At 63.2% G+C, this 113,992-nt stretch carries 107 protein-coding genes and 3 pseudogenes (1 of these 110 running past the window's edge); 55 read left to right on the top strand and 55 right to left on the bottom strand.

Translation table 11 applies throughout. The features are described 5' to 3' along the window. Positions 1-1,254 precede the first annotated feature (1,254 nt). Positions 1,255-2,235, bottom strand: a complete 981-nt coding sequence (locus IVB42_RS30670) for a LysR family transcriptional regulator (protein WP_018460432.1) — start codon at positions 2,233-2,235, stop codon at positions 1,255-1,257. 102 nt (positions 2,236-2,337) lie between these two features. Here IVB42_RS30670 and IVB42_RS30665 point away from each other — a divergent pair, with 102 nt between their 5' ends. The 12 genes and pseudogenes from IVB42_RS30665 to IVB42_RS30610 all read left to right on the top strand — a co-directional run bounded on the left by IVB42_RS30665 (position 2,338) and on the right by IVB42_RS30610 (position 11,658). Then, entirely contained in the window at positions 2,338-3,282 is a 945-nt protein-coding gene (locus tag IVB42_RS30665) for a ketopantoate reductase family protein (RefSeq protein ID WP_247370641.1), read from the top strand. 4 nt (positions 3,283-3,286) lie between these two features. Beyond that, entirely contained in the window at positions 3,287-3,673 is a 387-nt protein-coding gene (locus tag IVB42_RS30660; RefSeq protein ID WP_026234029.1) for a VOC family protein, read from the top strand. A 13-nt stretch (positions 3,674-3,686) separates the two neighbouring features. Continuing rightward, positions 3,687-4,157, top strand: coding sequence for a MaoC/PaaZ C-terminal domain-containing protein (locus IVB42_RS30655; RefSeq protein WP_018460428.1), 471 nt, complete (start codon positions 3,687-3,689; stop codon positions 4,155-4,157). Continuing rightward, positions 4,154-5,380, top strand: coding sequence for a CoA transferase (locus tag IVB42_RS30650; RefSeq protein WP_018460427.1), 1,227 nt, complete (start codon positions 4,154-4,156; stop codon positions 5,378-5,380). Before IVB42_RS30655 ends, IVB42_RS30650 begins: the two co-directional genes overlap by 4 nt. 3 nt (positions 5,381-5,383) lie before the next feature. Beyond that, the gene (aroE, locus tag IVB42_RS30645) at positions 5,384-6,211 is read left to right on the top strand and encodes a shikimate dehydrogenase (RefSeq protein WP_018460426.1); all 828 of its coding nucleotides are present in this window, start codon (positions 5,384-5,386) and stop codon (positions 6,209-6,211) included. A 15-nt stretch (positions 6,212-6,226) separates the two neighbouring features. Beyond that, complete coding sequence (locus IVB42_RS30640; protein WP_247299819.1) at positions 6,227-7,081, top strand: shikimate dehydrogenase; 855 nt, start codon at positions 6,227-6,229, stop codon at positions 7,079-7,081. A gap of 51 nt (positions 7,082-7,132) precedes the next feature. Continuing rightward, positions 7,133-7,801, top strand: a complete 669-nt coding sequence (locus tag IVB42_RS30635; protein WP_007601261.1) for an amino acid ABC transporter permease — start codon at positions 7,133-7,135, stop codon at positions 7,799-7,801. A gap of 12 nt (positions 7,802-7,813) precedes the next feature. Continuing rightward, entirely contained in the window at positions 7,814-8,470 is a 657-nt protein-coding gene (locus IVB42_RS30630; protein WP_018460423.1) for an amino acid ABC transporter permease, read from the top strand. Positions 8,471-8,521: 51 nt separating this feature from the next. Beyond that, positions 8,522-9,349, top strand: coding sequence for a transporter substrate-binding domain-containing protein (locus IVB42_RS30625; protein ID WP_018460422.1), 828 nt, complete (start codon positions 8,522-8,524; stop codon positions 9,347-9,349). Positions 9,350-9,411: 62 nt separating this feature from the next. After that, positions 9,412-10,158 carry an amino acid ABC transporter ATP-binding protein gene (locus tag IVB42_RS30620; RefSeq protein ID WP_018460421.1) on the top strand — a complete coding sequence of 249 codons (747 nt, stop codon included), beginning with the start codon at positions 9,412-9,414 and terminating at the stop codon, positions 10,156-10,158. A gap of 13 nt (positions 10,159-10,171) precedes the next feature. Next, positions 10,172-10,618: a type II 3-dehydroquinate dehydratase gene (aroQ, locus tag IVB42_RS30615; protein WP_018460420.1), complete on the top strand. Its 447-nt coding sequence runs from the start codon at positions 10,172-10,174 to the stop codon at positions 10,616-10,618. Positions 10,619-10,624: 6 nt separating this feature from the next. Continuing rightward, a pseudogene (locus IVB42_RS30610) lies at positions 10,625-11,658 on the top strand (Gfo/Idh/MocA family oxidoreductase). Between the two features lie 1,319 nt (positions 11,659-12,977). Here the strand turns inward: IVB42_RS30610 and IVB42_RS30605 are convergent. Further along, positions 12,978-14,171 (bottom strand): annotated as a pseudogene (locus tag IVB42_RS30605) (IS256 family transposase). A 265-nt stretch (positions 14,172-14,436) separates the two neighbouring features. Between IVB42_RS30605 and IVB42_RS30600 the strand changes: the two are divergent. The 5 genes from IVB42_RS30600 to IVB42_RS30580 are packed head-to-tail and all read left to right on the top strand — an operon-like array spanning position 14,437 to position 19,060. Continuing rightward, positions 14,437-15,738 carry an ABC transporter substrate-binding protein gene (locus IVB42_RS30600; RefSeq protein ID WP_018460419.1) on the top strand — a complete coding sequence of 434 codons (1,302 nt, stop codon included), beginning with the start codon at positions 14,437-14,439 and terminating at the stop codon, positions 15,736-15,738. A gap of 55 nt (positions 15,739-15,793) precedes the next feature. Continuing rightward, positions 15,794-16,693 carry a branched-chain amino acid ABC transporter permease gene (locus IVB42_RS30595; protein ID WP_018460418.1) on the top strand — a complete coding sequence of 300 codons (900 nt, stop codon included), beginning with the start codon at positions 15,794-15,796 and terminating at the stop codon, positions 16,691-16,693. Then, positions 16,693-17,649 (top strand): branched-chain amino acid ABC transporter permease, encoded by a 957-nt coding sequence (locus IVB42_RS30590; protein WP_085359164.1) that lies wholly within the window; start codon positions 16,693-16,695, stop codon positions 17,647-17,649. Before IVB42_RS30595 ends, IVB42_RS30590 begins: the two co-directional genes overlap by 1 nt. Then, on the top strand, positions 17,649-18,392 hold the full coding sequence (locus IVB42_RS30585) for an ATP-binding cassette domain-containing protein (RefSeq protein ID WP_018460416.1): 744 nt from the start codon (positions 17,649-17,651) through the stop codon (positions 18,390-18,392). The genes IVB42_RS30590 and IVB42_RS30585 overlap by 1 nt, the downstream gene beginning before the upstream one ends. 5 nt (positions 18,393-18,397) lie before the next feature. Further along, the gene (locus IVB42_RS30580; RefSeq protein ID WP_039801403.1) at positions 18,398-19,060 is read left to right on the top strand and encodes an ATP-binding cassette domain-containing protein; all 663 of its coding nucleotides are present in this window, start codon (positions 18,398-18,400) and stop codon (positions 19,058-19,060) included. A 51-nt stretch (positions 19,061-19,111) separates the two neighbouring features. Here the strand turns inward: IVB42_RS30580 and IVB42_RS30575 are convergent, their stop codons facing one another. Together IVB42_RS30575 and IVB42_RS30570 are read right to left on the bottom strand one after the other, a co-directional pair. Then, positions 19,112-19,588: a hypothetical protein gene (locus tag IVB42_RS30575; RefSeq protein ID WP_247299825.1), complete on the bottom strand. Its 477-nt coding sequence runs from the start codon at positions 19,586-19,588 to the stop codon at positions 19,112-19,114. Positions 19,589-20,773: 1,185 nt separating this feature from the next. Continuing rightward, on the bottom strand, positions 20,774-22,180 hold the full coding sequence (locus IVB42_RS30570; RefSeq protein ID WP_018460412.1) for a DHA2 family efflux MFS transporter permease subunit: 1,407 nt from the start codon (positions 22,178-22,180) through the stop codon (positions 20,774-20,776). Positions 22,181-22,377: 197 nt separating this feature from the next. Here IVB42_RS30570 and IVB42_RS30565 point away from each other — a divergent pair, with 197 nt between their 5' ends. From IVB42_RS30565 to IVB42_RS30545, 5 genes are all read left to right on the top strand, one after another. Beyond that, on the top strand, positions 22,378-22,686 hold the full coding sequence (locus IVB42_RS30565) for a hypothetical protein (RefSeq protein WP_026234026.1): 309 nt from the start codon (positions 22,378-22,380) through the stop codon (positions 22,684-22,686). Positions 22,687-22,706: 20 nt separating this feature from the next. Continuing rightward, positions 22,707-23,594, top strand: coding sequence for an RNA polymerase sigma factor (locus IVB42_RS30560; RefSeq protein WP_247393594.1), 888 nt, complete (start codon positions 22,707-22,709; stop codon positions 23,592-23,594). A gap of 1,011 nt (positions 23,595-24,605) precedes the next feature. After that, positions 24,606-24,800, top strand: a complete 195-nt coding sequence (locus tag IVB42_RS30555; protein WP_018460409.1) for a hypothetical protein — start codon at positions 24,606-24,608, stop codon at positions 24,798-24,800. Continuing rightward, positions 24,772-25,224 carry a hypothetical protein gene (locus IVB42_RS30550; RefSeq protein WP_051113078.1) on the top strand — a complete coding sequence of 151 codons (453 nt, stop codon included), beginning with the start codon at positions 24,772-24,774 and terminating at the stop codon, positions 25,222-25,224. Before IVB42_RS30555 ends, IVB42_RS30550 begins: the two co-directional genes overlap by 29 nt. Positions 25,225-25,281: 57 nt before the next feature. Then, positions 25,282-27,108: an SDR family oxidoreductase gene (locus IVB42_RS30545; RefSeq protein ID WP_026234024.1), complete on the top strand. Its 1,827-nt coding sequence runs from the start codon at positions 25,282-25,284 to the stop codon at positions 27,106-27,108. Here IVB42_RS30545 and IVB42_RS30540 read toward each other — a convergent pair. The 12 genes from IVB42_RS30540 to IVB42_RS30485 form a co-directional block, all read right to left on the bottom strand. Continuing rightward, positions 27,068-29,446 (bottom strand): glucose/quinate/shikimate family membrane-bound PQQ-dependent dehydrogenase, encoded by a 2,379-nt coding sequence (locus tag IVB42_RS30540; RefSeq protein WP_018460406.1) that lies wholly within the window; start codon positions 29,444-29,446, stop codon positions 27,068-27,070. The genes IVB42_RS30545 and IVB42_RS30540 overlap by 41 nt on opposite strands. A gap of 26 nt (positions 29,447-29,472) precedes the next feature. Next, a complete protein-coding gene (locus IVB42_RS30535) occupies positions 29,473-29,841 on the bottom strand; it encodes a c-type cytochrome (RefSeq protein ID WP_018460405.1) in 369 nt (122 codons plus the stop codon). Between the two features lie 16 nt (positions 29,842-29,857). After that, positions 29,858-30,493 (bottom strand): cytochrome c, encoded by a 636-nt coding sequence (locus IVB42_RS30530; protein ID WP_026234023.1) that lies wholly within the window; start codon positions 30,491-30,493, stop codon positions 29,858-29,860. Then, on the bottom strand, positions 30,493-31,332 hold the full coding sequence (locus IVB42_RS30525) for a substrate-binding domain-containing protein (protein WP_018460403.1): 840 nt from the start codon (positions 31,330-31,332) through the stop codon (positions 30,493-30,495). The genes IVB42_RS30530 and IVB42_RS30525 overlap by 1 nt, the downstream gene beginning before the upstream one ends. Beyond that, positions 31,316-33,172: a PQQ-dependent dehydrogenase, methanol/ethanol family gene (locus tag IVB42_RS30520; protein WP_026234022.1), complete on the bottom strand. Its 1,857-nt coding sequence runs from the start codon at positions 33,170-33,172 to the stop codon at positions 31,316-31,318. The genes IVB42_RS30525 and IVB42_RS30520 overlap by 17 nt, the downstream gene beginning before the upstream one ends. A 111-nt stretch (positions 33,173-33,283) precedes the next feature. Next, positions 33,284-34,072, bottom strand: coding sequence for a heme-binding protein (locus tag IVB42_RS30515; RefSeq protein ID WP_026234021.1), 789 nt, complete (start codon positions 34,070-34,072; stop codon positions 33,284-33,286). Positions 34,073-34,130: 58 nt separating this feature from the next. Continuing rightward, entirely contained in the window at positions 34,131-35,069 is a 939-nt protein-coding gene (locus tag IVB42_RS30510) for a cytochrome c oxidase assembly protein (protein ID WP_018460400.1), read from the bottom strand. Next, complete coding sequence (locus tag IVB42_RS30505; protein WP_018460399.1) at positions 35,057-35,410, bottom strand: hypothetical protein; 354 nt, start codon at positions 35,408-35,410, stop codon at positions 35,057-35,059. Before IVB42_RS30505 ends, IVB42_RS30510 begins: the two co-directional genes overlap by 13 nt. Continuing rightward, on the bottom strand, positions 35,407-36,006 hold the full coding sequence (locus IVB42_RS30500; RefSeq protein ID WP_018460398.1) for a cytochrome c oxidase subunit 3: 600 nt from the start codon (positions 36,004-36,006) through the stop codon (positions 35,407-35,409). Before IVB42_RS30500 ends, IVB42_RS30505 begins: the two co-directional genes overlap by 4 nt. After that, positions 36,003-37,916, bottom strand: coding sequence for a cytochrome c oxidase subunit I (ctaD, locus tag IVB42_RS30495; protein ID WP_018460397.1), 1,914 nt, complete (start codon positions 37,914-37,916; stop codon positions 36,003-36,005). The genes IVB42_RS30500 and ctaD overlap by 4 nt, the downstream gene beginning before the upstream one ends. Beyond that, positions 37,913-38,896 carry a cytochrome c oxidase subunit II gene (gene coxB / locus IVB42_RS30490; protein ID WP_245288577.1) on the bottom strand — a complete coding sequence of 328 codons (984 nt, stop codon included), beginning with the start codon at positions 38,894-38,896 and terminating at the stop codon, positions 37,913-37,915. Before coxB ends, ctaD begins: the two co-directional genes overlap by 4 nt. Before the next feature lie 139 nt (positions 38,897-39,035). Next, on the bottom strand, positions 39,036-39,503 hold the full coding sequence (locus IVB42_RS30485) for a hypothetical protein (RefSeq protein ID WP_198293419.1): 468 nt from the start codon (positions 39,501-39,503) through the stop codon (positions 39,036-39,038). A 17-nt stretch (positions 39,504-39,520) separates the two neighbouring features. Here IVB42_RS30485 and IVB42_RS30480 point away from each other — a divergent pair, with 17 nt between their 5' ends. After that, positions 39,521-39,988 (top strand): metallophosphoesterase family protein, encoded by a 468-nt coding sequence (locus tag IVB42_RS30480; RefSeq protein ID WP_247295139.1) that lies wholly within the window; start codon positions 39,521-39,523, stop codon positions 39,986-39,988. A gap of 20 nt (positions 39,989-40,008) precedes the next feature. Here the strand turns inward: IVB42_RS30480 and IVB42_RS30475 are convergent, their stop codons facing one another. Further along, positions 40,009-40,197, bottom strand: coding sequence for a hypothetical protein (locus tag IVB42_RS30475; protein WP_083926604.1), 189 nt, complete (start codon positions 40,195-40,197; stop codon positions 40,009-40,011). Positions 40,198-40,467: 270 nt separating this feature from the next. Between IVB42_RS30475 and IVB42_RS30470 the strand changes: the two genes are divergently transcribed. Continuing rightward, entirely contained in the window at positions 40,468-40,641 is a 174-nt protein-coding gene (locus tag IVB42_RS30470; RefSeq protein ID WP_247393599.1) for a hypothetical protein, read from the top strand. Continuing rightward, complete coding sequence (locus IVB42_RS30465) at positions 40,642-40,842, top strand: hypothetical protein (protein ID WP_083926603.1); 201 nt, start codon at positions 40,642-40,644, stop codon at positions 40,840-40,842. A gap of 503 nt (positions 40,843-41,345) precedes the next feature. Here IVB42_RS30465 and IVB42_RS30460 read toward each other — a convergent pair. Beyond that, positions 41,346-41,561 (bottom strand): hypothetical protein, encoded by a 216-nt coding sequence (locus IVB42_RS30460; RefSeq protein ID WP_018460391.1) that lies wholly within the window; start codon positions 41,559-41,561, stop codon positions 41,346-41,348. Between the two features lie 423 nt (positions 41,562-41,984). Here IVB42_RS30460 and IVB42_RS30455 point away from each other — a divergent pair, with 423 nt between their 5' ends. From IVB42_RS30455 to IVB42_RS30435, 5 genes are all read left to right on the top strand, one after another. Next, the gene (locus tag IVB42_RS30455; protein ID WP_204511969.1) at positions 41,985-42,494 is read left to right on the top strand and encodes a DUF2243 domain-containing protein; all 510 of its coding nucleotides are present in this window, start codon (positions 41,985-41,987) and stop codon (positions 42,492-42,494) included. Continuing rightward, positions 42,466-42,630 (top strand): hypothetical protein, encoded by a 165-nt coding sequence (locus IVB42_RS30450; RefSeq protein ID WP_157643156.1) that lies wholly within the window; start codon positions 42,466-42,468, stop codon positions 42,628-42,630. The genes IVB42_RS30455 and IVB42_RS30450 overlap by 29 nt, the downstream gene beginning before the upstream one ends. Before the next feature lie 38 nt (positions 42,631-42,668). Continuing rightward, complete coding sequence (locus tag IVB42_RS30445) at positions 42,669-43,454, top strand: succinate dehydrogenase iron-sulfur subunit (protein WP_018460386.1); 786 nt, start codon at positions 42,669-42,671, stop codon at positions 43,452-43,454. Between the two features lie 73 nt (positions 43,455-43,527). Next, the gene (locus IVB42_RS30440; protein ID WP_018460385.1) at positions 43,528-44,007 is read left to right on the top strand and encodes an NUDIX hydrolase; all 480 of its coding nucleotides are present in this window, start codon (positions 43,528-43,530) and stop codon (positions 44,005-44,007) included. After that, entirely contained in the window at positions 44,008-44,868 is an 861-nt protein-coding gene (locus tag IVB42_RS30435) for an SIR2 family protein (RefSeq protein WP_018460384.1), read from the top strand. It begins immediately after the preceding gene. A 109-nt stretch (positions 44,869-44,977) separates the two neighbouring features. Here the strand turns inward: IVB42_RS30435 and IVB42_RS30430 are convergent, their stop codons facing one another. From IVB42_RS30430 to IVB42_RS30415, 4 genes are all read right to left on the bottom strand, one after another. Further along, entirely contained in the window at positions 44,978-45,214 is a 237-nt protein-coding gene (locus IVB42_RS30430) for a DUF3551 domain-containing protein (RefSeq protein WP_083926601.1), read from the bottom strand. 182 nt (positions 45,215-45,396) lie between these two features. Then, positions 45,397-45,732, bottom strand: coding sequence for a hypothetical protein (locus tag IVB42_RS30425; RefSeq protein WP_143273835.1), 336 nt, complete (start codon positions 45,730-45,732; stop codon positions 45,397-45,399). 73 nt (positions 45,733-45,805) lie between these two features. After that, entirely contained in the window at positions 45,806-46,675 is an 870-nt protein-coding gene (locus IVB42_RS30420) for an MBL fold metallo-hydrolase (RefSeq protein ID WP_026234018.1), read from the bottom strand. A 29-nt stretch (positions 46,676-46,704) separates the two neighbouring features. Beyond that, positions 46,705-47,295, bottom strand: a complete 591-nt coding sequence (locus IVB42_RS30415) for an NADH-quinone oxidoreductase subunit B (protein ID WP_276576656.1) — start codon at positions 47,293-47,295, stop codon at positions 46,705-46,707. A gap of 224 nt (positions 47,296-47,519) precedes the next feature. Between IVB42_RS30415 and IVB42_RS30410 the strand changes: the two genes are divergently transcribed. Both IVB42_RS30410 and IVB42_RS30405 read left to right on the top strand, forming a co-directional pair. Next, positions 47,520-48,017, top strand: coding sequence for a ferritin-like domain-containing protein (locus IVB42_RS30410; protein WP_026234016.1), 498 nt, complete (start codon positions 47,520-47,522; stop codon positions 48,015-48,017). Positions 48,018-48,124: 107 nt separating this feature from the next. Continuing rightward, entirely contained in the window at positions 48,125-48,385 is a 261-nt protein-coding gene (locus tag IVB42_RS30405; RefSeq protein ID WP_018460379.1) for a hypothetical protein, read from the top strand. Positions 48,386-48,428: 43 nt separating this feature from the next. Here IVB42_RS30405 and IVB42_RS30400 read toward each other — a convergent pair whose 3' ends face one another. From IVB42_RS30400 to IVB42_RS30330, 15 genes are all read right to left on the bottom strand, one after another. Then, complete coding sequence (locus IVB42_RS30400) at positions 48,429-49,496, bottom strand: UDP-glucuronic acid decarboxylase family protein (protein WP_018460378.1); 1,068 nt, start codon at positions 49,494-49,496, stop codon at positions 48,429-48,431. Positions 49,497-49,506: 10 nt separating this feature from the next. Then, positions 49,507-50,631 (bottom strand): glycosyltransferase, encoded by a 1,125-nt coding sequence (locus tag IVB42_RS30395; protein ID WP_018460377.1) that lies wholly within the window; start codon positions 50,629-50,631, stop codon positions 49,507-49,509. Further along, positions 50,628-51,716, bottom strand: coding sequence for a glycosyltransferase (locus IVB42_RS30390; protein WP_204511967.1), 1,089 nt, complete (start codon positions 51,714-51,716; stop codon positions 50,628-50,630). Before IVB42_RS30390 ends, IVB42_RS30395 begins: the two co-directional genes overlap by 4 nt. Next, complete coding sequence (locus tag IVB42_RS30385) at positions 51,713-52,843, bottom strand: glycosyltransferase (protein ID WP_018460375.1); 1,131 nt, start codon at positions 52,841-52,843, stop codon at positions 51,713-51,715. The genes IVB42_RS30390 and IVB42_RS30385 overlap by 4 nt, the downstream gene beginning before the upstream one ends. Then, a complete protein-coding gene (locus IVB42_RS30380; protein WP_018460374.1) occupies positions 52,840-53,943 on the bottom strand; it encodes a glycosyltransferase family 4 protein in 1,104 nt (367 codons plus the stop codon). The genes IVB42_RS30385 and IVB42_RS30380 overlap by 4 nt, the downstream gene beginning before the upstream one ends. After that, positions 53,940-55,226: a TIGR04295 family B12-binding domain-containing radical SAM protein gene (locus tag IVB42_RS30375; protein ID WP_018460373.1), complete on the bottom strand. Its 1,287-nt coding sequence runs from the start codon at positions 55,224-55,226 to the stop codon at positions 53,940-53,942. The genes IVB42_RS30380 and IVB42_RS30375 overlap by 4 nt, the downstream gene beginning before the upstream one ends. Next, the gene (locus tag IVB42_RS30370) at positions 55,223-56,287 is read right to left on the bottom strand and encodes a GDP-mannose 4,6-dehydratase (RefSeq protein ID WP_018460372.1); all 1,065 of its coding nucleotides are present in this window, start codon (positions 56,285-56,287) and stop codon (positions 55,223-55,225) included. The genes IVB42_RS30375 and IVB42_RS30370 overlap by 4 nt, the downstream gene beginning before the upstream one ends. Beyond that, positions 56,287-57,399, bottom strand: a complete 1,113-nt coding sequence (locus tag IVB42_RS30365) for an NAD-dependent epimerase/dehydratase family protein (RefSeq protein ID WP_026234015.1) — start codon at positions 57,397-57,399, stop codon at positions 56,287-56,289. Before IVB42_RS30365 ends, IVB42_RS30370 begins: the two co-directional genes overlap by 1 nt. A 209-nt stretch (positions 57,400-57,608) precedes the next feature. Next, positions 57,609-58,814, bottom strand: coding sequence for a phosphopentomutase (locus IVB42_RS30360; protein ID WP_204511965.1), 1,206 nt, complete (start codon positions 58,812-58,814; stop codon positions 57,609-57,611). Beyond that, complete coding sequence (locus IVB42_RS30355) at positions 58,802-59,755, bottom strand: beta-xylosidase (protein ID WP_018460369.1); 954 nt, start codon at positions 59,753-59,755, stop codon at positions 58,802-58,804. The genes IVB42_RS30360 and IVB42_RS30355 overlap by 13 nt, the downstream gene beginning before the upstream one ends. Continuing rightward, positions 59,752-60,519 (bottom strand): TIGR04290 family methyltransferase, encoded by a 768-nt coding sequence (locus tag IVB42_RS30350; RefSeq protein ID WP_018460368.1) that lies wholly within the window; start codon positions 60,517-60,519, stop codon positions 59,752-59,754. Before IVB42_RS30350 ends, IVB42_RS30355 begins: the two co-directional genes overlap by 4 nt. Continuing rightward, complete coding sequence (locus IVB42_RS30345) at positions 60,516-61,325, bottom strand: nucleotidyltransferase family protein (protein WP_018460367.1); 810 nt, start codon at positions 61,323-61,325, stop codon at positions 60,516-60,518. Before IVB42_RS30345 ends, IVB42_RS30350 begins: the two co-directional genes overlap by 4 nt. A gap of 2 nt (positions 61,326-61,327) precedes the next feature. Further along, positions 61,328-62,431, bottom strand: coding sequence for a glycosyltransferase (locus tag IVB42_RS30340; RefSeq protein ID WP_018460366.1), 1,104 nt, complete (start codon positions 62,429-62,431; stop codon positions 61,328-61,330). Then, positions 62,428-63,027 (bottom strand): histidine phosphatase family protein, encoded by a 600-nt coding sequence (locus IVB42_RS30335; protein WP_018460365.1) that lies wholly within the window; start codon positions 63,025-63,027, stop codon positions 62,428-62,430. The genes IVB42_RS30340 and IVB42_RS30335 overlap by 4 nt, the downstream gene beginning before the upstream one ends. Continuing rightward, the gene (locus IVB42_RS30330; RefSeq protein WP_026234013.1) at positions 63,027-64,127 is read right to left on the bottom strand and encodes an inositol-3-phosphate synthase; all 1,101 of its coding nucleotides are present in this window, start codon (positions 64,125-64,127) and stop codon (positions 63,027-63,029) included. Before IVB42_RS30330 ends, IVB42_RS30335 begins: the two co-directional genes overlap by 1 nt. Positions 64,128-64,481: 354 nt before the next feature. Between IVB42_RS30330 and IVB42_RS30325 the strand changes: the two genes are divergently transcribed. Both IVB42_RS30325 and IVB42_RS30320 read left to right on the top strand, forming a co-directional pair. Further along, entirely contained in the window at positions 64,482-64,769 is a 288-nt protein-coding gene (locus IVB42_RS30325) for a hypothetical protein (RefSeq protein ID WP_018460363.1), read from the top strand. A 12-nt stretch (positions 64,770-64,781) separates the two neighbouring features. Further along, positions 64,782-65,744, top strand: coding sequence for a hypothetical protein (locus IVB42_RS30320; RefSeq protein WP_245288576.1), 963 nt, complete (start codon positions 64,782-64,784; stop codon positions 65,742-65,744). On the opposite strand, the gene IVB42_RS30315 is transcribed toward IVB42_RS30320, so the two are convergent. Both IVB42_RS30315 and IVB42_RS30310 read right to left on the bottom strand, forming a co-directional pair. After that, complete coding sequence (locus IVB42_RS30315; RefSeq protein ID WP_085348983.1) at positions 65,719-66,501, bottom strand: Crp/Fnr family transcriptional regulator; 783 nt, start codon at positions 66,499-66,501, stop codon at positions 65,719-65,721. The genes IVB42_RS30320 and IVB42_RS30315 overlap by 26 nt on opposite strands. Positions 66,502-67,075: 574 nt before the next feature. Further along, on the bottom strand, positions 67,076-68,083 hold the full coding sequence (locus tag IVB42_RS30310; protein WP_198293418.1) for a cupin domain-containing protein: 1,008 nt from the start codon (positions 68,081-68,083) through the stop codon (positions 67,076-67,078). A 209-nt stretch (positions 68,084-68,292) separates the two neighbouring features. Here IVB42_RS30310 and IVB42_RS30305 point away from each other — a divergent pair, with 209 nt between their 5' ends. The 5 genes from IVB42_RS30305 (at position 68,293) to IVB42_RS30285 (ending at position 72,960) form a co-directional block, all read left to right on the top strand. Further along, positions 68,293-68,850 carry a methyltransferase domain-containing protein gene (locus IVB42_RS30305; protein ID WP_247295128.1) on the top strand — a complete coding sequence of 186 codons (558 nt, stop codon included), beginning with the start codon at positions 68,293-68,295 and terminating at the stop codon, positions 68,848-68,850. A 131-nt stretch (positions 68,851-68,981) separates the two neighbouring features. After that, entirely contained in the window at positions 68,982-69,323 is a 342-nt protein-coding gene (locus IVB42_RS30300) for a hypothetical protein (RefSeq protein ID WP_247393603.1), read from the top strand. A gap of 154 nt (positions 69,324-69,477) precedes the next feature. Beyond that, entirely contained in the window at positions 69,478-70,080 is a 603-nt protein-coding gene (gene mddA, locus IVB42_RS30295) for a methanethiol S-methyltransferase (RefSeq protein ID WP_345946484.1), read from the top strand. Positions 70,081-70,396: 316 nt separating this feature from the next. After that, a complete protein-coding gene (locus tag IVB42_RS30290; RefSeq protein WP_247471636.1) occupies positions 70,397-71,572 on the top strand; it encodes a LuxR family transcriptional regulator in 1,176 nt (391 codons plus the stop codon). Positions 71,573-71,751: 179 nt separating this feature from the next. After that, complete coding sequence (locus IVB42_RS30285) at positions 71,752-72,960, top strand: multidrug effflux MFS transporter (protein WP_026234011.1); 1,209 nt, start codon at positions 71,752-71,754, stop codon at positions 72,958-72,960. Between the two features lie 69 nt (positions 72,961-73,029). On the opposite strand, the gene IVB42_RS30280 is transcribed toward IVB42_RS30285, so the two are convergent. Then, the gene (locus IVB42_RS30280; protein WP_026234010.1) at positions 73,030-73,380 is read right to left on the bottom strand and encodes a RidA family protein; all 351 of its coding nucleotides are present in this window, start codon (positions 73,378-73,380) and stop codon (positions 73,030-73,032) included. 328 nt (positions 73,381-73,708) lie between these two features. On the opposite strand from IVB42_RS30280, the gene IVB42_RS30275 reads away from it, so the two are divergent. Further along, positions 73,709-76,030, top strand: a complete 2,322-nt coding sequence (locus tag IVB42_RS30275) for a molybdopterin guanine dinucleotide-containing S/N-oxide reductase (RefSeq protein WP_247393604.1) — start codon at positions 73,709-73,711, stop codon at positions 76,028-76,030. A gap of 83 nt (positions 76,031-76,113) precedes the next feature. Here the strand turns inward: IVB42_RS30275 and IVB42_RS30270 are convergent, their stop codons facing one another. Continuing rightward, complete coding sequence (locus IVB42_RS30270) at positions 76,114-77,097, bottom strand: AraC family transcriptional regulator (RefSeq protein ID WP_018460351.1); 984 nt, start codon at positions 77,095-77,097, stop codon at positions 76,114-76,116. 354 nt (positions 77,098-77,451) lie between these two features. On the opposite strand from IVB42_RS30270, the gene IVB42_RS30265 reads away from it, so the two are divergent. Further along, complete coding sequence (locus tag IVB42_RS30265; RefSeq protein WP_018460349.1) at positions 77,452-80,334, top strand: winged helix-turn-helix domain-containing protein; 2,883 nt, start codon at positions 77,452-77,454, stop codon at positions 80,332-80,334. A gap of 49 nt (positions 80,335-80,383) precedes the next feature. Here the strand turns inward: IVB42_RS30265 and IVB42_RS30260 are convergent, their stop codons facing one another. The 4 genes from IVB42_RS30260 to IVB42_RS30245 all read right to left on the bottom strand — a co-directional run bounded on the left by IVB42_RS30260 (position 80,384) and on the right by IVB42_RS30245 (position 86,018). Next, positions 80,384-81,340: an alpha/beta fold hydrolase gene (locus IVB42_RS30260; protein ID WP_026234009.1), complete on the bottom strand. Its 957-nt coding sequence runs from the start codon at positions 81,338-81,340 to the stop codon at positions 80,384-80,386. Positions 81,341-81,462: 122 nt separating this feature from the next. Then, the gene (locus IVB42_RS30255) at positions 81,463-82,164 is read right to left on the bottom strand and encodes a type 1 glutamine amidotransferase domain-containing protein (protein ID WP_085384006.1); all 702 of its coding nucleotides are present in this window, start codon (positions 82,162-82,164) and stop codon (positions 81,463-81,465) included. A gap of 184 nt (positions 82,165-82,348) precedes the next feature. After that, positions 82,349-83,056 (bottom strand): hypothetical protein, encoded by a 708-nt coding sequence (locus tag IVB42_RS30250; RefSeq protein ID WP_085348991.1) that lies wholly within the window; start codon positions 83,054-83,056, stop codon positions 82,349-82,351. 118 nt (positions 83,057-83,174) lie between these two features. After that, positions 83,175-86,018: a winged helix-turn-helix domain-containing protein gene (locus IVB42_RS30245; protein ID WP_018460345.1), complete on the bottom strand. Its 2,844-nt coding sequence runs from the start codon at positions 86,016-86,018 to the stop codon at positions 83,175-83,177. A gap of 331 nt (positions 86,019-86,349) precedes the next feature. Between IVB42_RS30245 and IVB42_RS30240 the strand changes: the two are divergent. The 6 genes and pseudogenes from IVB42_RS30240 to msrA all read left to right on the top strand — a co-directional run bounded on the left by IVB42_RS30240 (position 86,350) and on the right by msrA (position 91,585). Next, a pseudogene (locus IVB42_RS30240) lies at positions 86,350-87,020 on the top strand (sensor histidine kinase). 33 nt (positions 87,021-87,053) lie between these two features. Continuing rightward, the gene (locus IVB42_RS30235; RefSeq protein ID WP_018460343.1) at positions 87,054-87,779 is read left to right on the top strand and encodes a VOC family protein; all 726 of its coding nucleotides are present in this window, start codon (positions 87,054-87,056) and stop codon (positions 87,777-87,779) included. Positions 87,780-88,043: 264 nt separating this feature from the next. Next, entirely contained in the window at positions 88,044-89,357 is a 1,314-nt protein-coding gene (locus IVB42_RS30230; RefSeq protein WP_018460342.1) for an epoxide hydrolase family protein, read from the top strand. A 62-nt stretch (positions 89,358-89,419) separates the two neighbouring features. Continuing rightward, entirely contained in the window at positions 89,420-90,268 is an 849-nt protein-coding gene (locus IVB42_RS30225) for an enoyl-CoA hydratase/isomerase family protein (RefSeq protein ID WP_018460341.1), read from the top strand. A gap of 206 nt (positions 90,269-90,474) precedes the next feature. Continuing rightward, positions 90,475-90,897 (top strand): OsmC family protein, encoded by a 423-nt coding sequence (locus IVB42_RS30220; RefSeq protein ID WP_018460340.1) that lies wholly within the window; start codon positions 90,475-90,477, stop codon positions 90,895-90,897. Positions 90,898-91,069: 172 nt separating this feature from the next. Then, entirely contained in the window at positions 91,070-91,585 is a 516-nt protein-coding gene (gene msrA, locus IVB42_RS30215; protein ID WP_026234007.1) for a peptide-methionine (S)-S-oxide reductase MsrA, read from the top strand. A 49-nt stretch (positions 91,586-91,634) separates the two neighbouring features. Here the strand turns inward: msrA and IVB42_RS30210 are convergent, their stop codons facing one another. Next, positions 91,635-92,363, bottom strand: a complete 729-nt coding sequence (locus IVB42_RS30210; RefSeq protein WP_245288575.1) for a TetR/AcrR family transcriptional regulator — start codon at positions 92,361-92,363, stop codon at positions 91,635-91,637. 47 nt (positions 92,364-92,410) lie between these two features. Here IVB42_RS30210 and IVB42_RS30205 point away from each other — a divergent pair, with 47 nt between their 5' ends. The 3 genes from IVB42_RS30205 (at position 92,411) to IVB42_RS30195 (ending at position 96,081) form a co-directional block, all read left to right on the top strand. Beyond that, on the top strand, positions 92,411-93,556 hold the full coding sequence (locus tag IVB42_RS30205) for an HlyD family secretion protein (RefSeq protein ID WP_018460337.1): 1,146 nt from the start codon (positions 92,411-92,413) through the stop codon (positions 93,554-93,556). Further along, positions 93,553-95,049, top strand: coding sequence for an MDR family MFS transporter (locus IVB42_RS30200; protein ID WP_085361028.1), 1,497 nt, complete (start codon positions 93,553-93,555; stop codon positions 95,047-95,049). Before IVB42_RS30205 ends, IVB42_RS30200 begins: the two co-directional genes overlap by 4 nt. A gap of 93 nt (positions 95,050-95,142) precedes the next feature. After that, positions 95,143-96,081, top strand: a complete 939-nt coding sequence (locus IVB42_RS30195; RefSeq protein WP_026234005.1) for an aldo/keto reductase — start codon at positions 95,143-95,145, stop codon at positions 96,079-96,081. Between the two features lie 23 nt (positions 96,082-96,104). Here the strand turns inward: IVB42_RS30195 and IVB42_RS30190 are convergent, their stop codons facing one another. Continuing rightward, positions 96,105-98,945 carry a winged helix-turn-helix domain-containing protein gene (locus IVB42_RS30190; protein ID WP_247295119.1) on the bottom strand — a complete coding sequence of 947 codons (2,841 nt, stop codon included), beginning with the start codon at positions 98,943-98,945 and terminating at the stop codon, positions 96,105-96,107. Positions 98,946-99,232: 287 nt separating this feature from the next. Between IVB42_RS30190 and IVB42_RS30185 the strand changes: the two genes are divergently transcribed. Continuing rightward, the gene (locus tag IVB42_RS30185; RefSeq protein ID WP_018460333.1) at positions 99,233-100,222 is read left to right on the top strand and encodes a tripartite tricarboxylate transporter substrate binding protein; all 990 of its coding nucleotides are present in this window, start codon (positions 99,233-99,235) and stop codon (positions 100,220-100,222) included. A gap of 6 nt (positions 100,223-100,228) precedes the next feature. Here the strand turns inward: IVB42_RS30185 and IVB42_RS30180 are convergent, their stop codons facing one another. From IVB42_RS30180 to IVB42_RS30150, 7 genes are all read right to left on the bottom strand, one after another. Continuing rightward, positions 100,229-101,368 (bottom strand): MFS transporter, encoded by a 1,140-nt coding sequence (locus IVB42_RS30180; RefSeq protein ID WP_026234004.1) that lies wholly within the window; start codon positions 101,366-101,368, stop codon positions 100,229-100,231. Between the two features lie 860 nt (positions 101,369-102,228). Continuing rightward, positions 102,229-103,461 carry a Zn-dependent hydrolase gene (locus tag IVB42_RS30175; protein ID WP_018460331.1) on the bottom strand — a complete coding sequence of 411 codons (1,233 nt, stop codon included), beginning with the start codon at positions 103,459-103,461 and terminating at the stop codon, positions 102,229-102,231. Continuing rightward, positions 103,454-104,239, bottom strand: a complete 786-nt coding sequence (locus IVB42_RS30170) for an ABC transporter ATP-binding protein (protein WP_018460330.1) — start codon at positions 104,237-104,239, stop codon at positions 103,454-103,456. The genes IVB42_RS30175 and IVB42_RS30170 overlap by 8 nt, the downstream gene beginning before the upstream one ends. Then, the gene (locus tag IVB42_RS30165; protein ID WP_007601313.1) at positions 104,236-105,009 is read right to left on the bottom strand and encodes an ABC transporter permease; all 774 of its coding nucleotides are present in this window, start codon (positions 105,007-105,009) and stop codon (positions 104,236-104,238) included. The genes IVB42_RS30170 and IVB42_RS30165 overlap by 4 nt, the downstream gene beginning before the upstream one ends. Positions 105,010-105,082: 73 nt before the next feature. Continuing rightward, positions 105,083-106,027, bottom strand: a complete 945-nt coding sequence (locus IVB42_RS30160; RefSeq protein WP_026234003.1) for an ABC transporter substrate-binding protein — start codon at positions 106,025-106,027, stop codon at positions 105,083-105,085. 106 nt (positions 106,028-106,133) lie between these two features. After that, entirely contained in the window at positions 106,134-106,862 is a 729-nt protein-coding gene (hutC, locus tag IVB42_RS30155) for a histidine utilization repressor (RefSeq protein WP_018460328.1), read from the bottom strand. Continuing rightward, on the bottom strand, positions 106,859-108,217 hold the full coding sequence (locus IVB42_RS30150) for a formimidoylglutamate deiminase (RefSeq protein WP_018460327.1): 1,359 nt from the start codon (positions 108,215-108,217) through the stop codon (positions 106,859-106,861). The genes hutC and IVB42_RS30150 overlap by 4 nt, the downstream gene beginning before the upstream one ends. Positions 108,218-108,301: 84 nt before the next feature. Here IVB42_RS30150 and hutI point away from each other — a divergent pair, with 84 nt between their 5' ends. From hutI to hutU, 3 genes are read left to right on the top strand one after another with little or no spacing between them, the layout of a single operon-like run. Then, positions 108,302-109,516 (top strand): imidazolonepropionase, encoded by a 1,215-nt coding sequence (hutI, locus tag IVB42_RS30145; protein WP_018460326.1) that lies wholly within the window; start codon positions 108,302-108,304, stop codon positions 109,514-109,516. Continuing rightward, positions 109,516-111,072 (top strand): histidine ammonia-lyase, encoded by a 1,557-nt coding sequence (hutH, locus tag IVB42_RS30140; protein ID WP_018460325.1) that lies wholly within the window; start codon positions 109,516-109,518, stop codon positions 111,070-111,072. The genes hutI and hutH overlap by 1 nt, the downstream gene beginning before the upstream one ends. A gap of 13 nt (positions 111,073-111,085) precedes the next feature. Then, complete coding sequence (hutU, locus tag IVB42_RS30135; protein WP_026234001.1) at positions 111,086-112,753, top strand: urocanate hydratase; 1,668 nt, start codon at positions 111,086-111,088, stop codon at positions 112,751-112,753. A gap of 7 nt (positions 112,754-112,760) precedes the next feature. Here hutU and IVB42_RS30130 read toward each other — a convergent pair whose 3' ends face one another. Beyond that, positions 112,761-112,979 carry a hypothetical protein gene (locus IVB42_RS30130; RefSeq protein ID WP_143273219.1) on the bottom strand — a complete coding sequence of 73 codons (219 nt, stop codon included), beginning with the start codon at positions 112,977-112,979 and terminating at the stop codon, positions 112,761-112,763. A gap of 49 nt (positions 112,980-113,028) precedes the next feature. On the opposite strand from IVB42_RS30130, the gene IVB42_RS30125 reads away from it, so the two are divergent. Continuing rightward, positions 113,029-113,992: the 5' portion of an alpha/beta hydrolase-fold protein gene (locus IVB42_RS30125; protein WP_247295114.1), read on the top strand. Its footprint extends 353 nt past the window's final position; the window shows 964 of its 1,317 coding nt (coding positions 1-964); it begins with the start codon at positions 113,029-113,031; its stop codon lies beyond the right edge, outside the window.

Genomic DNA, 113,992 nt, shown 5'->3' with positions numbered 1-113,992 from the left:
GGGTCAAATGGTATCAGTCCCAATACACCTCCAATGGCGTTGCGCCGCTGGGTGTCTGAGCCAAACGCCGGCGAAGGGCGACAAGCAACTAGTGAGCAGCCAAGGAATTTCAAGAAGGACACCAAGCCTCATTACTCCACAAGATTTCCGAAGCCTGAGGAGTTTGCCTGCAGAAACTTCTCGGGAGCGGGTTGGCTATGCCGTCAGCCGCCGTGCCTTTTGGATGAGCAACTGCCGCAGGCGTTGAGGGTCAGGCATCCCCACAGGTCCGTCGTCCCCAACATGATTGGGCTGCCATCCAGGACCTCTGAGGGCGCGTCCGCAGCGAGCGGCCCCTTCAGCCGCCGTGCGGCGGAGCCGTCTGCGAGTTGGCCCCGAATCCACCTAGGATCACGCGGGGGCGGGCGCCCCCTGCGCACCGGCAAATGATGGGTCCGCGATCCAGCCAAAGGTCACTCCTCATACTCTTGAATCGGTGTCGCCGTAGGCGGGTGCTCGCCGACGCCCCCGTTACTACCCCAACTTGTATCGTTGTGTTGGGCAAGAGCGAAACGCCCGGGCGGCCGGCAGGCACGGCGAGGATCGCAGGATACGTGAGGTGTAACTTAGCGTGCGATAAATTCGCATCTAGAATTTGCGCGGGTTGTCGTTCTAGGTCCTCGTTTGTCTCAGCCACAACACACAGTTCGTACGCGCGGTGCCGATTACTGTTCTCGGCCACGAATTCGGATCGGAGTCCGAGTCCCTCCCGCCATGCCAGATTGAACAGCCGACGGCATTAGGGACGACAAGGTGGGTGCAACGGACCAAGACAATCGATTGGCGGCGCGTCTTGCGCATTGTCTCACGGACGTGTATTACAGCCTCAGCAAGGCAGCGTGAAAAGCACGATTTTTCATAGGGTTACGTAGGAGTCTTCGGAGGTTCGATCCCTCCCGCCCCAGCCAGATGTCAAGCTGTTGAGTTCATTCGGTAAGCAGTTTCACTTTGGGCGCGTTTGGAAACACAGATTTTAAGGCTCGGTCCAGAATCGAACTAAACGGCGTGGCCATGCTGGCTTATCTCCGAGGCTTCCATCCGAACATATACCGTGGAAGCTGGGCGGGCAGGTGTTTTGCCCTCATCGTAGAATAGGGTGCTACGGCGAACGAAGCGGACAACCGGTCCAGATGCGCATGTGCGGAATTGCAGCCGTGCCGCAGTCGGCCCGGCCGGTGGCCTCGGGCGCGGTCGTTGCCCCGCTACCGGGGACCATTACGACTGCAAATCGCGTGGCCTTCGTTTCCTTGGCCGACCGGAACGATATAGACCCCGCACTTCCTGCTGTTGAAAGAGCTCCGCGCAGACGCCACGCAGCCATTGGCTTGCCGGGTCATGATGGAAGCGGGCGTGCCAGTATTGCTTCACCGTAAATCCGGCGATTGCCAGCGGGCAGTCGAGCACGCGCAGTCCGTAATAGTGAGCCAGCGTTTCACCAATGTGCCTTGGAAGGGTGGCGATCAGGTCAGTCGTCCCGACGATTGCAGGCAACCCCAAAAAGCCGGGTAGCTCCAGCCCAACGTCTAGGACTAATTTCTGCTCCTGCAGCGCAGCGGCGAGCAACTGATGCCCGGTGCCGGAGCGAATGAGGACGTGTGCCTCACGCCTGAAATCCTTTGCCGTGATGCGGTCGCGGATCCGGGCATGTTTCGCGCTCGCCAGGCAGACCCAATCCTGCGGAAACAGTGCCTGTTGGAAGTGTCCCGCGTCGAGATCCGAGATGTAGCCGAGCGCCAGATCGGCCTTTCCGGACTGCAGCATTCTTGGGGTGTCGGGGCCGATCTGTGTCGCCTCGATACGAACGCCAGGCGCAACGCGACGGACCTGAGCGAGAATGGAGGGAAGCAGCGTGACGTGACTTCCATCCGTCATGCAAATGGCGAAACGGCGTTTCGCGGTTGTCGGATCGAAGTCGCTGCGAAGCTCGGCCAGGCGACGCAGCATCTCCAGCGCCTGCCTCGCCGTGCCGATCAGAGCCTCCGCGCGCGGCGTCGGCAGCATGCCGTCTGCTGACCGGACGAAGAGCGGATCGTCTAATTCCTTTCGCAGACGGGCCAGCCAGATCGAAATGGTCGGCTGACTTTGACCGAGCTTCTCGGCTGCCTTGGTGACGCTACCCGTTGCGAACAATGCGTCGAACAGCCTGAGCAGGCGCGGGTCCAGCAGGTTGGTCTCGATGGGATCCTGGTGCTTCATTGCGATTCACAATAATTGCTATAAAGATCATAATATATCTAAATATCGAGCGGCCGGCTACCGTGCTTCCAACGCCGAGAATGGCGCGGGAGAAGCGTTCGGATGAGGATCTGCTTTATCGGAGCGGGAGCCTTGGGCTCGACCATCGGCGGTACGCTGGCGCGCGGCGGGGCCGAGGTCTGGCTGATCGATCCGTTCCAGGCTCATGTCGACGCTATCAATGCCGGCGGCCTACGGGTGCTCGAAGTTGGCGCCGAGACCGTTGTGAAGGTCACTGCGTGCACTTCCGCGACCCAGGTTGGCGTAGAGGCAGACCTCGTCATTGTCCTCGTCAAATCCTACCACACGCGGGATGCCATCCGTGCCGCGGCGCCGATCATCGGGCCGCGGACGGTCGTGATGTCGCTTCAGAACGGTCTTGGTCACGAGGACATCCTGTCGGAGGAGGTTGGTCGTGACCGGGTCATAGCGGGCAAGACCTACGTCGGCGGTGTGCTGCTCGGCCCTGGTCATGTTCGTTCCGGGGTCCTCGGCAAGGAGACCATCATCGGCGAGCTTGACGGTCGCTTGACGGAACGTGCGCAGCTAATCTCCGGGACTTTTAATCGCGCCGGAATTCTCACGCGGCTCAGCGACAACATCTTGGGCACGATGTGGGACAAGTTGTTCATCAACGTCGCCGGAGGAGGAATTACCGCCGTTACCGGGCTGACTTATGGCGGCCTGTATTCGCTGCCAGTTCTGGAAGATTGCGCGCTGGCCGCAATCTCGGAGGGCATCGCGGTTGCGCAAGCTGCCGGCGTGAAGATCTCGATTACCGATCCGCGACGCGCCTGGACGATGGCGTCCGCCGGACTTCCGCCCGAGTTCAAGACGTCGATGCTGCAGAGCTTGCAGTCCGGCAATCTGACCGAGGTTGACTACATCCACGGCTCCGTCGTGCGTTGGGGCGCCAGGCTCAACGTGCCGACCCCCGTCAATTCCACCCTCGTCGCGCTGGTCAAAGGCATCGAATACGCCCGCAGCGACTATCCTGGAAGGTCTTGAGACAATGTCATTGCCCCGCGCTTATGTCGAACACGTCGCGATCCGTGTGCCGGACGTTGATCGTCACGTCGACTTCTTTCGTGAGGTGCTTGGTCTCGCCAATCGCGATGAGCAACCCGCCGATGGTACGCGCCCGCGTCAGGTTTGGGTGCTCGGAAGCGTGCAACTCATTGAAGATCCGAATTTCGTCGGACCAGAGGGGCGTCTCGCCCATCTCGGCATCATGGTCGACGATTACGAAGGTGTACTCACCCGTGCCGCCGCCTGGGGCGCCAAGGCGTTGCCCGCCGGGCCGAACTGGCTCGAGCTGCCGGGCGGGCTCAACGTCGAAATCTTGCAAGCCAGCGCAGGCGCCGTGGAAGCCGCCCTGGCGATCAATCCCCGTGCCTAGAGGAAGACGCGATATGACAGATGAGCGCTACTGGGACGATGCCAAGGTCGGCGATGAATGCGTTACGCCACCGGTGACGGTCACAGAAGGAATGGTAAATGCCTACGCCGAACTGACGGGCGATTTCACGCCGGTCCATGTCGACGAGGAGTACGCGAAGACAACGCCGTTCGGCACGCGCGTCGCGCACGGGCTGTTTGGTCTGTCGCTGGCCGACGGTTTGAAGACCCGTGCCTACTACCGCTTCCTCCCGGGAATGTCGCTGGGCTGGACGTGGGATTTCAAGCTGCCGATCAAGCTCGGGGACACCGTGCACGTGAAGTTCCGCGTGGGTTCAATGCGCGAGACAAAGCGGGACGGGTGGGGCATCGTGGTGCTGCCCTCGGAGCTGATTAATCAGCGCGGCGAAGTGGTGCAGCTCGGTGAGCATCGGCTGATGATTCCGATGCGCCCGAAGACCGGCGTCGCGGGAGAGCGCGCATGACCGCGCAAGATCTGCCGCTCAAAGGCGTCCGCGTCATCGACTACAGCCATTTCCTGGCCGGCCCGTTCATGGGCCGTTGCCTCGCCGCGATGGGCGCGGAGGTCATCAAGGTGGAGCGTCCAAAGGGCGGCGACGCAGGCCGGGCCCATGGATATTTCAAGGACGAACAATCCGGCTACTTCCTACAGCAGAATATGGGGAAGCAGGGACTTTGCATCGACCTGCGCGACAAGCGTGGTCTCGACATGATGATGAAGCTGGTCGACACAGCCGATGTCTTCATCGAGAATTACCGACCCGGCGCACTCGAACGTCTCGGGCTTGGTTACAAAGCGCTATCGGGGCGGAATCCGAAGCTGATCTATTGCTCGGTCTCCGCCTATGGTCACACCGGTCCCTATGCCGATCGTCCGGGCTTCGGCCTGATCGCAGAGGCGATGTCGGGGGCCCTGGCGCAATTGGGCAATCCCGGCGAAGCGCCGCCACTGCTGCGGATGCCGCTGGCCGATATGTACACTGGCATTCATGGCGTCGCTGCTATCAATGCGGCGCTGGTTGGCCGTGCGTCGTCCGGGCGCGGCCAACATATCGATCTGGCGCTGTACGATTGCATGGTCTCGATGCACGACTATGCGGTTCAGCGTTACTTCCTCTCGGGCGGCGCTGACCTGCCGAAGCAAACCGGCAGCGGACAGCCGGACTCGACCGTTTACGGGGTCTTTCCGGCCAAGGACGGCAATCTTGTCATCGCTGCGCAAGTCGATGATGCGTGGCGACGATTGGCGAGCCTGATTGGAGGAGACACGCTGGCATTGGACGAGCGTTTCGCCAAGCCCGCCGCGCGGAACGCCCATTATGCTGAAGCCATGGAGATTGTGCGCAACTGGACGCTATCACAGCCGTCTCGGGATGCGTGTCTTGCGGCACTCGAGGAAGCAGGTGTGCCGTCCGCTCCCGTGCAGACCATCGAAGAGGTCGCGAGGGATCCGCAGATCCATGCGCGCGGCATGCTGGTCGAGCAGGAGCATCCGGTGCTCGGCAAGGTAACGCTGCCGAACCTGCCGTTCCGGTTCTCCGATTGCGACACTACGGTGCGTACTCCGGCGCCACTGCTTGGGCAGGACAATCGCCGCATTGCCGCATCGCTGGGACTGTCGGCCGAAGCCGTCGACGCGATGGTGCGCGACGGCGTGCTTTACAACGAAGCTGCAGTGCGGGAGTGAGCGATGAGCGATCGTTATGCGGTGATTGGCAATCCGATCGGCTTCAGCAAATCACCCTTGATCCATGGCACTTTCGCCAGAATGACGGGACAGGATCTCGTCTATGAGGCGATCGAGGGACCTATCGATGGCTTCAGCCGACGGGTCGACCAATTCCGGACAGAGGGTGCCAAGGGGCTGAACATCACCGCCCCTTTCAAGCTCGATGCCTTCGCTTATGCAAATGAGCTTTCAGAGAGCGCCAGACGGGCAGGTGCCGCAAACTGCCTGAAATTCGAGGGCGACCGGATCATCGCCGAAAATTTCGACGGGGTAGGGCTGGTGCAGGACATCACTGCCAATCTCGGCGTCAAAATGGCCGGTCGGCGCGTCCTGATGCTCGGCGCCGGGGGAGCGGCGCGTGGCGCGTTGCTGCCTTTCCTGCGCCAGCAACCGTCCGAGTTGGTTCTCGTCAATCGAACGCTGTCCAAAGCCGTGGCATTGGCCGAAGAGTTTGCCGGCTGTGGTCCCCTGATGGTGAGCGGCTACGCTGAACTGGCGGACCTTGCCGAGGGCTATGACGTCGTGGTCAACGCGACCTCTGCCAGCCTGCGAGGTGAAATGCCGCCGCTTCCGGGGAATGTCTTCCAGGGCGCGGAGCTGGCGTACGAACTTGCCTATGGCAAAGGATTGACTCGCTTTCTGCAAGCGGCCCGCGCCGAAGGCGTGGCCAAACTGGCTGACGGCGTCGGCATGCTGGTCGAGCAGGCGGCGGAAGCCTTCGTCTGGTGGCGCGGCGTGCGACCGAGCACGGCCCAGGTCATCGCCGAATTGACTGTTCCATTGAGCTGACGGACGACGCCGACAATGCATCGCAAACCCGGCTTTCTCGTCGGCCTGATCGGCAGCGGCATCTCGGCGTCTCGCACGCCGCCCATGCACGAAGCGGCCGCCGACGCCGCTGGCATCCGCTATCTCTACAAGAAGATCGATCTGACCGAGTTGAACCTCGGCGTCGAAGCATTGCCGGAATTGCTCACGGCCGCAAGGCGGATGGGCTTTGACGGTTTGAACGTAACCCATCCCTGCAAGCAGGCGATCCTTCCACTGCTGGACGAGCTTTCGCCCGACGCCGAGGCGCTTGGTGCGGTGAACACCGTGGTCGTCAGGAACGGCCGAATGACCGGCCACAACACCGACTGGTTCGGCTTCGCGGAGAATTTCCGCCGCAACATGCAAGGTGCACCACTTGGTCGCGTCGTGCAATTCGGCGCAGGCGGCGCCGGTGCGGCGGTTGCTTTCGCGCTGATGAAGCTTGGCGTGCAGGAACTGACCATCATAGACGTCGACCTGGCCAAGGCGCAGAGCGTGGTCGACGGCTTGTCCTCTCGATTTGTAGAAGGGCGCTTGAGGGTCGGCCAGGATGTTGCCGCCGCCGTGGCGGCCGCAGACGGAATTGTCAACGCGACGCCGATCGGCATGGACAAATATCCGGGAACGCCGCTGCCGCTGGCGATGCTGTGTTCCGGTCTCTGGGTTGCCGAGATCATCTACTTCCCGCTGGAGACCGCGCTGCTGCGCGCGGCGCGGGCCCTCGGCTGCCGCACGGTCGATGGTGGCGGAATGGCTATCTTCCAGGGCACCGAAGCGTTCCGCCTGTTCACGGGCGTCTCGCCTGATCCAGACGTCTTCTTCGCAACTTTCGCATCCCTGGGAGGGTGACACCCGGCCGATGGGCGAGCGGCACGCACAACGCCCGAGAGGAAACGCAAGATGGGCTACACGCTCGATTTCTCGGTGGTTTGGCACGCAATGCCCGCGTTGCTGTGGGGTTGCGTGGGGACGTTGGGTTTGGCGCTTGCTGGCATGACGCTCGCAATGATCATCGGCGTCGCGGGCGTCGCGGCCCGCGATGCGAAGGCGGCCTGGTTGCGCGCCATCGTGATCGGCTTCGTCGAAATCGTGCGCAACACGCCGTTCCTGGTGCAGATCTTCTTTCTGTTCTTTGCACTGCCGCTCGTCGGGGTAAAGCTCAATCCGACCGCCACGGCCATTATCGCACTCGGCGTCAACGGAGGCGCGTACGCCATCGAGATCATCCGCGGCGGCGTGCAATCGATTCACAAAGGGCAAATCGAGGCTGGCTACGCGCTCGGACTGCACAAAGGGCAGGTATTCCGTTCCATCGTACTCAAGCCCGCGCTTCGCGCGATCTATCCCTCGCTCACGGGACAGTTCATCATGCTGACGCTGACCTCGTCGATCTGTTCGGCTGTGTCGGCTTACGAATTGACGTCGGTCGCGCAGCGAATCGAAAGCGACACATTCCGCAGCTTCGAGGTCTATTTTTTCGTCACTTTCCTCTACCTCGCGATCTCCTGGCTGCTGATGGCGGGCTTCGCAATCATCTCTCACCGCTTCTTCTCATATCCGACGCGCTGAGGAGCACAGATCATGACACCGCATTTCGGCGTTCCCGAGTTCGGCTTCCTCCTGCGTGGTCTGCAATGGACGGTACTCCTGACGCTGGTTGCATTCGTCGGTGGCTGTACCGCCGGCCTGGTCGTCGCATTGTTGCGCACCTGCGGTCGCACGACCGTGGAATGGATAGTTCGGATCTATATCGGAATCTTCCAGGGGACACCGCTGCTGCTGCAACTGTTCGTGGTGTATTACGGCTTGGCGCTCCTCGGATTGAAGCTGTCAGCATTCGTTGCGGTCGCGATTGGGTTCACCGTCAACGCCTCGGCTTTTCTGGGCGAGATCTGGCGCGGCGCAATCCAGGCCGTGCCTCGCGGTCAGACCGAGGCCGCGATGGCGCTCGGTCTACACTATTCCGCGCGCATGCGCGACATCGTGCTGCCGCAAGCCATTCGCATCGCGCTGCCGGCGACCATTGGCTATCTCGTGCAGCTCATCAAGGGTACCTCGCTCGCTGCCATCGTCGGCTTCATCGAACTCGCCCGCGCCGGTCAAATCGTGTCGAACCAGACCTACCAGCCGTTGCTCGTCTTCGGTGTGGTCGGCGCGATGTATTTCATCCTCTGCTGGCCACTCTCGTGGTGGGGCAGTCGGATGGAGGCCAGGCTCGCCCTGGCCGGTCAAAGGTAGGTTCGGCGCACCTACTCAATCAAACACAGCCATCACCAGGAGGAGATACTCATGTTGTTTTCGCTCAATCGCCGCCAACTCGGCGTTACGCTGCTGACGCTGTCGGCCATCGTTGTCGCAGGCGGCTCGCAGGCGGGCACTCTGGAGGACGTGAAGAAGAAGGGCGTCGTCGTCATCGGCATTCAGGGCGATAATCCGCCCTGGGGCTATGTCGATAGCTCAGGAAAGCAGGATGGGATCGATGCCGACATGGGGCGTGCCTTCGCTGAATATCTCGGCGTGAAGGCCGAGTTCGTCCCGCTGGCGGTGGCCAATCGTATTCCGGCGCTGACCACAGGCCGCGTAGACATTCTGTTCGCGACCATGGCCATGCTGCCCGAGCGTGCGAAGGTGGTACAATATTCCAAACCCTATGTTGCCAATGAGATTACACTTGTCGCTGCCCAGGCAACGCCGATCAACAGTAACGCCGATATGGGGAAGTACGTTATCGGCGTCCCACGCTCCTCCACGCAGGACACCCAGGTAACCAATAATGCTCCTGCGGGCGCCGAAATCCGCAGGTTTGATGATGACGCGGCCACGATCCAGGCACTGCTCTCGGGTCAGGTGCAGGCGGTCGGGGCAAACAGCTTCTACCCGCAGCGTCTGAACGCTGCAAAGCCGGAACTTGGGTTCGAGCCCAAGCTTCACTTCACCGCCTTGTACAACGGGGCCTGCACGCGCCTCGGAGAGAAGGAGTGGAACGAGACGGCGAACAAATTCGTCGACCAGATCAAGTCCAATGGCAAATTGGCCGCTTTCTACGCCAAGTGGATGAAGGCGCCCGTGCCGGTCTTCCCCGACTCGGTCCCCGGCGTTCCGTTCACAGTTCAATAGTCACTGCAAGCGGCCGACGCGCTGGGCGCGTTGGCCGCCGTCCGATAACGGAGGCCGAATCCATGCAGGACCAGATCCTGATCGAAATGAAGGGCGTGCAGAAATGGTACGGCGGGTATCAGGCTCTCCGCAACGTTGACCTCACTGTGCGCAGAGGGGAAAAGATCGTGCTTTGCGGTCCGTCCGGTTCGGGCAAGTCGACGCTGATACGCTGTATCAACCGCCTGGAGGCAATCCAGCAGGGCAGTATCGTGGTGAACGGTCATCGGTTTGACGACAGCATCAAAGCCATCGATGTCGTACGCCAGGACGTCGGCATGGTCTTTCAGAGCTTCAACCTTTTTCCGCATATGACGGTCTTGCAGAACTGCATGCTCGCGCCCATTCGCGCGCGCCGCATCAGCAAGACCGAAGCGGAGGCGAGCGCGCGAAAATATCTCGAGCGGGTGCGCATTGGCGAGCAGGCCGAGAAGTATCCGGCGCAACTCTCGGGCGGTCAGCAGCAACGTGTCGCGATCGCGCGTGCTCTCTGCATGCAGCCCAAGGTCATGTTGTTTGATGAACCGACTTCGGCTCTCGATCCGGAAATGGTCAAGGAAGTGCTCGACACGATGATTGGCCTCGCCAACGACGGCATGACCATGATTTGCGTCACCCATGAAATGGGTTTTGCCCGCCAGGTTGCCGACCGTGTCATCTTCATGGCTGAAGGGCAGATCATCGAAGAAGGTGTGCCCGACGCTTTCTTCCGCAATCCGCAGCACGCTCGCACCAAGCAGTTCCTTGGCGAGATCCTCGCCCATCACTGAACGGAGTTATTCCATGAGCCGTCTTGTCTACGTCCTCAACGGGCCAAATCTCAATTTGCTTGGCAAGCGTCAGCCCCACATCTATGGCCACGAGACGCTTGCGGATGTGGAGCGAGATTGTCGGGGGCTAGCCACGGAGCTGGCTCTGGAGATGCGCTTTCACCAGTCGAACAGGGAATACGAGCTGATCGACTGGATCCACGAGGCGCGCGAGACGGCTGTCGGCATCGTCATGAATCCCGCGGCTTTCACCCATACCTCGGTCGCCATCCTAGACGCTTTGAACACGTTCGAGGGGACAGTAATCGAGGTGCACATTTCCAATGTGCACAAGCGCGAGGAATTCCGCCACCGCTCGTTCGTTTCCAAACGAGCTGATGGCGTTATTGCAGGCTTCGGCACTCAGGGTTATCTGCTCGGTTTGCGTCGGTTGGCCAAGCTGCTCGATGAGAAGGGATAGAATCGTATGAGTGCACCCGTCCGCCTGACGGTCATGGGAGCGGGTCTCATCGGCAAGCGACACATTGAACATATTCTCGCGCGGCCGGAGGCGGTCTTATCGTCAATCGTCGATCCGATGCCGGTTGCACGGGAGTTGGCGGTATCGCTCAAGGTGGACTGGTTTTCGTCCGTTCAGGACATGATCTCTGAAAACCGGCCGGAGGGGGTGGTTGTCGCCACCCCCAACCAGATGCACGTGGCCAACGGCATGGATTGTATCGCTGCGGGCATCCCGGCGCTGATCGAGAAGCCGTTAGCGGATGATATCGTGGCGGCACAGACGTTGGTCGAAGCATCCGAGCGGGCGGGCGTGCCGCTGCTAACCGGCCACCACCGTCGCCACAACCCGATGATCCAGCGCGCCAAGGCGGAGATCGACAGCGGCAGGCTCGGTCAGATCGTGTCAGTGCATGGCATGTTCTGGCTGATCAAGCCGGACGATTATTTTGAAGTGCCCTGGCGCGGCGAGAAAGGAGCGGGTCCCGCTTTCGTGAATCTCATCCACGATGTCGACCTGCTGCGGTACCTGTGCGGGGATATCGTGGCGGTACAGGCTGCCCAATCCAATCGGCTGCGTGGAAATGCGGTCGAAGAGACCGCGGTGATCATCCTGCACTTCGCGTCCGGCGCGCTGGGAACGGTCAATGTCTCCGATACCATCCAGTCGCCTTGGAGCTGGGAATTCACCACCGGAGAGAATCCGGCCTACAGCATACGCTGGAGACCTGCTACCAGATCGGCGGCACGAGGGCATCGCTGGCCATTCCGCAACTCGATCTGTGGCATCACCCGAGCAAGGCCAGCTGGTGGGCGCCGATCGAGCGCGAGCGGCTGAGGTTCGAGAAAGAAGACCCGCTTGGCCTGCAGATCGCAAATTTCTGTGGCGTTATCCGCGGCACGGCCACGCCTGTGGTGAGCGGGCGCGAAGGGCTAAAAACGCTCAGGGTGATCGACGCGGTCAAGCGCGCAGCGGAAACCGGAGATCTCGTGTCGTTTTGACTCTGGTAAGCACAGGTGTCTACGCTGAAGTATCGATATTTTATTTGGCGAACCATCAAGGTGCCGCTGATAGACAATGCTGGGAGCACTATGATCCTGCGACGAAGGCCCGTTTTCGGCCGGATAAACCCAGTGGTGCGATTGGTAAGTCATTGATTGTTCTCTACCCGTCGCTATCTCTTAATCAGCGGGTCCCAGGTTCGAGCCCTGGTGCGCCCACCAAATAAATCAAGACCTTAGCAAGAGAAACCGTTTGAGTCCGACGGACTAAAACGGTTTTTCAAACGGTGTTCTTGACGGCCAGCCGGCGAGTCCACTCTCGGCATTGTGATCTACTCTGTCCGTCTCGACGGAGGCCAAGGCGACTCGAAGGCGTCCGGCAGAACCACTTCCTTGATGTTGTATGTAGATCAGAGCCGCCCGACATAGCCGGCATTTTTCCACTTCTGTTCAATTTCATCAGCGACGCATTGGGTAGCCGCGCAGCGCCTCCACCGAAATAGTGCTTGAAGTCGATGTGAACTCTTATGTTGTCTGGCCAATAAGCCGCCATGCGGTCATAGAGGAGAACCGATCCGGTCTCGAAGCGCCGATAGACCGATTTGTGCATCGGCGATTTTGATTCCGCCATTCGGAGGTTCGATCTCTCCCGCCGCAGCCAAGCAGTCACTCAATTATAGAGAGTGGGACCGTATTGGCTGAAAGTGCCGCATTTTACGGGATTTTTGTGCGGCTCTCTAAAGTCTCTGCTCCTCTGAAACCGGCAACCTTGGCGAGAAGTCGTCGAAAGTCTCCAGCCCAAACCGCAGAAATTACCTTTTTCCGTGGAGACGATTGGCAGAGACCGGTTCGATCACCACTGGACAGTGGGGGTGGCAGTGAATTTTGACGGTTTCAAACCGCTCGACGACTATTGGCTCTGCGATGGCGATAGCTATTCTGCAGAAGCGGAAAACGGAACTCGAAATTGCTAAACGGCTCTGTCGAACGATTGCTATCGCATGCGCGGCAGGGCTCACAGGGGACAGTGGTGATGCGACAGCGCGTTCGCTTTGAAAGCGAGTGCAACCACACCCTTCAAATTGATCACTTCTCTCTCCAGAGGCATACGTAGCCAAGCGCGCATTCACGCTTCGCAGTCGATAACCGCTCCGAGTGGGGGCAAGTGGGACGGTCGGTAAGGTTCATGAGCATACTGAACCAATCTCATTATATACTGTCGAGCCGCGGAAGCCCTTCCCACCAGCACCGATCGTGTCCCGTGGCGTGGTGTAGCTGGCGGCGGGTCACCGCGTTCGCCGGCTGGAGAGCCGGGCTGGTCAGCTGGCGATAGCCGTGATGCTGACGCTCGGATCATCGCTCAACGGCGCGATGGTTTCCAGTGCCATGTAGCGGGCACGCTGGACGGCCCATTCATCATTCTGTTCGAGCAGGATCGCGCCGATGAGGCGAGTGATGGCGTCATCGTTGGGGAAGATGCCGACCACCTCGGTCCGCCGTTTGATCTCGCCGTTGAGACGCTCGATCGGGTTGGTCGAGTGCAGCTTGGTCCGATGCTGTGCGGAAAGGTCATGTAGGCGAGCACATCGGTCTCGGCCTCGTCGAGGAAGCCGGCAAGTTTGGGCAGCTTGGGGCGGAGCTGGTCGGCGACCTTGCGCCACTGGGTTCGCGCGGCCTCGGCGTCGTCCTGGGCAAACGCTGTGGCGATGAAGGCGGAGACGACGCGCCGCCCGCTCTTGCCGGCATGCGCCAGCGCGTTGCGCATGAAGTGGACGCGGCAACGCTGCCAGCTGGCATCGAGCACCTTGGCCACGGTGGGCTTGATGCCTTCGTGGGCGTCGGACACGACCAGCTTGACGCCGCGCAGGCCGCGGCGGGCGAGCTGGCGCAGGAACGCCGTCCAGAACGTCTCGGCCTCGGAAGGGCCGATGCCAATGCGGAGGACCTCGCGTCGGCCGTCGCTATTGACGCCAACCGCGACAATCACCGCGACTGAGACGATGCGGCCATTCTGGCGCACCTTCACGTAGGTGGCGTCGATCCACAGATACGGCCAGTCGCCCTCGATCGGACGGGCGAGGAAGGCCTTCACCTTGTCATCGATCTCGCCGCACAGCCGGCTGACCTCGCTCTTGGAGATGCCGGTCATGCCCATGGCCTGGACGAGGTCGTCCACCGAGCGGGTCGAGACGCCCTGCACATAGGCTTCCTGCACCACGGCGGTGAGCGCCTTCTCGGCCATGCGTCGCGGCTCCAGGAAGCCCGAGAAGTAGGAGCCTCGCGCAGCTTGGGAATGTGCAGCTCAACCGCGCCGGCGCGGGTCTCCCAGATCCGGTCGCGGTAGCCGTTGCGCTGGGCCAGGCGTTCGGGGCTCTTCTCTTCGTAGGCCGCCCCGGTCTGGCCTTCCACAGCTCCATCAGGCGCTGGGCGGCAAAGCCGATCATCTCGCGCAGCAGATCGGCGTCGGGGGTCTTCTCTACGAGCGTGCGCAGGTTCATCATGTCTTCGGTCATCGGTGGTTCCTCGGTTGCGTTGGCGTGTCGCAACCCGATCCTACCGGAGAACTGCCGGTGACCACCGCAAAGCTGCCCGCCCGCTACGGCGCTATTTGAAGGCGCGCATCCGGGCGGCTTTGCTCTACCGAGCTACACCACCACCGGGGACACGACCCCAGCAACTAGTAAGTGCTGGCAATATTTCAGAATTATAAGTAGCGTCGCGGCAAGAAAAATCGCGATGGCCGCCCGGTCAACGCAAGTTAAAAATGGGGAGATTCAAATGCTTTTGCTGAAAGCCGCAGTTGCAGCCGGTCTAGTCATCACAGCTTTTACGGGCGCTGCGCTTGCGCAGAGCAAGCCGCCGGAAATCAAGATCGGTATCACCACTTTCCTGTCGGGACCGGCTTCCGTATTCGGCGTACCGGCAAAGGCCGCGGCCGAGATGATTGCAGAAGACCTCAACAAGAAGGGCGGAATCGGCGGTGTACCGGTAAAACTGTCTTTCATCGATGAAGGCGCCGGCGGCGAGGCATTGGTCTCGAACTACCGGCGCATGGTGCAAGACGAAAAGGTCGACGTGACTTTCGCCTCCATCTCCTCGGGCAGCTGCAATCAGCTTGTCCCGGTCGCCGAAGACCTCAAAGTCATGAACTTTATGTGGGATTGCGGTGCGGCTTCTATTCTGGAGACGAAGAAATATCGCTACAATTTCCGCACGCAGGCTAACGGCACGCCGGAGATGCTGGCGGTGCTCGTCTATCTCCTTAAGACAAAGCCCGACTTTAAGACCATCGCGGTCGTCAATCAGGACTACGCGTGGGGCCGCGAAAGCTGGGAAATCTTCTCCACCGCATTGAAGGCGCTGAAGCCCGACGTTCAGGTGTTGGCGGAGCTTTTTCCGAAGTTCGGTGCGCCGGACTATTCCACCGAAGTTTCGCGCTTACTGGCATTGCGGCCGGATGTCGTTCTAACCACCTCCTGGGGCGGCGATCTCGACACGCTGGTCCGTCAGGCCGGTCAACGCGGCCTGCTGCAACAGTCGACCTTCGTGTTGGGCATCGGCGAATCCTCGATCCAGCGACTGGGCAAGGATCTGCCGGAAGGCCTGATCGTCGGCGCGCGTGGCGATCATTGGTTCCTGCATCCTGAAAAGAAGAACGATCCGGCCTTCAAGGCGTTTGCCGAGGCATTCAAGGCAAAGACCGGCGCCTGGCCGATTTACCCCGTCTACCACATGGCGCAGGCTTTCACGGCGCTGCAAGCTGCCTATGACAAGGCGATCAAGGCCAATGGCGGCAACTGGCCGACACGGGAGCAGGTCGTAGACGCAACCTCCGGCACCGAGTTCGCGACCGGTTTCGGCCGGCCGATCACGCTGAGGCCCGAGGACAACCAAGGTCTGGAAGCGCAGCTCGTCGGCGTCACCAAGTCTTTCCCGGGCTATGACTTCAAACTGCTCGACAACATGATGATCTTTGATCCGAAGGTGATCACCAATCCGGCGGGCGTGCGGTCGGTCGAGTGGCTGAAGACGCTCAAGCCGGAATTCGTTAAAATGGACGTTCCGACCTTCAAGCAGTAGGCCAGATCATCGTCCTCCGGGCAAAAACCGCAGGACGGCTTTCCTGAAGGTCTCCATGAATTCGACTCTCGCCATATTGGCCGTCCTTGACGGGATCAGTTACGCCGCCTTGGTGTTCCTGGTTTCCGTCGGGCTGAGCCTGATTTTCGGTGTGCTTCGCGTGGTGAATGTCGCGCACGGGTCGCTTTATGCCTTTGGCGCCTATCTCGCCGCGACGTTGAGCCTCGTGATTGCGCAGGTGTCGCCGTGGCTTACCTATCCCGCATTGCTGGTTGCCTCCATCGTCATAGGGTTTGTGTGCGGCGGTTTCATCGAGCGCTTCCTGTTGCGGCCGCTTTACGGACGAGACGACGTGTTGCAGCTCCTGATCACCTTCGCGGCCTTCATGATCATGGACAATCTGCAGCGTCTGATCTGGGGCGTGCAGCCCATCTTCGCTGCTGAGCCCTTGAAGCTGTTGCCGAACATCAGCGTATTCGGCGTGAACTATACGTCCTACCAGGTCGTCCTGCTTCCAGGCGTGGCAGTCGCGACGCTGTTCGGACTGCGTTACTTCTTGCGGAAAACTCTTGCGGGAGCCGTGATTCTAGCAGTAACCGAGGATCGGGAGGCGTCAACCGCCATCGGCATCGACGCCCAACGCGTCTACTCTATTACGTTCATCATCGGGGCGAGCCTGGCGGCGCTCGGCGGCGCGCTTGCTTCGCCGACCACGTCGCTGGTGCCCGGCATGGGCGCGGACATGATCGTGCTCTCGTTCGCGGTGGCAGCCACTGCGGGTCTGGGGCAGATCGAGGGCACCGCCCTTACGGCCCTTATGATCGGTTTGACGCGCGCCTTCGTCATCTATCTGCAGCCGGAGTTCGAAGTTCTCGTACCCTATCTGCTGATGGTACTGGTGCTTCTGGTGCGTCCGTTCGGACTGTTCGGTACGGTGCAGATGAGAAAAATCTGATGGCGGGCCGTATCAAGCCGATCACGGCAGTCGCAATCATCTTGTTTCTGGCCAGCGCGGTACTGCCGCTCTTCGTCGCGAGCTGGGCGACGTTATTCGCGCTCATCCTCGCCAAGGGCATCGTGGTGCTCGGCATCGTCCTGTTGCTGCAGGCGGGACAAGTATCGTTCGGACACGCGATGTTCTTCGCCACCGGCGCCTATACCGCGGCGTTCTGGGGCAAGTACATCGGCGGCGGCGATATCCTGATCTTTCTCGCGCTGGGAGGCATAACCTCTACCGTTTTTGGCCTGATCGTCGGCCTGTTCGTGGTTCGCTACAGGGAAATTTTCTTTGGAATGCTGAACCTGGCATTCTCCATGGTCTTGTGGTCGCTGCTCGAGAAAATGTTCCACTACACTAACGGCGCGGACGGCATCCGGGTCGCCCGTCCTGGCTTGTTTGGGTTTTCGTTCACGCCGGAGACGTTCCAATACGTTATTCTCTACGTGAGCCTTTTGGTCGCGATTGCTGCCTTCTACGGCGTGCAACGCTATCTCGACAGCCCGCTCGGTCACATGTTGCGGGCAATGAAATCTAACGAAACCAGGCTCGAATATCTTGGCATGTCGGCGCGGCGCGTGCTGCTCATCGGCTACGTGTTCTCCGCATTTCTCGGCGGCATAGGCGGCACTCTGGTATCGATCATTCAGCAGATCGCGACCCCCGAATTCGGCTTCTGGACCAAGTCCGGCGAGTTCGTGTTCATCGCGATCCTCGGTGGCAGCGCCCATGCTTTCGGTGCGTTTGCAGGCGCGGCGATGTTCGAATGCGTACGGTTCTATGCCGCGGCGCATCTGGCGGATTCTTGGCAGCTCATTCTCGGCGTCGTGCTGGTCGTCATCATTCTTTACGCGCCGAACGGCCTTATCGGCCTCCGCCAGCGCTACGGTCAATCCGGGCGGGGAGGGCATTAATGGCCAACGTCCTGCTTTCTGCCAAGAACATCAAGATCCGGTTCGGCGGCGTCATCGCCGCCGATGGCATCGACCTCGACGTCCTGGAAGGCGAAAACCTTGCCATCATCGGGCCGAACGGGGCCGGCAAGACGACGTTCCTCAACATCTCGACCGGTTATCTTCGGCCGCAAGCCGGCACCGTTACCTTTCTCGGCCACGACATCACCGCGCAGCTGCCACGTACGATCACCAGGCTCGGCATTGCCCGCGCCTTCCAGATACCACAGCTGTTCCTCGACCAGACCGTGATGGAGAACATGTTGATCGCGGCCGCCTCCCTGCGAGGCCGTCCGTCTGGTTTCCAGGCTCTTTCTCTCATGCCGGAAGTGCCGGAAATGAAGCGGCTGCTGGATCTCGTCGGTGTCAAATCGTATGCGGAACGAACGGCGCGCGAACTGCCCGAAGGGCAACGCAAGCTGGTCGATATTGCACTCGCGCTCGCGCTGAAGCCAAAGCTCCTCCTGATGGATGAGCCGACTTCGGGCGTCGCGTCATCAGAGAAACTCACCATCATGGACATTCTAACCACGGCGCTGGCAAAGGAGAAAGTCACCTCGGTCTTCGTCGAGCACGACATGGATATGGTGGAGCGCTATGCCAACCGCGTCGCCGTGTGGAATGTCGGCAAGATCCAGATGGTTGGGACGCCGGCTGAGGTTCTGGCGGACCCGAAGGTCCGGGAACAGGTGATCGGGATATGACACCGATGCTGAGTTTCGAGAATGTCAACGTCGCGATTGCTGACGCGCCTGTGTTGCGAAATGTGAGTTTCTCGCTGCTGCCGGGTGTGAGCGCAGCGCTTATCGGGCGAAACGGCGCCGGCAAGACCACGACCGTGCGCACTATCATGGGCTTCACAAAAGCGAGCGGCACCGTTCGTCTGGGCGGCGAAGATCTTGGAGCGATCGCGCCGCATCGCCGGCCGTCGCTGGGTCTTGGCTACGCGCCTGAGGACCGGCGTCTGTTTTCCGCCTTCACCGTCGAAGAAAATATTTTGCTTCCCGGTCGTGTCGCCAAGCTGAATCCGGACGAGACGCGGCGGCGGCTGGAGCGAGCGTATTCGGTGCTGCCGGAACTCAAAGAGCTTGCCAAACGTCCGGCGGGATCGGTCTCGGGCGGCCAAGGCAAGATGGTGGCGCTTGGGAGGGCGCTTATGCTTGGTACCCGGCTGCTTATCCTGGATGAGCCATTTCAGGGTCTCGCGCCTGTGTTAGCGCAGCGATATGCGGAAGCACTCCGGCGGCTTCGTTTGCAGGATAAGGACATTACGCTGCTGATCACCGAGTCGAATCCAAAGCTGCTCGAAACCTTTGCCGACGTGACGCTTACCATTGAAAGAGGTGAGATCGAGGCCCGCCAAGCTAATTGAAGACGCGGTGGAGGAGCCGCCGGCCTAAGCAGACCTCGGCGGTTTACCGATTCAGCGTCCGCTCTGCCACGTGATCGTGGCACTCTGTTTCGACCGTTCCTCGTAATCGTCGCGATTCAGATCGACCGTCGTTGGATTTCGGGCACGTCGGCTTAGTGCAGGTGTTTTAGTTTGTCCGCAGGGGCTGGCCGTCACATGGTCGCGGCCCGCTTCAGCCGCCCAGTTGAACAACCCCGAGGCGGCCTTGCGCATATGACGTGCGTTGCTGACGGAGGGCTTGCCGAACTTGCCCGCGACGATGTCATTCGAGAGTGTCGCGATGTCATGCTTCGTCACCCGGCGCTGACGCACCATGAATTCATGGAAATGGTCGAGATTATCCGCGCTCTCCGCAATTCGTATCGCCTGGCTGCACTGGAGCCAGGAAGCGGCTTTCTCTACGGACGCTTCACCTTCAATTTCTGCCGGGTCGTTGTGTCGTGTGTCGAGCGGTAGGCGGCACTTCGGTGGCGCCCGGGTGTCGAGCATCTACGGCAGCGACCGTTTGCTGTGCGTGCCCATTATGGTTCAACCCGTGCAGACCATCGTGCGAGGCCCATGAACTGCCTCACGCGAAGGATCGGATCAGATATCGCAGGTCTGGTTGGTGTGGGGAAAGACGGTAGCACCCTAGTGACTCGAACCCCCGACAGATCACCGCATAATCTAATACGCTTACCCTCGCAGGCCTCGGCTGCTCCGCCGCAAGTCCAAGATCCCACTGACGCGCCGAGCGCCGTTCTCCCTCGCCGCCGCCGCAACGAAATCGCAACGAATTGGGTGAAACGAGCGTGAACAAAAACGGGACGGAAGCACCTGCCGATGAGAGAAAGATCAACAACTTAGAAGATGTTCACTGCGTTCGGGACGCAGCGGTCGCAGGTACAGAAGGCGCCGCCGAGCAATTTACATTTCGTCTGTAACCTGTTGATTTCGATAGTGCTGTTGTGACGGCGTTTTACAGCTAAGTAGCTGAAAGTTATTGTGAAAGATGAGACTCTTAATCTGCGGGTTCCAGGTTCGAGCCCTGGTGCGCCCACCAAGCATAAGCCCTCTTCTTCAAGAACTGACGAGAAGGGTCGCTGAGAACAAAACGGGTCTCGTGCGACGTTTTGTTGTCGGCGTTTTTGCGGTCGGATTGCTGCGAGACTTTCCTTTGTTTCTGCCCCGTCGCCGCAGGGGACCGCTGCTGCAGAATCGGTTGGTATCGTCACAGGATGCTGCCCAACGGGCTAGATGACCCCGTCTTTGCGCATTCGTTCCAGCTCGGGCTCCTGGAGCCCGAGAAGATCACCGAGTATCTCTCGGTTTCGTGCCTCGATAGCTTCGCCAACCAGAGAATTTCTCCAAGGCGTCGCGGCCCCGTGCGCATTCGCTTGTTCGCCGGGGCAGGTGATCGAGGAGCGACGTCAAGGCGCTGCCGGGGGGCGTCGCCGCGGTCGATGTCGACGCGGCCGCAGGGCCAACCGGGATCGTTACCCGCGAAGAGCTCCAGCGCGAGTCCGATCGCGCAGCCGGCATCGTCCGCAAGGCCGCCGCGCCCTGACAGTGCCTTGGGCGCGGCGGCGGCGTGGTCGAAACTGCAACCGGTATTCTACCTGCTAGCCGATCATTGAAGGCCAGCACTTGGTCGCGAAGCGATCATCTCGCCTCCGGCTTTGATGGCTGTCAGTGTCACGCATCTTGCGGCGCGGCTGCTCCGGCGGTCCGCCGCCGTGCCGGCAGGAAACACCCCGCAATCGCGCCGGCCAGTGACAGCGTCGCGGCGAGGCTCATCGCCGCGGCAAATCCGCTCTCGAAATGCGCGGCCGAATCGACCCCGCCATGCGCCGAGAAGTTCGCCACCAGCGCGGCGATACCGAACATGCCGCCGAGGAAGCGGCCCATGTTGAAGATGCCGGACGCCTTGCCCATTTCGGCCACCGCGACCGAGCTCAGGATGGCGTTCTGTGCTGCCGGCATCGCCATCGAGACGCCGACGCCGGCCAGCACCAGCGGCGCGACCAGGGCGGAGTAGGTAACCGCAGAGCTCACGAGCTCCGCGATCCAGCCAAGTCCGATCGCCTGCATCAGCAATCCCGTCACCACTAGCGGCCGCTCGCCGAACCTGTTGACGACCGCGCCGGCGATCGGGGCGGTGACGAACAGCGTCGCGGTCCAGGGCAGCAGGCGAAGTCCGGCGCCGAAGGCGTCGAAGCCCAGCGCGGTCTGGAGGAACTGCGGCAGCAGGAACAAGACGCCGTACATCGCGGCGTAGAACAGCACGCTGGCGGACATGCCGGAGGCAAGCGCCCGCGATGCAAACAGCCGCATCGGCACCATTGGCGCGGTCGCGCGCAATTCCCAGAGAACGAAGCCGGCTGTGAACACCAGGCCTGCCATCAGCGCGGCCATGATTTCGGCGCTCGCCCAACCCACGGCGTTGCCGCGCAACAGACTCCACACCCACGCCAGCGCCGCAAGCGCGACAAGCGCCAGTCCGGGGATGTCCAATGCGGCGGCCGGGCCGAAGCTTTCGCGCAAGCGTGCCAGTACCAGGGCGATCGCGATCAGGCCGATCGGCAGGTTGATCCAGAACACCCAGCGCCAGCCGAAATGTTCGGTAATGAAGCCGCCGATGGCGGGACCGATGATCAGCGCGCAGCCGGTGATGCTGGCGAAAATGCCGAGCGCGCGAGCGCGCTCCTCGCGGCCGAACGTGCCGCTCAGGATCGCCATTGCCAGCGGCATCACCAGCGCGGCGCCGGCGCCCTGCAGCGCGCGGGCGGCGATCAGCGCGGTGGCATTGCCTGCGAGCGCACAGGCCGCCGATGCAACGACGAACAGGGCGAGCCCGGCCGCGAACATCCGGCGGCGACCGAAGCGGTCGCCGAGTGCGGAGCCGGTCAGGAGCAGCACGGCAAAGGTCAGATTGAAGGCGTTGACGGTCCATTGCAGCGTCTCGACCGGGCTGCCGAATTCGGCGCGGATGGTCGCGAATGCTGTCGTGATGATCATGGCATCGAGCGCCATCATGAAGGATGCCAGCGCGGTGACGCCGAGCACCCAGTTCTGCGCGGCGCGATTGATCGGGGTCTGCATCGCCCTGTCTCCGTGTGTCGCGCCAGCCTGTCGCGGCGCGTTCTGCGGGCTAGACGAGGGCTGAGCGGCAAAGGATGCGCCCAATAATAATTTGTTCCGGGCCGCATCCTTCGCCTGCCGGCAAACGTCCTAGGGGTGATGCGGCCATTTGCCCGATTTTGAGCGAACCAGGTCGCGACATCAGCAAGGAGCGCGCGATGAGAAGGACGTTGATCAGGTACAAGGCCAGGCCGGAGCTGGCCGATCGGAATGCCGAGCTGGTTTCGGCCGTATTTGCCGAATTGAAGGCGGCCGGCCCGGACGGCGTGCGCTACCTGACGCTACGGCTGGAGGACGACACCTTCATCCATCTTGTCGAGGCCGCGGCCGAAAACGGCTCGAGCCCGATTCCGAAACTCAAGGCATTTCAGACGTTCCAGGACGGCATCCGCGACCGCTGCGCGGAGCCGCCGCTGGTTCGTGATGTGAGGATCGTCGGCAACTATCGTATGCTGGACGAGTCCTGAACAAGCGAAGCGGAGGAGCAATGGCGCCAGACCCGCTGGCCACCATCGATACCGAGGCCCTGCTGGCGCGGATGCGGCCGAAACTGCATCGCTACTGCGCCCGCATGGTCGGCTCGGTCATCGACGGTGAGGATGTGTTGCAGGATGCGCTGATCAAGGCGATGGAAGCGCTGCAATCGGTCACGCCCGTCAATACGGAGGGCTGGCTGTTTCGCATCGCGCACAACACCGCGCTGGATTTCCTGCGTCGCCGCAACCGGCAGGAGGCGCTGCACTCGGCTGAAGAGGTGGAGATGATTGCCGACCAGCTCGATGATGTGGAAAGCCGCCAGATCGCCGCGACCAGCCTTCGCACCTTCATGCGGCTGCCGGTGGCGCAGCGCTCCAGCGTGATCCTGGTGGACGTGCTCGGCTGCTCGCTTGCCGAGGTCTGCGACATCATGGATTTCAGCCTGCCGGCGGTGAAGGCCGCGCTGCATCGCGGACGCACGCAGCTGCGGGAGTTCGCCGGAGAGCCCGACGATGTGCCGCAGCCGGGCCTGTCGGAAGCAGATCGCACGCGACTCAACGCCTATGTCGGCCATTTCAATGCCCGCGACTTCGACGCGATCCGCGCCATGATCGCCGACGACGTCAGGCTCGAGCTCGTCAACCGTACCAGGCTGAAAGGCAAGGCCGAGGTGTCGAACTATTTCGGCAATTATTCGAAGAACAGCGACTGGCACCTGGTGACGGGGCAGGTCGAGGGACGTCCCGCGATCCTCGTGTTCGATCCGAATAAGCCGGCCGGGCGGGCGAAATATTTCATGCTTCTCGACTGGTCCGCCGGCAAGCTCGCCACCATCAGGGATTTTCGTCACGCAGCCTATGTTATTGATGGTGCGGAGTGCGTGGTGGATAGAGGGTGAACTCGCCTTCTCCATCGGAGCAGGCGCGTCGCTTGACTAGAAGGCCGTGGCAGGTTGAATGGGAGGACTGCCCGTCGGGCAAAACACCCGCCATCCCGTCAACCCCTCTCCACAAATATATTCCGCTTTACCGAAATTCGGAAACGGCGTATGTGTTGGCCATCCCGGCTCATCCTTGAGGGGCGATCTTGTGGTCGTCATGTTCGCGAGCCGGGCTTGCGGTGGACGCGGCAGCGTTCGGGTGCGAGAGGCCAAGGGCAGGGCGGATTGCTCTCCGTGAGCCCAAGGCTGCGTTCCGACGAGCGGCGCTGCTAGGCTTCGTCTCGTCTGTAAGTTTCCGGCTCCGTCGACAGGGCTGGAAAAACTGCGGCGAAATGGCGAGCCGTGCGTACGGCAAAAACCGTGTGGTCCTGGCCGTCGTTGCTACGGTCAAGCCCTGGCGAATGCGGCATCTGCGTCAACCGGCGCGGTGCCGGTGACTTTCGCTGGGACGAGGGAGGCCAGAACGAACTCGGCTCCCGGGAGAGCACGGCATAAGCCGTCCAACCATCGCGCAGGGAAGGCCGAGTGATTGGCTACACCTGTATGCTGCTGTGCGGTTTCCTTGCGCTACATTTTCGCGCAGCGGACCGCGGGCGCCAGCCGGCACCCGGCCTTCCCTGCGCCCTCTTGGACAAGAGGGTGAAGCGACGAAGCAAAGCTCGGGCGGAATCAGCCGCGAGGATGCGAAGCTGCGCGGTTCGCCATCACGCATGCCGAACTACAGTCGCAACCAGGAGGACGAGGACCGCGAAAACGACAATCTCCATGGCATGCGAACGATTGGCCGACGACGGAGGTTCCCCGATTTCACGAGCAATGCCGAGCAGGAGCCCGCAAGGTCGCGCACAGCAGGCCCAAGACATCGCCAAGCCGGCAGTGGCCAGGCAGCGAAATTTTAAGATCATTAACAATGTTGAATCCCTGGCCGGAGCGATTGCCCTACCGTGAACCTTTCCGCCGGGGCTTTCCATGATCGATACCGCGACCAAGGCGTTGTTGCGCACCGTTCTCGACGAGGTGTGTGAAGCTGTTCCACGCTGTGAGATCGGCGCCAGGACTCGCGTAGCCTCGAAGCTTCTGGAGACTGCAAGCAGGGGCGACATCTCTGCGGATCGTCTCAAACTAGCGGCCCGCAATGCCCTTTCAGAAGTCCCGACGATGTGATGATGGTCATGTGGGGGCAGGGGTGAATTTCCACGTGACGGTCCTCAAGATCCTGGTGAGCTACCCGGATGGGTTCGCGGCCATGGAGGATCTCAAGCGGGATATGGCCATTCTGGCGACCAGCGGTCGCGACTGGACCGAGCGCACCCGGCGGCTCGCCGGGCGGGTGCCGGGGCTGGACATCTTTTCGCAAGGGCTGATCGACCGGACAAATGGCGGGTGGCGCATCACGGCCAAGGGCCGCGCCGTGCTCGGTCTGATGGAAGCTCGTCCGGACCAAGCGCCGATTGCCACCCAACAACCTCCCTCAGAACCAGAGCTTGCCCCGGCGATCTCGCGGCACATTCCGGCGGAGAGGATCCGAGGACGACTCGCCGCGCGCCGTCGCCGACGCAATGCCCGCATGCAGGCTCGGGCGTCCTAGCGAGGAACGAGCGTCGCTCCCGAAGCTTGAGCAAACGCCTTGTGATGGAAGACGCTCATGCAAAGTTCCGACGCTACCTTGTCGACGGCCCGTTTGTCGCGAGCGACGGACGATATCTGGGTCGTGGACGATGCCCCGATCAGCGCTGCCGGTCTGAAACTTCCGGTGCGTATGACCGTCATTCGGCTCTCGAACGGCGATCTTGTGCTGCATTCGCCGGTGAGACATTCGCCGACTCTCCGCGGTGAGTTGGAGCGGCTAGGGCCGATAAGGTACTTGCTCGCGCCGAATATCGCGCACTGGATGTTCCTGTCCGACTGGCAGAGAGAGCTGCCACAGGTGACGACTTTCGCGGCGCGCGGCCTTTCGGCGCGTCGGCAAGTTCGAGCAGCACGGATCCACATCGACCGCGAGCTTGGAGAGGCGACGCCTGAGGAATGGAGGGCCGACCTCGAAGCCGTCTCGGTGAACGCTCCGATGTTCTCCGAGATCGAGCTGTTCGACAAGCGCAGCCGGACACTGATCCTGACGGATCTGGTGCAAAATCTCGATCCCGATGATCTCAGCGCGTCAAACGAGGCCGCGGCAAACCTCCTCGGCATTTCCAAGCCAAACGGAACGGCGCCGGTCTATCTCCGACTGCTGCTGCGCCTCGGCGGCCGTTCCGTGCGGTCGGCAGCCGAGCGGCTCATACGGCTGTCGCCGGAGCGGGTGATCTTCGCGCATGGCGACTGGTTCGAAGCGGACGGAACCGAGCGTCTCCGGCGATCCCTGCACTGGCTGCTTCCGGCGGGCGGCTCCGGATCCGAGCCGCGGCAAATGACTGGCACGCGCGTCGTCATAACCGGTGCCTCGAGCGGAATCGGGCGTGCTGCGGCGCTGGCCTTCGCCGGAAAGGGCGCAAGCGTGGTCCTGGCGGCACGCCGTGCCGAAGTCCTGACGAGCCTCGCTGCAGAATGCGAGGCGCTCGGAGGCCGCGCATTGGCAATCCCGACCGATGTCACCGATGCCGAGGCGGTGCAGCGGCTGGCCCGAGAGGCGGAAGACGCGCTCGGTGGCATCGACGTCTGGATCAACAACGCCGGCACCGGCGTTTTCGGGGCCTATCAGGACGCGGATATCGCACTTCATCGCCGAACGATCGAGGTCAATCTCCTCGGCACGATGCATGGCGCTTTCGCGGTGCTTCCGATCTTCCTGCGCCAGAACCGCGGTATCTTGATCAACAACATCTCGCTCGGGGGCTGGGCTCCGACGCCTTTTGCTGCGGCCTACACAGCGAGCAAATTCGGCCTTCGGGGCTTCACCGCGAGCCTGCGTCAGGAGCTCAGGGCTCATCGCAACATCCATGTCTGCGGCGTCTTCCCGGCCATGGTCGACACGCCGGGCTTCGTCCACGGCGCCAACATGTCCGGCCGGACGCTCGATCCCGGTCCGCTGCTGTATCAGGCGGAGGACGTTGCCGAGACGTTCGTGAGCCTCGTCCGCGCACCCCAAGATGAGGTCGCCGTGGGCTGGCCGGCGCGTGCCGGCCAAATTGCCTACGCGATGGCTCCGCAGATTACCGAGAACATCCTGGGGGTTGCCTTCCGCTACCTGCTGTCGCGCGCGCGCCCGGCGAAGAGCAGCGAGGGCACCATGATCGAAGCTGGTCCGCAGGGCACGTCAATCGATGGCGGTTGGCTGTCACGCAAGCAGCTCCCACCTGCCGGGGTCATCAGTCAGGGGCTCGCGGCGCTGGGACTAGCTGCGGGCGTGGCTCTCCTGGCTTCAGCAGTTGCGCGTCGCGCTGGCAGATCGGGACAAGGCGTCGCCAAGCACAAGCATGTCCTGCCGAGGCAGATCACGGCAGCGCGTAGGCCCGCACGTAATCGCCGAGTTTAGTTCCGAACGAGCCGTGGCCGCCATCGACCGTGACGACATATTGCTTGCCGTTGGCCTCATAGGTCATCGGCGTCGACTGGCCGCCGGCAGGAAGGCGGTCCTGCCAAAGCCGTCTGCCATCGCGAACGTCGAACGCGCGGATGTAGTCATCCATCGTTCCCGTGATGAAGACGACGCCGCCCGCGGTGACGATCGGACCGCCCAGCATGGGAACGCCGAGCTTGAATGGCAGCGGCAGCGGGGCCTGATCGCGGATCGTGCCGATGCGATGCTGCCAGACCACCTTGTGCGACTTGAGATCGATCGCGGCGATGTTGCCCCATGGCGGGGCAAGGCAGGGGATGCCGAGCGGTGAGAGGAAAATGCCGAGGTCGACGCCATAGGGGGCGCCGTACATCGGCTGCACGCCGAGCTCGGTTCCCGGCGGATGCGCCGCGTTCGGCGCTGCCGGATTGTCTTTCCCGCGCGGCACGAGACGCGAGACGAAGGGAATCGATTGAGGGTTCGCGATCGCGATCAGGCGTTGCGGATCGACGGCAATGCCGCCCCATTCGAACATGCCGAAGTCTCCTGGAAACACCAGCGTGCCTTGTTCAGACGGCGGCGTGAACGGCCCCTCATAGCGCAGGCGCTTGAACTTGATCCGGCAGGCGAGTTGGTCGAACATCGTGCTGCCCCACATCTGCGCGTCGGTCAGCATGCCGGGCGGGCGAAAGCTCAACTCCGAGAAGGGCTGGGTCGGCGACAGCCGGTCTCCCTTCGCGGCGCCCTGCGGCACCGGCTTCTCCGGTGCGGGCACCAGCTGACGCCCGTCGCGGCGGTCGAGCACGAAGATGTCGCCGGTCTTTGCCGGGATGTAGATCGCAGGCGTCACGCCGCCGTTAAGGCGCAAATCGACCAGACTGGGCTGCGACGGCATATCCATGTCCCAGAGATCGTGGTGCACGTTCTGGAACGACCAACGCAGTTTCCCGGTCATGAGATCGAGGGCAATCAATGCCGAATCGTAGCGCTCGTTCTCGGGCGAACGGCCGCCGCCCCAAATATCCGGAGAACTCGAGCCGAGCGGCACATAGACCAGTCCGAGCTTCTCGTCGACCGCGGAAATGCTCCAGGAATTGGGTGAGCCGGCCGTGAAATGATGCGAGGCCGAGGGCATCTCGTTCGGATCGGAATTGCCGGCATCGAATGCCCAGATCAGCCGTCCTGAATAGATGTCGAAGCCGCGGATCACGCCCGACGGCACGCGATCGGAATAGTTGTCGATCACCGCTCCGCCGACGATCAGCAACTTGTCCGTGACGACGGGCGGCGAGGTGCCCTCGTAGAAGCCGAGTGTCTGGATCTCGCTGCCCTGCTTGAGATCGATCTGTCCCTGATTGCCAAAATCCTGGCAAGGCACGCCGCTCTGCGCATCGAGCGCGAACATCCGTCCGTCGTTGGTCGGTATGAAAATGCGCCCCGCACAATCGCTCGGGGCCGGCGTGCCGTCGGCAGTTATCGCGCCGGGCTTGGTCGCGTGATAGGACACGCCGCGGCAGGTCATGTGCTGGAAGGCCTTGTTGTGCTGCACCTGCGGATCGAACTTCCAGCGCAGTTTTCCGGTCGCGGCTTCGAGCGCGAACACGATCTGGTGCGGCGAGCAGGTGTAGAGCAGATCGCCCACCTTGAGCGGCGTCGCCTGGTTGGTGATCTCGTCGGGATCGTCCGGGCCCTTGTGATCGCCGGTGCGGAATTCCCAGGCGAGCTTGAGGTCCTTGACGTTGTCCTTGGTGATCTGGCTCAGCGACGAGAAGCGCGTACCGAAGCCGCTGCCGCCGTAGGCCGTCCAGTTCTGGCCGGCAGCGGGCTGGTCCGGTTCGGGAGACGCAATGGCCCCCGTTGTTTCGCCCTCAGGTATCGTGCCGGCAAGATCGCGGCGATCGCTCGTCAGGGACATGCCGACGACGATGGCTGCGGCGACCAACACAAGGCCAAGCGCCCATCGCGCTGCGCGCAAGCGAGGCGCCAGGCGGGAGGCAATGAAGGGCAGCATCAGCCACAGGCCAAGCGGCACGAGTACGTCGCCGCGCGGCGCCAGCGACCAGAAATCGAGGCCGGCCTCCCAGATCGCCCAGGCCATCGTTCCGGCCAGCAGCGCGGCATAAACCCAGAGCGCCTCGGCGCGGCGGCGCCCGAGCAGCCAGCTCGTGAGCAGAAGCATGATGCCCGCGATCAGATAGTAGACGGAGCCACCGAGGGCCTCGAGCCAGGCACCGCCAGCCAGGAGGCCCAGTCCCATGATAGCGACGAGCACAATGGTGATGGCCAGCAATGGCGCGTCACGGAGCCAATTCATTGAACGATGCATGGGAGGCATGATGGTCACTTCAGCGTATAGAGAAACGCCGCGATGTCCCGCGCGTCCTTCTGCGGGATGCCCATTCTCGGCATGGCATTGCCCGGCAACGCCCGCTGTGGATCCTCGATCCAATCAGCCATGTTGTCCGGCGAGTTCTGGATGTAGCCGGCGATGTAGGTCCGCGTGCCGATCCGATGCAAGGGTGGGCCGACATTGCCTTCGGCGCCGGCAATGCCGGGAATATCGTGACAGCCGCCGCAGTGATACTGCTTGACGAGGTCGGCGCCACGACGCGCGTCGCCGGTGAAGTTGTCCGGGCCCGCAGCCTTGCAGGCGGCGCCTGTGGTAGCCAGCAGCGCGGTGACTAGCAATCTCGTGATCGGATTTGCCATCGCTGCTTCCCGGCGATCAGGGCTTCTGGCCGAAATTGAAAGACTTGGTGGCAGACCAGGGATCGGTCGTCGAGACCTGCTCGCTCGGGACTTGCTCGACTTCGGGCGAAGGCAGATTCGCGGAAAAGGTTCGGCCCCATTGGTGGCTCGGCTCGTTGCTGATCTTGCCGATATAGGTGACGAGATCCCAGATCACGCTGTCGGGCAGCACGCCGCCCCAGGCCGGCATTCCATTCGGCCGCCCCTGGTAGATCGAGAGAAAAATGTTCTCTGGCTGCGAGCCGTAAGTAAAGTTGTTGTTGCTCAGTGCCGGACCCATGCCGCCGCCGCCATTTGGCGCGTGGCAGCCGACGCAGTTGAAGTTGACGTAGTAGGTCATCCCGCGCTGCTCCGCATTGGGATCGCCCTGCACAGGGTTCTTGATCTGCGGCGGGTCCGGCTGCGCGCCGGGATGGAGGTGACTGACGGGGACCTGCATGAAGACGCCGGGCCTGCCATTGCCGACGCTGCCACCGAAGTTCGGGCGCGGAGACAGCGTCGGCATCTGCGCCTCCTGCGACTGCGGCAAAGTCTGCTGGGCCAGTCCCGCACCATTCGGCACAACCGCCAGCAGCAACGACAGGGCGCTCGCGCGCAGCACTGGAGCAGACATCACTCATGTCCTCCCGATACCGTAACCGGTTGGTCCACCAGCGGAACGCCGTAACTGCGCAGCAGCGAGGTGATCTCGGACCGGTGCTCGTCGATGAATGCATTCAGTCGGTCGCGCAAGGCGTCGTCGCCTTTGCGCACGCCCATCGCGATGGCGAACTGGAACTGCTGAGGTGCAAAGCGCTCGTAATCCCGGATCGGCGTGACCGTCAGGGGGACGGGAGAGCGCTGGGCGAAATATCCGGCGAGCGGACCCCAGGCTGCGGCGACATCGAGGCTGCCGCTTTCGACGGCTTCGATCAGGCGCGCCGGCGGATCGGCCTGGCGATAATCACCGTAGATGGAGTAGCCGCGGACGTTGTCAACGATGCCCTGTTCGCCGAGCGCTTGCGCGGGCGGCGGATTGTTGCCGTCATCGCCGATCAGATGCACGCCGATCGCGAGGTGATGCAGGCGCGGGTCGAGCAGGGACGAAAGGTCGAGGTGCTGGTCCTGCCGCGTGACGAACACGTAGCTCGAGCGATAATACGGCTTCGTCGTCTCGACGAGATCATAGCCGGACGGCACGCCCATGACGACGTCGCATTTGCCGGCTTTCAGCGTGTTACGGATGAAGCCGCGGCGCTGCGCCCACCAGGTGTAGGAGACCTGCAGGCCGAAATGCTCGGCCACCATGGCCGCGAGCCTGTTCTCGAATCCTGCTTCGGCGCTGTTCGAGAAAGGCAGATTGTTGGGATCGGCACAGACGCGAAGCTCGCGATCCGACGCTGCCGCCGCCGTGGTTGCAAGCCCGACCAGAAAACCAAGAGCGATGCCGGGATAACTATTTCGAAGGCGCATGGCTGGTGTCCTCACCATTCGCGCCGCCGAGTTTGAAGACCAGCAGCTCACTCCCGCCCGCGGTGTAGAACGGCAAATCCTGGGTCGCACCGACAAAACCGAGCGCGCCGTTGCGCACCCGCGGATCGACCTCGGCGTTGGCCACCACACCCGGCCAGCCGCCGACGCCCGACAGGATCGCGATGTATTGCTGTCCGTCGGAGCCGCGATAGGAGATCGGCTGGCCAATGAATCCGGAGCCGGCGCGGAATTGCCAGAGGACATGCCCGTCCTTGGCATCCACGGCCTTGAACAGCCGATCCATGGTGCCGTAGAACGCGACGTCGCCTGCCGTAACCAGCGCGCCGCTCCAGACCGGCAGCTTCTCGTGGATCTCCCAGACCTTCTTGCGCGCGACGGGATCCCACGCCATGAATTCGCCGCGGTGGCCGCCGGGGCCGGCATACATGTCGACATCGGCGCCCACATAAGGTGTGCCTGCGATATAGCCGACCTGCGATGCCTTGAAATTCATGCAAAGATGCTGATGCGGCACGTAGAGCAGCTTGGTGCGGGGCGACCAGGCGGTTGGCTGCCAGTCCTTGGCGCCCGGCGCGGCCGGGCAGATGTTCTCGACGGTCTTGCCGGCGAGCGGCGTCTTCTCCTCGTTGGGGATGATCTTGCCGGTCTTGAGATCGACGCCGTTATAGGCATTGACGAATTCAAACGCGTCCGCCGAGATGACTTCGCCGGTCGCCCGATCCATCACGTACATATAGCCGTTGCGGCCCGGGTGGATCAGCACCTTGCGCGGCTTTCCATTCAGTTCGAGATCGACGAGCACATTCTCGTTGATCTCGTCGTGGTCGAACAGGTCGTGCGGGTTGATCTGGTAAGCCCATTTGGCGCGGCCGGTGTCGGGGTCGCGGGCAAAGATTGTGGTGCTCCAGAGATTGTCGCCGCTGCGCTGGTTGGCGTTCCATGGGCTCGGATTGGCTGTGCCGTAGTAGATCAGATTGAGTTCGGCATCGTAGGAGATCCATCCCCACATCGTGCCGCCGCCGACCTGCCAGCGGTCGGCCGGCCACGTCTTCACGCCGAGATCCTTGCCCTTGAGACTGTCGTAGAACGGCTTGAAGTCGTCGCCGATCAGCACGTCCTTGTCCGGGCCCGTGGCGTAGGCGCGCCACGCAATGGCCCCGGTGTTTTCATCGAGCGCGGTGACCCAGCCGCGCACGCCCATCTCGCCGCCGCTGTTGCCGACGAGCACCTTGCCCTTGACCACGACGGGAGCCATCGTGATGGTCTCGCCCTTGTTGATCTCCCCGAGCTTCGTATGCCACAGCTCCTTGCCGGTCTTGGCGTCGATCGCGACCGTGTGGTTATCAAGCGTGTTGAGGAAGACCTTGCCGTTGTCGAAGGCGAGTCCGCGATTGACGACGTCGCAGCAGGCAACGCCCGCGGCTGCCGGTTCAGGCTTTGGCGCGTAGGACCATTTCAATTCACCGCTCGTGGCATCGAGTGCGAACACACGGTTGGGGTAGGGGCCAGCATAAGGGCCGACCACATACATGGTGCCATCGACCACGAGCGGCGCCGCCTCCTGGCCGCGATCGGCACCGACCGAGAACGTCCATGCAAGCTGGAGGCGCGATGCATTGGACGTGTTGATCTGATCAAGGTTGCTATAGCGGGTGTTGGCGTAGTCGCGCGCCGCCATCGGCCACTGGCCGGGATCTTTCATGCGGCTGGCGAGATCGCTCTGTGCCGAGGCGGACGACAGCAACGCGCAGGACGCGCAAAGGGCACAAAGGAAGCCTGGAAGTCGGCCCAGCAAACGCGTGAGACCACGCACTAACATATGTAAAGATCTCCACGGCAGTGATGAGGCCGTGCGCCGTTGCAGGCCGGTTTACGAACCTACAAACGTTCCGACTTCGCTTGGTTCCAAAGAGGTGAGACCGACGACGAGCTATCTCACGACGTTGCCGGACACGCCGGCGCCGAGGTCAACTGCGATCTGATCTTCCTTGCCGTTACACTTGGGGTGGCCAAATCCAGACGGACTTTTGCCGTCGGGTCCGATGTCATAGATGATTGCGTCTTTCATGTTGGGGCTGACGCCGGCCGGCACGCGGTCGAGCCCGAGCTGGTGACGCACGCGCCAGGCCACGTTGTGATCGGCGCAGGAGCTGTCGCCGCTGACGCCCAGCGCGCCCGTGATGCCGTTGCCGTCATAGAGCGCCAACCCGCCTCCGAACACGATGGTGCCGCCGATCGGCTTGCCTACCATCGGATCCTGGGCCGTGCCGAAGTTGTCGGGAGATCCGGCGTACAAGGCTTCCGGAGACGGCGGGTTGCCGAGTGCCGCTCCGAACAGGAACCCGCCGGGCTGCGCACCGGCATAGAGATTGGCGGTCGCGATCGCCTTGTCCTTCAGGCTGAACGCATTTGCCGTATTGGCCTTCTCGGCCGCGATGGCCCGGCTGCCGAGCCACTGGTCGTCGACCTTGCCGCCGCTATAGGCAACTGCGCAGACGATGCCCTGCCGATTGACGACGGCAGCCCACTCGTTGTTGTCGAGACCGCCGTTGCTGGGGCCGCCGCCCGGCTTGACACTCTTCTTGAGGATATCGGCGAGCTTGTCATGGTCGACCGGGCACGACATCCCTGACTTGGGTTGGTCCTGCGCGCTCAAGACTGCAGGCACCAAGAATGCTGCGGTGATTGCCGTTAGCACCATGACGGATCGTTTTTCCATGTGGCCTCCGTGGAGTGTCGCAGTCGGCAGGCGAACGTTCGAACAGAAGTTGCGGTTCCTATGCAGCGTCGCTCAGCCCGGATGTTGAAGGGAGCGGCAGGCGGGAATGACCGCCGTTCGCAGTCAGCCAGCGGTGAGCAAAGAACAACGCGGCGCCGGTATAGAGTAGGCCCATGGGCACCCACATCAGGATGCCGGCGAGCTGCTGGTCCTCGAGTGCCGAGAGGCCGAATTCCCCGGCGAGGGCGCCCTGGCCTGGGATCCACAGCCGCGGCGACACGGTCAGCAGAGCTCCGAGCACGCCGGAATGCAAAATGGTGATGAAAAGGCACGCGACAGCGATGCCGTCGCGAATTCGAGTGCTACGGCCCTGACCGCGGCCATGCAGCAGCACCCACCAGAACAACAGCGCAGTCGCGAAGAAGCTGATGTGCTGGAGACGATGGATCGCCGTATTCTCGAGCGCCCACGCATATAAAGGCGGTGCATGCCAGACCCAGAGCGCTGCGCCGTGCAGGATGGTCGCGCTCATGGGGTGGCTTACAAAACGCCAGGGCCACGCCAATATCGGCAGATCGAGCATGCGGCCTGCCGCCGGGCGAAGCCGGGCCGGCAGGCTCCACAGCAGAGGACCATTGATCCGGGCGAACGCCATCAGCGGTGCCGCGACCACCATCAGCAGTTCGTGCTCGACCATGTGCGCGGTGAACAGACGCTCGCCGAGCCAGTGCAGCGGCGAGGTCACGGCAAGTGCGGCCACCAGCCATCCGGTCCAGAACGCGGCCACCTGGCGGAAGCTGACGCCACGGCCACCACCTGCATGATGCCAGAGCCGCTGCGTTCCGACATAGAAGCCGATACCGACGGCATAGAGCGGGGCCATGAGCCAGGGATCGTAGCTCCACAGCGAACCGGGATCGACATCCGATAGTCCGTGCGCATCGGCCGGCGCCGCGAGCAGCGCGAGCAGCAGTGCTGCAAAGCTCAGCGCAGGCATGGGCTGATCATGAGCGAGGCGGCGAACTGGTTCGCAATCACCAGCGCAAATAACACGCCGGAGCCGACGCCGAGCCAGGCCATGAACGTTCGTGGTCCGCCACCCCGCGCATCGGCCCATTCAGCCCCCGCGCCGCGCCGAACGGCGCGGGCCGAAATGACAGTGCCTGCCAGCGCGACGACAGCCAGAACCGCGCTCATGATCGCGCCGCTGAGCCTGGTCTGTTCGCAGGAGAAGTGCGCGAGCACGTAGACGCCCTGCAAGTTGATACCCCACGCGATGGGCCCGAGCGCAACGCCGGCCCAATAAAGCAGTCTGGAATGTCGATCGGCTGCGGTCATAGGCGTGGCACCCAATCGAGCAAGACATAGAGCGGCAGCCAGGCGAGCACGACGAAGTTCCAATAGAACACGTTGTCGGTCACGTCGCTGAACCGGCGCGGTTTCGCATGGCGCGTGAACATCAATACCGCCAGCACGACCGTGTCGCCGACATCGGTGGCAAGGTGGGTCGTGTGCAGCCCCAGAATGAGCCAAACAATGGAGCCGTAAGCTGAATTGTCCCAGCGGGTGTTGAGATGCGCGAACTCGAAGCCGCGCAGCACCAGCAGGGCAATGCCGATCAGGGCCATCACGATGAGTCCGGTCCGCACCTTCGCGAGATCCTGCCGGTGTGCGGCGCGGTTGGTGATCTCGTTCGGGATGATGCTCAGCAGATAGACCACGACTTCGGCTGTGCCTGGCCAGAGATCGGGCGGCGAGGCGCCGATCGGCCAGCTTGGGTTGACGGCGTAGAGATAGAGATAGGCACCGATGGCAATGGCAAAGCCCATACCTTCCAGCGCCATGAAGCCCATCGCGCCCCACCACGGTCCGCTGCGCGGGCCGTAGCCGTAAGTCGGCAGTTCAGCGACATTGCGGACGATGGTCTGTCTCACTCCTCGTCCTCCTTGCTGCCGCTCGGCCAGAACCAGCCGATCAAGGTGACGGCCATCGGCGGCGTGCCCCAGAGCACCGCCCAGGGCGTGAAGATCGAGCCGATGAAGAACACGGTCGTTGCGATAGCTGTGAGCAGTGGCCAGATGCTGGGTTCGGGCGAAGCCTCGCGGATCTGCGGCTCGGCTTCCGCGAGCGACGTCAGCAGGACCTCGCGCCGCTCGGCGCTCAGACCCGCGACCACGGGCAGGCTCTCGCTATCGGCCCACAGCGGATCGCGGTGCTTGACCACCGGAATGCGGTCGAAATTCTGCGGCGGGGGCGGCGATGACGTCGCCCATTCCAGCGTGGAGGCATCCCAGGGATTGTCGCCTGCGAGCGCGCCCTTACGCAAGCTGTAGACCACATTGACCAAAAGCAACGCGAAGCTGAGCGCGAAAATGAGAGCACCACCGCTGGACACGAGATTCAGGTGCGCCCAGTCCATGTCGGCGGTGTAGGTGTAGACCCGGCGCGGCATTCCGATCAGCCCGAGGATGTGCATCGGGAAGAAGGCGACGTTGAAGCCGATGAAGGCGAGCCAGAAATTCCAGCGCCCGAGTCGCTCGCTGAGCATGCGGCCGGCGATCTTGGGAAACCAGTAGTAGACCGCGCCGACCAGCGGGAACACAGCGCCGCCGATCAGGACATAATGGAAGTGGGCGACGACGAAATAGGTGTCGTGCACCTGGGTGTCGATCGGGACCGAGGCGACCATGACGCCGGACAGCCCGCCGAGCACGAAGATCACGATGAAGCCGATCACGAACAACAGCGGGGTCCGGTAGACCGGACGCCCGTCCCAGAGCGTTGCCAGCCAGCAGAAGATCTGCAGCCCGCTCGGCACCGCGATCAGCATACTGGAGGCTGTGAACAGGGCCGCGCCGAGTTGGGGCAGGCCCGTGACGAACATGTGGTGGACCCAGAGACCGAACGACAGGAAGCCGGTCGCGATCAACGAGAGGATCACCACGGGATAGCCGATCACCGGCCGTCGTGCGAACGTCGCGAGGATCGCCGAGACCATTCCCGTGCCCGGGATGAAGATGATGTAGACCTCGGGATGGCCGAAGAACCAGAACAGATGCTGCCAGAGCAGGGGATGTCCGCCCGAGGAGGAATCATAGAAGCGCGTGTTGACGAGGCGATCCAGGATCAGTGACGTCGATGCGACCATGATCGAGGGCATCGCGAACATCACAAGGAAGCTCGTCACCAGCATGGCCCAGACGAACAGGGGAATGCGGTCGAGCGTCATGCCGGGCGCGCGGAGCTTGAACACGGTCACGATGATTTCCACGGAGACGGCGAGCGCCGCGACCTCGGTGAAGGTGATCATTTGCGCCCAGACATCCGGGCGCTTTGTCGGCGTAAATTGCAGCGAGGAGAGCGGGACATAGGCAAACCAGCCAACGTCGGGGCCGACATTCAGCGCAAAGGAAATCCAGAGAAAGCAGCCGCCGAACAGAAACATCCAATAGCTGAAGGCGTTCAGTCGCGGAAAGGCGATGTTCCGCGTGCCGACCATCAACGGCACCAGATAAACGGCGAACGCCTCCATGACCGGCACGGCGAACAGGAACATCATCGTCGAGCCGTGCATCGTGAAGACCTGATTGTACTTGTCGGCGGAGAGAAACGTCTTCTCCGGCCCGGCCAGCTGAATGCGCATCAGGACCGCGAGGAGGCCGCCGAGGAGCAGGAATACGAACGCCGTGATGATGTAGCGGCGGCCGACCACCTTGTGGTCGACCGACGTCAGCGCGCCCATCCAGCCGGACGGCGTGCGCCACACTTTCTCCAGCTGTGTGGAAAGTCGAAGGCCGTTCAGGACGTCGTCCCGCAACTCATTTGGTTCAGCGGCGATGCTCACTTGAGCTGCTCCAGATAATGAATGATGGCGATCATTTCATCCGATTGCAGCGGCATCCTCGGCATGAGATTGCCGGGCTTGATGTGCTGGGGATCGGCGATCCAGGCGCCGAGCGTGGCCGAATTATTCGGCAACGTTCCCGCCGCGATGGTCGTGCGGCTGCCGATATGCGTGAGATCCGGGCCGAGCTGCCCGCCGGCCAGCGTGCCGCTAATGTTGTGGCACAAGGCGCATCCGCGCGCCCGGAACAGAGCCTCGCCCTGCTTGCCGAGCGGATCGGCAGGGCTGTTGGCGCTCTGGTTTTCATGGTGGCGCCAGCGGCCGAACTCGTCGGGTGACATCGCGATCACGGCAAATGCCATGTGGGCGTGCTGGATCCCGCAGAACTCGGCGCATTGCCCGCGATAGATGCCCGCGTTCTTCGCCGTGAATTGCAGCTCGTTCTTCTGCCCGGGGATCAAGTCCATTTTGCCGGTCAGGCTCGGCACCCAGAAGCTGTGGATCACGTCCGCCGATTCCAGCTCGACCTTCACCGGCTGGCCGGTCGGGATCCGGATCTCGTTGGCCGTCACGAAACTCTGCTGCGGACTGTCGGCCTCATAGCGGACCTCCCACCACCATTGGTGGCCGATGATCTTGAGGATGTGGGCTTTCTCGTCCTTGGCAAAGACGGTACGTTGTCCGGCATAGCTCACGAAGGAGAGACCGAGCACGACGGCGGTGGTCGCAATCCCAAGCGCGAGGATGACGCGCCCGGAGCATTCCTCGAAGGCTTGGTGAAGGTCAAGCGGCCGATCAGCCGAACGTTTTCGCCGCATCATTCCGATGCAGAGCGCGATCACGACGGCGGTCCAGACGACCGCCGACACAGCGAGGAAGATGAACAGCGTGTGCAAGATCTGGTCGGATTGCAGCCCTTGCGGATCGAGCGCCGATTGCCGGCCCGCACACGCCGTGAGCGGCCAGATCGTGCACAACACCAGAACCCTTCGCACCCAGACCTGCATTGACGCCTTGTCGCACTCCGCTTCACAGGCGGAACCGGGCAGGCCTACAAAGGTTCCTATCCGCTAATCGGAGCGATGGGCCGAAGAGGGATGTCCGACATCAATCATCGGGCTAGAATGGCCAGCCCTTCACGGCGATCACGATCGCCGCATCGCCAGCGGCCATCAGCAACAGGACGGCGAGACTGGCGATGATTGCGCCCGGCTGGGCAAGCACGCGCAACTCTCCGAGCATGTGTCGGCTCCAAAAAGCAGCAATGCCGCGATGACCCTGAGGGTTCCTGCGCACACGCCGGGCGTTGACGTGCGAGCGCCGGAACGAAGGCCCGAGATCGCGCGTTCCTGCGACGAATTGAGGGTTCACGTGCCGCGCTATCATTTTGATCTGGTCGACTCCGAGACCGTCGCCGACGAGGGAGGAGCTGAATTGCCCGACGACATCGTGGCGCTGGACGTTGCCGAGGAGATCGCGAAGAGGCTCCTTGCGGAGCGTCCCGAACTCAGGAATCGTCATTTTTCCATCCTGGTCACGAACCAGCAGGGTGAGGAGATCGGGAAAGTGCCACTGGATGTCCTGCACTGAAGTCGCGGCCTGACATGGCGTTGAGGATCGGAGTGATCTCGGATACGCACGGCCTTCTCAGACCTGAGGCCGGACGCCGTCTTGCAGGGGTGTCGCATATCCTCCACGCTGGTGATATCGGCGCGCCGGAGGTTCTGGAGAGGCTTTGCCGAATAGCGCCCGTCACCGCCATCAGGGGAAACGTCGATGTCGGCAGTTGGGCGAGGCGCTATCCCGAAACCGAAACAGTGCACCTCGGCGCTCGTTGTTTCTACCTCCTTCACGATCTCAAGGCGCTCGCCATCGACCCCGCGGCAACCGGTGTGAACGTGGTGATATCAGGACATTCGCATCGGGTGCAGGTCAACACGATCAACGGAGTGCTTTTCCTGAATCCTGGAAGCGCCGGTCCAAGGCGATTCAAGCTGCCGATCACGCTGGCAACGCTCGATCTCGATGAGGGCGGCGACCTGCGGCCCACCATCCATGAGCTCGACGCGTGAACGAAGCGCATGCGTAGCAGCTAGTGGGTATTCGACTTTTGCCATCGCTCCAGATCAATCGGGGGACGCTTTGGGTCGATCTGCTCCTTCTCGGGATTTCCCTGCCAAGGCTGGTCCGTCTGCCGGTGGGTTGGCAAATCCGTCTGCTGTCGCGGATCGTCGACCGGTGTTTCTCTCGGGTCGTTTTCAGGCGCTTTCGCTTTCGGCATAACTTGTCCTCTCTGCGATCTGTCGGTGTGGTGGCACGCGATCAACGTACGCCAGCGATCCCGCCATCATCAGCTTCCGGGTGCCGTCCTTCTCCGTTTCCCGCGATAGAGCCTGGACCATGAACAAAAAGCCTTCCGTATGAACTGCGGGGTCAACACGGGCAGGAATCGTTCGTTCCTAGGGGCATGCATCAGCATCGATCAGGAACGACCGCCGCCCCATCTCATTGCCAGCGCATGAGGTCGCGAGACCGAAACAAGGAGCATGCAATGTCCAAATTGCCCCCCATGCCGCCAGAGCAGCGCAGCGACAAGGGACCCGGATCTGATCCCAGGATCGAGACGGATGAAAGAGTCCCCGACCGCGAGAACTTCGACACCCAGGGTCGTCACGGCAACATCAAGCAGAACACGACAAACCAAGGCTACCAGCAGGACCGATGAATGCCACACAAGAACTCAGACAGTGAACGCTTCGGTGGTCCGGGCTCCTCGCGGCAGGATCGCAAGCACCCCGAAAAGGGAGGTCGCGAGCATGAGCGCCCTGCGCCCGGAACGGCTACCAACGACCGCAAATCACACGTCTCGGGAGGCGGTGGTGAGCGCGATCAACATCACACGCACGACGATCGTGAGAGGAGCTGAGCAATGGCTAAGACAACTTCGAGCTTGATGCTGATCGCGTTCCTGGCGACCGCGTCGATAGGGGCCGCCTCGGCGCAGAGTGGCGGTGGCGGCGGTTCGGGAGGATCGGGCGGAGCAAGCGCGAGCAGCACGAGCGGCGGCACCGGCGGTGCCACAAGCCCTGGGTCGGCAGGCCTTGGGTCTGCAGGAGCTACAAACCAGACGGGCGGTGCATCGCCCAGCCTGGGCAATCCAGGCGACGCGGCCGCGGCTTCGCGTGGCACGACGGCTACCGGCACGAACACCGCTGGAACGGCCCAATCGAGCGGTGGCGGGCCGCGAGGATCGACCACCGTCGGGCGGGCCGGCAATCCCGCAGGGGGGACCAGCAGCGGACGGATTGACGGAACTGCGACACCCGGTCCGTCGATCCCGGGCGACGCCGAAATACGCTCGGAGAACTCTCAGGATTCCCACGTCGATCGAAAGATCAAGAGCATCTGCAAAGGCTGTTAGATCGGCGATCAGGACGCCGGGTTTTCCGGCGTCCAATCGAGGTCGTCCTCGCTTCGAGGTTCGGGGTCGGGCGAGCAGGGCTTGATCTTCAGGTCATCCTCGAGCCTGGGCTGACCCCCGCCGCTTTCGACCAGACCGGCGTCTTCGGCCTTTTTCAGGGTTTCCTCTTTGGTTGAAAACGTCCGGCTCAGTTTTTCGCCGTCCTTGAACAGGGCATACGCCATATTGGCTCCTCGCGATTGGAATCATCGAAGACTTTGACGTGGGCGGACACACACGGCCACCGTCGCTCCTTTGTCGCTTGGTGAAGCTCTAGCCGACTTCCCTGAGATTGCTCAGGATCGCCAGGTGACGCTGAATGATCGGCGGCGACATCTATGCGACCTGCTGTTCGCCGGGGTGCCATCTGATCGCAAATACGACGTGGAATCTCCAATGTTGGATTCACAAGACGCTGCGACCGTTTCGAACGTTCCTATCGCCGCCGTAAGCAGCCGGGCGATGCTCCACCTGATGTCGGCATCCTGGCACGAGCCCGCAGGTTAACGCAGGTTATTGGCACGGGAAGTGCGTCATGATCATAGGAACGGCAGCACTGAGGACGGTTTGTCCATCATCCAGATGCCGACCGGCGCACGAGCAAAATCATGCAACACAGAAATTCACGCAGCTTTCCGATTTCCGCGGGCGTCCTTCTCGGGCTTGGTCTGGGCGGGTTTTTTGACGGCATCGTGTTTCATCAGCTGCTGCAATGGCATCATATGTTAAGCGGCTGGTATCCGCTCAACTCCATCGACAACGTCAAGCTCAACACGACCTGGGACGGCATCTTCCACAGCGCGGCCTATGTTGTTGTGCTCCTCGGCCTGTATGTGCTGTGGCAACGGGCGCGCGGGTCTGACATCCACTGGTCGCGCGGCCAGTGTCTCGGCGCGGTGTTGCTCGGTTGGGGCATCTTCAATCTGGTTGAAGGCGTGGTTGACCATGAGGTCTTCAAGCTGCACCAGGTGAATGAGACCGTGCCTCACGAGCAGCGCATCTTCTGGGACATCGGCTTCCTGCTATGGGGTGCGGCCATGTTGGTCATCGGCGCCGCCATGACACGCGCCGGCACGCAAGGGAGGGTCCATGCGGAAAGCAGTCTACAGCCTCGCTAGAGAGACCTCGCCAGCTCTGGTCTATGCCATTTTTATATTGCTGCTGATGCTCGCTACAGCACCGGCCTTTCGCATCGTGCTGTTGGGTGTGTCGCTGGATGATCTTCTGCAACTACGCTGCTTCAATCCCGGCTGATGCGCGGTTATCACGCCTCATGTCTTCCCGGAGGTAACATGGTCGAGTTCAGGCTTCCGAAACACTCCCGCGTCGAAAAGGGAAGGATCTGGCCCAAGCCGGACAGCAAATCGTTGCGCGAATTCCAGGTCTATCGCTGGAATCCCGACGACGGACGCAATCCCCGGCTCGACACCTACTTCGTCGATATGAGCGATTGCGGGCCCATGGTTCTGGATGGTCTGATCTGGATCAAGAACAACATCGACTCCACGCTGACATTCAGGCGGTCCTGCCGCGAAGGCGTGTGCGGCTCCTGCTCGATGAATGTCGCCGGCCAGAACACGCTCGCCTGCACCAAGTCCATGAGCGAGGACGTTCCGAACGGCGAGCCGCTGCGCGTGCTGCCCTTGCCGCATCAGCCAGTGGTCAAGGACCTCGTTCCCGACCTGACGAATTTCTACGCACAGCTCGCATTGATCGAACCTTGGCTGCAAACCGTGTCACCCACACCACCGAAGGAATGGCGACAGAGCCATGAGGATCGGGCCAAGCTCGACGGGCTCTACGAGTGCATCCTCTGCGCCTGCTGCTCGACATCTTGTCCAAGCTACTGGTGGAATTCCGAGCGTTTCCTCGGCCCAGCGGCCCTGATCCAGGCGGCCCGCTGGGTCAATGACAGTCGCGACGAGGCGACGGGCGAGCGCCTCGACAAGCTCGAAGACCCCTTCAGGATTTATCGCTGTCACACCATCCTCAACTGCGCGAAGGCGTGTCCCAAGGGCTTGAATCCGGGCGAAGCCATTTCCGGATTGCGCCTCAAGATGGTCGAACGGAAGTTCTGATCGGGGACGGACACTCGCGCATAAAGGAACGATGGCTGCGGGGTAGGCTTATCGACCAAACTGGAGGCGCCTGATGGGCAAGAAACAATTCGCCGCGTTGCCGTTCATGCTGAACAATTCCGAATTGCGCGTGATGCTGATCACGACCAGGCGCAAGCGCAGGTGGAGTGTCCCGAAGGGATCGCCGATGCGCAAGACGGAGCCGCACCGTACGGCTGCGCTCGAGGCGTACGAGGAGGCCGGTCTCGTCGGCGTCACCGCAAAGCGCGCGCTGGGCTCCTTCAAGCATCGCAAGCGGAAGGGTGATCGCAAGCGGACCATGAACGTTGCCGTCTTTCCCATGAGGGTCCACGGGCAGGAGCGCTGGTGGCCGGAAAAGGGAGAGCGTGAAGCAATCTGGGTCTCGCCGAAGACGGCGGGCCGTCTGGTGCACAAGGCGCAGCTTCGTCGTCTAATCGCCCGCTTCGCGGCGCAGACGGAGAAGACCGCCCCCTCACCGCTGAGCGATGGCATGGCTCCAGGAACCCGCGTCTCGTCCAGTTATTCAAGGTAGATGAACCAGCAACCGACCGGACTCGCATTCGAGGAGCGACCGCCTCATGAGGTCTTGGCCGCGGCGATCAAGCGACGCTGCGCGATCCTGTTCGTCGGCGCCGGCGTCTCGATGGCTGTCGGCCTGCCGTCCTGGCAATCTCTGATCGACCATCTGCTGGATGACCTTGGACTTGAGCGCGACGTGATCGCTGGGATGCACGGCGGCTATCAGATGCTGGCGGAGTACTACCGGCTGAAGCGCGGCGGAATCGGCCCGCTCCGCAGCTGGCTCGACCGCAACTGGCGCGTCGACCCGGACAGGATCGCGGCCTCACGGCTCCACCGGCTGATCGTGGAGCTCGATTTTCCGACCATTTACACCACGAACTACGACCGCAACCTCGAGACGGCCTTCGAGGTCCTGGAAAAGCCCTATGCCAAGATCAGCAACGCAAAGGACATTGCAAGCGCCCGTTCCGGCGTCACGCACATCATCAAATTTCATGGCGACTTCGACGACGATGCCTCGCTCGTCTTGACCGAGACCGACTTCCTCAACCGGCTCGCGTTCGACTCGCCACTCGATATCCGGTTTCGCGCCGATGCCTTGGGCAGCACGCTGCTTTTCATCGGATACAGCATGTCCGATCCCAACATTCGGCTCCTGCTGCATCGGATTTGGCAGAGTTGGGATGAGTCCGGGCACCGCCAGGACCGACCGAGGTCCTTCGCGTTCGTCACGCAGCGCAATCCGGTGCAGGAGGCTGTATTGGCGAACTGGGGCATCACCACCATAGCGTCGCCTGACGGCGTCAGCCCAGATGATGGTGTCAGCCAGTTTTTGCTGGACATCCGCCGGCGTATCGAGCGAGAGAGCTAAAGCGGTCCCTGGCGCGCCTTGAGCGTTTGCTCTGCTGCCGCGGGGCCGCTCGGCTCAGCGGCGGGATCGGTCAGAAGGAGGATCGATGACCAGTCTGCACCTGGGCCGGTCACCGATATCCCCTATATCGCCGTGCATAGGCATAGCGAGGATTGACGCCGCAATAGGCGTGCGTTCCCGATGCAGTCGCCATGCACTGAGCGTAACTGGCGAACTGGCAGTTGCCCGGATAGCCCCAGACGCGGCCCTGAAGGCAGTAGCGGTCTTGTGCGACGGCCGCCGTTGGGGAGCCGAGGCCCGTCACGAGCGCGAGAGAGGCGGCGGCCAGGAGCAATCGATGCTTCATGGAAATCTCCATTTCAACATTGAACGTGCCTCGTGAAGCGGCGTTCCAAGTGCAACGTTTACCGACTCCTCTAATTGCGACCTGAACGCGATGCGGCCCCGGCGAGGAGAGGATCTCACCGAGGCCGCTCTCATGCGCGCAACAGCAAGGGCGCGCTTTGGAGGATTGCTAACCGCGAACCGCTAGCGACGCGGCGTGGCGCCGTTGGACGGTGGGGTCGTTTCGTTGCGCATGCCGGAAGGACTGGAAGCACCTTGTCCGCCCCGCTCGACATGGGTGATGCCGCCGCCGCCGCCGGTTCCGCCTGAGCCGCCATCTCCAGCTCCAGCACCGCCTGCGCCTGCGCCGCCAGCCCCGGCACCAGCGCCCGCGCCGCCGCCAGCACCGCCTCCGGCCCCACCACCGGCGCCGCCTGCGCCACCACCGGCGCCACCGCCAGCACCTTGCGCGAACGCTGCGCCGACTGAAGCGCCTGCAAGCATTGCTGCCGTAAAGATCGTCAGGATTGTCTTACGCATCTGTCTTCTCCTTGAGGTTTCGATGTCGGATCAATCATGTGAAGCATCCACCGTTCCTAGCCGTGCAGCGTGATCAAGCTCTGTCGTCGACGACTCCGCGTCGATATTGCGAAGGCACGGCAACTTCGTCGAACCGTTGGGCGAGAGCATCGAGAGCCGCGCGCATCTGCGGCCCCTGCATGGCCGCGCCGTGCCCCGTGACGACGATCTCCGGAGCGAGTGCGGCAAGTGCGCGCACCGATGTCTTGGCGCTTCCCCAATCGGGGGTGAAATACATCGGGGGCCCGTGCATCTCCGGCGTTTGCGTCACTGCGGCGTAGACGGATTCCTGCCGCGTCGTGATGAAGGCATCGCCGGCAATCAGCACGCGGTCGCGTTCGCGCCAGAGCGAGATATGCCCTGGGGTATGGCCGGGGGTATGGATCCACTGCCATTCCGGCATGAAGGGCACGCTGTGATCACAGGGAAGATCATAAAGGCGCGATGCGACATCCACCGGCTTTGTCGGGAAGAGCGGAGAGAGCCGAGCGAGCAGCCCGCCACCGACGCTGGGATCGGCCGACGGATAGGATTGGCTTCCGTCCAGATAGGGATGCTCGGCCGCATGGGCATAAACCGGCACGTGCCATTCATTCCGTAGCGTTTCGAGCACGCCGACGTGATCGAAGTGCCCATGCGTCATGACAATGCAGGAAGGCCGGCCGTTTCCTCCAAACCGGGCTTTCGCGGCGGAGCGGATGGCGCCAGCCGATCCGGGAATGCCGGCGTCCACCAGCACCCAATTGCCGTCGCCGGCGTTTTCGAGGCCAACGAAAATCACGTTGACGATCGCGAGCTGACGATAGGCGACGTCAGCGACGATCTGCCGCGTGTTGTCATTGCGGTCGAGGTCGGATTGCGCGTGCTCCGCGTCGGCGGAAGAGGGAAGCGGGATCTGCGTCATGTCCATTCAAGTCCGAGTTGGTCAGCTCACTAGCGCTCGATTGTGCCGATCCGCCGGATCTTCCTCTGAAGCAGCATCACGCCGTACAGCAGCGCCTCCGCGGTCGGCGGGCAGCCGGGCACGTAGATGTCGACCGGCACGACACGATCGCAGCCGCGCACGACCGAATACGAATAGTGGTAGTAACCACCGCCATTAGCGCACGACCCCATCGAGATGACGTAGCGTGGCTCGTCGGGCATCTGGTCGTAGATCTTGCGAAACGCCGGCGCCATCTTGTTGGTGAGCGTGCCCGCGACGATGATCACATCCGACTGGCGCGGCGATGCGCGCGGCGCGAAGCCGAAGCGTTCGGCGTCGTAGCGCGGCATCGACATCTGCATCATTTCGACCGCGCAGCAGGCGAACCCGAACGTCATCCACATCAGCGACCCGGTTCGCGCCCAGGTGATCAGCTCCTCCGCGCTCGCCGTGAAGAAGCCCTTGTCCGCAAGATCGTCGCGGATCGTCATGAAGAACGGATCGGAAGTGTTGTCGGGCCGTCTCTCGCCCGGACGGCCAAGTGCAGGCCGGCCAAGCGGAGGGCTTGGGTTGCTAATTTGCGGAGAGCTGTTTGTCATTTTGTTCCTGAGCGCTGCGGCCGTTTGCCGATGCGACCACGCTCCGGAAACCCGTCGGCTGTATGCAGCGTTCCTGCGGCGGTAGAGGATTTGTGTTCTGTTATCGCAGGTTAGCCTCGGGTCCGGCGGCCGGAACCCAGCGTCGGCGTCACGGATCACTCTAGGAACGATCCACCGAAACTGCGGTTGGCGGCGACAAGGCCGGTGAAATGGAGGAACATGAAATGACGAACGCAGCCCGCGATACATTCGTGGTTGGATTACGCAATGCGCATGCGATGGAAGTGCAGGCGCGAGAGTTGATGGAACGTCAGTCGGAACGATTGGACGAATATCCCGAGGTCAAGGCCAAGGTTGCCGCCCACCTTCAGGAAACCAACGAGCAGCTGAAGCGGCTGGAGAGATGCCTGGAAGCCTGCGGGGAGAGCACCTCCAGCCTCAAGGATACGACGCAATCCATGATGGCGAACATGCAAGCCATGGCACACTCTGTCGCCGGCGACGAGATTCTCAAGAACACATTCGCCAACAATGCCTTCGAGAATTTCGAGATTGCTGCATACAAGTCTTTGCTCGCCCTCTGCGGCGCCGCTGGGTTCGCGGAGGCCAAGGAGCCTCTTGAGACGTCGCTGAAGGAGGAGCAGCGCATGGCCGCCTGGATCGACTCGAACGTCGAGAAGGTGACAATGGAATATCTGGCGCATCAGCGCCAGGCGGCCTGATCGCACTCCACACCCACCACGGCGAGACCGGCGGCTTCGGCCGCCGAGTCCGCCTGCGGTCATATCGGCTCGCAGGACCGGAACCCTCTTATCCACGTTTGGCTGTAATGGCGCACATCATTTTCAGCGACTACCGTAGTCCCGCTGCCGAACAGGCCTATGAGATCGCGTGGGACTTTCTGGCCCGCAGCGGGGCGATCCACGATGAGTTCGAGGCGTGCGTGTTTCTGGCCCAGCGCATCACCATGATGGTCGAGGAAGGCCAGGAAAACCGGATCCGGATGGCCAATCGCGCGATCTCCGAATACCAGTACCATCTCGAGAACTTCTGCAAGCGGGCCCGTGGCGCGGCTGCTACACGGGCTTGAGAGTTCGCGCGGGTTCCGCGCGTTCCTCGGCTCGTTCTGCCGTTTACTGCCCATCGGCGATCGTTAGCTGTCCGCGTGCCCCGGTACGTCCGCTCCTGCGCGGTGCAATGGCCGGAACAAGTGCCGGCGCTTCCCCGGCCATGCGCATGGCGAAATAGGCGATCGTCGCCTTGAGACCGTCTTTGAGCGCCACGCGCGGGCGCCATCCCAGCGCTCGAACGGCTGTGTCGATCACCGGTTTGCGGCGCTTTGGATCGTCCTTCGGCAACTCCTCGAATCGGAGCGGCGAGATTGACTCCGTATACGCCAGCACGTCCCGCGCAATAGCCTCGATGGTGACCTCGTGGGGATTGCCCAGATTGCACGGACCAGTAATCGAGGATGGACTCTCCATGAGCAGCTGGAGGCCGCGCACGAGATCGTCGACGAAGCAGAAGCTCCTGGTCTGCGTACCACCTCCATAGATCGTGATCGGCTCTCCGCGAAGCGCCTGCACGATGAAGTTGGAGACCACGCGTCCGTCATTCTCCAGCATACGGGGTCCGTAGGTGTTGAAGATGCGCGCGACCTTGATTTCGACGCCGTACATGCGATGGTAATCGAACATCAGCGTTTCCGCGGCCCGCTTGCCCTCGTCGTAGCAGGCCCGGGGCCCGATCGGATTGACGTTGCCGAGATAGGTTTCCGGCTGGGGATGCACTTCGGGATCGCCGTAGACCTCGCTGGTCGATGCCTGCAGCACCCGGGCGCCTTTCCGTTGCGCGAGCTCCAGCATGTTGATGGTGCCGAGCACGCAGGTCTTCATCGTGCCGACTGGATCCTTCTGGTAATGCCTGGGTGAGGCTGGGCAGGCAAGGCTGTAGATCCGGTCGATGTCGCCCTCGATCTCGATGGGATCGCGCACGTCGTGTTCGATGAAGCGAAAATTCGGATGATTGAGCAGCGGGCGGATGTTGTCGATCCTTCCCGTAAACAGGTTGTCGAGGCAGATCACGGTATGACCGCGCTGCAAAAGCGCATCGCAGAGGTGGGATCCGATGAAGCCGGCGCCGCCGGCCACCAGAACGGTGGGAGAGCGGCGGGACGCGTTGATGCGGGTCTGAACTGTCATGTGCTGCCTTTCAGATTTGAGCGACCTGCATGGGACGCGAGGCGGGAAGTTGCGGGGCTTTCCGGCGGCGGCGGACCGACGCCTCGGCGTAGTAGGTCTCGACTTGCCGGGCGCGGTGGTCGGAGGTGTGGTCAGCCAGAACGCGGCGCCGTGCGTTTTCCGCGATCGTGCGCCTTTGCTCCTCGGGCATGTCGCGCAGGATCTCCACGACGTCGCGGGGGCTCGATGCGAGCAGGATTTCCCGGGAAGGCTCGAAGACGGTCTCGATTCCAGGCCACCGGTCCGAGATGACGGGCGTGCCGCACGCGGCCGCTTCGAACAACCGAACGCTAGGCGAGAAGCCGAGCGCGCGCATGTCGGCGCGGGTGGCGTTTAGCGTAAAGCGTTGCTCTGCGTAAAATCCCGGATGATGTTTGGGCGTGAGGTGCTCGATCCGGGCGACATTGGCGGGCCAGACCACCTCATCGGGATATTGCGCGCCGGCGACGACGAATTGCTCGCGTGAGAGAGTGCGAGCAGGGGCGAGCAGCAGCTGCTCCAGAACCGGCTGCCGGTCCTCGCTGTAGGTTCCGAGATAGCCAAGTGCCCATTTCTTCTCCGCGCGTTGCGGCGCGTAGATGTCGGTGTCGGCACTGCAATACAGCACCCGAGCCAGCGGACTGCCATAGTTCTCCTCGATCATGCCGGGCACCGGGCCGCCGGCAAAGGACAGGTAAAGGTCGAAGCGCGGGATCATCGCCGCGGACAGATAGTTCAGGCCCTGCTCGAGCTTCGCAAGCGTGACAGGCGTGTCAATGTCGTAGAAGGCAGTAATCCCCCGGGCGTGGGTCGTGATCCATTCGGAGATCGCGATGCCGTCGGGCACGTAGGAGCCGATGACCACCAGATCGGCATCCCGGATCATCTTTCCGAAACGCTGCGGGATGTCCTTCAAGGATTGGTAAAGCTCGACAGTCCAACCGGAAGGCTTGGCAAGATCACGATGCTCGCGATACCAGGGGACGTCGCGTTCCAGAAACGTGACGTGGTGACCTCGTCGTGCCAGGGCTTCGATCAGGGCGCGATAGGTCGTGGCATGACCGTTGCCCCAGGACGAAGTAACCGAAAGACCGACGACGACGATGGTGAGGTTCATTCTGCTGCCTCGATTCGCGAACTGCTTGCGGCAAAGAGATCGTTGAACTGGCGGGCGCGCTGCCGGTAGGTGTGATGGCTCAGAATGCGCGCACGAGCGCGCGCTGCGATCGCCTGAGCCCGCTCGGGGCGCAGTGCGGCAAGATGCTCTGCGACCTCCGCCCCGCTCGCGGCCACCAGCACCTCGCGATCTGGCTCGAGAAAATGATCAATGCCGTCCCACTGGTCGGTGATCAGGCAGGCTCCGGCACCGATGGCCTCGAACACGCGCGTTGGCGGCGAGAAGCCGTAGCGCGCCATGCTGTCGCGATTGACGTTCAGCGTAGCCAGACCGGAGCCGAAGAACGCGTTGTGGTCGCCGGTCCCGACATGCCCGACCTTATGCAGATTGGATGGCGTGTCTTTGGAGTCCCACCCCGATCCACCGAGCACGAACGTTTTGTCGGGCAATTGGCGCGCGACGTCGAGAAAGAACCGCTCGACGCGCTGCTCGCGGTCCGGGAGGCGGTTTGCCAGCAAGCTCAGATCGCACGTGAAGTGTGGATTGGGCGGCGCCGGAAAGTGCGTGGCGGGGTCGAGCGCATTGTAGATCGGCACGCAGTCTCGCGCGCCGATGCCGCGATAAGCGGATACGACAGCATCGCCGCCGCCATAGGTCAAAACCATGTCGTAGGATCGGATCGCATGGCGCAGATGATGGTCTGGATTGTCCGCCACGGACTCCAGCGTCGCGGGGGCATCGACGTCCCAGTAGATGCGCATTGCATTCGACGGAATGTCGGCGACCGCGTTCTCCAGCTCCCGATCGAAGACGCCGACGCCGCTGGCTTTGACCAGCATGTCGGTCGAGCGGGCGGCTTCCTCAAGCGAGCTACGCCAGCCCTCGGGCGTCGCGGCGTAGACCACCACCTTCGCCCAGTCGGGATCGTCGATGTCGCGATGGGCCTGGCGCTCGAAGGCATCGGGCTCGAAGAATGTGACGTCGTGGCCGAGGGCCGCAATCTCCTTCAGCATGCCGCGGTAATAGGTGGCGGCACCGTTCCAGTAGGATGAGACGAGGCTGGATCCGAAGAAGCAGATCTTCATGCGGAGGCTCCGATGTATCGCAGGGGCTGTGTCGCGTGGCTTGAAGCCCTGAGGTCCTGCACGATGCCGACAAGCTGCTCCGCCCGGTGACGGCAGGTGTGACGCTCCTTGATCGCTCGGAGTCCAGTCTCCACCGTGGCTGACCATAATTCCCGGTCATCGAGGAGCGCACGAAGCGCCCGCTTCATTGCGGTGCCGTCGGAGGCGCTGAGATAGGCACCTTCCGGGAACAGGCCTTCCGCGTCCGACCAGGGGGCCGAGACCATTGGAATGCCGCACGCCATCGCCTCGAAGATGCGAATGGTCGGAATGCCCGGTAGCAAGCGGACATAGGGACCGCGGGGGACGTGGACAGTCGCGCGTGCGCCGGCGAAAGCGATGGGAGCCCAGTGTGCGGGCAGCCAGCCGCCATACCGAATGCCCCCCGCCTGAATGGTCGCGAGGGCTGCGTCCGAATAGCGGACGCCATAGACGCCCGCGCGCAGCTTCAGCTCGGCCACGGGTTCGACCAGAAATTCGTTGAGCTCGGCGCTGCGTTCGCCGTCGCCCCAATTGCCGATCCAGACGACATCGTCGGTGCGCTCGATATGCGGCAGCGGATGATACAGGGCGATGTCGGCCGCCTCGTGCCAGGTGAAGGCTCGGTCCGCCCAGCCGAGCTTCAGATATATTTGGCGAAGGACCTCGCCGAAGGCGAGCACACCGTCGAAGCCGTCGAGGTCGAACTGCGCGAGTTCGTCCGGTGCGCTGACGGCGCGATGATGGGTGTCGTGGAACAGCAACGTGAAGGGCGCGCCGTGAGCCCGTCTCGATCCGATGTCTGCGATCAGATCAGGCGAATTCCATTCGTGGACGATGACGAGATCGGCGCCGTGCAATGCCTCATCGAGATCAAGGGAGGCGTCGTAGCGGCGGATGCCGATGCCGGGAAACAGCGTTGGAATATCCTCCATCGTCTGACTGCCACCCTCGCGGATCGCATTCAATCGGCTCCAGCCGTCGATCGGCTCGAACACGACGACCTCATGACCGAGCGCGTGAAGTTCGCGGGCATAACCGCGCAGGAAATGGGCATTGCCGTTGTTCCAGCAGGAGGTGAACGCGTGATAGAATAGAACGCATTTCATGCGCGTACCTCCATGGGGGCAGGCGCGTGATGGACGGCAAGCAGCTCCTCGTAGAGGCTGAGATAGGCGCTCGTGGTTCGGGTCAGCGAGTAGGTCAGGGAATGCTCAAAGGCGGCACGTTGCAGCCTCACCCGCTCGCGATCGTCGGTGCACAGACCTGCGAGCGCTCGATGCAGCGCCTTGCTGTCGGTGGGATCGACGAAGAGCGCGGCCCCGCTCCACAATTCCCTGAAAGTCGGAATGTTGGACAGGACGAGAGCGCATCCCGCCGCCGCGGCTTCCAGAACGGAGAGGCCGAACGGCTCATAGAGCGCGGGGCTGGCGAAGATGCCGGCCTGCCGCAAATGCGCGCGCATGACTTCGTGAGGCAAATGCCCGAGCCAGGTGATGGAAGCCGAAGGGCACTCATCCGCCGGGCCCGCGACCTGAACGGGCCAGTCCAGCCCAGGCGCCGCGGCCGCCAGGACCTCGATGTTCTTGGCGCGGTCCCAGAGCCGGCCCGCCGCAAAGATCACGTCTTGCTTCCGTCCCGCAAAGCCCTGAGGGCCAATTCCATTCCAGATCACGATGCCGCGCGAGCGAGGCCGATAAATTTCCGCAATGTCATCGTGGAAGGACTGGCTGGGACAAACCCAGGCCTGTGCCGTGTCGAGTGCGGCCGTTACCCGTTCGGTGTAGCTGCGCCATTTCGGTTCGCGGAGCCAGCTCGTATCGTGGCAGGCGTGCCCCCAGGAGTTGACGCAGGAATGCGCGACGACCATCACAGGAGCGCGCCAGGCGAAGGCCGCCTCGCGAAAACTATTGAGGTGAACGACGTCAGGCACGATTCCGGCCTCGAGCTTCGCAAGGACGCGCCTGGCCTGGACCAGATCTTGGCCTTCCGGATCCTGCCATTCGAGTGCAAGGTCCGTTTCGATCAGGCGGACCCGCGAACCACGCAGCATCTCTAGCTGGCCGGCCTGCGCGCGCGGGCCCATCGTCACCAGGGTAACGTCGGCGCCCTTCGAAGCAAGGGACGAAGCTAGAGAAGACGAGTAGGTCCAGACGCCTCCGACAGTATCGGTCGTCATCAGGATTCTGAGCTGCGAGCTGCGGCTCATGATGCCACCTGCAGTTCGAGAGCCTCGAGCGGGACCGGGCGATCGTTCTGCACGTCGCTGAACTGGTCGAACATCGCGAGATAGTGCCGGTGTGCGCGCTCCCAGGCGAAATCGTCGGGCTCGCCCCACAGCTTTCGATAATCCGGCGACCCGGGATAGGGATACAGCGGGACCGGATCGTTGGCCCAGATGCCGGCATCCTGCATGGTGCGACGCCAGCGCTGCACGATGGGGTCATCGTCCTCGGGGACTTCGATCAAATTGGCCTGGACGAAAGGAACGTGACGGCGCGCTTCGACCAGCCGTTCGGCAAGCTGGTCGGTCGTCATCTTGCAGTTCTTGGCGAGCGCGGCGCGACCCTCGACGGTGAGGCTTTCGATGCCGGCTTCAATCGAGACGCAGCCGGCGCGGCCGAGCAGAGCCAGCATGTCCGGCTTCCAAAGGTCGATGCGGGTCTGCACCCCGAACTTCAGTCCGCGTGTGGTCAGCCCTTCCAGCAGCTCCGCGTTCGGAAGGAAAATCTCGTCGATGAAATAGACATATTCGATGCCTTGACGGCGCAGACCGTCGATCTCTTCGAGAACGATAAGGGGGGGCCGCTTGCGGTAGGCGTTGCGAAAGTTCTCCTTGGCGCAGAACGTGCAGTTGTACGGACATCCCCTGGATGATTCGACCTCGGCGCCTGGCGCCTGCGGCTCGGCTTCGAAGCGGTGATGGTGATGGTGGTGTCGCCGGATCATCTCCTCCGGCCAGTCGAGCGGCGGCTGATCCTTGAACGCGACGGCCTGCGGGCCGCCATTGACGCGGAGCGATGCGCCATCGGCAAAGCACAAGCCCGGAAAGTCCCGTTCGCCATTGGCTAGACGCAGCAAGGACGCCTCGCACTCGCCCATCACGACGATGTCGGTGCCGAGCTTTCGAAGCGCCGCCCTTGGCACGGTCGAGCCATGGGGACCCACCGCGATGAGGATCGGAGCCAAGTCGCGCACCGCCATCGCAAGCTCCTGCGGAACGCGGAGCTCGGGAGGGGCGCAGCGCCAGAACAGATAGGTCGGCGCTGTCGTGATGACGATCTGGTCGGGGCCGAACGCGCGCAGCTCGGCTTCGATCTCGGTGAGAGAAAGGTCAAACATGTGGGCGTCGAGCAGCAGCGTCTTGTGCCCGGCCGCCTTCAGGTAGTGCTCGGAGATCCCGAGTTCGAGCGGAAGGTGAGGCGATCGGCAGCCGAAATAGATGCTGCCGCCAAAGTCCCAGTTTGGGTTGATGAGGGCAACACGCGTCATGCGAGCGCCTCGCGGTTGTCTTGTGACGATCCGAACCGGCCGGCCAGCCAGGTGTGAAGGGATCGGAGTCCGTCTGCGAATGAAATCTGAGGTGCCCAGCCGAGCGCGCTGGAGAGCGCGCGCGTGTCGGTCACGTACCAGGGCTGATCGCCGGGCCTCCAATCGGCAAAGCGATAGGCCACCTTGCGGCCGGTCAGATCGGTGATGCGGTCGATCAATTCCAGCAGACTGATCGCGTTGGCCGGACCACCGCCGAGATTGAATACGCGCCCACGGGCGAGCGCGATGCCATCGAGCACGGCGAGCCAGGCCGCGGCCGCGTCGGAGACGTGAAGCGCATCGCGGACCTGATGGCCGTCGCCATAGATCGTCAGCTCTTTGCTGCGGATAGCGCTGAGCAGGAAATGCGCGATCCAACCCTGATCCTCGGTGCCGAATTGACGGGGCCCGTAGATGCAGCTCATGCGCATTACCACGGTCTGGAGGCCGTAGACCCGCGCATAGTCGTGGACGTATTGATCCGCCGTTCCCTTGGAGCATCCATAGGGGCTGTAAAAGTCGAGCGGCGCATTTTCCGAGATGCCGGCCGCCAGCAGGCCGCTTTTCGGCGTGTAGCGGCGGCCGGTGAGCGCGATGTCGCCATCATCGATCAGGCGTCCGTAGACCTTGTTGGTCGAGGCGAACACGATCGGTGCGGCGTTGTTGTGGAGGCGCACGGCTTCGAGCACGTTCAATGTGCCACGCGCATTGATCTCGAAATCGGCGGCCGGATCGCTCACGCTGTCGGTGACGGCGACCTGGGCGGCCAAGTGCAGCACGGCGCGGGCTTCGCGTACGGCGTCGATCACCGGGATCGGCTCGCGAATGTCGGCCACGGTGATTGTGACCCGGTCGCCATGCCGGGACTTCAGCCACTGCGCATTCTCCCGCACGCCGGTGCGGGCGAGGTTATCCAGGATCAGCACCGGCTCGCCGCGCTCCGCGAGGCGGTCGGCGAGGTTGCAGCCGATAAACCCGCAGCCGCCGGTGATCAGGACGGGTCTGTTGTCTCGTTCACTCATCACGCGACCAATCCTCGTTGCTGCAGCTCCTTGGTGGCTCGCTCCGCCTGATCGTCGGCGATCTGGTCGGCGAGATATTCCGCCAGCTCTTCGAGCCCGTCCCTGAATGCGACGCGAGGCTCGAAGCCGAGCACGTCGCGGGATTTTCCCATATCGGCGAAGCAGTGCCGGATGTCCCCGGCGCGATATTTCCGCGTCAGCTCGGGCGCAATGTCGCGGCGCCCCATGACTTCGGCCAGATCCTCCGCGACCGACAAAATGGTGCGACTCTGACCAGAGCCGACGTTGAAGACGTCCTGCGCATGCTCCGCCTCCAGCGCCATCCGGCAGGCGCGGGCGACGTCATGGACATGGACGAAGTCGCGGCGCTGCCGGCCATCCTCGAACACGAGGGGAGGACGGCCGTTGAGCAGCCGGGCGGCGAAGATGGCCAGTACGCCGGTATACGGATTGGACAGGGCCTGACGTGGCCCGAACGCATTGAAGAAGCGTAGCGCCACCGTCGGAATGCCATACGCCTTGCCTGTGATCAGGCACATGCGCTCCTGCGCATATTTGTTGAGCGCATAGATCGAGCTCAGCGAAGGCTGCTTTGTCTCCGGCGTAGGGACGGGATCGAGCGGGTTGCCAGCGGCATCGCGCAGCTCCCAATCGCCGCGGCGAAGCTGCTCGACCGCCCGCTCCTCGCAGGCGACCACGCTCTGATCGGCGCTCCGGTAAAGGCCCTCGCCGTAAATACTCATGGACGAGGCCACCACGAGCCGCGCGACCGGGCGCTTGGATAGTGCTTGCAACAGCACGGCGGTACCGAGCTCGTTGGTTCTGACGTAGGGTTCGATGTCATACATGCTCTGGCCGACGCCGACCGCTGATGCGAGATGCAGGACCATGTCGGTGCCGCGCAACGCATGATCGACCGCGAGAGCGTCGGTGACGTCACCGACGACGAGCTCCGCGTCTTTGGCAAGATAGGCGGGACGCTGGCGGTTGCCTCCGTGGACCTGCGGCGAGAGATTGTCGAGCAGGCGGACTTCGTAGCCGGCCGCGAGCAGCGCGTCCGCTGCATGCGATCCGATGAATCCCGCACCTCCAGTGATCAATACTCGCGTCATTCACCGCTCCGTGCCGCCGTAAGATCGATCCTGCGGGATCAATCCGTGATGAGAATGAAAGCGCGCTGCTGTTCTGGTCGAGCGACCGGCGCGCCAGTCACATTTGGAAGTAGAAGCGGTGCAAGGAATGTTCGTTCCTGCGAAACCTACAAACGAAAATTTCTCTAACCTGGATCAATAACCCAGGTGAATCTGCGCGGTGCAGCAGGCTAAAAATACACGCCGTGACCCGGTGCCTGCAGCTCGAGATGGCTCGCGACCGTCGCGCCGATGTCCGCAAATCCGGCGCGCTTGCCGATCGGAGAAGTTAACCGCGCGCTCCACGCCAAAACCGGCACTTGTTCCCGCGTGTGATCGGTACCGCTCCAGGTCGGATCGCAACCATGATCAGCCGTGATGATCAGGAGATCATCCTCGCGCAGGCGGTTCAAAAGATCCGGAACTCGCGCATCGAAGGCTTCGAGCGCCGCTGCATAGCCTGCCACATCTCGGCGATGGCCGTACAGCGTGTCGAAATCGATGAAATTGGCGAACAACATCCCGCCCTCCGCGAGAGAGGCCAGCCCATCATACGTGGCATCGAACAGCGCTTGGTTGCCATCGCCGCGCAGGTTCCTCCCGGTGCCGCGATGGGCGAAGATGTCGTCGATCTTGCCGATCGTTACGATGTCACGGCCTGCGCTCTCGGCAAGATCGAGGATCGTTCGCTCCGGCGGGGGGACGGAGAAGTCCTTCCTGTGCGCTGTTCGCTTGAAGTCACCTACCGACGTGCCGATGAAGGGGCGTGCGATGACGCGCCCGATGTTGAGGGGGTCGACCAGTCGGCGTGCAACACGGCAGACCTCATAGAGGCGTTCGAGACCGAACGTCTCCTCGTGCGCTGCGATCTGAAACACGCTGTCGGCCGATGTATAGCAGATCGGTTCGCCCGTTCTGATGTGACGCTCGCCGAATTCGGCGATGATCTCCGTGCCGGAGGCGTGACAGTTCCCGAGGATGCCGGGCACTCGAGCCTGTTCGCACAGGCTCTCCGTCAGGTCGCGCGCGAAGCATGGCTTGGTTCTTGGAAAATAGCCCCAGTCGAATGGCACCGGCACGCCGGCGATCTCCCAATGGCCCGAGGGCGTGTCCTTGCCTTTGGAGATCTCGCTCGCGCAGCCAAATCGCGCATGCTCAGTTGGGCCATCGAGCCCCGGCGGCACGCGCCCGGTGGCGAGACGGCAAGCCTGGCCAAGGCCGAGCGCAACCAGATTGGGAAGCTGAAGCGGCCCCTCCCGGTGCGGTCCGTCGGCATTGCCGGCCATGCACATCTCGGCAATGTGGCCGACGGTATCGGCACCCTCGTCGCCGTAATTGATGGCATCGGGCGCGGCGCCGATCCCGACGGAGTCCATCACCAGGATCACGGCACGCATGTCGGCTCCGAGATGGCCGGGCGCGAAGACGCTGCGGACGGCGCGAGCCCGGTTTTCGCGCAATAGCGTTCGACCATCTGCGCGCAGAACTCGGCGAACTCGTTCACGTCGAGCGGCGGGCTGGTGTGATGAGGCTCGATACCCCGATGTTCCGGGGTGAAGCAGAAGGTCACCGTGACCTGAAACTCGGCCAGCGCGTCCATCTGCCGATCGAACCAGTCGAGCGCATTGGGACGGAAGCTGTCGGCCCAGGACAGGCCAGTCCTGAGATGCTGCACGCCCAGCCGGCGCATCCAGCGCACGGCGTCGTCGAGGCGGTGGTCCTCGAAGTGAAACCACTGGCACAGGCCCATCGCAGGTGCATATTGGGCGAACAGGTCCGCCGAGGCTTTCGGCGTTCCGTCCTCGCGTAGCAGGCCCATGTGAAAATGCCTGTAGTAGGATGAACCTTCAGCTTCCTTGTGCCGGGTCGTGGCCTCCCAACTCGAAGGCAGATCGTAGAGGCTGTACCAGTGAATGCGCGGAGCGCGGCCGATCAACAACTCCGCCGTTCGGGTCAGGCCCCAAGCCTGCACCTCCTCGGCGCCGAAAGACGAGACTCCCACCTCCGTGACCCAAACAGGCAGCGGGGTGACGGCCTTGATCTCGTCGATCTTGGCCGGCCATTCCGCGATCTGCCACAGGTTCCAGTCCAGCGGAAAGCCGTGCACGGCCACGACATCGACATGATCGAGTACGCCGCGCGCCTGCATGTTGCGCAGGAAGGACGGATCGATCGGCGATATGCCGCCAAGCACACGTGGGAGTGTGGGATGCGCGCTGCGGATCGCCTTTCCGGCAGCGAGCGACAGGCTCGCGAACATGGTCCAATCCGGATCGATCAGGATGTCCCAGTGCGACTTGTTGTTGGGCTCGTTCCAGATCTTGGCGGCTTCGATCATCGGCCAGTCTCCCGCGACGGATAAACCGGACCTTCCGCCTGCGGCCTTGTCACCCGTTTGCAGAGATAGACTTCCTCTTCCGGATGCGCCGCGATCGCAAAGCCGGCGCTGCGCAGCATGGCTTCGGCGCAGGCGCGGTTCGGCACCCACCAATTGGTGGGGTCGTCGGCATATTTGTTCTCGATGAAGTGCAGCTTTGGATAGCCCGGGGAATCGAACTGATCGGTGGTCCAGAAGTCATAGTTCTTGTCGAGGGAATCCACGCGGCTGTCGCCGCGCTGCATCGACTGGAACAGCAGGAGATCGTCAGCCACGTGCTCGTGGATCAGGTCGAGTGCCAGCAGAGGGTGCCGCAGGTGGTAGAGCACGCCCATGAAGATCACGAGATCGAATTTTTCGCGCAGCTGGCCGACATCATAGGCTGACATCTTGCGGAATTCGATCCTGAGCCCGTTCACCTCGGCCGCGAAGCGGGCTTGCGCGAGATATTCGTCGTCGGTGTCCAGGCCGAGGACGCGCTCGGCGCCGCGCCGCTTCATCTCCATGGCGTAGAAACCGGCATTGCAGCCGATATCGAGCACGGTCTTGCCTTCGAGGCGGTCCGGAATGATCCCGGAAAAGCGGCGCCATTTCACGTTGGGATAGTCGCCGAGAAAGTGTGAAGGCGCTGTCGGCACGCCGTTCAGGTCCAGATTGTGAAACCATGGCCCGAGCGCATCGACGCGCTGGCGGATTTCCTCGCGGGAGAGGGCGCCTCTGCTCATGCGGTCACTCCATTGTTCATTGCGGAGGCAGGGCGGATTGCCTCCGGCGAACCGCCGGCCAGCAGTCGAGAGCGTCCGTTCCCGGCGGAGCTTTCCGCGAGCAACGCCATTGCCGTCCGGTAGCCATCGATGGTGCCGACGTCGACATAGGATTCGCCGGCCTTGACGCCGAGACCCTGGCCGCCGCCCGCGATGTAGGCATTGACGAGCGTCCCGAAATATTCATCGCGGCGGTCGCGCTTCGTCCACAACGACTGAAGCTCGCGAAATCCGTGGCCGGACATCTTGAAGGCGCCCCATATCCATTTCGACACCGCATCCGGCTGCTTGACCTGGATCTCCGTGACGCGATCGCCGTCGAGCACGACGGCATCGAAGAACTCGGGATGTTCGACCGGAAACAGCAGAAACGACAGGTCGGCGGCCGGCAACGTCTGCAAGGCCGCCTTTGGGAACCATACGGTATCCGGAAGTCCGACCAGGACGTCTTCGTCGTGGCCAACGACCGTGCCCGCCCTGAACACGGCATCGCACAGCCCCGACGCATCGGGCTGCACGACATAGGCGAGCTGGGCGCTGCCATAATGATCGCCGAAATATTCGAGGATGTCCGATTTGCCGGGGGAGATCACGAAGCAGATCTTGTCGGCGCCCCCAAGGATCAGCCGCTCCAGCAGATATTCGGAGACGGCGCACGGACGGTCGATGCCGTCGTCCCGTTGGCTTCCGACCGGAAGCAACTCCTTGGAGAAGGCGAGCGGCTGGATGCGGCTGCCGCGGCCCGCGGCCGGAACGATGCCCCACATGATCAGGCCTCCTCGGGTTGCTGTCGGCGCGCGCCGAGCGATGCCGTCTGCTCGAGCAGCCAAATCAGTTCGGCTGCGCGCTTGTCGGATGTGTGCTGATCCATGGTCCGTTCATAGGCGCGCCCGGCAATGTGCTGAAGCTCGGCGTCGGCCATCGTCAACGCAGCAAGCGTGTCCTTCGCATCGCATGCGATCAGGATCTCCTGCCCAGGTACAAAGAATTCATCGAGTCCCGGCCAGTCGTCGCTGAGCAGCGGGGCCTTGCAGGCAGCGGCTTCGAACAGGCGGCCGGAGGGGCACCAGCCCATCTCGGCCATGGCGCGGCGCGTGACGTTGAGTGTCAGCCGGGATGACGCAAAGAACGCCGCGTGCTCCGACGGCGGCAAGTGCTGCACGAAGTAGATGTTTGGCGACCAGGGAAAATCTTCCGGATATTGTGCACCTCCAATCAGGAAGCGCAGATCCTGCCTGTTACGTGCGGGTTCGACGAACAGAGCCTCGAGTGCGCGCTGGCGATCCTGCGAATATGTGCCGAGATAGGACAGATCCGCACGGTAATGCGGCTGCGACGGCACCGGCCGATGGATGTCCGTATCGACGTGTCCGTAGAGCGGGCGGACGTTGCAGGCGCCGAGCCTGTCGCGAAATTCGTTGCAGATGCGGGAGCCGCCGGTGAAGCTCAGGACCAGGGCGAAATCCCGCAGGCCGCGCGGCCCGATATAGGGAACGGCCTCGCCGGCCATCAGCTTCGTCAGCGTGACCGGCGTGTCGAGGTCATAGAACACGGGCACCGCACGACCCTCGGACAGGACAAGCTCTGTCGCGGCGATCGCGTCGGGACAATAGGACGTTATGATCGCGACATCTGCATCACGGATTTCGCTCCGCGCCAAAGGCAGCACATCGTCCCAGTTCGAGAACAGTCGCAATTGCCCGCCGGGCAGTTCGTGCAAATCCCGCGCGCCCGCGTAGTAGGGCACGTCGCGCTCGAAAAAGACGACGCTGTGGCCGGCTCGCGCGAGATGCTTGCAAAGCCCTCGCCACAGGGTGGCGTGACCGTTGCCCCAGGACGAGGAAATTGTCAGGCCGAAAATGACGATCTTCACGCTGGCACCCGCTGATTGATCCCGGTGATCTTGAGTCCGCGATTGTCCACGCTGAGGGTGCTGACGCTGCCGGGGTCGATCTCGATCGAGAGGAAGTCGTCGAGCTCTTTCCGGGAATAGTGCAGCAGCGCCGCGCGGATCGGTTCGGCATGGCTGACGGCGACGACGACGGTGCCGCTACCATGATCGTTGCGCAGCTGCTCCAGATGGGCGACGACGCGCTTCTGAAGCGACCGCATGCTTTCGCCCCCCGGCGGGCGGTTCGTTCCGCGTTGTTCGTTCCAGCGCGACCAGCGGGGATCCCGGGCGAGCGCCTCGAACGACAGTCCGGTCCATTCGCCGTAGTCGAGCTCGTCGAGTGCCGGCACGATCTCGACCGGCAAGCCGAAGCGCGCCGCCAGGATGCAGGCCGACTGCATGCAGCGCCGCTGCGGGCTCGACTGAACCATGCTCGGCGGGGGCGTGAAAGTATCGGCGCATCGCGCGATTTCCTCGCAGCCGAGATCATCGAGCTCTACGCCCTTCATCCGGCCACAGAGCGTGCGGCCGAGCAGGGCATGATGCCCGTGGCGGATCAGATGAATGATCTTCGCCATCAGGTATACGCCTTGTCGTCGATGAAGGCGCGCGTTCGCCGTCCGGCCTCTTCGTCCGTGAACTGCTGAGGCGGCGACTTCATGAAATAGCTCGAGGGGCCCGTCAGCGCGCCGGCCTGCCCGCGGTCCATGGCGAGCTTGGCGCAGCGGACCGCGTCGATCACGACACCCGCCGAGTTCGGGGAGTCCCAGACTTCGAGCTTGACTTCCGCGCTCAAGGGAACACCGCCGAACGTGGTGCCCTCCAGGCGGATAAAGGCCAGCTTGCGGTCGGTCAGCCACGGCACATGGTCGCTCGGGCCGACATGGATATTATCGGCATCCATGGGCACGTCGAACTGGCTGGTTACGGCTTGGGTTTTGGAGATCTTCTTTGATGTCAGCCGCTCGCGCTCGAGCATGTTCTTGAAATCGGTGTTGCCGCCGATGTTGAGCTGGTAGGTTCTGTCCAGCCGTACGCCGCGTTCACGGAAGAGATTGGCGAGCACACGGTGCAGAATGGTGGCGCCGACCTGGCTCTTGATGTCGTCGCCGACGATCGGCAGGCCTGCATCCTCGAAACGCCGCCGCCAGTCGGGATTCGAGGCAATGAAGACGGGGATGCAATTGACGTAGCCGCAGCCGGCCTCGATCGCGCGCGCGGCGTAAAATTCGCTCGCACGCTGCGAGCCGACGGGAAGATAGGACACAAGCACGTCCGTGCGCGAGGTCGCGAGCACTTCGGAGACGTCGGCTTCCGGGACATCCGCAATCGGGACGTCGTCCTTTAGATAATGGCCGACACCGTCCATGACGGGGCCGCGTTGGACCATGACGCCGGTGGGGGCGACGTCGGAGAAGCGGTGCGTGTTGTTCGGCGCTGCGAAGATCGCCTCGGCCACGTCGCGTCCGACCTTGCCGGCATGGACGTCGAAGGCCGACGCGACCTGAATGTCGCTGATGTGGTAGCCGCCGAGATCGGCGTTCATCAGCCCAGGCACCGGTTCATTCGATTTGGCGTCCCGGTAATAGGAGAGCCCTTGAACGAAGGAGCTCGCACAATTGCCGACACCGACGATGCCGACGCGCACGCGCCGCCTGTCCTGAAGACGAGAATGCATGGCTAGAGGCCCTCCGGAAGACGTGCAGCGTTAAGGCATGCAGTGTTGAAGAGATGCAGTGTTGACGTAAGTACGTCGGCGAACGTGGGGAACGTATGTTCGTTCCTGAACTCACTGCACTATGTCCGCCTCACGTCGGATTCCGGCCGAAAAAATCTCGCGCGCTTAACCTGGGATAGAATCCCGGGCGGGTTGGTGGGAACGAAAAGCTTCCATGATGAAGATGAAGAAGATGATGTTTTGAGAGAGTCCGGCCTACGAAAGAACAAATGCTCGCGCCCGGCGTTCACGGCGAAACAGTCCGACGCGAGGGCCGATCCGTCGCTCGCTCCTTGTCAGCAATCGAGGTGTCACATGTCATCCAAATCACAAACCAGCGAAGCCCAGCAGACCACCAGCCATGATGTGATCCGGAAATGGGCGGAGGAGCGCGGCGGAAAGCCTGCAACGGTCAAGGCCACGGAGGAGGACGGACACGCCGGTATCCTGCGCATCGATTTCGATCCGCCCGACGAAGGTCTCGATCGGATCAGCTGGGACGAATTCTTCGCCAAGTTCGACGAGGCCGGCATTGCCTTCCTCCATCAGGACCAGACCAAGGATGGGAAGCCGAGCCGCTTTCACAAATTCGTACGGCGCTAGTTGGATCGCCACGTGTCGGGCAGCTGGACCGAGGCGATGCGGGCAGGCGACTTCGAACGCGCCTGGGCAATCAATGACCGCGATCTGGCAATGCTTGCGTATCCACCCAAGCACACCGGGCCGCGTCACCTGCAGCGGATCTGGCGTGGTGAGGAACTGAGGGGCAAGGATGTGCTGGTCCGCTGCTACCACGGGCTCGGCGACACTATCCAGTTCCTGCGCTTCATGCGGCCGCTTCGTGACGTCGCGCGCCGCGTCACGGTCTGGTGCCAGGGCGAGCTTCTGCCGCTGGTCGAGCGAGCGGCTGGCGTCGATCGGGCCTTCGCGCTCCATGATGGTGCACCTGAGGTCGACTTCGAGGTCGATATCGAGATTATGGAGGTGCCGCATGCCATAAGGGCGAGGCGAGAGCAGGTCGAGATGCGCGCACCTTACCTGTCGTTGCCGACCAAGGTCGAACCAGCGCTCCCGCAAGACCGAGGTCTCGAACTCAGGGGCCTTGCCGTGGGCCTGGTTTGGGAAGTCGGCAATTGGGACAAGCGGAGGACCGTTCCGCCGTCCCTGTTGGGACATCTTGCCGTTCCCGGCGTGACGCTCTGCTCACTGCAACGCGGGGCCCGAACGTGCGAACTGGCCGAGATCGGCGCGAGGGACGTCAGCACGCCTGACGTTACGGTTCTCGGTCATCTCCTCCAGCGGCTCGATCTCGTCATTTGCGTCGACACTATGGTGGCCCATCTCGCGGGAGCACTCGGCTGTGAGGCGTGGGTCTTATTGCATGCGGATTGCGACTGGCGCTGGCCGGCATCCGAGGCCCATTCCCTTTGGTATCCGAGCCTGCGGCTGTTTCATCAGAGGACACCAGGCAACTGGGATAGCGTCCTTGAAGAGGTGCGGGAGGCCCTGATTGCACGCTCCGCAAGTTTCCAAGGTGTCGTCCGAAAGGAGCTCAAGCGAGCGCAAGGTCCGCCGTAAGTGGCCTGAGACGCGAGGACGACGCATCGTCGCGGCTGGACGAAATGCTCAGGTAAGTCGGATCGAATCTTGCGAGCCGCACGAGTCCCTGCCAGTCCGTGATCGTTACCGTCTTGCCCTGCCATTGCAGGAGATTGCATCGTCGCAGTTCCTGAATCGTGCGGTTGGCGTGGACCGGGGAGATGCTGCATGCTGCCGCAAGGTCCGATTGGGTGAAGGGTGACGGCAGTCTGAAATCTCTCGCCAAGCCGACGCTTTGCAGCCGGGTGGTGATCTCGCACAGCAGATGCGCCACGCGCGTCAATGCATCACGGCTACCCAGGTTCACTGTCCAGTTGCGCTGAATGGCGTGGGTGGTGAGCAGCATCAGCAGCAATGCGCGAGACATCGCGGGCGAACGCGCGGACAAATCGTGAAAGAAGCGGTGTGGCACGAGAGCGACGATGGCAGGGCCGAGCGCGATCAGGTTGCCGTCAACGCGAGGACGATAAAGCGTGTGTAGATCGGCGATGTCACCGGGAACATGGATTGACGTGATCTGCCCGTCCGCACTCTCTGCATCCTGCCACGACAGATATCCCTGAAGGAGCAGGCAGCACTGGGTGGCATCATCGCCATGCCGCAAAACGGCCTGACGCGAACCGAGATGCGCGATTGTGCTTGCCATGTCCGCGAGCAGGTGGAGATCGTCGGCCGTTACGGGAGTGAGGCTCGCCAACCGGTCGGCGAGCTTGGAGAACGCAAATCCTGCCTGCATTGGTCGCCTAATAACTCAGAACCCGTCCCCAATTTGATCGATGAGAACGACAGAGCGCATTAAACTTTGATAGTTTTACTCCATGCAGGTCATTGTTTGTCTGCCCAGCATGCGCCCAGAAGTGCGAGGGCGATCGGTCAAACGGTTCCGGAATAGTAGACGGCGCATGCGATCGTCCTCAAGGATCGGACGATTCGGGAACCGGAAGCGCGAGTCGCGCTCAGGCGAAGCATCTGTGTTTCTCGCGGCGGGATCCGCGGAGATCGCGCTAGTCATGCTCATACTGTTCCGAGAGAAACTGATTGATCGCGTCGAAGGCCTGCAACCGGTTCTTCTCCAGCAGGACCATGTGCGTGCCTTCGCCGATCTCGACCCGTCGCCGATATCGCGCGGGTTTGTGCGCACTGAAATTGGCGTGCGTGACGCGTGCCCGTGCTCCAGGTCCACGCCGAGGGCACTAGGACGTGCGTATCAGCTGGTCACATGCTCCGCTGTGCGAGATAGACAAGAGGTGCGATTCCGACCGTCCAGGGCCGGTTTGACCCGCTACGGCTCTCGCCGCGACGGCGACGCATCATTTCCTGATCGTCCCCCTATGGAGGCTCGTTCTGAAACTTGACGCTTGCGCAATCAATTGCGTTGTCAGCGTTGCCGCCATCGCGCAGGCGCCAGGCCGAATTCCCGGCTGAATGCTTCTCCGGATCCGTAACCCACTTCCTCTGCGATTTGGTCGATCGGCTTGCGTGTTTCTCGTAGGCTCACCTTGGCTGCCTGAAGCCGCCAGATGGTCAGATACCGGATTGGTGGCACCCCGATCAGGGTTGTGAAGCGGTCGACGAAGGCGCTCCGCGACATCGAGACTTCTCTCGCAAGGGACTTCCGCGGACCACGGCAGCCCGACGTTATGATGAATGGAGGCGAGCGCGCGTCCGATTTTCGGATCGGCAATCCCCTTCAGCCATCCTCCATCTTGATCGGTGTATGTCACGGAATATTGCCGCATCGCCTCTACGAACAGCAGTTCGGAAAGCCGAGACATCAGGTTTGACGAGGCGAACCTGCCGGCCGTCAGTTCGCCGGCTGCATATCGCACTGAAGCCTCGATCCAGTCGCGTGCGACCCCCTCGCGAATGTCGAGCTTCAGCACTCTTGGCAGGGCCGCGATCAACGGATTATAGGTTTCCTCGCTGCCGAGAAAACCGCACACGATTTGCGCCGGCTCACCGCCTCCGCCGTGCATAATTTTTGCCAGCCCCCCATCCGGTGACGGCTGAATGAGATGACGCGCGTTTGTCGGTACCAGACCCGCGTCGCTGGCGAGTGTATGAACATCGTTTCTGGGCAGCAGTACGATCTCGCCGGCCCGCACCTCGACTGTAGGTTCGCTGTCGACGCTGAGCAGAAATTTTCCGGCGATGACGAAGTGGTAAGCGATCAGCAGCGAGGGCTTGACCGCGAAGGTCACGCAGTCCTCAGCGACGATCTGCGTATGGACGCTCCACGGCGCGGTGAACCGCGCATCCAGAAAAATGCCGCCGGTCAGGCGAACCGATCGAAGCACTTCCGATAGCGGATCGATCATTAGGCTAATCTCAGATTTGGACGATCGGTCAACTGATCCGGCTGGGCGATCATTCACCGTGGCGGTCCCCGCGCTTATACGGGGCTCATGAATGAACTGCCAAGCAACCGATTCCTCCACGTTTCCTTGAGACGCTGTCCAGACGGTCAGGCGGACGCGGAACCGGTTGCGGAAGAATGGAAAAGCGGGACGCCACGACGGGGTTCTGGATGGCAACCAAGCAGACGGATATCCCGATCATGAGCATCGCGCAGGCTACCGCAACCGTCACGCCGTATATCGATTTCTGGAACGCTGTACTGGCTCCGAAATTCAATGCGTGGCGGCACATCCTCGCCGGCGGCCTTCACCTGCATAGCGCTAAAGTCTTCCCGTCGCTGCCGATCAGAGCCGGCGACAGGGCCCTGGATGTGGGATGTGGCTGGGGCGACACCGCAATTGAACTTGCGCGGCGCGTCGGACCGACCGGATCCGTCCTCGGCCTCGATTGCTGCAATGCCTTCCTCGACGTCGGCCGCGCAGATGCGAAGGAGGCAGGGGTGACCAATCTCAGCTTTCTCGAAGCGGATGTTCAGACCCATCCGTTCGAGCCGGTACATGATTTTTGCTTCTCTCGCTTTGGAACCCAGTTCTTCGAAAACCCAACGGCTGGCTTGAGCAACTTGCGATTTGCGCTCAAGCCGGGTGGACTGATGACGATGGTCGTCTGGCGCGAACGGGCGGACAATCCGTGGCTTACACTGTCGAAGGAGGTTCTGCTTCGCTAGCTGCCCCCCGTCAGGGAAGACGCTGCAACCTGCGGGCCCGGACCGTTTTCTATGACCGATCCCGAGGCCGTGACTCGGCAATTGATGATTGCCGGCTACGGCGGCATCAGGTTCGAACGGATGCCGAAGTCTTGGTCGGGCGAGATCTTGACGAAGCGGTCGCGTTTCAGCTCGCGATCGGTCCCGCAGGGGAGGTTTATCGCGAAGCCGGTCCGAAGGCTGCTCGTTTGTTTGATACGCTGGTGGCGGCCTTGAAGGACGAGTTGAAACAATTCGTCCGCCCTGAAGGCGTGATGATGAATTCAAGCTCTTGGATGGTCACCGTGCAGAATCCGGGATCACCGCCGCGGCCCCGGGGTGACGTACCCGCGCCAGTCGCTGCTCGAAATCTCTTCATTGTAAGCACCGCCGCAGCCGCCGCCGCTATCGGACGAATCGATGCAAAAAAAATGAACTCTCTGGGAGAAGATTGATGGCAGGTCTAGTTGCGGTCCTCTACGGCACTGCCGCTTACGGTGTCACGCTCGTCGCCTTGCTCTATCTCACTGGCTTCACCGGGAACCTGCTCCTCCAAAGTCTATCGATTCCGGGGCCATTGGTCCGGTTCTGGCAAGCATTGTTATCGATGTGCTGCTAATCGGAGTGTTCGCGATCCAGCACAGCGTGATGGCGCGTCAGGGCTTCAAGCGCTGGTGGACGCGAATCGTGCCGGCTTCGGTCGAGCGCAGCACCTACGTGCTGTTCGCCAGCTTTGCACTGCTGTTGCTGTACTGGCAGTGGCAGCCGATCCCCACGCCGGTCTGGACCGTGAACCACCCGGTCGCGGCGGGGGCGATCGACGCCGTCTTCTGGCTGGGTTGGGTCGTGCTGGTGGTCAGCACGTTTCTTCTCAATCATTTCGAGTTGTTCGGCCTCAGCCAGGTGTTCATGCACCTGTTCGGTAAACAACCGCCCGAAGCCAAATTCCGCACGCCGTTGCTCTACCGGTATGTCCGCCATCCGATCTATCTCGGCATCCTGCTCGCAGTCTGGGCCACGCCTGCGATGACGGTCGGTCATCTGGTCTATTCGCTTGGCATCACAGCCTACATCCTGATCGGCATTCAGTTGGAAGAGCACGATCTGATCCAGCAGTTCGGCAACCGGTATCGCCGCTACCGCCGTCACGCGGCCATGCTCGTCCCGCTTTCATGCCGAAGCTTCGCCGCGTCCCAGGACGCCGACATCTGACCCGAGACGCTCGTCAAGACAGGCCAATCAGTCCGCAAGCAGGGGTGGATTCAAGCGGCGCGGCGTCCGGTCGCAGCCGTATCGACACGGCCAGGGCGGCGTGCGCATCGCGTTCTGATCAACTCATTTCAACCTGCGGCGTCCGGCCAAGAGGATCACCGACCGCATGACCATCCTCCATTTGAAGGATGGCCGATATTCCCTGCGGCTCCGGTGGGACACGATCAAAATGATTTGAGCGCGATAACGGCTCGCTATCAGCGGAAAAGCTTAAAGTTGTCTCACAGCTATCCTCACACCGGGGGCGCGTCTTCGAATGAACAGGGTTTCACATCCGCGGTCGGTTTCGGAATCGTCGAAAGACAATTCAGATGATCAGCAGCAACTGAGCGACCTGATCAGCGTCATCTACGATGCCGCCATCGATCCCTCTCGTTGGGAAGACGCCATCGTCAGCATCGTGCAATTCGTTGGCGGCGCAGCAGGCGGGCTGTTCTGCAAGGACGTCGGTGTCCAGCACGCCACGGTGCCCCATCGCTTTGGATTTGACGTGCCGTTGCGGGTCGAACTCTTTCGGCAGATTTATTCCTCCGCGGAGGGGCACTTTCTCGGTGACCTCGAGCAGCCGATCGCGACGACCGATTTGATGTCTTTCGCAGCACTCACCCAGAGTGAACTATACCGGCAGTGGGCCGAGCCCCAGGGGCTTGTCGATTTTGTCAGCGCGGTTGTCGACAGGACCACGGTCAGCACAGCTATTTTCGGGGTCTTCCGCCACCGGCGAAATGGGCTCGTCGACGAGCACGCGCGCCGGCAAATGAGGCTGATCGCGCCGCATATCAGGCGTGCCGTCGTGATCGGCAAGATGTTCGAGTTCAAGGCCGCTGAACTCGCGACGTTCGTTGACACGCTGGACGGGCTCGGTGCTGGCATGTATCTCGTCTATCCCGGTGGACGTCTCATTCACGCCAATACGGCCGGCAATGCCATTCTCGACGCTCGTGATATTCTGAGTTCCGTGGGCGGGCGGCTGGTCGCCAGCGATCCTCAGGTCGACCGCACCCTGCGAGATGTCTTCGCCACCGCGGGGCAGGGCGATGCCGCACTTGGTATAAGGGGCATCGCGTTGCCGCTGACCGGCAGGGAGGGCGACCGCTATGTGGCCCATGCATTGCCCCTCACGTCAGGCGCGCGTCGGCGTGCTGGTATTGTTTACACCGCCACGGCGGCCTTGTTCGTTCGCAAGGCGTCGCTGGCGGTTGCTTCTATTCCCGGAGCCATCGGCAGCGCGTTCAAGCTGACGCCGACCGAACTCCGCGTGTTGCTGGCCATCGTCGAGGTCGGTGGCGTTCCTGAGGTCGCTATGGCGTTCGGGGTCGCCGATAGCACGGTTAGGACGCATGTCAGCTGGTTGTTTGAAAAAACAGGCACCGCGCGCCAGGCGGATCTCGTCAAGCTGGTTGCAGGCTATACGACGCCCCTGGCGGGATAGGAGAGAGGGCGCTCATTGCAGCACCCAGAAGCAGCAAATATTTGCGCGCTCCTCCCACATTCGCAGGACGACACCCAAGCAGTGGTTGTTCAGGATGGCATGCGTCCGGCCAGCATGCAGTGGGTAGGTGATCAGGCGTCCCTGCCTCGCCGCATCTGGACAGGACTTGGGAGCGCAGCATGTCCATTGAAGTCGAGGGCACGGTTTCTGCGGCGGGGCACGGACGTCAAGCAGGGGCGGCGGCGCGCAGAATAGTGATTTGTGCCCTGGCGGCGACAGGAATCCTTGCGACCAACATCTTCTTGCCTTCGCTGCCGGTCATCGCGGACGATTTGCATGTATCCAGCGCGGCGGTCACGTCGGCCTTCACGATCTTTCTGGCGATTTTCGCCATAGGGCAATTGATTGCCGGCCCGCTGTCGGACCGGTTCGGGCGACGCATGCCGATTCTGATAGGGCTCGGAATTTTCATCGCCGGTACGATCTGGTGCGCTTTCGCGCGCGATCTATCGAGCCTGCTGATCGGCCGATCAATGCAGGCTTGCGGCGCATGTGCGGCTTCGGTGCTTTCACGTGCGATCGCCCGGGATCTGTTCGATGGCCAGGCACTTGCAAAGGTCATGGCCTCGATCACCATGGCAACCGCGGCCGCCCCAGGCTTTTCACCGCTGCTGGGGAGTGCGCTCGATCTATTCTTTGGCTGGCGCTCGGAATTTGCCTTTGTCGCGGCCTTCGCGCTCTGCACGGCTTTGGCCTATGCGACCTTCGTCGGCGAAACCAATGACGGCGCGCGTCGTTCTCTGAATCCGCTCAAAATTGCCGGCTTCTATCTGGAGCTTGTTCGGGATCGCCGGTTCGTTGCGCCTGCTAGAACCGCTGGACTGGTGATGGCCGGTCTTTTCGCGATTTTCTCCAGCGCGCCGCGGGTGCTGCTCGAATCGTTTGGATTCTTGCCAATCAAACTTGGTGAGCTATTTGCGGGCGTGGTCTTCCTGGTGTTTGCGGCCGGCATGCTGGCGCCTAGGCTATCGGCGCGGGTTGGTTCCTGCCGTGCGACGTCGGTCGGCTTGGGACTAACCGTCCTCGGAGGCGCCGGGCTGCTTTGCGCGGTGCTGCTCGCGAACGGCGCGCTGCTGCCATTTCTGTTAGCGGCTTCCGTCTTTCTGTTCGGCGTGGGAATAGTGAGCCCGCTGTCGAGCGCGGCAGCGCTGTCGCCGTTTGGCAGCAAGGCCGGTATCGCCGCAGCCCTGTTCGGATTCTCGCAAATGGCGGGCGCTGCATGCGGTGCCTCTCTCGCGGCGATTGTCGCCAGCGATCCGGCCGTCGGGCTAGGAATCGTGCTGACAGTAACGTCGCTCGTGGCGGTTATCCTTCACGAGCGGCGCTAATCTGAGGTGGATCTTGCCGAGAACACAATGGGTTTGGTGTGAGGTTCTTTGCGGCGCCCTGGCATGCCACTATTGTCGAGCGGCGATGGCCGTGATCTCGAGTTTGACGCCGGGACCGAGATCCGCCACGCCGATTGCGGCGCGCGCCGGCAGATGAGCCTCTGCAAAATGCGCCTTCCAGGCCGCGTTGAAGTCTGCCTTCTCCTTGAGGCTCGTCATGTAGATGGTCACCTGCAAGACGTTGCTCAGATCGGATCCGAGGGTCTTGAGCAGCTGCGCCAACTGCCCGAGGACGTCATTTGCCTGGCCCGACATGTCGAGGCTCGTGTCCTCTGGGACGATTCCACCGATGTAGAGCACGCCATGATGCTCGACCACTTCGTGGAGCAGACCCTCGTAGGGCAAGACGCGCTTGATCATGATGGGACCGATGTTGTGTGTGACGGGCGGCATATCGCACATTTCAATGTCAGTGTCGTCGCAAAGAGATCTCGCGCCAAGTCTCACCGAAAGACGGACCGCGCGGCTCTGAATGCAACCGACTAAAGCGTTGAAAATAAAAGCAAAATTGGACGAAAAATCGCCGCCGGGTCGTTCCTGCGAACGTTCGCCAATCTGTCCTTGCACGAGCGCCCGGCATTTTCGCCGGCCCTGACCCGACGACATCGAAGCGCGGATCGCTATACTGCGACGCGGATGACATCGGTGCGGCCGGGACAGTGCCGCGACCGGAACAAGGAATGCGACGATGGACGATACGATTGGCTTCCCCGACCCCGGCCTCGACCTGTCCGACGGCTTCAAGCCGCACACCTCGCATTGGGGCGTGTTCTCGGCACGTCAAGGCGAGGCCGGGCTCGAGGTCAGGGCCTATGCGGGCGATCCCGATCCGAACCGCATCATCGACAATTTTCCCGGCGCGCTACGCCATCAGGCGCGCATCACCCAGCCGGCGATCCGCCGCGGCTGGCTCGAACGCGGTCCGGGTCCGGACGATCGCCGCGGCCGCGATGAATTCGTATCCGTCAGCTGGGAAAAGGCGCTCGATCTGCTCGGCGACGAGCTGGCACGCATCCGTGATACGCGCGGCCCCGGCGCGGTGTTCGGCGGCTCCTATGGCTGGTCGAGCGCGGGCCGCTTCCACCACGCCCAGAGCCAGGTGCATCGCTTCCTCAACATCGCCTTGGGCGGCTATGTGCGCTCGGTGAACTCCTATTCCTCCGGCGCGTCCTCGGTGCTGCTGCCGCAGATCCTCTGCGGCTACGAGGATATCACCAAGCGCAATGTCACCTGGGAGCAGATCGCGGCTGATACCGACATCGTGCTGGCGTTCGGCGGCATGGCGCTGAAGAACTCGATGGTCGCAGGCGGCTCGATCAGCAAGCATGTCGAGCGCGGCGCGATGGAAGCTGCGCGCCGCCGCGGCTGCGCGTTCATCCTGGTCAGCCCGTTGCGCGAAGACCTGCCCGTCGAGGCCGGCGCCGAGTGGATGACCTGCGTGCCCGGGACCGACACCGCGCTGATGCTCGGCATCGTTCATACGCTGATCGCGGAGAACCTGCACGACCAGGCCTTCCTCGATCGCTACACCGAGGGCTGGCCGGTCTTCCTGCGCTATCTCACCGGCGAGAGCGACGGCCAACCCAAGCACGCCGAATGGGCCGCCGCGGTCTGCGGCGTCGACACCGACACAATCCGCAAGCTGGCGCGCCGGCTCGCCGGCAAGCGCGCGCTCATCACCGTCTCTCATTCGCTCCAGCGCGCCGAGCATGGCGAGCAGCCGGTGTGGATGGGCATGGTGCTGGCGGCAGCGCTCGGCCAGATCGGCCTCTCCGGCGGCGGCTACGCCTATTCGTTGGGGGCAATCGGCTATTACGGTCGCCGCGTCAACGACGTGCCGGGGCCGACATTAGGGCAGGGCCGCAACGCTGTCCGCGATTTCATTCCGGTGGCGCGCATCGCCGACATGCTGCTCAATCCCGGCAGCGCCTATCGCTACAACGGCGAGACGCGCACCTATCCGGATATCCGCCTTGTCTACTGGGCCGGCGGCAATCCCTTCCATCACCACCAGGACATCAACCGCCTGCGCAAGGCGTTTGCGAAAGTCGACACGCTGGTCGTGCACGAGCTCGCATGGACTGCCACGGCCCGGCATGCCGACATCGTGCTGCCCTCGACGATGACGCTCGAACGCGAAGACATCGGCTATTCCAGCAACGATCCCCTGATGGTCGCGATGCACCGGATCGCCGAGCCGTTCGGCCTTGCGCGCGACGACTACGAGATCTTCGCCGATCTTGCCGACCGTCTCGGTGCGCGCGAGCCCTTCACCGAGGGGCGGACGTCACGTCAGTGGCTGGAACATCTTTATGAGCCGACCCGCGCCTCGCTCGAAGCGCGCGGCCTGGAAGCGCCGAGCTTCGAAGAGTTCTGGCGGCGCGGCAGCCTGGTGGTGCCGCAGCAGCCCGACGACGGTGGCCGGATGCGCCGCTTCCGCGACGATCCCGTCAATCATGCTTTGCCCACGCCGAGCGGTCGCATCGAAATATTCTCTGCCAAGATCGCAGGTCATGGTGATGCGGATTGCCCGGGCCATCCGGTCTGGCTGGAGAAGTCCGACACGCCCAAGCCGGGGGCGCCGTGCTTCCTGGTCGCCAACCAGCCCGTGACGCGTCTGCATAGCCAGCTCGATTTCGGCGGACATTCGCTTCAAAGCAAACATCGCGGCCGCGAGGTCGCGCGCATGAACCCGCAGGACGCAGACGCACGCGGGATCAAGCACGGCGACATCATCCGGCTGTTCAACGCGCGCGGCGCCTGTCTCGCCGCGGTCCACGTCACCGACGGCATCGCGCTCGGCGTGGTCCAGCTCCCGACCGGCGCCTGGTACGACCCGATGGACCCCGAAGACGACGCGCCGCTCTGCGTGCACGGCAATCCGAACGTGCTCACCCGCGACGTCGGCACGTCGTCCTTTGCGCAAGGCTGCACCGGTCAGCTCACGACAGTCGAGGTCGAGAAGTTCACCGGCAATCTGCCGCCGATCCGGGCTTTCGATCCGGTGTAGAAAAAAAGGGGCCGTCCTGTGTGGGTGCAGGGACGGCCCCGAGTGGCTCGCAGGCCCGGGAGGATGAGGGCGCGAGCGAATGCTTACGCGGCTGCGCTGATCCAGTCCCTCTCCGTAGCAGGACGACGCGGCGGGAGTGCTTGCACCTCTCGCCGTTCGCCCTTGCTGGCGAGGCGCCAGCGTGCCGGGGATTGATCGGTGATGCGCTTGAAGACAGTCGAAAAATGCGCCTGCGTGCTGAAGCCGACGGCGAGTGCGATCTCGGCCAGCGGCCGCTCGGTGGTCGCCAGCAACGTCTTGGCCTGCTCGATCCGGTGATTGAGCAGATATTCGCGGGGGCGATAACCGGTCGCGACGCGGAATTGCGCCGCAAAGTGCATTCTGGACAGGCCGGCGACATTGGCGAGCTCGGACAGGCTGATGCAGCGGTGGAAATGATCGGCGATATATTGCTCGACGCGCCGCAGCCGCCATTTCGGCAGGGCATTGACCTTGGCGCGTGGCAATTCCAGCCGCGCCAGATGCATCGCGAGGGTTTGGCCAATGCAGCGCGTGAACTCGTGGTCCGCGGCGTCGCCAAGTTCGATCAGCGCCTTGGCAAGCTCGGCCGCGAGCGGATCGCGCAACAGGACGAGATCATTCAAACCTTCAGTTCCGGAAAATTGTGCCGGAAATTGATCCGCGGAGATGTAAAAGTGCAAGAAGGCGCATGGCGACTGGAATTGTACGGCGAGGGGCTTTGACGGCGCGGTGAGATACAGTGTGCCCGCGGGCATGGTCCCGTCGAAAATGACCTGGCGATCCCGGGTCAGTTTCGCGCGCGTGGTCTTGAGGGCGATGCCGACGAAATAGCGATCCTCGGGCGTCGTCGCTTGGTGCGACGAGGTGCTCCGCGGGTCTTCCCATCGCGAGATCGCGATGTCCTCGGCCGCCGCTCCCGTGCGCGGATCGATCTGACGCCATTGACGCTCCCGAATGATCGCGTGTGTTGCCCGGGGGAACTCGCAATCCCCCGAGGTGCCCGGAAATTCAATCCAGGCATCACCTGCCTGCAAATTGGTCAACATCGTTCGTCCTCTCCGGGCGTTCTCCGCTGTTTGCAACCAGCAAACGCGCAAAGCCCACGTTTTCCATGGTGAGAGGATAGGCGTGAGCTGACCTGCAAGCTCGTTAGTGGTGATTAGGATGTGTTAGTTTTTGTGGGAGCGCATCAGGTGCGGCATCCCGTCTCAGGAAGCGTCGTTTTTGTACAGTTTATCAGACATTTGCGTATCCCCGACACGACTCAGGAGAGCACCGGTCATGGCGTGGAGATCGATGTGGAGGTGTGAGTTCTGTGGGTTGCCCTCGCTGGACCTCGCACTGGCGCCGGGTATAGTCGCGCCGCATTTCGCTGGAGCGGCCGTCAAGATGAGCCAAAAGTGATCGAGCTCTCGGCAGGACAGGGCCCCCGCGGCCGCGACGCCGCGGCGATCCCAGATTTCGATGCCGTCGCGTTCGGGCCATTTTCGCTGCGGTCGCGGCTGCTGGAGAAGGATGGCTTGCCGGTCAGGCTCGGCAGCCGTGCGATGGATATTTTGCGCCTGCTGGTCAGTCGCGCCGGCGAAGTGGTCCCGAAGAACGAAATTCTCGGCTATGCGTGGTCCGGACTTTCCGTCGAGGAGGTCAGCCTGCGCGTCCATGTCGCGGAGCTGCGCAAGGTGCTCGGCGACGGAAAGGATGGTGCCCGCTACATCACCAACATCCCGGGCCGGGGCTATTGCTTTGTCGCGCCCGTGCGGCGTGGCGGGCGCGCGGAGGTGGCTACACCGGCGTCGCGTGTGCCTGAAAGGGCCGCGCCGCCACCGTCGCTACCGCGCCGATTGGACCGGATGGTCGGGCGAGAGGACGCCGTGGCCGAGTTGGCAGCGCGCTTGCTCCGCGATCGCTTCGTCACGCTGCGAGGGCCGGGCGGCATCGGAAAGACCACCGTTGCGACTGCGCTCGCGCACGAGATGTGCGATAGCTTCGACGGCAACGTCCATTTCCTCGAATTCGGTCCGCTCAAGGACGGAGCGCTGGTCGCGAGCACGGTTGCAGCCGCGTTGGGCCTCGTCGTGCACCACGAGGACCCCTCGGCCAGCATCGTCAATTTCCTGCGCGGCCGCCGGCTGCTTCTCGTGCTCGACAGCTGCGAGCACGTCATCGAGGAGGTCGCGCGCCTTGCAGAAAACATCTACCGGGAGGCGCCTGGCATCGTCATCCTCGCAACCAGCCGCGAGTCGCTGCTGGTGGAAGGCGAGCAGATTTTCGAGCTCGTTTCGCTCCCCGGTCCGCCGCAGGGCACCCGCCTCAGTGCCGGCGAGGTGCTTGCTTATCCCGCCGTGCGCCTGTTCGTCGATCGCGCCGTCGCGGCGGGGCATCGCGACGACATCACCGACGAGGATGCCGAAGTCCTGGCCCGGATTTGCGGCAAGCTCGACGGCATCGCGCTGGCGATCGAGCTGGCTGCCGCACGTGTCGGTCTCTATGGACTGCGCGAGATGGCGGCGCTGCTCGACAACCGGCTGCAGCTCGAATGGCGCGGGCGGCGGACGGCGCCGCCGCGGCAGCAGACGCTCGGCGCTACGCTCGACTGGAGTTTCGGTCTGATCGGCGAGAGCGAGCGGATCGTATTTCAGCGCCTCGCCGTCTTCGCAGGTCACTTCACGTTGAGGGGCGCGATAGCAGTCGCGGCCGGGGCGGAGATGGCGGAGGATCGCGTCGTCGAGGCCCTGGAGCAACTCGTGGTGAAGTCGCTGGTTTCCACCCAGCCGGACGGCGCATCGCGGCGCTATCGCCTGCTCGACGCAACGCGTGCCTATGCCCTGCAGAAACTGGCCGACGGCGGACAGCTGGCGCAGATCGCGCATCGTCATGCTCTCTATGTTCAATGCACGCTCGAAGCGGGCATGAGGGACAAGGAGGGCGGCGATCATGCGTCACGTTTGCAGGAAAGCGCGAGCCTGCTCGCCGATGCCCGCGCTGCGCTGCAATGGGCTTATGCCAACGACGACGGCGCCGGCTTGCGCGTGCCGCTCGCCGGCAGCTGCACAAGGCTGTTCGTCGAACTCAATTTGCTGAACGAGGCCCGCATCTGGTCCGATCGCGCACTCGCAATGCTGGACGAGGCCGACCGGGGCGGCGCATGGGAGCTCGAACTTCAGTCGACGCTCGGTCACGCCTTGATGTTCACCGAACGTAACAGCGAGCAGGCGGAAGCGGCGCTCAGGCGCGGGCTGGAAATAGCGGAAGCGCTTTCCGATCACGCCAACACATTCAGGCTGTTGTCCCGGCTCAACATGTTCTACCGCCGGACCGGTCGCTATCGGCATCTGGTGCCGACTGCGCTTCACGCCGAGCGGATTGCCCGCGTCATCGGCGATACCGCGGGCATCGCCGGGAGCAAAGCGCTGCTCGGCGTGTCATATCACCTCGCCGGAGACCAGGCCGCGGCGCAGGCTCATCTCGACCAGGGCCTGCGAGACGACGCTGCGCTCCGCGGCACCCAACCCGGGCATTTCGCCTACTCACGCACACCGCAAATTCCGCTCGCGCGCGTGCTATGGCTGCGCGGCTTTCCCGATCGTGCGCTCGAATGCATCCGGCCGCTGGTCGGCGCTTCGGCGCCGCATGACGTGGTCATGCATTGTATCGCATTATGCTGGTCCGCTTCGGTATTCGGCTGGCTCGGCGACTGGTCGTCGGTCGAGGCGATGACCGGTCGTCTGACCGCGCATGCGAGCATGCACGGGCTCGTGCCTTACGAAGCCGTCGCGGCGGGTTTTCGGGCGCAGAGCATGATCGCTCGGGGCGAGGCGGCCGGCGGCGTCGACCTGATGCGGAGTGCGCTTCCACGCCTGCATGCCGACCGCTACGAACTCTATGCCTCGGCGTTCGCCGCGGATCTGTCTCGGGGCCTGGTCAGCTTGGGACAATTGACGGAAGGCATTCAGGTTCTTCACGAAACCATTCTGCGGGTCGAGCGGGAAGGCGGCGCGTTCGACATGCCCGAGCTGCTCCGTCTGCGGGGAGAGCTGGAGGTCCAGGGCGGCAATCCCGACGCGGCCGAGGCCGATCTTGTCGCCTCGATCTCGCTCGCCGAACAGCAGGGCGCGCTATCGTGGCGGCTGCGAGCCGAGATGTCGCTGGCGCGGCTTCGAACCCGGCAGCATGTGCAAAATCCGCTCGAACAGCTCGCTCAAACCTATGCCCGGTTCTCCGAAGGGTTCGAGACCGCCGATCTCATTGCAGCACGACGCATGTTGAACGAACCGGGGGCCTGAACAGTCGATACGACCGTCTCTTCTCGCTGCTGAGCGCGTCCATCAGCGCTCAACCCTTGTGTCCAGCCAGCTGCCCCAGGAAGTCGCGGACAAGCAAAGCGATCTCGTCGGTGGCTTCATCCAGCGCGAAGTGGCCGGCTTCGAGAATGTGAACCTCGGCATCCGGCACGTCGTCGCGATAGGCCGTCGCGCCTGCGACGGCGAATGACGGATCGTATTCGCCCCAGACCACCAGCGTCGGTGGCCGCGTCTGGCGCAACCAAGCCTGCCATTTCGGATAGGAGGCGACGTTGGTCCGGTAATCCAGGAACAGCGTGGTCTGAATCTCGGCCTGGCCGGGACGCGTCAGGAACGCGTATTCGTCGATCCAGGTGTCGGGGTCATAGCGCTCGGGACGCGGACTGGAGCCGAGATGCCGCTGACTCGTCGCCTCCAGGGACGTAAAGTTGGCCTTGAGCGCCTCGACCTCGTGCGCCGGGTCGGCCCAGTACTTCCTGCGCGCATTCCAGAGCGGGCTCAGCCCCTGCTCGTGCGAAACCGCGTTCTGGACGATGACACCGCGGACGCGTTCGGGATGCGCCAGCGCCATGCGGAAGCCGACAGGGCCTCCGTAGTCCTGCATGAACAGGACGTAGTCGGTGAGGCCGAGCTTCGTTGTGAGCTCGCCGATCACGGCGGCGATGTTGTCGAACGTATAGGTGAAGTCGCATGGCGGCGGCGCGCTGCTGTTGCCGAAGCCGGGATAGTCCGGCGCGATGAGATGATATTTGTCGGCGAGCAGCGGCATCAGCGGCTCCCACATCCGCGACGACGAGGGAAATCCGTGGAGCAGCAGCACCGTCGGAGCGTCGGTGGGCCCAGCCTCGCGGTAGAAAATCTCGAGACCCCGGATATCGGTCTTGTGATAGCTGATCGAGCGCCGGCTCGATCGCAGATCCTGTGCCGAGGCCTGCACGGTCGCGCAGGCCAAAGCGGCCGAGAGGGCAAGAGTGGCTGGGATGTTCATGTCATCGCTCCGAATCCGGCATGTGAAGTGAAGATGTGTCGCAAGTAGGGGACATCCGCTTGTGACGGCGGCGTCGAGAGGCACCATCGCGGGCGCCTCTCGCGATGTGCCGCATCTGGGCTTTACGACGCGCGCGCCAGCGGCTCGCCCTTCAGGGCGGCGAGCAGGGCCTGCGCGGCCGGACCCGAGGAGTGCGGGTTCTGGCCCGTGATCAAGAGGCCGTCGGTGACGACGTGAACGCCCCAGTTTGCCGTCTTCGAGAAGACGGCGCCAAGCTTCAGCATTTCGTCTTCGACCAGGAAAGGCACCACCTTGGTGAGGCCGACGTCCTCCTCTTCACCATTGGTGAAACCGGTCACCTCCTTGCCCTGAACCAGGGGCTTGCCGTCGGGCGTCTTGACGTGGCGCAGCGCACCAGTCGAATGGCAGACCACGGCGACTGTCTTGCCGGCGGCAAGGAAGGATTCGATGAGCTTGACCGAGTCCTTGTCCTCGGCGAGGTCCCACATCGGGCCGTGACCGCCGGGATAGAAGACGGTGTCGAAATCTTCCTGCTTGACGCTGTCGAGGCGAACCGTCTTGTCGAGTTGGGCTTCGGCGGCGACGTCGGCCTCGAAGCGTAGCGTCAGGTCGGTGCGGAATTCGCGCTCGTTGCTCTTGGGGTCAAGCGGCGGACGGCCGCCTTTCGGCGAGGCGAGGGTGATCTCGGCCCCGGAATCCCTGAAGATGAAATAGGGGGCGGCGAGCTCCTCGAGCCAGAAGCCCGTCTTGCGCCCGGTGTTGCCGAGCTGGTCGTGCGAGGTGATGACCATCAATATTTTCATGACCGTTCTCCTTGAGTGCGTTTGCTGCGATGACGCGCTCCATTGCGGTGGAGATGCGCGGAGCTGGGTCTCGTTCGAGCACGTCACGTCGTTCGTTGCTCGCGAACCCAATCTGCGCTCAAGGCCGACTGTTGGCTCGTTATGTATTGTTAGACGTTGAGAGTTGGAGATATCGCGCGGGCCGCTACTCGAAGACGGCGTCAAAGATCTCGACATCCATCAGCACGGGCTTGGCGACCACGGTTCCGTCGGGCCGCAGCGTCTGCGCGCGTCGGAGCGTCGGCACCACGATGCCGCCGAAGCTGTCATGGGCCCAGGAGTAATGCGCGACTTTCATTCCGAACAGATCGTGATCGGTCCGCCGTTGCAATGCGTTCTCGTCGAAATAGAAGATCTGTTCGGGCGCGAGCGTGATCAGGCTCGGTGGGAATTGCGCCCGCAGCCGCCGCCATGACTCGTTATTCTCCTGCCACGGCGGCAGCTCCTCCACCAAGACATCGGGATGGGCGAGCAGGAATGGATTGGTCAGATAATTCCAGATCGCGACGCCGCAGAAGAAGACGAGATGCAGCTCGCCCGCGAGCGCGGGCGAACCGGCCTCGGTGAACGCAAGACTCGGATTGCGCCAGGTCCGCAGAATCTCACCTTCGAGGCTTTCGATCGTGATCGCGTCCGGCTGAAACGAGCCGGAGTGTTCGCCTCCGGTGATGCCGGTGAAGCGGACCGATTGCGTGCGGGTCGAGCCCTCCGCCGTCACGTCCTTGAATTCGCTGGCATGTCCGGTGCTGGAGAACAGCGTTCCCGCGACGGAGAGGTGAAGCGTGAACCGGCTCAAGCTATTCCAGCGGGCCATTCCGCCGCTGGCATCAATTACATCGTCAAGAAGCGCCATGTCCCGCCATATCCACCATGAAGTGCCACCACCATGGCGGGGCGGATGCGGCTTGGCGTGTTAGAATTTGTTAGGAGTTGCGAGCGGATAGCCTTGCGGTATCTCATTGAAGATACTCTCAATTCAGCGCCGCAAGGAGCTCCCTGGCGGCGACGAGATCACGGGTCTGGAGGCCCTCCTGGTACCGCGCGACGAGGGGGGCGAGCAGGGCGCGTGCGTCGGCGGCTTTTCCGGCCCCGCGCCAAACCCGGCCGAGACTAATTGCCCCCCGCAGCTCCCAGCCGAGCGCGCTTTGGCGGCGTGACAGATCGAGCGAGTCCAGGAAGCAGCTTTCGGCTTCCGCGGCATTGCCCGACCGGGCGAGGATGTCGCCCTTGACCCTGAGCATCTCCGGCATGTCGAAGGATTCGCCATGATCGGGGATCTCTGCGATGGCATCGTTGATGGTCTGCAAGGCTTCGTCGGCCTGGTTCTGCGCCACAAGTCCCTCCGCGAGCGCGGTCGCAAACACCGTGGTCATGATCCGGTGTCGCGTCGCGTACAGCGTGGCCTGGCTGCGGCGGAGGTGCTCGATGCCGGCGGCGACGTCGCCGCGGCGAAGCAGCAGCTCACCCTTCTGGCCGATGCCGACCGCGTGATAGGGCCCGAGGAAGTGGCGCGCGGAATGATCGATCAGCCGCTCGATCAGGATTTCCGCATTGGCCAAGTCGCCGACCCAGAGGAACACGTAGATGGTCCAGATCAAGGAAATACCGAGAGTGAGCGGCTGTTCGAGCAGTTCGGCTTCGCGAACGGTGTATCTCGACGCCTCGATCGCACGATCGGGCCGGCCGGTGAGCCAAAGCCCGCGTGCCAGCGCCACCAGTGCGACGATGCGGTCGTCATAGCCGAGATGGCCGATATTCAGCCGCTGCGAGCCGGGATTATGCAACATCGCGCTCTCGCAGAGCTGCACCGCCTTGTCCTGGTTGCCGATCAAATGATGGGCGACGCCCAGCATCCATTCGACGTTCAGCGTGCTGGCGGGATCGTTCAGCTTCCGCGCGACGCTCTCGCCCTGTTCCCCGGTTCCGAGTGCTCCGTGAAAATCTCCGACCCTGGTGAGATAGATGTGCAATCCGCGGAGCAGCCAGAGCTGCCAGTGCAAATCCTGGAGCTCCTGGGCAAGCTGGAGACTGCGCGTGAATGCCGAGCGGACCGCTTCGGTATTGCCCTGCGTGAACATCGCGGAGACGCCGAGCGCGGCCTGCAAGATCATTTCATTGCGGCCATCCACCGCGCTCGCGTCGAGGGACGCCAGCGCCTGCTGGGTCCAGCGGTAGCATTCCGTCAGCAATGTCAGCTCAAGGAAGAATTGCGCCGCTGACGCCGCCAGATCCACGCCGATCGTTCGGTCCCCGCCGTCCGAAAAGCTCCAGGTCAGCGCGGCCCTGACGTTGGGCAGGTGGTCGGCATAAGGAAGGAAGCCGCCGGCGCTCTGCATGCCCGTGGATTTGACGGCGATGTCGCGCAGGAAGTCGCGGAAATATTCGGCATGGGCACGTGCGACGCGGTCCGCTTCGCCGTTCTCGACGAGCTTCTCCGCGACGAAGGCACGTGTGGTGTCGAGCAGGCGATAGCGCAGCCGCCGCTCCGCAGGCGAGGTCGCGATCAGCGATTTGGAAAGCAGATTGGAGATCGCCTCGGCGGCTTCTGCTTCGCCAATGCCCTGACAGGATGCGACCGCAAGCGCGGCTTCCAGGGTGAATGGCCCGACGAATGCCGACAATCCGCGCAGCGTTGCGCTTTCGGTTGCCGGCAGCAAATCATAGCTCCAGGCGAGTGCCGCACTCAGGGTGTGGTGCCGCGGCACAGCGGTGCGCCGCCCGCGCCACAGCAGCGAGAAACGGCTGTCGAGCAGAGAGGCCGTCCCAGCGATGCCATAGGCATTCACGCGCCCGGCCGCGAGCTCGATGGCGAGCGCGATGCCGTCCAGCCGACGGCAGATATCGGCGACGAGCGGCGCATCCTCTTCGCTGAGCTCGAATTCGCTCAGACTCTCTGCGATGCGTTCCACGAAGAGCTGAGTTGCAGGATAGGCAAGGATGTCGGCGATGCCGAGCCCGTCGCGCTGTGGCGGGCAATCCAATGGAAACAGCCGATGGACACGCTCACCTTCGGCGCGGAAAGATTCGCGGCTGGTGGCGAGAATATGCAGCTCGCCCGCTTCCCGGACGATGCGCTCGGCCAGGGGGGCGAGATCGTCGAGGATGTGCTCGCAACTGTCGAACACCAGCAACATCCGCCGGCTGCGCAGGAATGCCAGCAACCCCGGCATCGGGTCGTCGGAATTGACTGTCAGGCCCAGCGCGGCCGCAATCGTTCCCGTAACGAGCCGGGTCTCCCTCAGTGCGCCGAAATCGACAAAACACACTTGGCCGTCGAAGGCCTGGAACTCGCGATGCGCGACCGCCAGTGCGACCGAGGTCTTGCCGATCCCGCCGGGGCCCACGATCGTGACGAAGCGATGCAAGGCAAGCTCGGCGGAAATCTTCTCGACCGCATCGTCTCGCCCGATCATCTTCGCGAGCGGCGAGGGCAGCGAGCGCGGCGCAGCAACGGGCAGGCTGGTCCGGTTCTCCGATGGGGCGGCCCGGAGCAGCGCGGCCGTGAAGCAATAACCCCGTCCGGGGACGTTGACGACGTAGCGGGAGCCTTCGCCCGGATCGCCCAAGGCCTTGCGCAGCGTCGTGATGTGAAAGCGCAGGCTGCCTTCGTCCACATTCACGTCGGCCCAGACCCGCCGCATCAACTCACGCTTGTCCACGACCTCGCCCGCGCGCTCGGCGAGAAAAACGAGAATGTCGAGCGCACGGCCACCGAGGTGAACCGGGGCGCCGTCCTTCTCGAGCAGCCGCGTCTTTGCGAACAGCCGGAATGGCCCGAAAGCAATGGCCGAATCCTGGTCGTTAGTGTCCGGCACGGGCCAATCATTCCAGTGAGAGCTGAACTCTGCACTTTGATCTAGCAGAAGGGAACCCTGAGTAAACTGGCCGAAAGTGGCGAAATCGCGTGGAGGGTGCCGGCAATTGGCCGGTCGCGCGCGACGATCCGTCGCAAATTGTACTCAACGCGAGCCTCTTTCGAAGCGATCGGGACAACCCGGCAGTGTGCTTGACCGACCAGCTCACGTTCGGAGTGCCCGTCGTCGTACCCCATCATAACAGAATCTTGCAACGTCTAACGAGCAATGCGCGCGAACTGCATCCAGTATCTGTTCCGAGTTTGACGCTAATTCCAACGGGGAGGCTACGATGTCCGGTATCAATGCTCGGCCGAATGACGACGTCGTTCGATCTCAATTTGTGGCCAGTTTAGACGATCAGTCGCGTGACTGGGAGCTCGTGCTGCGGGAATCCCACCATCGGATGAAGAATACGCTGACGATACTCGGTGCGTCAGTCCGCCGCGATTTCACCAGAACGGGTACCAGGGATGTGTCGCTTGCAGCGGACCGGCTCGAGCGGCGCATTGTCGCCTTCGGCAGGCTCTATCAACTCTTGTCCGACAATGACGACCATACGGCGATCCCGGTGGCGGCCTTCTTCGAAAATCTGTGCGGAGCGATTTCCGAGGCCGTGCTGGAGCCGGCGGGCATCCGCTGCGAGGCTGCAATTGAAAGCGGCACGCTGCCGGCGTCGCAATGCCATCGGCTCGCGCTGATGCTGACGGAGCTGGTAACGAATGCGGCCAAGCATGCCTTCCCGAACAGGAATGACGCACTGATCCGCATCGAGACGGCCAATCGCGACGGCGCCTGGTTCTGCACGGTAATAGACAACGGGATCGGCGCGACGGGCCGCTTCAGGGCACCGGCAGCCGGATTCTCGAAGGACTCGCACGCAGCATTCACGCCCGGCTGCAGGGCGAGGCGGGAGAGGACGGCACACGCGTAACCATCGTGATGCCGATCGCAGCTGCTTGAAGCTCGTCTTAAATCCAACCCAGGGAGTTCGACATGGCCACTACCGAAATCGACCGCGACGCCGCGGCCAAGCCTTCCAACAAGCCTTCCAACAAGTCTGCCAACGAGCCTTCGGTATCGCGTAGCGTTGATCAGAGGCTCGAGGTGATCGTGATCCCCGTGTCCGATGTTGATCGCGCCAAGGCCTTCTACGCGCGTCTCGGTTGGCGACTGGACGCCGATTTTGCCTCTGGCGATGATTGGCGCGTGATCCAGTTCACGCCGCCAGGTTCGGCCTGCTCGGTGATTTTTGGCAGGAACGTGACGGCGGCAGCGCCGGGCTCGGTGCGAGGCCTCTACCTGATCGTCTCCGATCTGGAGGCGGCGCGAAAGGATCTGCTGGACCGCGGCGTCGAGGTCAGCGCTCCATTCCACGGTGCCGGCGATGTTCACGCGGGGACCGACGAGCCTTATCTCTCCGGCAGCGTTCGGGTGAGCGGTGCTGACCCGAAGCGCGGCAGCTACGGCTCATATGCGTCGTTCAGCGATCCCGACGGCAATGGCTGGTTGTTCCAGGAGGTCACGACGCGATTGCCGGGACGGATCGCGGGCGACGGCACGACATTCGCTTCGCAGGCTGCGCTGGCCGCAGCACTGCGCCGCGCGGCGGCGGCCCATGGCGAGCACGAAAAGCGGACCGGCGGGCACGACGAGAACTGGGCCGATTGGTACGCCGATTACATCGTCCGCGAACAGGCGGGCCAGCCGCTGCCATCCTGAGCTGGGCAGCACGGATTCTTCGACTGATGCAAGCCGACACGGCGCGCGATGACTGAGCTCATCGCGCGCCGTGTTGTTTTGGCGGCGCGCGTCGCGAGTCGACGATCGCTCTCCTCGGTGTCGCGCGGCTCGCAACGGCTAACGCGCTCTAACAACCCATAACGAGCAAATTGCCAGGGCCTGCGCCAATCTCTCGGCATGGCGAACCGAGGCGTTTATGTCAAATTCGGTCAGCGTCACCGACCAAAGCCAGGGAGATCGAACATGACCACGCAAGCACGTACCGACATTCTCAATCCAGACCGCCGTCAACTGTTGAGTCAAGCCGCGATGACCGCGGTCGCGGCAAGCGTGTCGAGCCTGCTGCCGCTGCATTCTGCGAAGGCCGGCGTGAGCGGGGCGGTCCGCCCGTTCCACGTCAGCGTGCCCGAGCAGGATCTGCTCGATCTCCGTCGCCGTCTCGCCGCGACGCGCTGGCCTGATCGTGAGATCGTTGCCGATCAATCGCAGGGCGTGCAACTGACGACGGTGCAGCAGCTCGTGAGCTACTGGCAGAACGACTACGACTGGCGCAAGATGGAGGCGCGGCTGAATGCCTTGCCGCAATTCGTCACCGAGATCGACGGCGTCGACATCCATTTCATTCACGTCCGCTCCAGGCACGAGAATGCCTTGCCGATGATCGTCACGCATGGCTGGCCCGGTTCGATCATCGAGCAGATGAAGATCGTCGGCCCGCTCACCGATCCCGCCGCACACGGCGCGACGGCGGCGGACGCTTTTGATCTCGTGATCCCTTCGCTCCCAGGCCACGGTTTCTCCGGCAAGCCGGCGGAGCTGGGCTGGGATCCCCAGCGCGTCGCGCGTGCCTGGATCGTGCTGATGAAGCGGCTCGGCTACAACCGCTATGTCGCGCAAGGCGGCGATTGGGGCAATGCCGTGACGGAGCAGATGGCAGTGATCGCGCCGCCGGAACTGCTCGGCATCCACACCAACATGCCCGCGACCGTTCCTGACGACATCGCCAAGGCGCTTCAGCCCGGCGGATCGCGGCCGTCGAACCTCTCGGCCGACGAGCGCTACGCTTACGATCAGCTCGATGACTTCTACAAGCACGGTCTCGGCTACGCGATCGAGATGTCCAACCGGCCGCAGACACTCTATGGCCTGGTGGATTCGCCGGCGGGCCTCGCGTCCTGGATGCTCGACCATGATGCGCGCAGCGCCGCAATGATCGCCCGGGTGTTCGACGGCAAGACGGAAGGGCTGTCGCGCGACGACGTGGTCGACAACATCGCGCTCTACTGGCTCACCAACACCGCGGTGTCGTCGGCGCGGCTGTACTGGGAGAACAAGCTGGTGTTCTTCGAGCCCAAGCACATCAAGATCCCGGTCGCCGTCAGCGTCTTCCCGGACGAGATCTACGCTGCGCCGCGCAGCTGGACCGAGAAGGCCTATCCGAGGCTGATGCACTACAACCGTCTCGACAAGGGCGGCCATTTCGCCGCCTGGGAGCAGCCCGCGTTGTTCTGCGCGGAAATGCGCACCGCCTTCCGACCGCTGCGTCAGTCGATCTGAGACCTGCGGGGACGCGCACTTCCGCGCGTTCCCTTCTTTCCCCACAGACCAGGAATCCAATCATGAACCGCCCCGAACGCACCTTCACGACCGACCAAATCCGCCTGGAACGTCGGCTGCCGTCGTATTGGCGTGTCACCTTCGACATGCCCCCAGTCAATATCTTCGGCCCCAAGCAGCTTCCGCTTCTTGATGACGTCGTCAAGGCGATCGAGACCGATCCTGAGGTGAAGGTCGTGGTGTTCGACAGCGCCGTCGAAGGCTTCTTCATCACGCATTACGACTTCCTCGCGCCGCTGGAGGATTCGCTTCGTATCCCGCCGGGGCCGACGGGCCTGCAGGCACTGCCCGACATGCTGGTGCGTCTCAGCCGCGCGCCGGTGGTTTCGATTGCCTCGATTAGGGGCCGTGCGACCGGCGTCGGCAGCGAACTGGCGCTGGCAAGTGATATGCGCTTTGCCAGCCGCGAAAAGGCGGTCCTGTCGCAATGGGAGGTCGGTGCGGGCCTGGTGCCCGGCGGCGGCCCGATGGCGCGGTTGCCGCGCCTGATGGGCCGCGGCCGCGCGCTCGAGGTTCTGCTTGGCGCCGACGATATCCACGGCGATCTCGCCGAACGTTACGGCTATGTGAACCGCTCGTTGCCGGATGCCGAGCTCGATGGCTTCGTCGAGGCGCTGGCCATGCGCATCGCGTCCTTCGACAAGGAGGCGATTGCCGAGACCAAGCGCCTCGTCGACGTTGCGAGCCTGCCACCGGATATCGAGATCAAGCCGGAATGGGACGCGTTCCTGGCCTCGCTCAGCCGCCCGGCAAGCCAGAGCCGCATCAAGGCGCTGATGTCGCGCGGCTTCCACCGCGCCGGTGATGTCGAGAACCGGCTCGGCTTCCATGTCGGACAGATCGGTAGCTAAAGCGTTTTCAAGCGAAGTGGATACCGGTTCGCGTGAAGAAAACGCGTCAAAGCAAGAATCAAGTTCCGTTCCGATTTTATCGGAACGGGATTTGGCGGAACTGCTGCGGCGCTCGGCCGGTTGGAACGGCGACAGGCAGTCGTGCCAATGTCGCTTTCGTACCGTACCGAGTGCCGGTGCTAAAAAAATCAACCAGGAGAATTGAGATGATCCGCAAGGCAACAGCAGTCTGGAAAGGCACCGGTCGCGATGGCACTGGTCAGTTATCGAGCGAATCCGGCGTGCTCGCCGCGACGCCTTATTCGTTCAAGACCCGCTTTGAGAACGAGAAGGGCACCAATCCCGAGGAATTGATCGCTGCGGCCCATGCCGGCTGCTTCACTATGGCGCTGGCCTTCGGCCTGCAACTCGCCGGCTTCACGCCGGACGAGCTCACGACTGAAGCTGCGGTCAGCCTCGAGCCGGAAGGCAAAGGCTTCAAGATCAGCAAATCGGCGCTGACGCTACGTGCCAAGGTGCCGAACCTCGACGACGCTGGTTTCGCCAAGATCGCGGGCGAGGCCGAGAAGAACTGTCCGGTGTCGAAGGTGCTCAACGCCGCAATCACGCTCGACGCGAAGCTGACGTAAGGCGCGCTCAATTTATGTCCATCTGGTTCTGCTTGGGGAAGCTGAGGTCGTCGAAGCTTTGGCCTCCACGAGAGGAACCGGATGGGCAAATGCCTGGCTTTCGACTGGGCCGCCGAAAGCATAGGATGCGACGGGTTCAGAACGGACAGACCGATCAATTGGGAGTGGAGATATGACAACGGAACGCGCAATTTTGGCCGGAGGCTGCTTCTGGGGCATGCAGGATCTGATCCGCAAGCAACCGGGCGTGGTCTCCACCCGCGTCGGCTATACCGGCGGCGCGGTGAAGAATGCCACCTACCGCAACCATGAAGGTCATGCCGAAGCGATCGAGATCACCTTCGATCCCGCCAAGACCAGCTTTCGGACCATGCTGGAGTTCTTCTTCCAGATCCACGATCCGACCACGCTCAACCGCCAGGGCAATGATTTGGGCACGAGCTATCGCTCGGCAATCTTCTATACCAGCGACGAGCAGAAGCGGATCGCCAAGGACACGATTGCAGACGTTGAGGCGTCCGGTCTCTGGCCTGGCAAGGTCGTGACCGAGGTCGCGCCCGCGGGCGAGTTCTGGGAAGCCGAGCCGGAGCATCAGGATTATCTCGAACGCTATCCGGACGGGTACACCTGCCACTTCATCCGCCCCGACTGGAAGTTGCCGCGGCGCGGGGCTGCCGCGGCAGGCTAAAGCTGGTCGTCGCTATTGCCGGGGAGAGCCATGGCTGAAATCCGCGAGATCATCGCCGGCATCCGCAGATCACATCGACCGCTTTTCGGGCCATCTCCCTCAGCTCGGAGCGGCGGGCGCCGGCACGGGCGCGAATGGCGATGGTGTGCATCGTGGCTGAAGCGAGAATGGCAAGCGCCGCCGGATCGGCGTCGCGCTTCAGTTCGCCCTTGTCCTGCGCGAGCCGGAAGCGGGCTTCGAAATCGGCATCTATCATGCGCAGTCCCGCCGCAACGCTGCTCCGGATCGCGGCATCTTCTGCGACTTCGGTCACCGCCGTCCCCACCACGAAGCAGCCGCGTGCGGCTCCCTTGCCGGAAAAGTAGATCGACAGCGCCGCGTCATAGGCCAGGATCAGCGCTTCGTCCAAGGGATGGTCCCCGGCGAGAGCCTCACGCGTCGCGGCAAGGCTGATCTCCCAATACCGCGCGAGGGCCTCGAGATAGAGCGCATGCTTGTTGCCGAACACCGCGTAGAGGCTCGGCGGACTCATCCCGGTCGCGGCAGCGACCTTGTCCAGGGAGGTACCGGAATAACCGGTCCTCCAGAACGTTTCCGTTGCCCGCTTCAAGGCCGTCTCTGCGTCGTAGGCCGGTGGGCGTCCCCGGCGCGCCGGGCTCGTTTCGCTCTTTTTCCGTGCCATATCGTCAGAACCCCGGTTGGCATGTTCCACACGCATATTTGTATGGATCGTTATAAAAATCAAGGTCGCGGACTTGATCGCCGCGTCGGGGTACAATATTTGTAACGAACGTTATTAAATAGATTGAACCCGAGGATCTTCCGATGCGTTTCGATTTCGCGCCAATCGCCGGCGGGCTCGGCGTTCGCAACAGCTTCCGCCCGAGCGACGCAGCCGCCCAATGGTTTGGGGCAGGGCTCGGCAAGCCGCTGCGACGGCCGCTGATGCTTGCGCTGCCGATGGCGGCGGCCGTGGTCGGCGCATTCATCTATCTGGCGCAGGAGCAATATGTCTCGACCGACGACGCCTTTGTGCGTGCCGCCAAGGTGACCATCAACGCGCGCGTTTCCGGCCAGGCGGTCGAGATAGCCGTGCGTGACAACGAGCGCGTCCGGCGGGGGCAGGTGCTGTTTCGCATCGACCCGGAGCCTTATCAAATTGCCGTCGACCAGGCCGAGGCGCGCCTCGGCAGTGCGCGGCTCCAGATCGAATCCCTCAAGGCGACCCACCGTCAGCAGCAGGCGGAGCTGCAGTCGGCCAAAGAGACGGCTACGTTCGACGAGCACGAATTCGACCGCAAGAGGATGCTGGTTGCCTCCGACTTCACGCCACGCGCGGTCTATGAACGGGCCGAGACGGATCTCAAGGTCGCTCGCCAGCGCGTGGCGTCGGTCGAGCAGCAGATCGCCACCACGATCGTCGCACTCAACGGCGAGCTTGAGGGTGATGTCGATCGCCATCCGGCAGTCCGCGCAGCCAAGGCACAATTCGACCGTGCGCGGCTGGATCTCTCCTACGCCACCGTGACGGCGCCGGACGACGGCATCGTGACCAAGGTCGACGATCTCCAGATTGGTGGCTTCGTCAATGCCGGGGCACCGACGTTCTCGTTGCTGTCGAGCCGGCACGTCTGGGTCGAGGCGAATTTTCGCGAGACCGGTCTCACTCATATGCGCCCTGGCCAGGAGGCGACGATCGACGTCGATGCCTATCCCGATCGCAAGTTCAAGGCACACATCGTCAGCATGAGTCCGGGGACCGGCTCGGACTTCTCGCTCCTGCCGCCCGAGAATGCGACGGGAAACTGGGTCAAGGTCGTCCAGCGATTGCCGGTGCGCTTGGAACTCGACGATCTCGATCCAAACCGGCCGCTGTTCTCAGGCATCAGCGTGACGGCGCGGGTCGATACAGGCCATCGCCGCAGCTGGGCGCATCTGCTCCAACCGGCGCTTGCGATGGAGGGCAAATGAGTACGCCCCTCCCATCGTCCACGGCGCCCGGCGGTCATCACGCGATCGCCGCGGCCGCCCTCATGGCGACCTACATGCAGGCCGTCAACATCTCGATACCGAACGCGGCGCTACCCCATATTCAGGCGACGCTCTCGATGGCCAATGACGAGGTCGGTTGGGTGTTTTCCTCATATATCGCGGCGAGCGCCGTGACCATGTCGATCACGCAATGGCTGGCGGGACGCTACGGTCGGAAGGTGGTCTATCAGGCCGCCGTCACGATCTTCGTGTTGGGTCTCGCGCTCGACGCGCTGGCGACGACGTCGATTCAGTTCGTGCTGGCGCGAATCCTCCAGGGCGCGGCGAGCGGACCGCTGGCACCGCTCTCGCTGGCGATCCTGCTCGAGGCGACATCGCCGGTGCGACATGCGCGCATGAGCCTGGCGTGGACCGTCTGCTCCCTACTCGGCATCAGCAGTGGCCCGGCCATTGGCGGCTGGCTCAGCGAATATTACGGCTGGCCCTCGATCTTCTATTTCAGCCTGCCGATGACGGGCTTCATTTTCCTGACGATGGCTCAGCTGCTCCGCGAGAAGCGGGCGGAGCGGAGCCGGTCCTTCGACTTCTTCGGTCTGACGACGTTCTCCGTCGGCATGATCGGGTTGCAGATGTTGCTCGACCGCGGGGAGCGCCTCGAATGGTTCGCCTCGACGGAAATCTGGATCGAGGCGGGCGCCTCCGTGCTCGGCTTCTATCTCTTCATCGTGCACGTCATGACGACAAAGGAGCACTTTCTCCGCACGGCGCTGTTCAGGGACCGCAATCTCGTGCTCTCGACGGTCATCTCCTTCGCGCTTGGCTTCGTGCTGCTGCCGACCCTGGCCTTGACGTCCCCGATGCTGGAGGAATTGCTCAACTACCCCGTCGACACCACCGGATACATGACCGTTCCTCGCGGCGTCGCGCTGGTGGGGGCGCTGGTGCTGACGAGCCTGGTCCCGGCGCAGATCGACTACCGGCCGTTCCTCGTGGGTGGAATGACGCTGGTGGTCTATGCCAACTGGCTGATGCTTGGCTATTCACCGGCGATGGATTGGCGGCCGGTCGTCGAGGCCGGCCTGCTCCAGGGAGCGGGTCTCGGCATGTTGCTGCCCGCGCTCGCCAGGGCCGCGTTCGGCACGCTCGATCCGAAGCTCCGCCCGGAAGGCAGCGCGCTGATCAACCTGTCGCGCCTCTATGGCAGCACCATTGGCATCGCGGTCGTCCAGCTCTTCTTCTACGCCAACACGCAGGCTGTGCATGTCGCACTCGCAAAGAACCTCACGCCCTATCGTGTCGCCGCTTACGTCGGGGGCTCGGTCGGCAAGCCGGGTCTTGCGGCCCTCAACGGCATGGTCACGCGTCAGGCGGCGACCGTCGCGGTCATCGACCAGTTCGAGATCCTGATGTTCGCCATGCTCGTCATGATTCCGCTCGTGTTTTTTCTCCGTAAGCCGCGGCCTACCGGTTAACGCCTGGAGTCGTGGAATGACATCGCATCGTCAATTTCGAATACCTCGTCCCTTACTTTTGAGGGAGCTGAGGGCAAACAAAGGAGCATCAGCATGACAACGTCGGATTCGCTTCGTTATACGAGAATTCTAACTCATCAATCCGGGACGATTCCCGCGGTGGGATTTGGCACGCTCATTCCGGATCCGCTCGTGACCAGGCGGGCCACCAAGGCTGCATTGGAGGCCGGATTTCGACATCTTGATTGCGCGGAGCGCTATCGCAACGAAGAGGCGGTCGGCGATGCGCTGCGGGAGGCATTCAAGGCGGGGACGCTTCAGCGCAAGGACCTGTTCGTTACGACGAAGCTATGGAACACCAATCATCGGCCGGAACGGGTCAGGCCTGCCTTCGACGGCAGTCGCCGGCGGCTGCAACTCGACGAGATCGATTGCTACATCATCCATACGCCCTTTGCCTTTCAACCCGGCGACGAGCAGGACCCGAGGGATGAGCACGGTCGGGTCATCTATGATTCAGGGGTTACGCTGGCGGAGACATGGGGGGCGCTGGAGCGCCTCGTCGACGAGGGGCACTGCAAGTCGATCGGTCTGTCGGACATCACCCTGGACAAGCTGCGCGAGATCGTTTCGATCGCGCGGATCAGGCCCGCCATGGTGCAAGTCGAATCGCATCCGTATCTTCCCGAATGGGACCTGCTCGACTTCTGTCGAGAGCACGGGATTGTCTTGCAGGCGTTTGCAGCGCTGGGACACGCCATGAAGCCGAACGTGCTAGCCGATCCGGTGATCACTGCCATCGCGGAGCGCTTGCACAGGACGCCGGCTCAAATTGCGCTGGCGTGGGCGGTCCAGCGCGGCACCGCTTTCCTGACGACTTCGACCAATTCCCGGCGCATCCAGGAAAACTTCGATATTTCGGCCTTGCCCGAAGACGCCATGCGAGAGATGAGGGACCAGATTACGACAAACATCAGGTTCAACACGGTCGTCGAGACCGGCGTGCCCGGATTCATTCCGCGGGCCGGATGAATCGGAGCCGGTCAGCCGACTCGTCAAGCCCGGAGCTGCTCGATCAGATCGTGGGCGCTGCGGATCTCGGCAATGCCGGCGCCCTCGGTGAACGGCCCGCATGCGCGTTGCAGAATTGCCAAGGCCTCCGCGCTCTGGCCGGCCCCGATCATGTACCGCGCCAGGCTGACCGCGCTTCGCAGCTCCCAGAAAAGCGCGCCTTGCTGGACGGCAATGTCCATGGCCTCGCGAAAGCGCGCCTCGGCATCCTCTGAATGCCGGGCGTTCCTGAGCATCAACTCTCCCTTGATGCGGATCAGCTCCGGCAGATACCAGAGCTCCTGCCGGTCGTTGCAGCGGGTCAGGACATCCTCGATCACGTCGAGCCCGCGATCGACCTGGTCGGCCTCTCCGGAACACGCGGCGAGCTCGCCGAGCAAGGGCAGAAAGCGCGGCAGGAAGCGCGCATCGCCGGCGCGATTGAGCTCCTCGCGCAGCAGCGGCAGGCCGGTCGTGACGTCGCCGCGCCTGACCATGACTGCGGCGTTGAAGGCCCGTGCCCACAGGCCCCACAGCCGGATGGCGTGGCGCTCGGTGTGTTCGAGCAGCTCGATGCCGTGACGCTCGGCGGCGTCGAAATCGCCGGACCAGAAGGCGATCGGGCAGGCGGCTTGTCCGAGCACGCTGCAGAATGTCAGCGCGTGGCCGTTGGCGCGGCCTTCCTCGATGTTTCTGGCGGTGAGGGCCTGAGCCTGATCGGCCAGACCCTGAAGCCACAGGATGCGAGCTCGAAAATATTGCGTCGATATTCTCAGATCGAGCGGGAAGATTTTCGGCTTCTCCGCCAACACATGCAACGATGCATTGACCCGGTCGATGCGCAGCCGAGCCTCGTTCTGATCCCCGAGATAATGCAGCGCGACGGCCATCAGCCGGTCGCCCAGCATGACATCGGTCCTGTCGGGCGAGTTCGCGGCTGCGTTCGCAAAGCGATCGGCGAGCGCACGGGCCTTGCCGAACTGTCCGTTATTGAACTGGTCGATGCACAAGCCCCAGAGCGCGCGCAGCCGGAAATCCTTGTCGTCGAGCCTGTCAGCCAGCTCGAGGGTCGTCTCGAGGATCGGCCGCGCCTCGCGCGCGCGGCCCTCGCCATACATCAGCGACCATCCGAGCGCCGACAGCAGCTGCATGCGGATGCGGTCGTCGTCGGCGGTGTCTCCGAGCGCCGCGAGCGCCGTTCTGCTGCGCTCACGGCATTCCGCGAACAGCGAAAGACGCACCCACAGCGTGACTGCGGCCGACGTCAGCGCGATCCCGAGTTTCGGCTCGCCGTCGGGCCCGAAGGCCCAGTCCAACGCCGCGCGCACATTGTCCAGCTCCGCGCCATACATGCTCAGCCATTCGGGCAGCGGCGTCGAAATATCGGCCTCCGCGCGCTGGAATAAATCGCGAAAATGCTCGGCATGACGCCGCGCGAACTGCCCGGCTTCGCCGAGCTCGTTGAGTTTTCCGTATGCATAGGTGCGCGTGGTGTCGAGCAGCCGATAGCGCAGCGTCCGCGAGCCGGACGGCGAAATCAGAGACTTGGTCACCAGGCTGTCGATTGCTTCGAGGGTCTCGGAGGCGTTGAGGCCGTCACCCGACGCGACCGCCGCAGCCGCCTCCGGCGCGAAAGGCCCGGCGAAGACCGACAGGCGTCGCAGCGTTGCGCTCTCCGCGGCAGGCAGAAGGTCGTAGCTCCAGTCGAGCGCCGCAGCGAGTGTCTGGTGCCGCGGCACGGCGGTGCGTCGGCCGCGCCATTGCAGCGAAAAGCGGCTGTCGAGCAGGGATGCCGTGCCGGCGATGCCGTAAGCATTGACGCGGCCCGCCGCGAGCTCGATTGCCAGCGCGATGCCGTCGAGGCGCCGGCAGATGCTCGCGACGAGGGGGGCCTCTTCCGCGCTGAGCTGGAACGGGCCCGAGCTCTGCGCAATGCGCTCCACAAAGAGCTGAGCCGCAGGGTAGGCAAGGACCTCGTCGACAGCAAGCCCTTCGCGCTCGGGCGGACAGTCCAGCGGGAACAGCCGGAAAATTCGCTCGCCTTCGCTCCGGAACGACTCGCGGCTGGTTGCGAGAACACGAAGCTGCGGTGCTTCGCGAACGATGCGCTCGACCAGCGGCGCCAAATGATCCAGCACATGTTCGCAACCGTCGAAGATCAGCAGGGCCGGGTCGGTCTTCAGAAACGTCAGCAGGGCCGGCGTCGGATCCTCCGCGCTGATGGTCAGTCCGAGCGCCGAAGCAATGGTGGTCGCGATGTGACTGGCATCCCTCAGCGGACCGAAATCGACAAAGAAGACTCGCCCGCCGAAATCCTGGGAGCGGCGATGCCCGACGGTGACGGCGACCGAGGTCTTGCCGATGCCGCCCGGGCCGACGACGGTCATGAAGCGATAGAGCGAAAGTCCGTTCGAGATCTTCTCGATGACACCTTCCCGGCCGACCATCCTGGTGAGCTGAGCGGGCAAGGAGCGGGGAGGGGCGCTTTCGGCCGGGAGCGGGGCGGCCGGAGGAGCTGCTTGAGCGAACGAGGCGACAAAGCAATAGCCGCGGCCGGGCACGTTGACGACGTAACGCGCCGACTTGCCGGTGTCGCCGAGCGCCTTGCGTAGCGCTGCGACATGGAAGCGCAGGCTACCCTCGTCGACATTGACGCCGGCCCAGATGCGCTTGACCAGCTCTCTCTTGTCGACCACTTCTCCGGGGCGTCCGGCAAGGAAGATGAGAATGTCGAGCGCGCGGCCGCCGACATGAAGCGGCGAGCCCTCCTTCTCCAGGAGCCGGGACTTCGGAAACAGTCGAAATGGCCCAAAGGAAATGGCCGAATCTTCGCTACGATCTGGCACGCGCCATCGCCCCCTCGAAGGGAGTCAAAAGGTATTACTTTCTGATCTAACAGAACGAGGCGTACAGTAAACCGGTCGAAAGCAGTGGGCAGGGCTGACAGCCCTGCGCGGACGGATGGCTCGCCGAAATAATGCTTGTGAAATAAAGAGTTAGGCCGACATGACAATGCGATGACGCCGGGGCACGGCCGGATGGAGCATTGACTGTGATGCCGGATTGCTGCGATGGCATGGTCCGGGAGCCGGTCCCGCCACCACATTGACTGCCGACTTCCGGAATTTCCAGCATGGCCTCTTTCACGCGGCGACAATTGGTGCACGCGTTGTCGGGCGCAGCGGCGCTCGCCGCGCTTCCCCGCAGCGGACAAGCCGCCGACTATCCGTCTCGTCCCATTCGCCTGGTGATTCCCTACGGAGCCGGCGGATCGGGTGACCAGATCGCGCGCCCCTGGGTGGACAGGATGCCGTCGCTGCTCGGGCCGACCTTCGTCGAATATATCGGCGGCGCGGGCGGCGCCATCGGGACCGCGGCGGTCGCGCGCGAGGAGCCCGACGGCTATTCGCTGCTGCTCGGCAACGGCAGCACGCAGGTCATCATTCCCATGACGGCGGCAAATCCCGGATATTCCGTTGGCGATTTCCGCGCCATCTACCGGCTGATCAACAGCGCGCTGGTTTTCGCCGTCAATCCTTCGGTGCCTGCCGCAAACCTGCGCGAGTTGATCACCTATGCGAAAGCCAATCCAGGAAAGCTGTCCTATGGCACGCCGGGGATCGCCACCGGAAACCATCTGGTCGGCGAATCCTTCAAGCAGCAGGCCGGCGCGCTGGACATCGTCCACGTGCCCTATCGCGGCATCGCGCAGGCGACCAACGACCTCGTCAGCGGCCAGATATCGCTCGTCATTGCCGTCATGTCCGTTCAATTGCAGCAGCTGGCCCAAGCGGGAAGAGTCAGGCTGCTTGCGGTCACCACCGAAACGCGGCTGAGCGGCGCGCCGGAGATCCCGACCGCCGTCGAATCCGGCATGCCCGGCATCCGGTATGAGGGATGGTTCGGTCTGTTCGCACCCAAGGACACCGACGATGCGATCATCGACCGGATCGCGCAGGCGACGCGGCTCGCCATGGCCGATAGGGCGCTTCTGGCGAGCTATCGCGCCCAGGGCATGGAGCCGGACAACGATTCAAGCCCGGACAAATTCCAGCGCATCGTCGAGGCCACATCCGCAAGCCTCGCGCCCCTGATCAAATCGATCGGGCTGATCAATTTGTGAAGCCGCTCAGGCATCGGCGCGCGTGACAATGCGCGCCGTCAGCGTGACGAGGCCCATCAGCGCGGTCAGGAGCCAGAACGCCACCGGCAATCCGCCAAGACGTGCGATGAAGCCGACACCGGCGGGGCCCACGAGAACGCCGGCGTAGCCGGCGGTCGTGATCGCCGCGACGGCGAGGCCCGTTGGCATCACCTTCTGCCTCGCCGCTCGGCGGAACAGCACCGGCACGAGGTTGGATGCGCCGAGGCCGATGAGTAGGAAGCCGCCTATGGCGACCGCCACGACGGGAGCGGTGAGCAGGACCACGAAACCCGCGATCGCAATCAGGCTGCCCCAGAACAATGTCGTGCGGTCTCCGATGCGCGCGACGACGGCGTCGCCGCCGAGCCGCCCAATCGTCATCGCGACCGAGAACACGATGTAGCCGATCCCGCCTTGCGCTTCGGAAACGAGACCCGCGCCGATGACGAGCAACGCGCCCCAATCGAGCATCGCGCCTTCGACGAGGAAGGTGATGGCGCAAAGCAGCGCGAGCAGGAGCACGGCGCCATGCGGCAGCACGAACAGCGGTCCTTCCTGCACCTGCACGGAGCGAAGCAGCCGCGGCCAGGCCCCAAGCATCGCGATCAGCATCAGGACGGAGCAGATCAGCGTGCAAGCGAGCGCGCCGAGTTGCAGCGAGAGCAGTGCGGTCATGAGCGCGGCCCCGGCGAAGCCGCCGATACTGAACAGCGCGTGGAAGCCGGACATCAGCGGACGTCCCGCGGCGCGCTCCACCTCAACCGCGTGGATGTTCATGGCGACATCGATGGAGCCGAGCGCGGCGCCGAATGCGAGGAGTGCCAGCGCCAGCATCGCGGGCGAGTTCGCGATTGTCAGCAGAGGCAGGACCAGGGCAAGACCGATCCCGCCCGCCATGATGATCGGCTTGCTGCCATAGCGCGCACTCAGCACGCCGGTCAGAAGCATCGCGACGACCGAGCCGATGCCGAGGCTGAGCAGGAGCAGTCCGAGGATGCCGTCGTCGACGGCGAGCCGCGCCTTCGCGAACGGCACCAGTGGTGCCCAACACGCCATGCCGAAACCCGCGACGAGGAAGGCAAGTCTGGTCGCAAGGCGTGTCGCTGGCCTGTCGGCAGAAGACATGGGAACTCCGGGAAGGGGGAATCAGGGCAGGGGCAATCGACAAGCCCCGCAATTGTCGCGTCTTTATGTCCGCGGCGGACTCGGATTGTCGCAGGCGGCCCCCGGGCGGCCGCAAGCGGACACCAGGCCTTTTGGCTCGTCACCGGCATCTCGGCGCGCCGGTGGGCTGCGCCGTCGGGCGAAACACCTTGACAGCCCGACCCGCACCGGTGTCAAGCCGCACTGATGAAAATATTCCGCTTTACCGAAATTCGGAAACGGCGTATGTGTTGGCCATCCCGGCTCATCCTTGAGGGGCGATCTTGTGGTCGTCATGTTCGCGAGCCGGGCTTGCGGTGGACGCGGCAGCGTTCGGGTGCGAGAGGTGTGGGCAGGGCGGATTGCTCTCCGTGAGCCCAAGGCTTCGTTCCGACGAGCGGCGCTGCTAGGCTTCGTCTCGTCTGTAAGTTTCCGGCTCGGTCGACAGGGCTGGGAATACTGCGGCGAAATGGCGGGCCGTGCGTACGGCAAAACCGTGTGGTCCTGGCCGTCGTTGCTACGGTCAAGCTCTGGCGAATGCGGCATCTGCGTCAACCGGCGCGGTGCCGGTGACTTTCGTTGGGGCGAGGGAGGCCAAAGAGAACTCGGCTCCCGGGAGAGCACGGCATAAGCCGTCCAACCATCGCGCAGGGAAGGCCGAGTGATTGGCTACACCTGTATGCTGCTGTGCGGTTTTTCTGCGTGTGCTTTTCGCGCAGCGGACCGCGGGTGCCAGCCGGCACCCGGCCTTCCCTGCGCCCTCTTGGACAAGAGGGTGAAGCGACGAAGCAAAGCTCGGGCGAAACACGCCGCGAGGATGCGAAGCTGTGTCTGTAATCGTTCTAGCCGCCGAGTATCCGCTGGCAAGCGTCGACAAACACCTGGGCGCCGGTGACGATGTCGACGTCGGCGGTGTTCTCGGTCCAGTGATGACTGATGCCGCCGATCGACGGTACGAACAGCATGCCCGCGGGCATGATTGTCGCCAGCATCTGCGCGTCGTGGCCGGCGCCGCTGGGCATGCGGATGGACCGTCCGCCGGCCAGGGCCTTGCTCGCGGCTTCGATCGCGTCCTGGATGCCCGCGTTCATCATGGCCGGCGCACCGGTGCGCAGTTTGTCCACGGTGACGGTGCAGGGGCCGTTCGCGCTGACCTCGTCCGCCATGCTCCGCAGCAGTTCTTCCAGCCGTGCGACGACGGAAGGATCGTCGTCGCGGATCTGGAACAGCATTTCGGCCGCACCCGGAATGATGCTCGGTGCGCCCGGATCGAGCGTGATGCGGCCGGTGGTCCAGACCGTGCGCAGGCCGCAGCTCTCGGGGAAACGCTTGTCGATCGCGACGCAGAACTTTGCCAGCGCCAGCCCGGCATCCTTCCGTGCAGCCATGCGGGTCGTGCCGGCGTGATTCTGTTCACCGACGAAATTGATCTGGTATTGCCAGATGCCGACGATGGAGGTGACGACGCCGATCGCAAGGCGACCGCTTTCGAGCGTGTCGCCCTGCTCGATATGGGCTTCCAGATATCCGACGTGCCGGCCCGGCTCGGCGGCGATGCGTGGTCGTCCTGCGAGCCCCATGTCGGCAAGTGCGGCCCGCATGGTGCGGCCGCTGGTGCGGTCGCGTGCGGCATCGATGTCGGTCTCGGTCAATTGGCCGACATAGGAGCGCGAACCGAGAAAGTGTCCAAAGTGTCCTTCCTCGTCGCACCAGGCGGCAACCTCGACCGCGCCTTCGAGCGAGGGATCGGCATTGAGCACGCGGGCCGCTTCGAGCGCGTAGACGACCCCGAGCGGGCCGTCGAGCCAGCCGGCGTAGTTCTGGCTTTCGAGGTGCGATCCCGCGAGCAGCTTGGGTCCCGACTTTGCGCTGGTGCCAAAGACATTGCCGATGCCGTCGATCGCGGCGGAGAGGCCTGCGTCGGGCAGCTTCTGCACCAGCCAATCCAGCGAAAGCTTGTGCGGCTCGGAGAAGGTCGGCTTGTGCACGCCGGTCTTGTACGCGCCAATGGCACGGAGCGCATTGAGATCGGCGAGAACGCGCTCGCCGTTTGCGCGTGAAAAGGTGTTAGGCATGCTCGGCAACCTTCAACGCCTCGGTGCGGATCTCCTCGACCAGCCGTTCCTTCAACTGCACAAATTCGGGCGTGGTCTTGATCTTGTAGGAGCGCGGATGCGGCAGGTCCACATTGATCTCGGCCTTGATGCGGCCGGGACGCGCGCTCATGACGATGACGCGGCTGCCGAGGAAGATCGCTTCCTCGATGTCGTGGGTCACGAACAGCACGGTCTTCTGGTCGCGCTCCCAGATCCCGAGCAGCATTTCCTGCATCAGGGCTCTCGTCTGGTTGTCGAGCGCGCCGAAGGGCTCGTCGAGCAGCAGGATCTTGGGATCATTGGCGAGCGCGCGCGCGATCGCGGTGCGCTGCTGCATGCCGCCGGAGAGCTGCTTTGGCCAATGGTTCTCAAAGCCGGACAAACCGACCTGGCGGATGAAGGCATCGGCGACCTTGTTTCGCTCCACCTCGGGCACGCCGCGCTCGCGAAGGCCGAAGGCGATGTTCTCGCGCACCGTCAGCCAGGGAAACAGCGTGTAGGACTGGAACACCATGCCGCGGTCGGCGCCCGGGCCAGTCACCTCGCGTCCGTCGAGCACCACACGTCCGCCGGTCGGGCGATCGAGGCCGGCGACGATGCGAAGCAGCGTGGACTTGCCGCAGCCGGAAGGGCCGAGGATGGTGACGAAGTCGTTGTTGCCGATCACAAGGTCGGTCGGCTCCAGCGCCCTCGTTGGCGCGTTGCCGTGGCGCGCGGGAAAAGTTCGCGAGACCTGTTCGATCTTGAGGATCGTCATGCGAGCCTCCAGGGAAACAGCCACGCGTTGAACGCCTTGAACAGGAAGTCCGAGACGAGGCCGATCAGCCCGATCACGATGATGCCGAAGATGATCTGGCCGGTGTTGAGCAGCGCCTGGCTGTCGGTGATCATGTGGCCGATGCCGGAGGAGGAGCCGATCAGTTCGGCGACGATGACATAGGTCCAGGCCCAGCCCAGCACCAGCCGCAGGATCTCGGCGATCTCCGGCGCGGAAGAGGGCAACAGCACGCGGCGGATGATGCCGCGGTCGCTGGCTCCCAGCGTATAGGCCGCCTCGACCAGGTCGCGCCGCGTGGTGCCGACGGTCACCGCGATCATCAGGATGATCTGGAACACCGAGCCGATGAAGATGACGAGCAGCTTCTGCAGCTCGCCGATGCCTGCCCACAGGATCAGGAGGGGAATGAAGGCGGAGGCCGGCAAATAGCGCGCAAAGGAAACGAACGGTTCGAGGAAGGCCTCGACCGGCTTGTACGCGCCCATCAGCACGCCGAACGGCACCGCGATGATTGCGGCCAGCACGAAGCCGCCGACGACGCGCCAGATCGTCATGCCGATGTCGAACAGGAAGCCCTGTTTGATGATCAGATCGACGCCTTCCTGCACCATGGTCAGCGGGTTGGCGAGGAACACCTTCGACACATGGCCGCCGAAGGTCGCCCAGGACCAGAGGGCTACGAACACCACGAAGAACGCAAGGCCGTAAGCCACGCGCTGCCTTGACGTCACGGGATCGAGGGGACGCATCAAACTGTCTATCCGGGCGGTGAACAAGTTTGCCGGCCCCGCGGCGAGACGGGGCCGGCGGCTCCTGGGAGATTTACTTGATATAGCTGGCGTCGAAGAGATCCTCGACCTTCGGCGCGGCCTTGATGATCCCGATCTCGAGCAGGAGGTCGGCGGCCTCCTTGTTGAAGGTCAGGAAATCGCCGGCGAAGAATTTCTGGTTCGCGGCCTTGTCCTGCCAGCGCAGATATTTTGCCGAGTTGCCGAACGCCTCGCCGCTCTGCTTCACGTCGGCACCCATGATCTCGTAGGCCTTGGCCTGGTCCTTGGCGATCATGTCGAGGGCCTCGAAATAGCTGTCGGCGAGCGCCTTGGCGGCCTTCGGGTTCTCGGTGAGGAATTTCGGCGTGCAGCCGAACGTGTCCATGACCATCGGATAGTCGAGCGTGGTCGCGATGATCTTGCCCTTGTCGGGGGCGGCACGAACCGTCGACAGATACGGCTCATAGGTCATCGCGGCATCGTTCTGGCCGGAGACAAAGGCCTGTGCCGCCGCCGCCGGCTCGAGGTTCACGACAGTGACGTCCTTCACCGACAAGCCGTTCTTCTTGAGCATCCAGGCCAGCGCGAAATAGGGCGAGGTACCGGGCGCGGAAGCAGCAACCGTCTTGCCCTTCAGATCCTTGATCGCGGCAAGCTCGTTGCGCACGGCCATGCCGTCGGCGCCGTAGCTCTTGTCGAGCTGGAAGATCTGCTTGGTCGCGACGCCGTTGGCGTTCCAGGAGATCCAGGTCTCCACGGTGGTCGCCGCGCACTGGACGTCGCCGGACGCGATCGCGAGATGGCGATCCTTCTGCGGAATCTTCTTGATGGTGACGTCGAGGCCGTTCTTCTTGAAAATGCCGGCTTCCTTCGCCAGCGTCAGCGGCGCGAACCCGGTCCATCCGGAAATGCCGACGCCGACCTTGACGTCGTCGGCGAGCACGGGGGTGGAGACCGCAAGTGCAATGACTGCCGCAAATACTTTCGAACTACGCATGATTGTCGTCCTCTTGCCGATCGATGGATTGACGTCCTGTTGATCTTGGTCGGTCCTCGCGGACCGTTGCCCGAAGCTTTGCACGATTTGTGCCGACATCGTCCTCTCAGCCTCCCTTGAATCGGGCGACAAGGCGGTGAGAGTCACCGGGATAGAGCAGCCGCACGGCGGTGATCGTGCGCGCGCTGCGCCAGGTATAGCGGTCGATCACGAGGCAGGGCGCGCCGACCGCGATGTCGAGCGCTTCGGCCGTGCGATCGTCCGCAACGATAGCGCTGATCGTATGCTCGGCCTCTGTCCATGGCACATGGTGAAGCAGCCACGAGCCGGGCGGCTCACGCGAAAAATCCGCGGCCGCCGCATCCGGCACCGACGCGAGATCGATCAGCCGGTCCTCGACGGCGAACGGCACGTTGTCGGCGCTGTGGCGGCAGGTGATCGCGACGACCTTGCCGGCCTTCTTGACGCCGAGGCGGTCGCGGTCGGCAGCCGTTGCGGCGCGGAGCTTGCGGCCGATCAGCTCGTAGCCGTAAGCGCGCCCGAGCGCGGTGATCTCGGCGCGCATGTCGGCGATCTTGAGCACGGCGGATTGATGTTGCGGGCGTCGCACGAAGGAGCCGGCACGTCGCCGCCGCTCGATCAGGTCGGCTTGCGCGAGCTCCGACAGCGCCTTGTTCACGGTCATGCGCGAGCAGCCGTAACGCGCCACCAGTTCGTGCTCGAACGGGATGCGATGCCCGGGCGGCCACTCGCCGGTCAGAATGCGCTTCTCGATATCGGCGCGGATCCGCTTGTAGAGCGTCGGCTTGTCGCCGGCATCTGTGGCGAGGCTCATGCGACGAGCCTCCGCACCGATGCGTTGAAGTGTTCGCGCGCGGCCTGGCGCAGTCTGTGCCGCCCGCCTTCGACGACCTTGTCGCCGCCGGCCCAGACGCAATCGATCGCGCCGTTGCCCCCAGCGAAGATCCAGCCGTCGATGGCGGCATCGCGCGCGCGCCCCGCCAGCGAGGGATGCGTGATGTCGAGCGTGACGATGTCGGCGCGTGCACCTGGCGTCAGACCGACTGACATCTGGGCTAGTGCCCGCGCACCGCCTGCAAGCGCATGATCGAACAGGGCGCGTCCCGTCGAGCGGCCTGCGCCGGCAGAGAGCACGTTGCGTTCACGGTGCTTGAGCCGTTGGCCATATTCGAGCTGACGCAGCTCGTCGGCGACGCCGACCAGCACATTGGAATCCGTGCCGACGCCAAAGGCACCGCCGGCACCGACGAATTCGCGCGCCGGGAAAATGCCATCACCAAGGCTTGCCTCGGTGATGGGGCAGAGGCCGGCGACCGCACCGGTCCTAGCGAAGGCGCGGACTTCCTCGTCCGTGGTGTGGGTGGCGTGAATGAGGCACCAGCGTTGATCGACGGGTGCGTGCTCCAGCAACCATTGCACCGGACGTCGTCCGGACCACGCCAGGCAATCCTCGACTTCCTTCACCTGCTCGGCGGCATGAATGTGCACCGGGCCGCCCTCCGCGAGTGGAATGATCGGTGCAAGCTCGGCCGGCGTCACCGCGCGCAAACTGTGCGGCGCGATGCCGATATTCGCGCCCGGCAGTCGTTCAATCGCCTTGCGCGAGGCAGCCATCAGTGCGGAAAATTGATCAACCGTACAGATGAAGCGGCGCTGGCCGGCATGCGGTGCTGCGCCCCCAAATGAGCCATGCGCATAAAAACTCGGCAGCAGCGTCAGCGCAATACCCGAAGCTTCGGCGGCCTGCGCGATGCGTGCGGCCATTTCGCCGATGTCGGCGTAGGGCGAGCCGTCGCGATCATGATGCAGATAATGGAATTCGCCGACGCGGGTAAAACCCTGCTCCAACATCTCGACATAAAGCAGTGTCGCGACCGCTGCGACGTCGTCAGGCGTCATCGCCAGCGCGAAGCGGTACATCGTCTCGCGCCAGGTCCAGAAGGTGTCGGTGCTATCGCCGCGCAGTTCCGCGAGACCCGCCATGCCGCGCTGGAAAGCGTGGCTGTGCAGGCTCGCAAGTCCCGGAAACGCGATGTCGTGGCGTTCATCGCCGGAGACCGGCGCCATGCCCGGCGTCACCTCGGCGATCGCCCCGGCGGTGATCACCACCTGCACGTCATTGGCCCAGCCCGAGGGCAGGAGCGCGGAGGCGAAATGCAGTCGTGTCATGTTTCCATGCCGGCTGGACAGAACCGCGACACGATTATATGTCTAGACATATAAGTCAAGCATCCCACGCGAAGGGACAGTTGCATGGCAGAACGCTTCGACCGGATCTGGCATAACGCCCGGCTCGCCACGATGCGGGCCGATGGTCCCGATCTCGGTGAGATCGAGCACGGCGTGATCGCCGCGCGCGGCGGCCGTATCGCTTATGCGGGTTCGCAGACCGATTTTCCGGCGAGCGCCGATGCAGCCGACCGGATCGATTGCGGAGGGCGCTGGATCACGCCCGGTCTCGTCGACTGTCACACCCATCTGGTCTATGGCGGTAACCGCGCCCATGAGTTCGAGCTGCGCCTGAAGGGCGCGAGCTACGAAGAGATCGCGCGCGCCGGCGGCGGTATCGTCTCGACAGTGGCCGCGACGCGCAAGGCAAGCGAGGCCGAGCTCGTAGCACACGCGCTGCCGCGGCTCGATGCGCTGATTGCCGAGGGTGCCACCACGGTCGAGATCAAGTCCGGCTACGGCTTGGACACCGAGACCGAGATGCGGCAGCTGGCCGCCGCGCGAAGCCTGGGCCGTCAGCGGCCGGTCGCGATCCGCACGTCGTTTCTCGGCGCGCATGCGCTGCCGCCAGAGGCCGATGGCGACAAGGATCGCTACATCGATCTCGTCTGCAGGGAGATGTTGCCGGCGGTCGCGAAGGCGGGCCTCGCCGATGCCGTCGATGCCTTCATGGAGGGGATCGCATTTTCCGGCGAGCAGACGGGGCGGGTGTTCGAGACGGCGAGGCGGCTCGGACTTCCGGTTAAGCTGCATGCTGACCAGCTCTCGAACCTCGGCGGGGCTGCGCTCGCCGCAAAATTCTCGGCGCTCTCGGCCGATCACCTCGAGCACACCGACGAAGCCGGTGCAGCGGCGATAGCGAAGGCCGGAACGGTGGCCGTGCTTCTGCCCGGCGCCTTCTACTTCATCCGCGAGACGCAAAAACCGCCGGTCGAGGCGTTCCGCAAGCACGGCGTTGCCATGGCGCTCGCGACCGACTGCAATCCGGGCAGCTCGCCGCTGACCTCGCTGCTGCTCGCCATGAACATGGGCGCGACGCTGTTCCGGATGAATGTGGCCGAGTGCCTTGTGGGTGTCACCCGCGAAGGCGCGCGAGCGCTCGGCGTGCTCAATGATACCGGCACGTTAGAGGCCGGCAAATGGTGCGACCTTGCGATCTGGGACATCGATCGCCCCGCCGAGCTGGTGTACCGTATCGGCTTCAATCCGCTTCACCGCCGGGTGTGGAGGGGACAGTGATGGAGGAGAGCACAGCGATCGTCGTCAAGCCGGGAACGGTTAGCCTCGACGATCTCGCGCGCGTGCTCGAAGGCGCATCTGTCGTTCTCGATCCCTCGTTCTGGCCGCGCGTCGACGCGGCCGCGGGGATCGTTGCAAGGGCTGCGCGAGCCGACGTCCCCGTGTACGGGATCAACACCGGCTTCGGGAAGCTGGCGTCGAAGCGGATTCCACCTGACCAGACCGCGCTGCTCCAGCGCAATCTCATCGTCTCGCATTGCTGCGGCGTCGGTGCGGCGACGCCCGAGCCGATTGTCCGGCTGATGATGGCGCTGAAGATCATCTCGCTCGGGCGCGGTGCTTCCGGCGTGCGCCGCGAGGTGATCGAGCAGCTGCAGGCCATGCTGGCGCGGCGCGTCTCACCGCTGGTGCCGCAGCAGGGTTCGGTCGGTGCTTCTGGCGATCTCGCGCCGCTCGCGCATATGACCGCTGTGATGATCGGCGAAGGACAGGCGTTCGTCGACGGCAAGAGCGTATCAGGCAGCGACGCGCTCGCCGCAGCCGGCCTACCGCCACTGACGCTCAGTCCCAAGGAAGGGCTCGCGCTGATCAACGGCACGCAATTCTCCACTGCCTACGCCGTCTCCGGCGTGCTGCGCGCATTTCGCCTGGCCCGCGCCGCGCTCGTCACCGGCGCGCTGTCGGTCGATGCCGCGATGGCTTCGACGGCGCCGTTCCGCCCCGAAATCCAGGCGCTGCGCGGCCATTCGGGACAGATCGCGGCCGCGGCAACCTTGATGGCGCTGCTCGACGGCAGCGACATCCGCCTGTCGCATCTCGAAGGCGACGAGCGCGTGCAGGACCCCTATTGCCTGCGCTGCCAGCCGCAGGTCGCAGGCGCGGCGCTCGACCTGATCCTGCAGGCGGCGCGGACGCTGATTATCGAGGCCAATGCCGTCACCGATAATCCGCTTGTCCTGGTCGAGACCGGCGAGATCGTCTCCGGCGGCAACTTCCATGCCGAACCGGTGGCTTTTGCCGCGGATACCATCGCGCTGGCGCTGTCGGAAATCGGTGCGATCAGCGAGCGGCGCATCGCGACGCTGGTCGATCCCGCGCTCAATTTCGGCCTGCCGCCGTTCCTCACTCCCGATCCCGGTATCAATTCCGGCTTCATGATCGCCGAGGTGACGGCGGCCGCACTCTATGCCGAGAACAAGCAGCGCGCGGCCGTGTGCTCGATCGATTCGACGCCGACCAGCGCCAACCAGGAAGACCATGTCTCGATGGCCGCGCATGCTGCACGGCGCCTGTCTGACATGGCGGACAATCTCGCCACCATCCTGGGCATTGAGCTGCTGGTCGCCGCCCAAGGCATCACGCTGCGCGCGCCGCATGCGACCAGCGCGCCGCTCGCCGCCGTCATCGCCGCACTGCGCGAGCAGGTGCCGCAGCTCGGCGCCGACCGCTACATGGCCGGCGATCTCGCCAGGGCTGCAGCGCTGGTCGAAGCCGACGCGCTGCCGGCTGCGGCGCTCGCCGTACTGTCAACTGACCCGTTTCCGACACTTGCCTGACGAGGTGTTCCGCATGAACCGCCGACTGGACAACGACCGCACCATCCGCGCGCCCCGCGGCAGCGAAATCAGCGCCAAGAGCTGGTTGACCGAAGCTCCCTTGCGCATGCTCATGAACAATCTCGATCCCGACGTTGCAGAACGTCCGAGCGAGCTCGTCGTCTATGGCGGCATCGGCCGCGCCGCGCGCGACTGGGAGAGCTTTGACCGGATCGTTGCTTCGCTGCGCGAGCTCGAGGACGACCAGACGCTGCTGGTCCAGTCCGGCAAGCCGGTTGGCGTGTTCCGCACTCATGCCGACGCGCCGCGCGTCCTGATCGCGAATTCCAACATCGTGCCGCACTGGGCGACGCTCGATCATTTCAACGAGCTCGATCGCAAGGGCCTGATGATGTACGGCCAGATGACGGCGGGTTCCTGGATCTATATCGGCAGCCAGGGCATCGTGCAGGGCACCTACGAAACCTTCGTTGAAGTTGGCCGCCGCCACTATGGCGGCAGCCTCGCCGGCAAATGGATTCTGACGGCCGGTCTCGGCGGCATGGGCGGCGCGCAGCCGCTGGCTGCGACCATGGCCGGGGCCTCGATGCTGGCGGTCGAATGCCAGCCGAGCCGCATCGAGATGCGTCTGCGCACCGGGTATCTCGATCGCCAGGCCGCAACGCTGGACGAGGCGCTTGCGATCATGGCCGACGCAGCGAAGACGAAGAAGGCGGTCTCGGTCGGCCTGCTCGGCAATGCCGCGGAGATTTTTCCCGAGCTGGTCCGCCGTGGCGTCAGGCCCGACATCGTCACCGATCAGACCAGCGCGCACGATCCGATCAACGGCTATTTGCCGAAGGGCTGGACGCTCGCCGAGTGGGAAGCCAAGCGCGCTGCCGACCCCAAGGCCGTGGAGCGCGCCTCGAAGACCTCGATGGTTGAGCACGTCCAGGCCATGCTGGATTTCCATGCACTGGGCATTCCGACCCTCGACTATGGCAACAATATTCGCCAGATGGCGCAGGACATGGGCCTGAAGAATGCCTTCGATTTTCCCGGCTTCGTTCCCGCCTATATCCGTCCCTTGTTCTGCCGCGGCGTCGGGCCGTTCCGCTGGGCCGCGCTGTCGGGCGATCCCGAGGACATCTTCAAGACCGACGCCAAGGTCAAGGAGCTGATGCCTGACGACAAGCATCTGCACAATTGGCTCGACATGGCCAGGGAGCGCATCAAGTTCCAGGGCCTGCCGGCGCGGATCTGCTGGGTCGGGCTCGGCGATCGCGATCGCCTGGGCCTTGCCTTCAATGAGATGGTGGCGCGCGGCGAATTGAAGGCACCCATCGTGATTGGCCGCGATCATCTCGACAGCGGTTCAGTGGCGAGCCCCAACCGCGAAACCGAAGCGATGAAGGACGGGTCGGACGCTGTGTCCGACTGGCCCTTGCTCAACGCCCTGCTCAATTGCGCCAGCGGCGCGACCTGGGTGTCGCTGCATCACGGTGGCGGCGTCGGCATCGGCTATTCCCAGCATGCCGGCATGGTGATCGTCGCCGACGGTACGCCGGAAGCGGCGAAGCGGATCGCGCGCGTGCTCTGGAACGACCCTGCCAGCGGCGTCATGCGCCACGCCGACGCGGGCTACGACACCGCGATCGACTGCGCCCGCGACAAAGGGCTCGACCTGCCGAGCCTGCGCTAGGCGCGACTTAGGCCACGACCCTGGCTTCGGCGCTGCCGAGGCGCTGGCGTTCCTTTGCGAGATACTCGTCGATCGCGTCGCCGTGCATGGGCTTTGCGAAGTAGTAGCCCTGGATGAAGTCGCATCCCAGCCGGCCTGGAGTAACCGTGCCTGCCCGTTTTGAGCATGGCGGCCATAGCCGCAACGCGGCCGGCTGAGGTTTGACCGCGCACAGTCGGCTCGTCATACTTTGCGCCAAGGCGAGCCAGAAAGACTCGTCGGTATCGGGAGCTGAAATGACCAAATCATTCTCCGTCCTTGCGGGGACGCTGATTTCCGTCGTCTCCTTCACTTCGATTGCCTTCTCGCAGCCGGCCTGCGTCACCCAGAACATGGCCGTGCCGCCTGGGGCCAACACCACCGACAAGGCGGGCCCGTTCTTCATTGATACGACGGGTCTTGACTTCAAGACGGCGCCTCCGACGCGCGATCCATCCAATCCCAATTATCCACGCGCCACAGAGCTTCCTGACGGAACGCTGCCGCCACCGGGTGCCGAGGGCAATTTCATCATCGGTCCCACCCACAATCCTGCGCCGGAGACGATCGCGAAGGAGGGCGTGCCGCGTGGGACGACAAAGTCCTTCACGCTGTCGTCGAAGGAGAGCACCATCTACAATCCTGGCCTGATCCGCGATGACGCCGCCGGCTGCACCAATTCCTCGATCATGACGACCGTCACGGCGCCGGACGACAAGTCGCACATGATCGTCACCACCAGCCATCCCGGCGTCTGGTCGCGCACCATCGACGTCTATGTGCCGGCGCAATATGTGCGCGGCAGCGAGGCGCCGTTCATCGTGGTCGGCGACGGCGGCTCCAACGCCTACAAGGACCTCGCCGTCACGCTCGACAATCTGATCGCGCAGCGCCGCGTGCCGCCGATGATCGCGATTCAGATCGGCAATGGCGGGCAGGACGCGCAGGGCAGTCAGCGTGGCCGCGAATATGACGCGGTGTCAGGTGCCTACGCGCAGTTCGTCGAGCGTGAAGTGCTGCCGCTGGTCGAAAAGAACGCCGATGTCAAGCTGACCAGAAATCCCGATGGGCGTGCGACCATGGGGCTGAGTTCGAGCGGTGTGGCCGCCTTCACCATGGCGTGGTTCTATCCGGATCTCTATCACCGCGTGCTGGCGTTCTCGCCGACCATGGTCAACCAGCAATGGCCGCACGACCCGTCGCTGCGCGGCGGTGCCTGGG

The organism is Bradyrhizobium sp. 45, assembly GCF_023073155.1.
Lineage (GTDB): Bacteria > Pseudomonadota > Alphaproteobacteria > Rhizobiales > Xanthobacteraceae > Bradyrhizobium > Bradyrhizobium canariense_D.
Note: the sequence above shows the minus strand (reverse complement) of the source record. Positions and strands in the feature narration are given on the sequence as shown.

Coding starts and splice junctions, on each gene's coding strand:
- IVB42_RS30230 (WP_018460342.1), top strand. CDS start 88,044: ATGACCACGCAAGCACGTACCGACATTCTCAATCCAGACCGCCGTCAA.
- IVB42_RS30635 (WP_007601261.1), top strand. CDS start 7,133: ATGGGCTACACGCTCGATTTCTCGGTGGTTTGGCACGCAATGCCCGCG.
- IVB42_RS30220 (WP_018460340.1), top strand. CDS start 90,475: ATGATCCGCAAGGCAACAGCAGTCTGGAAAGGCACCGGTCGCGATGGC.
- IVB42_RS30365 (WP_026234015.1), bottom strand. CDS start 57,399: ATGACGCGAGTATTGATCACTGGAGGTGCGGGATTCATCGGATCGCAT.
- IVB42_RS30445 (WP_018460386.1), top strand. CDS start 42,669: ATGGTCGAGTTCAGGCTTCCGAAACACTCCCGCGTCGAAAAGGGAAGG.
- IVB42_RS30625 (WP_018460422.1), top strand. CDS start 8,522: ATGTTGTTTTCGCTCAATCGCCGCCAACTCGGCGTTACGCTGCTGACG.
- IVB42_RS30460 (WP_018460391.1), bottom strand. CDS start 41,561: ATGGCGTATGCCCTGTTCAAGGACGGCGAAAAACTGAGCCGGACGTTT.
- IVB42_RS30660 (WP_026234029.1), top strand. CDS start 3,287: ATGTCATTGCCCCGCGCTTATGTCGAACACGTCGCGATCCGTGTGCCG.
- IVB42_RS30430 (WP_083926601.1), bottom strand. CDS start 45,214: ATGAAGCATCGATTGCTCCTGGCCGCCGCCTCTCTCGCGCTCGTGACG.
- IVB42_RS30510 (WP_018460400.1), bottom strand. CDS start 35,069: ATGCCTGCGCTGAGCTTTGCAGCACTGCTGCTCGCGCTGCTCGCGGCG.
- IVB42_RS30670 (WP_018460432.1), bottom strand. CDS start 2,235: ATGAAGCACCAGGATCCCATCGAGACCAACCTGCTGGACCCGCGCCTG.
- IVB42_RS30470 (WP_247393599.1), top strand. CDS start 40,468: ATGTCCAAATTGCCCCCCATGCCGCCAGAGCAGCGCAGCGACAAGGGA.
- IVB42_RS30285 (WP_026234011.1), top strand. CDS start 71,752: ATGTCCATTGAAGTCGAGGGCACGGTTTCTGCGGCGGGGCACGGACGT.
- IVB42_RS30315 (WP_085348983.1), bottom strand. CDS start 66,501: ATGCAGGCAGGATTTGCGTTCTCCAAGCTCGCCGACCGGTTGGCGAGC.
- IVB42_RS30175 (WP_018460331.1), bottom strand. CDS start 103,461: ATGCCTAACACCTTTTCACGCGCAAACGGCGAGCGCGTTCTCGCCGAT.
- IVB42_RS30425 (WP_143273835.1), bottom strand. CDS start 45,732: ATGCGTAAGACAATCCTGACGATCTTTACGGCAGCAATGCTTGCAGGC.
- IVB42_RS30450 (WP_157643156.1), top strand. CDS start 42,466: ATGCGGAAAGCAGTCTACAGCCTCGCTAGAGAGACCTCGCCAGCTCTG.
- msrA (WP_026234007.1), top strand. CDS start 91,070: ATGACAACGGAACGCGCAATTTTGGCCGGAGGCTGCTTCTGGGGCATG.
- IVB42_RS30520 (WP_026234022.1), bottom strand. CDS start 33,172: ATGTTAGTGCGTGGTCTCACGCGTTTGCTGGGCCGACTTCCAGGCTTC.
- IVB42_RS30415 (WP_276576656.1), bottom strand. CDS start 47,295: ATGACAAACAGCTCTCCGCAAATTAGCAACCCAAGCCCTCCGCTTGGC.
- IVB42_RS30600 (WP_018460419.1), top strand. CDS start 14,437: ATGCTTTTGCTGAAAGCCGCAGTTGCAGCCGGTCTAGTCATCACAGCT.
- IVB42_RS30630 (WP_018460423.1), top strand. CDS start 7,814: ATGACACCGCATTTCGGCGTTCCCGAGTTCGGCTTCCTCCTGCGTGGT.
- IVB42_RS30480 (WP_247295139.1), top strand. CDS start 39,521: ATGGCGTTGAGGATCGGAGTGATCTCGGATACGCACGGCCTTCTCAGA.
- IVB42_RS30530 (WP_026234023.1), bottom strand. CDS start 30,493: ATGTCTGCTCCAGTGCTGCGCGCGAGCGCCCTGTCGTTGCTGCTGGCG.
- aroE (WP_018460426.1), top strand. CDS start 5,384: ATGAGCGATCGTTATGCGGTGATTGGCAATCCGATCGGCTTCAGCAAA.
- IVB42_RS30540 (WP_018460406.1), bottom strand. CDS start 29,446: ATGAATTGGCTCCGTGACGCGCCATTGCTGGCCATCACCATTGTGCTC.
- IVB42_RS30375 (WP_018460373.1), bottom strand. CDS start 55,226: ATGACGCGTGTTGCCCTCATCAACCCAAACTGGGACTTTGGCGGCAGC.
- IVB42_RS30395 (WP_018460377.1), bottom strand. CDS start 50,631: ATGAACCTCACCATCGTCGTCGTCGGTCTTTCGGTTACTTCGTCCTGG.
- IVB42_RS30655 (WP_018460428.1), top strand. CDS start 3,687: ATGACAGATGAGCGCTACTGGGACGATGCCAAGGTCGGCGATGAATGC.
- IVB42_RS30290 (WP_247471636.1), top strand. CDS start 70,397: ATGAACAGGGTTTCACATCCGCGGTCGGTTTCGGAATCGTCGAAAGAC.
- IVB42_RS30535 (WP_018460405.1), bottom strand. CDS start 29,841: ATGGCAAATCCGATCACGAGATTGCTAGTCACCGCGCTGCTGGCTACC.
- IVB42_RS30475 (WP_083926604.1), bottom strand. CDS start 40,197: ATGCCGAAAGCGAAAGCGCCTGAAAACGACCCGAGAGAAACACCGGTC.
- IVB42_RS30280 (WP_026234010.1), bottom strand. CDS start 73,380: ATGATCAAGCGCGTCTTGCCCTACGAGGGTCTGCTCCACGAAGTGGTC.
- IVB42_RS30515 (WP_026234021.1), bottom strand. CDS start 34,072: ATGGAAAAACGATCCGTCATGGTGCTAACGGCAATCACCGCAGCATTC.
- IVB42_RS30310 (WP_198293418.1), bottom strand. CDS start 68,083: ATGATCGATCCGCTATCGGAAGTGCTTCGATCGGTTCGCCTGACCGGC.
- hutI (WP_018460326.1), top strand. CDS start 108,302: ATGGCAGAACGCTTCGACCGGATCTGGCATAACGCCCGGCTCGCCACG.
- IVB42_RS30195 (WP_026234005.1), top strand. CDS start 95,143: ATGACAACGTCGGATTCGCTTCGTTATACGAGAATTCTAACTCATCAA.
- IVB42_RS30590 (WP_085359164.1), top strand. CDS start 16,693: ATGGCGGGCCGTATCAAGCCGATCACGGCAGTCGCAATCATCTTGTTT.
- IVB42_RS30380 (WP_018460374.1), bottom strand. CDS start 53,943: ATGAGCCGCAGCTCGCAGCTCAGAATCCTGATGACGACCGATACTGTC.
- IVB42_RS30620 (WP_018460421.1), top strand. CDS start 9,412: ATGCAGGACCAGATCCTGATCGAAATGAAGGGCGTGCAGAAATGGTAC.
- IVB42_RS30165 (WP_007601313.1), bottom strand. CDS start 105,009: ATGCGTCCCCTCGATCCCGTGACGTCAAGGCAGCGCGTGGCTTACGGC.
- IVB42_RS30250 (WP_085348991.1), bottom strand. CDS start 83,056: ATGGCGCTTCTTGACGATGTAATTGATGCCAGCGGCGGAATGGCCCGC.
- IVB42_RS30200 (WP_085361028.1), top strand. CDS start 93,553: ATGAGTACGCCCCTCCCATCGTCCACGGCGCCCGGCGGTCATCACGCG.
- IVB42_RS30325 (WP_018460363.1), top strand. CDS start 64,482: ATGTCATCCAAATCACAAACCAGCGAAGCCCAGCAGACCACCAGCCAT.
- IVB42_RS30345 (WP_018460367.1), bottom strand. CDS start 61,325: ATGTGGGGCATCGTTCCGGCCGCGGGCCGCGGCAGCCGCATCCAGCCG.
- IVB42_RS30505 (WP_018460399.1), bottom strand. CDS start 35,410: ATGACCGCAGCCGATCGACATTCCAGACTGCTTTATTGGGCCGGCGTT.
- IVB42_RS30595 (WP_018460418.1), top strand. CDS start 15,794: ATGAATTCGACTCTCGCCATATTGGCCGTCCTTGACGGGATCAGTTAC.
- IVB42_RS30185 (WP_018460333.1), top strand. CDS start 99,233: ATGGCCTCTTTCACGCGGCGACAATTGGTGCACGCGTTGTCGGGCGCA.
- hutU (WP_026234001.1), top strand. CDS start 111,086: ATGAACCGCCGACTGGACAACGACCGCACCATCCGCGCGCCCCGCGGC.
- IVB42_RS30585 (WP_018460416.1), top strand. CDS start 17,649: ATGGCCAACGTCCTGCTTTCTGCCAAGAACATCAAGATCCGGTTCGGC.
- IVB42_RS30405 (WP_018460379.1), top strand. CDS start 48,125: ATGGCGCACATCATTTTCAGCGACTACCGTAGTCCCGCTGCCGAACAG.
- IVB42_RS30560 (WP_247393594.1), top strand. CDS start 22,707: ATGGCGCCAGACCCGCTGGCCACCATCGATACCGAGGCCCTGCTGGCG.
- IVB42_RS30555 (WP_018460409.1), top strand. CDS start 24,606: ATGATCGATACCGCGACCAAGGCGTTGTTGCGCACCGTTCTCGACGAG.
- IVB42_RS30360 (WP_204511965.1), bottom strand. CDS start 58,814: ATGCGTGCCGTGATCCTGGTGATGGACTCCGTCGGGATCGGCGCCGCG.
- IVB42_RS30455 (WP_204511969.1), top strand. CDS start 41,985: ATGCAACACAGAAATTCACGCAGCTTTCCGATTTCCGCGGGCGTCCTT.
- IVB42_RS30350 (WP_018460368.1), bottom strand. CDS start 60,519: ATGAGCAGAGGCGCCCTCTCCCGCGAGGAAATCCGCCAGCGCGTCGAT.
- IVB42_RS30225 (WP_018460341.1), top strand. CDS start 89,420: ATGAACCGCCCCGAACGCACCTTCACGACCGACCAAATCCGCCTGGAA.
- IVB42_RS30170 (WP_018460330.1), bottom strand. CDS start 104,239: ATGACGATCCTCAAGATCGAACAGGTCTCGCGAACTTTTCCCGCGCGC.
- IVB42_RS30205 (WP_018460337.1), top strand. CDS start 92,411: ATGCGTTTCGATTTCGCGCCAATCGCCGGCGGGCTCGGCGTTCGCAAC.
- IVB42_RS30330 (WP_026234013.1), bottom strand. CDS start 64,127: ATGCATTCTCGTCTTCAGGACAGGCGGCGCGTGCGCGTCGGCATCGTC.
- aroQ (WP_018460420.1), top strand. CDS start 10,172: ATGAGCCGTCTTGTCTACGTCCTCAACGGGCCAAATCTCAATTTGCTT.
- IVB42_RS30255 (WP_085384006.1), bottom strand. CDS start 82,164: ATGAAAATATTGATGGTCATCACCTCGCACGACCAGCTCGGCAACACC.
- IVB42_RS30235 (WP_018460343.1), top strand. CDS start 87,054: ATGGCCACTACCGAAATCGACCGCGACGCCGCGGCCAAGCCTTCCAAC.
- IVB42_RS30305 (WP_247295128.1), top strand. CDS start 68,293: ATGGCAACCAAGCAGACGGATATCCCGATCATGAGCATCGCGCAGGCT.
- IVB42_RS30400 (WP_018460378.1), bottom strand. CDS start 49,496: ATGACAGTTCAGACCCGCATCAACGCGTCCCGCCGCTCTCCCACCGTT.
- IVB42_RS30160 (WP_026234003.1), bottom strand. CDS start 106,027: ATGCGTAGTTCGAAAGTATTTGCGGCAGTCATTGCACTTGCGGTCTCC.
- IVB42_RS30275 (WP_247393604.1), top strand. CDS start 73,709: ATGGACGATACGATTGGCTTCCCCGACCCCGGCCTCGACCTGTCCGAC.
- IVB42_RS30640 (WP_247299819.1), top strand. CDS start 6,227: ATGCATCGCAAACCCGGCTTTCTCGTCGGCCTGATCGGCAGCGGCATC.
- IVB42_RS30370 (WP_018460372.1), bottom strand. CDS start 56,287: ATGAGTGAACGAGACAACAGACCCGTCCTGATCACCGGCGGCTGCGGG.
- IVB42_RS30665 (WP_247370641.1), top strand. CDS start 2,338: ATGAGGATCTGCTTTATCGGAGCGGGAGCCTTGGGCTCGACCATCGGC.
- IVB42_RS30570 (WP_018460412.1), bottom strand. CDS start 22,180: ATGCAGACCCCGATCAATCGCGCCGCGCAGAACTGGGTGCTCGGCGTC.
- IVB42_RS30270 (WP_018460351.1), bottom strand. CDS start 77,097: ATGTTGACCAATTTGCAGGCAGGTGATGCCTGGATTGAATTTCCGGGC.
- IVB42_RS30420 (WP_026234018.1), bottom strand. CDS start 46,675: ATGACGCAGATCCCGCTTCCCTCTTCCGCCGACGCGGAGCACGCGCAA.
- hutH (WP_018460325.1), top strand. CDS start 109,516: ATGGAGGAGAGCACAGCGATCGTCGTCAAGCCGGGAACGGTTAGCCTC.
- IVB42_RS30335 (WP_018460365.1), bottom strand. CDS start 63,027: ATGGCGAAGATCATTCATCTGATCCGCCACGGGCATCATGCCCTGCTC.
- IVB42_RS30545 (WP_026234024.1), top strand. CDS start 25,282: ATGCAAAGTTCCGACGCTACCTTGTCGACGGCCCGTTTGTCGCGAGCG.
- IVB42_RS30410 (WP_026234016.1), top strand. CDS start 47,520: ATGACGAACGCAGCCCGCGATACATTCGTGGTTGGATTACGCAATGCG.
- IVB42_RS30355 (WP_018460369.1), bottom strand. CDS start 59,755: ATGATCGAAGCCGCCAAGATCTGGAACGAGCCCAACAACAAGTCGCAC.
- IVB42_RS30575 (WP_247299825.1), bottom strand. CDS start 19,588: ATGCTCGACACCCGGGCGCCACCGAAGTGCCGCCTACCGCTCGACACA.
- IVB42_RS30525 (WP_018460403.1), bottom strand. CDS start 31,332: ATGCGCCTTCGAAATAGTTATCCCGGCATCGCTCTTGGTTTTCTGGTC.
- IVB42_RS30440 (WP_018460385.1), top strand. CDS start 43,528: ATGGGCAAGAAACAATTCGCCGCGTTGCCGTTCATGCTGAACAATTCC.
- hutC (WP_018460328.1), bottom strand. CDS start 106,862: ATGAGCCTCGCCACAGATGCCGGCGACAAGCCGACGCTCTACAAGCGG.
- IVB42_RS30150 (WP_018460327.1), bottom strand. CDS start 108,217: ATGACACGACTGCATTTCGCCTCCGCGCTCCTGCCCTCGGGCTGGGCC.
- IVB42_RS30465 (WP_083926603.1), top strand. CDS start 40,642: ATGCCACACAAGAACTCAGACAGTGAACGCTTCGGTGGTCCGGGCTCC.
- IVB42_RS30550 (WP_051113078.1), top strand. CDS start 24,772: ATGCCCTTTCAGAAGTCCCGACGATGTGATGATGGTCATGTGGGGGCA.
- IVB42_RS30390 (WP_204511967.1), bottom strand. CDS start 51,716: ATGAAGATCTGCTTCTTCGGATCCAGCCTCGTCTCATCCTACTGGAAC.
- IVB42_RS30130 (WP_143273219.1), bottom strand. CDS start 112,979: ATGACGAGCCGACTGTGCGCGGTCAAACCTCAGCCGGCCGCGTTGCGG.
- IVB42_RS30180 (WP_026234004.1), bottom strand. CDS start 101,368: ATGTCTTCTGCCGACAGGCCAGCGACACGCCTTGCGACCAGACTTGCC.
- IVB42_RS30260 (WP_026234009.1), bottom strand. CDS start 81,340: ATGAACATCCCAGCCACTCTTGCCCTCTCGGCCGCTTTGGCCTGCGCG.
- IVB42_RS30580 (WP_039801403.1), top strand. CDS start 18,398: ATGCTGAGTTTCGAGAATGTCAACGTCGCGATTGCTGACGCGCCTGTG.
- IVB42_RS30385 (WP_018460375.1), bottom strand. CDS start 52,843: ATGAAATGCGTTCTATTCTATCACGCGTTCACCTCCTGCTGGAACAAC.
- IVB42_RS30565 (WP_026234026.1), top strand. CDS start 22,378: ATGAGAAGGACGTTGATCAGGTACAAGGCCAGGCCGGAGCTGGCCGAT.
- IVB42_RS30435 (WP_018460384.1), top strand. CDS start 44,008: ATGAACCAGCAACCGACCGGACTCGCATTCGAGGAGCGACCGCCTCAT.
- IVB42_RS30650 (WP_018460427.1), top strand. CDS start 4,154: ATGACCGCGCAAGATCTGCCGCTCAAAGGCGTCCGCGTCATCGACTAC.